The organism is Sorangiineae bacterium MSr11367 (assembly GCA_037157805.1).
In the GTDB taxonomy this organism is placed as follows: Bacteria; Myxococcota_A; Polyangia; order Polyangiales; family Polyangiaceae; genus Pendulispora; species Pendulispora rubella.
In genome coordinates this window covers 13,520,852-13,605,706 of record CP089983.1, presented here as the reverse complement: position 1 = coordinate 13,605,706, position 84,855 = coordinate 13,520,852, and the positions used below count along the sequence as shown (strand labels likewise).

Annotated in this window: 63 protein-coding genes and 2 tRNA genes (1 of these 65 running past the window's edge); 30 read left to right on the top strand and 35 right to left on the bottom strand. The window is 65.1% G+C overall.

Annotated features, from left to right (window positions below):
* Window positions 1-1,533: 1,533 nt before the first annotated feature.
* Entirely contained in the window at window positions 1,534-2,490 is a 957-nt protein-coding gene (locus LVJ94_53220; protein ID WXB05645.1) for a hypothetical protein, read from the top strand.
* 99 nt (window positions 2,491-2,589) lie between these two features.
* On the opposite strand, the gene LVJ94_53215 is transcribed toward LVJ94_53220, so the two are convergent.
* The 5 genes from LVJ94_53215 to LVJ94_53195 form a co-directional block, all read right to left on the bottom strand.
* A complete protein-coding gene (locus LVJ94_53215; protein ID WXB05644.1) occupies window positions 2,590-2,880 on the bottom strand; it encodes a four helix bundle protein in 291 nt (96 codons plus the stop codon).
* A gap of 124 nt (window positions 2,881-3,004) precedes the next feature.
* Window positions 3,005-3,844, bottom strand: coding sequence for a hypothetical protein (locus tag LVJ94_53210; GenBank protein ID WXB05643.1), 840 nt, complete (start codon window positions 3,842-3,844; stop codon window positions 3,005-3,007).
* Window positions 3,841-5,232 (bottom strand): hypothetical protein, encoded by a 1,392-nt coding sequence (locus LVJ94_53205; GenBank protein WXB05642.1) that lies wholly within the window; start codon window positions 5,230-5,232, stop codon window positions 3,841-3,843. The genes LVJ94_53210 and LVJ94_53205 overlap by 4 nt, the downstream gene beginning before the upstream one ends.
* The gene (locus LVJ94_53200) at window positions 5,232-5,837 is read right to left on the bottom strand and encodes a tRNA-(ms[2]io[6]A)-hydroxylase (protein ID WXB05641.1); all 606 of its coding nucleotides are present in this window, start codon (window positions 5,835-5,837) and stop codon (window positions 5,232-5,234) included. The genes LVJ94_53205 and LVJ94_53200 overlap by 1 nt, the downstream gene beginning before the upstream one ends.
* Before the next feature lie 48 nt (window positions 5,838-5,885).
* On the bottom strand, window positions 5,886-6,383 hold the full coding sequence (locus tag LVJ94_53195; GenBank protein ID WXB05640.1) for a hypothetical protein: 498 nt from the start codon (window positions 6,381-6,383) through the stop codon (window positions 5,886-5,888).
* A 38-nt stretch (window positions 6,384-6,421) separates the two neighbouring features.
* Here LVJ94_53195 and LVJ94_53190 point away from each other — a divergent pair, with 38 nt between their 5' ends.
* Window positions 6,422-6,787 (top strand): hypothetical protein, encoded by a 366-nt coding sequence (locus LVJ94_53190; GenBank protein ID WXB05639.1) that lies wholly within the window; start codon window positions 6,422-6,424, stop codon window positions 6,785-6,787.
* 16 nt (window positions 6,788-6,803) lie between these two features.
* Here the strand turns inward: LVJ94_53190 and LVJ94_53185 are convergent, their stop codons facing one another.
* Both LVJ94_53185 and LVJ94_53180 read right to left on the bottom strand, forming a co-directional pair.
* On the bottom strand, window positions 6,804-9,812 hold the full coding sequence (locus LVJ94_53185) for a carboxypeptidase regulatory-like domain-containing protein (protein ID WXB05638.1): 3,009 nt from the start codon (window positions 9,810-9,812) through the stop codon (window positions 6,804-6,806).
* Between the two features lie 10 nt (window positions 9,813-9,822).
* On the bottom strand, window positions 9,823-11,334 hold the full coding sequence (locus LVJ94_53180) for an ATP-binding protein (protein WXB05637.1): 1,512 nt from the start codon (window positions 11,332-11,334) through the stop codon (window positions 9,823-9,825).
* Between the two features lie 142 nt (window positions 11,335-11,476).
* Between LVJ94_53180 and LVJ94_53175 the strand changes: the two genes are divergently transcribed.
* Window positions 11,477-12,829 (top strand): sigma-54 dependent transcriptional regulator, encoded by a 1,353-nt coding sequence (locus tag LVJ94_53175; protein ID WXB05636.1) that lies wholly within the window; start codon window positions 11,477-11,479, stop codon window positions 12,827-12,829.
* A gap of 7 nt (window positions 12,830-12,836) precedes the next feature.
* Here LVJ94_53175 and LVJ94_53170 read toward each other — a convergent pair whose 3' ends face one another.
* Entirely contained in the window at window positions 12,837-13,484 is a 648-nt protein-coding gene (locus LVJ94_53170; protein WXB05635.1) for an extensin family protein, read from the bottom strand.
* 114 nt (window positions 13,485-13,598) lie between these two features.
* On the opposite strand from LVJ94_53170, the gene LVJ94_53165 reads away from it, so the two are divergent.
* Window positions 13,599-14,348, top strand: coding sequence for a 1-acyl-sn-glycerol-3-phosphate acyltransferase (locus LVJ94_53165; GenBank protein ID WXB05634.1), 750 nt, complete (start codon window positions 13,599-13,601; stop codon window positions 14,346-14,348).
* Window positions 14,349-14,363: 15 nt separating this feature from the next.
* On the opposite strand, the gene LVJ94_53160 is transcribed toward LVJ94_53165, so the two are convergent.
* The gene (locus tag LVJ94_53160) at window positions 14,364-15,731 is read right to left on the bottom strand and encodes an OprO/OprP family phosphate-selective porin (protein ID WXB05633.1); all 1,368 of its coding nucleotides are present in this window, start codon (window positions 15,729-15,731) and stop codon (window positions 14,364-14,366) included.
* Window positions 15,732-16,315: 584 nt separating this feature from the next.
* On the opposite strand from LVJ94_53160, the gene LVJ94_53155 reads away from it, so the two are divergent.
* The gene (locus LVJ94_53155) at window positions 16,316-20,389 is read left to right on the top strand and encodes an Ig-like domain-containing protein (GenBank protein ID WXB05632.1); all 4,074 of its coding nucleotides are present in this window, start codon (window positions 16,316-16,318) and stop codon (window positions 20,387-20,389) included.
* Here the strand turns inward: LVJ94_53155 and LVJ94_53150 are convergent.
* From LVJ94_53150 to LVJ94_53130, 5 genes are read right to left on the bottom strand one after another with little or no spacing between them, the layout of a single operon-like run.
* Window positions 20,386-21,543 (bottom strand): hypothetical protein, encoded by a 1,158-nt coding sequence (locus tag LVJ94_53150; protein WXB05631.1) that lies wholly within the window; start codon window positions 21,541-21,543, stop codon window positions 20,386-20,388. The genes LVJ94_53155 and LVJ94_53150 overlap by 4 nt on opposite strands.
* The gene (locus LVJ94_53145) at window positions 21,540-22,385 is read right to left on the bottom strand and encodes a hypothetical protein (GenBank protein ID WXB05630.1); all 846 of its coding nucleotides are present in this window, start codon (window positions 22,383-22,385) and stop codon (window positions 21,540-21,542) included. Before LVJ94_53145 ends, LVJ94_53150 begins: the two co-directional genes overlap by 4 nt.
* 27 nt (window positions 22,386-22,412) lie before the next feature.
* Window positions 22,413-23,162 (bottom strand): Bax inhibitor-1/YccA family protein, encoded by a 750-nt coding sequence (locus LVJ94_53140; GenBank protein WXB05629.1) that lies wholly within the window; start codon window positions 23,160-23,162, stop codon window positions 22,413-22,415.
* Between the two features lie 42 nt (window positions 23,163-23,204).
* The gene (locus LVJ94_53135; GenBank protein ID WXB05628.1) at window positions 23,205-24,101 is read right to left on the bottom strand and encodes a hypothetical protein; all 897 of its coding nucleotides are present in this window, start codon (window positions 24,099-24,101) and stop codon (window positions 23,205-23,207) included.
* 11 nt (window positions 24,102-24,112) lie between these two features.
* Window positions 24,113-25,324: a GNAT family N-acetyltransferase gene (locus tag LVJ94_53130; GenBank protein ID WXB05627.1), complete on the bottom strand. Its 1,212-nt coding sequence runs from the start codon at window positions 25,322-25,324 to the stop codon at window positions 24,113-24,115.
* Window positions 25,325-25,396: 72 nt separating this feature from the next.
* Here LVJ94_53130 and LVJ94_53125 point away from each other — a divergent pair, with 72 nt between their 5' ends.
* The 3 genes from LVJ94_53125 (at window position 25,397) to LVJ94_53115 (ending at window position 30,362) form a co-directional block, all read left to right on the top strand.
* Entirely contained in the window at window positions 25,397-27,883 is a 2,487-nt protein-coding gene (locus LVJ94_53125; GenBank protein WXB05626.1) for a response regulator, read from the top strand.
* 6 nt (window positions 27,884-27,889) lie between these two features.
* Window positions 27,890-30,208: a sulfatase-like hydrolase/transferase gene (locus tag LVJ94_53120; protein WXB05625.1), complete on the top strand. Its 2,319-nt coding sequence runs from the start codon at window positions 27,890-27,892 to the stop codon at window positions 30,206-30,208.
* A 67-nt stretch (window positions 30,209-30,275) separates the two neighbouring features.
* A tRNA-Ser gene (locus tag LVJ94_53115) sits at window positions 30,276-30,362 on the top strand.
* Window positions 30,363-30,382: 20 nt separating this feature from the next.
* On the opposite strand, the gene LVJ94_53110 is transcribed toward LVJ94_53115, so the two are convergent.
* The 3 genes from LVJ94_53110 to LVJ94_53100 are packed head-to-tail and all read right to left on the bottom strand — an operon-like array spanning window position 30,383 to window position 41,705.
* The gene (locus LVJ94_53110) at window positions 30,383-31,270 is read right to left on the bottom strand and encodes a hypothetical protein (protein ID WXB05624.1); all 888 of its coding nucleotides are present in this window, start codon (window positions 31,268-31,270) and stop codon (window positions 30,383-30,385) included.
* Window positions 31,267-38,730 carry an amino acid adenylation domain-containing protein gene (locus tag LVJ94_53105; protein ID WXB05623.1) on the bottom strand — a complete coding sequence of 2,488 codons (7,464 nt, stop codon included), beginning with the start codon at window positions 38,728-38,730 and terminating at the stop codon, window positions 31,267-31,269. Before LVJ94_53105 ends, LVJ94_53110 begins: the two co-directional genes overlap by 4 nt.
* Before the next feature lie 2 nt (window positions 38,731-38,732).
* Complete coding sequence (locus LVJ94_53100; protein ID WXB05622.1) at window positions 38,733-41,705, bottom strand: amino acid adenylation domain-containing protein; 2,973 nt, start codon at window positions 41,703-41,705, stop codon at window positions 38,733-38,735.
* Window positions 41,706-42,075: 370 nt separating this feature from the next.
* On the opposite strand from LVJ94_53100, the gene LVJ94_53095 reads away from it, so the two are divergent.
* The gene (locus tag LVJ94_53095) at window positions 42,076-42,960 is read left to right on the top strand and encodes a bestrophin family protein (GenBank protein ID WXB05621.1); all 885 of its coding nucleotides are present in this window, start codon (window positions 42,076-42,078) and stop codon (window positions 42,958-42,960) included.
* Window positions 42,961-43,001: 41 nt separating this feature from the next.
* A tRNA-Ser gene (locus LVJ94_53090) sits at window positions 43,002-43,091 on the top strand.
* A gap of 8 nt (window positions 43,092-43,099) precedes the next feature.
* Here LVJ94_53090 and LVJ94_53085 read toward each other — a convergent pair.
* Entirely contained in the window at window positions 43,100-43,588 is a 489-nt protein-coding gene (locus tag LVJ94_53085; protein WXB05620.1) for a DoxX family protein, read from the bottom strand.
* A gap of 111 nt (window positions 43,589-43,699) precedes the next feature.
* Here LVJ94_53085 and LVJ94_53080 point away from each other — a divergent pair, with 111 nt between their 5' ends.
* Together LVJ94_53080 and LVJ94_53075 are read left to right on the top strand one after the other, a co-directional pair.
* Complete coding sequence (locus LVJ94_53080) at window positions 43,700-44,650, top strand: LysR family transcriptional regulator (GenBank protein ID WXB05619.1); 951 nt, start codon at window positions 43,700-43,702, stop codon at window positions 44,648-44,650.
* Window positions 44,651-44,704: 54 nt separating this feature from the next.
* A complete protein-coding gene (locus LVJ94_53075; protein ID WXB05618.1) occupies window positions 44,705-46,009 on the top strand; it encodes an amidohydrolase family protein in 1,305 nt (434 codons plus the stop codon).
* A gap of 4 nt (window positions 46,010-46,013) precedes the next feature.
* Here LVJ94_53075 and LVJ94_53070 read toward each other — a convergent pair whose 3' ends face one another.
* Entirely contained in the window at window positions 46,014-46,952 is a 939-nt protein-coding gene (locus tag LVJ94_53070) for a PKD domain-containing protein (protein WXB05617.1), read from the bottom strand.
* A gap of 85 nt (window positions 46,953-47,037) precedes the next feature.
* A complete protein-coding gene (locus LVJ94_53065; protein ID WXB05616.1) occupies window positions 47,038-47,403 on the bottom strand; it encodes a PKD domain-containing protein in 366 nt (121 codons plus the stop codon).
* 86 nt (window positions 47,404-47,489) lie between these two features.
* On the opposite strand from LVJ94_53065, the gene LVJ94_53060 reads away from it, so the two are divergent.
* Window positions 47,490-48,410, top strand: a complete 921-nt coding sequence (locus LVJ94_53060; protein WXB05615.1) for a Gfo/Idh/MocA family oxidoreductase — start codon at window positions 47,490-47,492, stop codon at window positions 48,408-48,410.
* 114 nt (window positions 48,411-48,524) lie between these two features.
* Here the strand turns inward: LVJ94_53060 and LVJ94_53055 are convergent, their stop codons facing one another.
* Window positions 48,525-49,967, bottom strand: a complete 1,443-nt coding sequence (locus LVJ94_53055; protein WXB05614.1) for a hypothetical protein — start codon at window positions 49,965-49,967, stop codon at window positions 48,525-48,527.
* 33 nt (window positions 49,968-50,000) lie between these two features.
* On the opposite strand from LVJ94_53055, the gene LVJ94_53050 reads away from it, so the two are divergent.
* Window positions 50,001-52,712 (top strand): protein kinase, encoded by a 2,712-nt coding sequence (locus LVJ94_53050; protein WXB05613.1) that lies wholly within the window; start codon window positions 50,001-50,003, stop codon window positions 52,710-52,712.
* Here LVJ94_53050 and LVJ94_53045 read toward each other — a convergent pair.
* Window positions 52,685-53,605, bottom strand: a complete 921-nt coding sequence (locus LVJ94_53045; GenBank protein WXB05612.1) for a LysR substrate-binding domain-containing protein — start codon at window positions 53,603-53,605, stop codon at window positions 52,685-52,687. The two genes, LVJ94_53050 and LVJ94_53045, sit on opposite strands and share 28 nt — an antisense overlap.
* A 75-nt stretch (window positions 53,606-53,680) precedes the next feature.
* On the opposite strand from LVJ94_53045, the gene LVJ94_53040 reads away from it, so the two are divergent.
* Entirely contained in the window at window positions 53,681-54,259 is a 579-nt protein-coding gene (locus tag LVJ94_53040; GenBank protein WXB05611.1) for an NAD(P)H-dependent oxidoreductase, read from the top strand.
* Here the strand turns inward: LVJ94_53040 and LVJ94_53035 are convergent, their stop codons facing one another.
* Window positions 54,260-55,972, bottom strand: a complete 1,713-nt coding sequence (locus tag LVJ94_53035; GenBank protein WXB05610.1) for a proline--tRNA ligase — start codon at window positions 55,970-55,972, stop codon at window positions 54,260-54,262.
* On the opposite strand from LVJ94_53035, the gene LVJ94_53030 reads away from it, so the two are divergent.
* From LVJ94_53030 to LVJ94_53015, 4 genes are all read left to right on the top strand, one after another.
* Window positions 55,971-57,029 carry a hypothetical protein gene (locus tag LVJ94_53030; protein WXB05609.1) on the top strand — a complete coding sequence of 353 codons (1,059 nt, stop codon included), beginning with the start codon at window positions 55,971-55,973 and terminating at the stop codon, window positions 57,027-57,029. The genes LVJ94_53035 and LVJ94_53030 overlap by 2 nt on opposite strands.
* Window positions 57,026-57,604, top strand: a complete 579-nt coding sequence (locus tag LVJ94_53025) for a sigma-70 family RNA polymerase sigma factor (GenBank protein ID WXB05608.1) — start codon at window positions 57,026-57,028, stop codon at window positions 57,602-57,604. Before LVJ94_53030 ends, LVJ94_53025 begins: the two co-directional genes overlap by 4 nt.
* Entirely contained in the window at window positions 57,601-58,323 is a 723-nt protein-coding gene (locus LVJ94_53020) for a hypothetical protein (protein WXB05607.1), read from the top strand. The genes LVJ94_53025 and LVJ94_53020 overlap by 4 nt, the downstream gene beginning before the upstream one ends.
* A 207-nt stretch (window positions 58,324-58,530) precedes the next feature.
* Window positions 58,531-59,400, top strand: a complete 870-nt coding sequence (locus tag LVJ94_53015; GenBank protein ID WXB05606.1) for a M12 family metallopeptidase — start codon at window positions 58,531-58,533, stop codon at window positions 59,398-59,400.
* A 6-nt stretch (window positions 59,401-59,406) separates the two neighbouring features.
* Here the strand turns inward: LVJ94_53015 and LVJ94_53010 are convergent, their stop codons facing one another.
* Window positions 59,407-60,384, bottom strand: coding sequence for a hypothetical protein (locus LVJ94_53010; protein WXB05605.1), 978 nt, complete (start codon window positions 60,382-60,384; stop codon window positions 59,407-59,409).
* Between the two features lie 91 nt (window positions 60,385-60,475).
* Here LVJ94_53010 and LVJ94_53005 point away from each other — a divergent pair, with 91 nt between their 5' ends.
* On the top strand, window positions 60,476-60,784 hold the full coding sequence (locus LVJ94_53005) for a hypothetical protein (GenBank protein WXB05604.1): 309 nt from the start codon (window positions 60,476-60,478) through the stop codon (window positions 60,782-60,784).
* Between the two features lie 172 nt (window positions 60,785-60,956).
* Here LVJ94_53005 and LVJ94_53000 read toward each other — a convergent pair whose 3' ends face one another.
* The 4 genes from LVJ94_53000 to LVJ94_52985 are packed head-to-tail and all read right to left on the bottom strand — an operon-like array spanning window position 60,957 to window position 66,096.
* Entirely contained in the window at window positions 60,957-61,247 is a 291-nt protein-coding gene (locus LVJ94_53000; GenBank protein WXB05603.1) for a hypothetical protein, read from the bottom strand.
* Window positions 61,248-63,878 carry a hypothetical protein gene (locus tag LVJ94_52995; protein WXB05602.1) on the bottom strand — a complete coding sequence of 877 codons (2,631 nt, stop codon included), beginning with the start codon at window positions 63,876-63,878 and terminating at the stop codon, window positions 61,248-61,250.
* Window positions 63,879-63,902: 24 nt separating this feature from the next.
* Complete coding sequence (locus LVJ94_52990; GenBank protein ID WXB05601.1) at window positions 63,903-65,135, bottom strand: hypothetical protein; 1,233 nt, start codon at window positions 65,133-65,135, stop codon at window positions 63,903-63,905.
* A 10-nt stretch (window positions 65,136-65,145) separates the two neighbouring features.
* Window positions 65,146-66,096 carry a class A beta-lactamase-related serine hydrolase gene (locus LVJ94_52985; protein ID WXB05600.1) on the bottom strand — a complete coding sequence of 317 codons (951 nt, stop codon included), beginning with the start codon at window positions 66,094-66,096 and terminating at the stop codon, window positions 65,146-65,148.
* Window positions 66,097-66,373: 277 nt separating this feature from the next.
* On the opposite strand from LVJ94_52985, the gene LVJ94_52980 reads away from it, so the two are divergent.
* Entirely contained in the window at window positions 66,374-66,799 is a 426-nt protein-coding gene (locus tag LVJ94_52980; protein ID WXB05599.1) for a hypothetical protein, read from the top strand.
* A 168-nt stretch (window positions 66,800-66,967) separates the two neighbouring features.
* Window positions 66,968-68,950: a thioredoxin domain-containing protein gene (locus tag LVJ94_52975; protein WXB05598.1), complete on the top strand. Its 1,983-nt coding sequence runs from the start codon at window positions 66,968-66,970 to the stop codon at window positions 68,948-68,950.
* Window positions 68,951-68,973: 23 nt separating this feature from the next.
* Here LVJ94_52975 and LVJ94_52970 read toward each other — a convergent pair whose 3' ends face one another.
* On the bottom strand, window positions 68,974-69,375 hold the full coding sequence (locus LVJ94_52970) for a hypothetical protein (protein ID WXB05597.1): 402 nt from the start codon (window positions 69,373-69,375) through the stop codon (window positions 68,974-68,976).
* Window positions 69,376-69,636: 261 nt separating this feature from the next.
* Window positions 69,637-71,190, bottom strand: coding sequence for a M4 family metallopeptidase (locus tag LVJ94_52965; GenBank protein WXB05596.1), 1,554 nt, complete (start codon window positions 71,188-71,190; stop codon window positions 69,637-69,639).
* A 753-nt stretch (window positions 71,191-71,943) separates the two neighbouring features.
* Here LVJ94_52965 and LVJ94_52960 point away from each other — a divergent pair.
* Window positions 71,944-74,466: a GH92 family glycosyl hydrolase gene (locus LVJ94_52960; protein ID WXB05595.1), complete on the top strand. Its 2,523-nt coding sequence runs from the start codon at window positions 71,944-71,946 to the stop codon at window positions 74,464-74,466.
* 183 nt (window positions 74,467-74,649) lie between these two features.
* On the opposite strand, the gene LVJ94_52955 is transcribed toward LVJ94_52960, so the two are convergent.
* Entirely contained in the window at window positions 74,650-75,264 is a 615-nt protein-coding gene (locus LVJ94_52955; protein ID WXB05594.1) for a hypothetical protein, read from the bottom strand.
* Window positions 75,265-75,454: 190 nt separating this feature from the next.
* Between LVJ94_52955 and LVJ94_52950 the strand changes: the two genes are divergently transcribed.
* Window positions 75,455-77,014: a CehA/McbA family metallohydrolase gene (locus LVJ94_52950; GenBank protein ID WXB05593.1), complete on the top strand. Its 1,560-nt coding sequence runs from the start codon at window positions 75,455-75,457 to the stop codon at window positions 77,012-77,014.
* Window positions 77,015-77,095: 81 nt separating this feature from the next.
* Entirely contained in the window at window positions 77,096-78,493 is a 1,398-nt protein-coding gene (locus LVJ94_52945) for an alkaline phosphatase family protein (GenBank protein ID WXB05592.1), read from the top strand.
* Window positions 78,494-78,502: 9 nt separating this feature from the next.
* On the opposite strand, the gene LVJ94_52940 is transcribed toward LVJ94_52945, so the two are convergent.
* A complete protein-coding gene (locus LVJ94_52940; GenBank protein ID WXB05591.1) occupies window positions 78,503-79,051 on the bottom strand; it encodes a DUF420 domain-containing protein in 549 nt (182 codons plus the stop codon).
* Window positions 79,052-79,148: 97 nt separating this feature from the next.
* On the opposite strand from LVJ94_52940, the gene LVJ94_52935 reads away from it, so the two are divergent.
* Genes LVJ94_52935 through LVJ94_52925 form a run of 3 tightly spaced genes read left to right on the top strand, consistent with a single transcriptional unit; the run spans window position 79,149 to window position 80,346 of the window.
* Window positions 79,149-79,469 (top strand): hypothetical protein, encoded by a 321-nt coding sequence (locus tag LVJ94_52935; GenBank protein WXB05590.1) that lies wholly within the window; start codon window positions 79,149-79,151, stop codon window positions 79,467-79,469.
* A 53-nt stretch (window positions 79,470-79,522) separates the two neighbouring features.
* Window positions 79,523-79,846, top strand: a complete 324-nt coding sequence (locus LVJ94_52930) for a metalloregulator ArsR/SmtB family transcription factor (GenBank protein ID WXB05589.1) — start codon at window positions 79,523-79,525, stop codon at window positions 79,844-79,846.
* Window positions 79,843-80,346: an SRPBCC family protein gene (locus LVJ94_52925; protein WXB05588.1), complete on the top strand. Its 504-nt coding sequence runs from the start codon at window positions 79,843-79,845 to the stop codon at window positions 80,344-80,346. The genes LVJ94_52930 and LVJ94_52925 overlap by 4 nt, the downstream gene beginning before the upstream one ends.
* Here the strand turns inward: LVJ94_52925 and LVJ94_52920 are convergent.
* Window positions 80,337-80,927: an isochorismatase family protein gene (locus LVJ94_52920; GenBank protein WXB05587.1), complete on the bottom strand. Its 591-nt coding sequence runs from the start codon at window positions 80,925-80,927 to the stop codon at window positions 80,337-80,339. The two genes, LVJ94_52925 and LVJ94_52920, sit on opposite strands and share 10 nt — an antisense overlap.
* Before the next feature lie 71 nt (window positions 80,928-80,998).
* Between LVJ94_52920 and LVJ94_52915 the strand changes: the two genes are divergently transcribed.
* Together LVJ94_52915 and LVJ94_52910 are read left to right on the top strand one after the other, a co-directional pair.
* Window positions 80,999-81,964: a helix-turn-helix domain-containing protein gene (locus LVJ94_52915; protein WXB05586.1), complete on the top strand. Its 966-nt coding sequence runs from the start codon at window positions 80,999-81,001 to the stop codon at window positions 81,962-81,964.
* Window positions 81,965-81,985: 21 nt separating this feature from the next.
* On the top strand, window positions 81,986-82,372 hold the full coding sequence (locus tag LVJ94_52910) for a VOC family protein (GenBank protein ID WXB05585.1): 387 nt from the start codon (window positions 81,986-81,988) through the stop codon (window positions 82,370-82,372).
* 150 nt (window positions 82,373-82,522) lie between these two features.
* On the opposite strand, the gene LVJ94_52905 is transcribed toward LVJ94_52910, so the two are convergent.
* Window positions 82,523-84,406, bottom strand: a complete 1,884-nt coding sequence (locus tag LVJ94_52905; protein ID WXB05584.1) for a CocE/NonD family hydrolase — start codon at window positions 84,404-84,406, stop codon at window positions 82,523-82,525.
* Window positions 84,403-84,855 carry the 3' portion of a PLP-dependent cysteine synthase family protein gene (locus LVJ94_52900; protein ID WXB05583.1) on the bottom strand. 669 nt of this gene lie beyond the right edge of the window, so the window shows 453 of its 1,122 coding nt (coding positions 670-1,122); its start codon lies off the right edge, out of view — the gene reads right to left on this strand; the stop codon is at window positions 84,403-84,405. Before LVJ94_52900 ends, LVJ94_52905 begins: the two co-directional genes overlap by 4 nt.

Sequence of the window (84,855 nt, the reverse complement as noted above, 5' to 3'; positions counted from 1 at the left end):
CGGTTCCCGTCACCCGCTCCTGCGTTGCTTAGGCTCGTCTTCATTTGTCGGCCCCACCCCGCCGGACGTTTCGCTTCGAATCAACCTGGCGGCGAAGAGTGTTTCCTCTTGCATGCACGCGAAGGTTCCCTCCACCGCACGTGACCGTGGGTGACAAGGATCCGGCACGATACGCCTTCAGAGGGGCCAGATACCAAAAACCACGCGAACTCTGCGATCTACGTTCGAGCTCTCGTGGTTTGTCCGCAAAATCGAACGGACCCGGCCATTTTCAGAATCACTCTGTCACTTCCGCTCTCACTTACGCCGCACGAAATCCCTTCACGCGCAGCACGCGCACGTTTCCCAACAAATTATCCACAGGCTGTGGACAATCGCGTTCATCGTTGATTCCCCCGCTGAATTGCCTGAATTGACAGGTGTCGTCCCCGCTGTGCGGGCTTCAGGGAACGACTCCGCCATGTGCAGCCTGGCAGAACGTCCCTCCCTCCCCCTCCGTCCCTCAGGCTTGTCAGGCTCGACTCCCCCACCCTGCCCAACACACAGGCTGCGGGACCGCCGAAGCTGATCACTCCTCGAAGGCGACTGGAGCGTCCGTATCGAAAAAACATTGGCGAGTAAATCGTTCTCCCAAAGTTTCGTTGCTGCGGAACCCCTCCCAGAGTCTGACCTCGCTCTCATGCGAGGTACCGGCACGATCCGCTGACGCGGACACCAATCAGCCCGCGAGAACGCGCGGGGAACTTCCAACGATGCATCACTTTGCTACGCGGGTTTGCTGCGCATCCTTCTTGCACGGCTTTCACTCAACAGCGCACTCACCAACGGAGCCCCCCCCACTACGATTGGGGAGGCATGGACTGGTGATTTTGAAGCCAAGACAAAAGAGTCCCTGCTAACCCCATGGACCTTGATCCATCGGTCGGCGGGAACAAGAACGCTACAGGTCTCGGAACGGGTTCGGAAAGCTGAACAGATTCGAAAGCTCTAGCGATCGCGTCAAAAGGGCAACGGCGTGACAGCACCGCGTCCGAAACGCGAACCATGCTCCTAGCATCGCTTTTTCGAGCTCGTCCACGGCGATGTGCACGAACGACCAAAGTGCGTGAAATGACACGGCTTTATTGGGTGTAGATCACCTGTGAAATGTCGCTCGCACGCTTTCCGGTAGGGGCGGTGGCACGTAAATATAGAAAATGATGGCTGAAACGCTCGTCCCCCCTCCGATGGGACCAGTGAGTCATGCGTTTTTCTCGTGGATCGTCCTGTCAAGAGTGGGCGCTTCCCGCGTATTTTCGCGGGAATTGCTTATGGGAAGGGACCTTGTTAGGGTCGGCGCCAGCTAACACGGACCCCCGCCGATCGCGGTTGACGTCGGAGGTCTACAGCTCGCTTCCGATGCCGTTCACCTCTTCGCTCACGTCAAAAAAGTCCGCCCGCGACCGGTCGCTGCAGAAGCCGCGTGGTCGTACAAGTTGTCACTCGAACGCGGTGCGCGCAGCTTCGTTCGCATCGCTTGCATCGGTGCTGACCATGGCCGCAACAGCCGCCGCCGACCCGTCGTCCACGACGCCGCAACAAGGCTACGACTTGGGCGAGGTCCAGAGCCCTCGCTCGGTGGCCATGGGTGGCGCCCAGAACGCGACGGGTACGTCGACGACGGCGCTGTGGCTGAACCCCGCGAACCTGCCGTACACGCGCGTGTACCACTTCGAAGCGTTGGCCACGTTCTCACCGGACGCGCGGCGCACGAACTTCGGCGGCGCCATCGCCGATTCGTCGACGAGCAAGGTCTCGGGGGCCTTCGGGGGCGTGTGGTCCCAGCTCGATCCCGATGGCGCCCGCCGCCAGTGGACGGATCTGCGGCTCGCCCTTGCGCTACCGCTGGGCGATCAGATTTCCATCGGCGTCACGGGGCGCTACCTGCGGGTGAACCAGAGCGTCGCGAGCGGGCCTTTCCGCGATAGCTACGTCTCGGATGGGACCCGCGGGGATCCGCTTTTCAGCCAGTTCACCTTCGATGCGGGCGTCACCGTCCAGCCGGTGCCCGGTCTCTTTTTCGGGTTGGTCGGGCACAACCTGACCAACCCGGGCACCGCCCTCGCGCCGACGACGTTGGCCGGCGGCGTCGGGTACATGCGACCGCAACTCTTCACCCTGGAGGCCAACGCCCTGGCCGACTTCACGACGTGGAAGGGCACGCGGGGCCGCTTGATGTTCGGCGGCGAGTTCGTGGTGATGGAGCACGTCCCGCTGCGCGCAGGCTACCGCTACGACGCCGGCCAGCGCGCCCACTCGGTGTCCGCCGGCATCGGCTACCTCGACAAGAAATGGAGCGTCGAGATCAGCGGTCGCCGCGACGTCGCGACCGATCAGCCAATGACGCTGTTCTCGATCGGGCTGAAGTACTTCGTCGATCCCAAGGGCAACAACTCCGACTCCCGCGACGATACCGGGATGACCAACTCGGACCCGTACCCGCCGCCCTGAGAGCGTTGACGTCTTACGTTGACGTTGACGTCTTACGTTGACGTGGTCGTTGACGGCGACGGCGACGTTGACGACAAAGCGTAGTCGTCGTCGTTGACGTCACTGGCAAAGCTTGGTCAGCATCGCGACACACCGCTCAAGCAGCCCCACGGCGCGAGCATGCTCTTCCGCTTCCACGGCTCCGAGAACGTGCAGTGCATCGATGACCGCAGCACATTCCATCGCGGAACCCCGTGCGATCGCGTAGTGCCTCGCACCGTCCCGTTCCGAGCTTCGCCCCGCGGCTTCGGCGATGTTGAGAGGTACGGACAGCGCCGCACGACGCAGTTGATCGAGCAGCGCCGAGTGCCCTTTGGGCACACCGGCCTCCCGGGCGACGCCGTTGCGCACGGCTTCGTCAAGGACGACGACTACGTCATGTCGTCTACGTCGCCGTCGCCGTCAACGTCAACGTCAGACGTCAACGTCAAACGTCTGACGTTGACGTAGAGGAGGTTGGCGGGCGCTTAGCGCGTTAGTCCTTCGTCCAGAAGCGGATGCACACGTCGTCGGTCGAATGGCGGACGGCGAGGACGGGGGCGGTGGGGGCGTCGGTGCCCTTGGAGGGGGCTTTGGGGTCGGGGGTGGCGCGCTGGAAGGAGCCCGTGGGGCTCGGGCGCATGGCGATGGCCAGCGGATACGGGTCAGCGTCTTTGCCGCAAAGGTGGGCCTCCGCGTGCTCGAGGGTGACGTCCTTCTCGATGGAGGCGACTTGCAGGCGGCCCAAGGTGAGCGGGTTGCCGGCCTCGGTGCCGAGGCGCACGAGGACTTCGCGCCCGGTGAGGGCGTCGAGCTCGGGGAGCGGAAGGACCGTGCGCAGGCGAAGAGCGGCCATGCTGCGGGTGCCCAGGGCGCGGCGGAAATCGGCCTCCTTGATGTGCACGATGGCGCCGGACATCTGCGGGCGACCGAGGAGCAGGTAGACGTTGGCGTTCGGCGGGCGGCGGATCGCACGTTCGACGGCGACGGGGGTGCCGCGTTCCTCGGTCTCCGGCTCGAGGGCGCCGTCGGGAACGGCCATCAAGTGCGCGTCGAACGCGAACGGGGCGCCCGGGGCGCCGTAGGCGACGAAAAACTCGAGATCGCCCCCGCGCCAATTGCCGCGGGGCAGGTTCACGTCTTGGACGACGAGAATGTGGGCCTTCGCCACCTCCACGCGGACGCGCGGGATGCTCGGCAAGAGCGGAAGCTGCGGCCCCGCAGCACGGGAAGGAGAGGGTTTCTCGGGGGGTGGTGCGGCGAAAACCCGATCCGAGGCCGCCAGCGCGGAGAGGGTGAGGACAGCGGCAGACAGGAGGAAAGCGGTGCGTCTCACCCGAATAGCTCCTCGAAATGGCGACCGATGTCGCGTGCGGTTTGCGATGGATCCACTGCTTCCCCCTCCGTCCATGCACGTGCAGGGTACAACGTTCTCGCGCGCAAAGCTTCGAACGCGCGCGGATTGAAGAACCAATCTTCGTCGAATTCGTCGACCAAGGTACGCAACCAGGGCAGCACAGTGGCCGACCCCACGAGGCGGGCCCCTTCGTCGTCGCGGCATTCGGGCCAGGCGCCGGCGAGGGAACGGGCGGCAGGGGCCCCAAAAAGGCGGGCGGTCACGTCGTCCCAGGTTGCACCGTCCGCGGTGGGTGCCCCGAGAAGAACGCGCGCCGCGTTCAGCCGAAGGGTGAAAAGCAGCGTCTTGCCGAGGGTGCGCGCTTGGAGAAGCGCGCCGTCCTTGCCCAGTCCGAGCGCGCGGCGTTGGAAGGGCGGCGATGCAGCCAGCGAGGCCGTGAGGGCCCCCGTGCGGTGCACGTCGACGAAGTGCGGATCGCTGCGCAGGGCAAAGGGGAGCGTGGGGCGGGTTTCGAACGAGGTGCGGCGAAAGCTCTGACCGAAGATCTCGAGTGCGCGCACGAAGCTGGCGCCGGAGATGGCCGCCGGCAGGGGGCCGAGCTCGAAGCGTGCGGCGCCCGTGAGCCATCCGCCGAACAGCTCGTGCAGCCACCGCGGGGAGAGGCGCGCCGGCCATCCCTCGCGCGCGCCGCGGGCGAGGGCGATGCGGATGGCGTCGACCGGATGGGGAGCGTCCGCGCCCTCTTGCTTTCGCTCGTCGCGAAGGAAGGCGTCGGCCAGATCGTGCGTGGCCGCGAGGATCGCTTCGGCGAGGGCGCCTTGCACGGAGAGCTCCTTGGGCACCAGCGCGGACTCGCCCTCGAGGCCGAGGCGGCGGAGCACCTCCTCGCGGCGCGCGCGCCGTTCACGGCGGGGGGCCGCCATGGCCGGGCCGCGGGCAGCTGCCGCATCGAACCACGCGATGGCCTTCCCCCGCGCCGTCTCACCCACCACGCCGCGCCAAGCTTCGCGGTAGCTGACGCGGCGTCCCTCGTCCAAGTTTTGCACCGGCGTCTCGCGCGAGGCGGCCTCGCGGGCGAGGGAAACGTCCGCGTCGTGCGTGTTGCGCGCTTGAAGGAGAAAGGCGATCCAGCGCCGCAGGCCCTCGTGCGCGCCGGCGGGATCCGCCTGGGCGGCGAGACCGTCGAAGAGCGACTTGGTCGCGACGCGACGATGGGACGAGAGCAAAAAGACGTCCTCGTCCGCGTGGGCCTCCGGATCGGCGCGCAGGGTGAGGCGCCACGTCTGCCAGGCGCGGTAGGCGCGCTCGACGTCGCGGTCGAGGCCAAAAATGTCGCCGAGGTCCGGCCCTCCCGAGAACGAGCTCATTATCCGTGAATGAAGCCGCGAAACTCGTTTTTTGCCAATCGAGAAACGATCCGCCCCTCGAGGACGCTCAGGTGCTCCAGCCGCGCCTCCACCGCCTCCTGGGCGACGCCGCCGGCGGCAATGGCCAGATCGCAGAAGGTGCGATAATGACGCGCCTCGGCGGCAAAGAGCTCGCTGTAGAATGCATGCATCTCGGGTTCGCGCTCGGGGTCGAGCTCGCCCAGGAGAAGCTTGAACCGCTCGCACGAACGCGCCTCGATGAGGGCACCGACGAGGAGGCGATCGACCAGGACGGGCCAGCCCGGGGGGCGCTCCTTGGAGGCCTTTCGCAGCTCGGCCGCGTAGGTGTCGACCTCGGGCGTGCCCAGCGCGATGCCGCGCTCCTCGAGGATGGCGAGCACGCGCTGGAAGTGGTCGAGCTCCTCCTTCGCGAGGTCGGTGAGCGCGCGCACCAGGGCCAGATCGTCCGGATGGCGCGCGGCGAGGGACAGCGCATTCGACGCCGCCTTCATCTCGCAGTGGGCGTGGTCGACGAGGACCTTGTCGAAATGGGCGACGGCCTCTTTGGCCCAGGCCGCGTCGCTCCGCACCTTCAAGCAAAACATGGGTTCGGGCGAATTAGCACGTCGGGCGCCGCCCGTCTTCGCGTCAGGTCAGGCCGTTTTGCGGCGGGCGCCCCAGGAGCCGCCGAGGCCGGCCATGGCCATCGTGAGAAGTGCCGGCAAAAAGGCCGTGGGCGAGCCGCCCGATGCGAGCGCCAGCATGCCGGTGAGCGCTCCAACGGCGGCGCCTGCGGCGGACGATTCGCGCCATCCGGCCTTGTCGCTCCAGCGCCCGACGACGTAGCCGCCGGCGAGCGATCCCGCGGCGAGGGCCGTCGCGGAGAGGCCAACGAGGACGGCGGTGAGGCGCGCGCGGTCGCCCGAAGAGAGCGCGGCGATGGCGAGGGTCGCTTGGTCCTCGCTCTCGACGGGGCCCAGAAAGACGCGGATGGCGCGACCTTTGAGGAACTCGGCGACGTACGCCAGCGGTAGCCAGGCGGCGAGGATGATGACCACGCCGAAGCCCGCCCAATGCCACGCGGGGCGTTCATCCGGGGGCGGCTCCTGCGGAGCGCTGTTCAAGACAGGGAGACGACGCTTCTCGGCCACGCTTTTAGACATAGCGCAATCGAAGTAGACTTCGCCGTGTGCGTCGCGCGACCGTTCTCATTCTTCTCCTCGCCATAGGCTGTCATAAATCAGGCGAGCAGAAGCTCGAAGGGCACTGGCGCGGCACCAAAGTGCAGGGGGTGGCCCCCGAGCAGGAAGCGGCGGCGACGGCGTTTGCCACGGCCACCGAGATGGAATTTCGCGACGGCAAAGTCTCCGTGAAGACGCCCGGCGACCAATCGAGCAGCGCCTTCAAGGTGGTGCGCCAAGAGAAGAACACCGTGGTGGTGATCACGGAGTACGACGGGGCCAAGGAGCCGCAGACCTTCGTGTTCGTGGACGACGACACGATGCAGTGGACGGTGCTCGAGGGAAAGCGGATGACGCTGCGGCGGGAGCACTGAACACGGGCGACTCGAGCTAGCGCCGTACCGGTTCGCGGGCGACGCGGACGGTGAGCGGCGTGTCGCCGCGGCGCAACTTGATGATGACGTCGAGGTTGGCCGGGCCCTGCAGCTTGGCGCGCGCCTCGGGCATCGTGTGCACCGCGGCGCCATCGACCTCGACGACCACGTCGCCCGGGGCAAGGCCGGCGCGCTCGGCGGCGCTGCCCTCGGCCACGGCGGCGAGCACGATGGCGCCGTTGTCGTCGTCGGTGCCCAAGGTGACCGCGACGCCGGCCGCGTCGGGGCTGGAGACGGCGTCGCGCTTTTCGCCGTCGCGCGGGAACGCGAGGACGACGCCCGAGGTGGTGCGCCCGGCCACGATGCGAACGCCGTCCAGGCGCACACGGCCCACGTCGGGCGCAAAGGCCTCCAAGGTCACCGCCCCCTCCTCCAATTCGCCGAGGCGGAAGCGTCCCTGCGCATCGGAGACGGCCATGCCGCGTGGCGTGGCCCCCATGGCAAGGTACGTGGGGACCTGGTCGCGGGCGATGCGTGCACCTTGCACGGGTCGATTTTGCGCGTCGACCACGGTACCACTGACCGAGCCCTCCGCCTTGAGCTCGACGCGGGCGAGCGCGGTGGGTCGATTGCCGCCGGATTTCGCGATGGAGACGGCTCGCTCCGCGGGTGCATAGCCGGCGGCGCGCACCACCAAGCGCGCCGGGCCGGGCGACAATTCGCCCAAGGTGAAGAGGCCCTCGGCATCGCTGCGCGTGCGGCGGGCGCCGATCTCCGTGTAGAGCACGATCTCGGCGTCTTGCAGGCGATCGCCGCGGCTGCTGCGCACTTCGCCGGTCGCGCTTTCGGCGCGGCCAAGGGACACGATCACGGGTTCGACGGCGTCGGCGTCGACGGTGACGATGGTGGGCGCGCGCTCGGGCGCGCGGGCCTCGAGGCGGATGGCCACACCGCGCGCACCGGGGATGCTCGCGTCGCCGCGCGCGTCGGTGTAGGCCGTGCTTCGCAGCGGGGCATCGGGATCGAGCGAGCTCGCGGAGAGCTGCACGGCGTCGAGCGCGTAGCCGCGATCGTCGTTCACGCGGACGCGAAGAGCCGGGCGTGGATCGGGCATGGTGACCGTGATTTCACGCTTTTGGCCGTCGGGGATGCTCAGCGGCAGGTTGACGCTGGGCGAGCCCGGGTTGTCGTCGCGCGTGACGGTGAGGCCGACGGACTCGGGCAGCGAGGCGAAGGCGAAGCTGCCATCGGCCATGGTGCGCGTTGCGCGTTCGAGCCCGCCGCGAACGGCGCTCACCGTAACGCGAGCACCATCGATGGCGTGGCCGCGGGCATCGACGACGTGGCCTTCGAGCGAGCCGCCGGCGTGCATCACCACGTCGATGCGGACCTCGCCGCCCGAGGCCAGGGTGACGACGTCGCTGGTCACCTCGACGTATTGCGGGTGCCGCACCAGCGCGCGGATGCGCCCCGGCGTCGCCGGCTTGGCGCGGTAGGTTCCATCGGCGCGCGTGACCCAGGGTTCGGGTGGCTTGGCCGAGGGATCGGTCACCGACATGGAGGCCACGCCGGGAGCGGGATCCGTCGCGCGTGGGATGGGCGGCACGGGGCCGGGCATGACCCCGAGCTCGCCGGCGGGAACCAGCGGCCGCGGGCCGGCGAGCGTTGCGCTGAAGTGCGCATCGCGAAAGCTGGTACGGCGCGGGTCGTCGTCGATGGGCGCGCCGTGGAAGTCGGTGCCGAAGAGGACGATGGTGGCGCCGTCCACCGGAAAGCCGCGCGTGTCGACCACGCGGCCGATGACCGTGCCCCCGCGCGGGAGGGCGATCACCACGGGCCCGCTCGGGGCCTCGGGCACGGGGATGCCGCCGCGGGCGACGTAGCCGTCGGCGCGCGCGGAAAGCGCGGCGGATCCGCGGGCGATGGGGCCGAGGCGCGCTTGCCCATCGCGATCGGTCACGCCCTCGATGGGAAAGGGCGAGAGTCCGCCCTCGACCAAGGTGACGCGGGCGCCGGCAATGGGGATGGCATCGCTCGCGCCCTCTTGGTCGCCCTCGATGACCCGGGTGGCGACGTGGAAGCCTGGCTCGAGGTTCAACTCGACCTCGCGCTCGTCGCCGCCGTTCACGGCGACGTCGAACTCGATGGCGCTGACGCGATCGCCCCGGTTGGCGCGCAAGGCATAGGTGCCTGCGGAGAGGGACGCGATGCGAAGCTGCCCGCTGGCATCGGTCTCCGCGGCGCGCGGCGGCCAAAGGGTGGCGCCGCTGATCTGCACGCGCGCCCCGGGCACAGGCTCGCCGCCGTCGCGCACGCGCGCGATGATGACGCCAAGACGGCGGAGTACGAAGTGCGCCGTGGAGCCCTCGAGCAGTCCGCGCTGGGTCACTTCCTCTAGGCCGGGCAAGCGCGCGGTGGCGACGTACGGCCCGCGGGTCAAACGGCCCACGCGCGCGTGGCCGTCCAAGTCGGTGCGGGCGCCGACGGGGAGCGGATCGCGGCCGGTGACTTCGATCTCGACGCCCGCGAGGCCGCCACCGCGCTCGTCTTTGACGTCGAGCTCCAGGAAATGCTCCGGCTCCAAGGTCAGCACGACGCTGCGCGCTCCCTGGGTCAGCACCACGGTGGTTGCCGCCCGCGCACGGCCCGGCGCATCCGCGAGCACCCAATGCTCGGCGCGCGGTAGACGCTCGATGTGCACGAAGCCGTCGGCGTTGGTGACCCCCTCCCCTGCCGCATGGACGCGCCCGTCGATGACGGCCAGCGCCCGCACGCGCGCGTACGGCAGGCGTTCGCCTTCGCTGGTGCGCACGTCCACGTCGAGGGCGGCGTCGCGATCGCGGATGGTCTCCGGCACCGGCGGCGCCACGCGCTCGTAGACGATGGGGCGAACGGCGCTTCCGGGGATGCCCGCCATGAAGAGCAGGCAGACCGCGATGTACACCCCGTCGCGCAGCGCATCCGCGCGCGTGCGGAGCACGGCGATCAGCGCGAGGATGCGGTCGAGCGGTCCGGAAAGCGGCACCTCTCTGGAATTAGCACGCCAGCGGCAGACGAATCTCGACGGTCGTGCCTGCTCCGCGTCGGCTCGTGAGCGAAGCGTCCCCGCCGTGCGCGAGCGCCACGCGCCGAACGAAGGGGAGCCCCAGCCCGCTTCCGGTGGCCTTCGTCGTGTAAAAGTCGTCGAAGGCGCGCTCGACCTGCCGCGCGTCCATCCCCGCGCCCGTGTCGGCGACGGCCAGGATCAGCGAGGCCTCGGCGCCTTCATGCCCATCGACCCGCGTCCGAACGACGACGGAGCCGCCGCCGTCCATCGCCTCGACGGCGTTGCGCACCAGGTTCTCGAGCGCGCCGGCGAGCAGATCCGGGTCGAGCTCGCAGTCGGGCAGCGCCGGATCGAGGTCCAGCTCCAGCTCGAGCTTCAGCTCGCGGGCGCTCGCGGCATGCGGCTGCAGGGCAGTCACGCGCTTCACGAGATCGTTCAGCTGCACGCGCGAGCGAACGGGCTCGACCCGGCCGAGCCGCTCGTACTTGTCGACGATGCCGCGGATGCGTTCCGCCTGCTCGAGGATCAGGGCGTGAAAGTCGCGCCCCGAAGCGCGGGAGCCCGCATCGAGCTCGAGCAACTGCACGGCCCCCACCAGCGCCGCCAGCGGGTTTTTCAGGTCATGCGCCATCTGCGCGGAGAAACGCCCCATCACGGCGAGCCGCTCGACCCGCTCGCGGTAGCTCGAGAACGAGCTGCTCGCCTCGCGCACGAAGGCGGTGAGAAGGAGGGTCACGACGGTGACGCCGAAGGTCATCGCGGGCAGGTTCCCGCGCAGGCCCTGGAAGAGCGTGAGGTACAGGAGCACCGCGCACACGGATACGGACACGGCGTAGAGCGAGGTGATCGCACCGAGGTTGCGCTCGAAGAGGCGGAACCGGAGCGCCACCACGGCCACCAGCGCGGTCGCGAGCAAGGTGCCGATGGGCGCGAGCGGTGGCAGCGGCACACCGGCGTCGTGCCACAGATCCGTGGAGGCAAACGCCCCACCCACGAGCAGCGCGCCGAGCATCAAGCGGGTGCGCGCCTTCTCGTCGGCATCGCCGCTGGACCGAAGGTGCCGGACGAGAAGCCACACTTCATACCCGAACGTGGGCAGCCAGCCCGCGAGAAAGATGGCGGCCCACGCCCACGACTCGACCCACGCCGTCGCGATGCTCGAAAGCGCAAAGAGCGCATAGGCCGCGTAGAGCCCGCGCACGAGAAGGCGGCGCACCCGCAGCTGGCCCACGAAGGCGAGCACCACGTGCAGGACCACCGGCGGTGCGAGCGCCGACAACACGGCGTCCATGGCGCGCCATGCGGCGCTGGGCATGAAATGGTTGCAAAATACAGCAAACGACCAACCAAAGAGGTCGAACGCGAGGAGCGCCAGGGGAAAGGCGAGCGGTCCTCGGCGGCCGCGGATGCCGCCACGCGAGACGCAGAGGATGGCCAACGCGAGGTGGCCGACCGAGGCGGCGATGAAGGTGACGTCGCGAAAATCGATCGAGGGCGGCATAGGGGTTCGGGCACGAACTGCAATGGCTAGGCCATTGCAGGATGTTCGGGCACAGGCATGGGCACGGGCACGTGGATGGGCAATGGGGTTCCGACGCGTGCAGAGGATTGCACACTCGCGCTCTTCGGCCGATGCTCGTGGCATGAGGGACCAGTCCGTGCTCGTCGTGGAGGACGACATCGCCGTGGGGAAGGTGCTCACCGCGCTCTTGGAGCACGACGGCTTTCAAGTGCACCACGCCACCTCCGGAGAGGAGGCCCTCGGGCTGCTCGAGGCGCGCGCGTTCGACGTGGTGATCTCCGACGTTCGCATGCCCGGCATGAGCGGGATGGACCTGCTGGGGAGGCTCCAGGTCGCCTTCCCCGAGCTGCCGGTCATCCTGCTCACGGCGCACGGTTCGGTGCCGCTGGCCGTGGAGGCCATGAAAGCGGGCGCGCGCGATTTCTTGCTCAAGCCGTTTCAGCGCGAGGAGATCCTCTTCGTCGTCGAGAAGGCGCTCGCGCATGCGAAGCCGGACGCAGGGCGTGCACCACCGCTGACCGCCGAGACAGGCGCGATGGTGGGCAGCTCGCCGGCGATGCACCAGGTGCTGAGCACCATCCGCAAGGTGGCGTCGGGCACGGCCACGGTTCTCATTCGAGGCGAGACGGGAACCGGCAAGGAGCTGGTCGCACGCGCCCTTCACGAGCAGGGCGCACGCAAGGAGCAGCCCTTCGTGCGGGTGCACTGCGCGGCGCTGCCCGACGCGCTGCTCGAGAGCGAGCTTTTCGGCTACGAGAAAGGCGCCTTCACCGGCGCACAGGCGCGCAAGCCGGGACGCGTGGAGCTAGCCCACCGCGGCACGCTTTTCCTGGATGAAATTGGCGACATCACGCCGCAGGTGCAGGTGAAGCTTCTGCGCGTGCTGCAGGAGCGCGAATTCGAGCGGGTGGGCGGCACGCAGACCATCAAGGTCGACGTGCGCTTCGTCGCCGCCACCCACCGCGATCTCGAGGCGATGATCGCCAAGGGCGACTTCCGCGAGGACTTGTTCTACCGGCTCAACGTCGTCCCCGTTCACGTGCCGCCCTTGCGCGCACGCCCCGAGGACATCGAAGCGCTGGCCCGGCACTTCGTGAAAACATTAGGCCAGGCCAATGGCAAGGCGGGCATGAATCTCGACGGCGCGGCGATCGATGCCCTGCGCGCGTACGCGTGGCCGGGCAATGTGCGGCAGCTGCAAAACTTGATGGAGCGCCTCGTGGTGTTGACCGAGGGCACGACCATCGGCAACGCGGACGTGGAGCGCGAACTCCCGACGGCCGGTGCATCGCTCTTGGCGCCAAGGCGCGAGGCCGAGGGGCCGTCTTTGGACGCGCACCGCGTGGCCGCCGAGAAAGAGGCGCTGATCCGGGCGCTCGCGCAGGCGAAGAACAACCGCACCTTGGCAGCACGCCTGCTCAACGTGAGCCGACGCACGCTGTACAACAAGCTGAACGAGCACGGACTCGGCTAGATTTGCGCTAGTGGCAACCCGGGAAGGGGCCGCGGTCCAAGTGGAAGTGGTCGCGGTGCGCGGCGTTGTAGTCGGGGCCCAAGACGACGCGGAAGTAGCGGCAAGCGCCATCGTGGACGGCGTGGAGGAAACGCGACTCGGGGCCGTCGCCACCCCAATGCTTGGCCACGCTGACGGTGCGTCCGTCGGCCAAGGTGAACGAGCCGATGTCGATCGCGTTGGCCGAGGCGTGCTCGCTGCGCAGAAAGCCCCCGAAGCGCGTGCCCACGACGTTGCGGCACGCGTACGTCCCCATGTGGCCGATGCTGCGAACGCGGCGGCCGAGAAAAGACTCGGCCAGCGGCTGCACGTCGCGGGCGATCCACAAGGCGAAGGCGCCGGCCTCCTCGCACGAGAGGCGGTCGACGGAGATGCTCACGTCGCCCATCTTGGAGAAGCGAACGGCGTTTTCCCAGCCGCAGCCACCCTCCAGCGGACGATCGGCGACCGGTGTGGCGTCCACCCACGGTTGGCGCAGGATGCGTTCGCACGCCATGCGATCCCGCTTCAACGCGGCGAGTTGCCAGTCGACGAACCAGTCCGAGGGTGCCTCCAGGTCGAGGGAAGGAACGGGGCTCACGGCGGCGGGCACCCAACCCTGTCGAAAGAGGGCCACGATCGCGCATACAACGCACGTCGTCACGAACAGACGCGAAGCGGCCCGGCGCAAAGACATGGCAAGATCGTGACACGAACGTCGCCGGCGGCGCGCTAATTCCCCGGGCCTCGCATGAAGATCCGCGATGCGGCCCTGGGGATTTACACACACCTGGAGTTCGTGACGTGCGTCACGGCATTTCTGCCCATCATGGCGGCCTCGCATTTGCGGCACCGCGGCGATGTGACGCAGCGCGAACCGGGGCGGTGGATGCGCCGTCTGGGGCGCACGGCCGGCTCGCTCACGCCGCTCTGGAAGTTCACCATCGAGGGGGAGCCGCCGCCGGACATCCAACGCAAGGCGCACGTGGTCGTCGCGAACCATCCCTCGGAGGCGGATCCTTTTCTCCTGGCTTGGCTTCCGTGGGACATGCGGTGGGTCGCCAAAGAGGAATTGTTCAAGACGCCGCTCATTGGCTGGGCGCTGACCTTCGGCGGGGACATTGCGCTTCGTCGCGGCGACGGTTCGAGCGTGCGCACGATGATGACCGAATGCGAGAGCGCCATCGCGGCGGGTATCTCCATCATGATTTTCCCCGAGGGTACGCGCACCCGAAACGACGACGCGATGCGCTTCCGCGACGGGGCCTTCGATCTGGCTATCCGCACCAAGGCGCCGCTCCTGCCCATTGCGGTCGCCGGCACGAAAGACCTGCGGCCGAAAACCGCGCCCTGGATCGCGCGCGGGCATGCCTGCGCCAAGATCCTGGAGCCCATTCCGACGGAGAACCTGACGGCCGAGGACCTCGGCGCGTTGCGCGATCGATCGCGCGACGCCATCACCGCCGTTCTCCCGGATCTACGCGCGCGCCACGGCTACTGAACTGTCGGCACGACCTTAGATCCGAACCTGGAGTACGCTCGAGAACGACTCGATGTGCCTCGACGGGGCGCTGGCGCCCGGGCGATGGACGTTGTCGATGGCGTGATCGTATTCGAGCATCAGCTGAAGGCCTTTGGTGAAGTGCACCACGAAGACCGTGCTGTACGTATCGCGCGCGTTGTTCTTTTGGGCCGAGTCGGGCGTGTACATGTCGTAGCGCAGACCGAGCGTGAACCACTTCGAAAAGTCCTGCTCGAGCCGCACGAAGAGGGCGCGCTCGTCGTGGCTGCCCACATTTCCACCGTCGTTCGTAGTGATTGTCGGCAGCGCAAACGCGTAGCGGACGCCACGATCGAGATTGTGCGCGAGGACCAACTCCGAAGAAAGCTTCGTTGTGCCAAGGCTCTTCACGAATGGATGGTGTACCGCGGCTTCGAAGTTCACGCCCCAGCGGCGGTACTGTTGGAACCGGAGCGCCGCACTATCCACGACCGCGCCCTCCCCCACGACGCCGCTCACGCCGGCGTCCGCGGGTCCGATATTGAGGTTGACGCGCCCCACCACGTCTTTTCCCCGATTCAAGTCGGGAACGATGGTGAAGTTTCGCTCACCTTCCGTCACGCCATTGACCACGGCGGCTTGCACGGTGAGTTTCTTCTCCAGCGCGGTGGTGTAGGCGCGGACACCGGTATCAAATTCACCGGGCGTAAAATTTTGCTCCGCCCAGCCTCGCTCGATGAAAGGACGGTCGGCATCGCTCTGAAGCAGCTCGTTGCCAAACGGTATCTTGAAAATGCCCATTCCAATTTCCGTCCGCACGTCCTTCGACCAGGGGATGATCGCCACCGCTTCGGTGTTCTTCGCGATCGTGCCGGTTCCCACCGCCGTACCGCCAGCAAGGTTAGGGTCGATTTCAAAGACGAATTTCGCGTACTCGCTCGGCATCACCTCGGTCTTCAAGCGCGCGCGGCGAAGTCGGAAGAAGTCCGGGTTCGTCGTCGTCCCATCCGGTCTTGCAATGGTGGAGTTGGGACCGATACCCCCAGGTAGCCCCGGCGAATTACCTGCACCGACGTTTGGCGACGCCGCATCGTTGAATGACTGCCAAATGAGCTGCGGTTGAAGGTAGCCGCTGATCCTCAGGTGCTCGAGCCACTCGAGGAGCTTGCTGCGTTTTTCGTCCTTCTCTTGGATCGCCGCGAGCTTCGTTTCGAGCGCACGCATGCGCTCTTCGACCTCGGACGGCGGCAGCAACGGAGAAGGAGACGGCGGCACTGGCTCCTGCGCCGCGGCATTGCGAATTGCGGCAAACAACACCGCGAGAAACAGGAGCGAACGCGCGCTCCTCTGCGCAGTCGATCGAAATGAAGATTTGAACTTCATGGTGGATTTCGATGCCCATATCTCCCCACCTCTGAATGTTGGCTCGAGGAGGCACAGCGAGTGACCTCCCACTATCGAAATGACAGACGCAAACCTACGCTCGCGCGAGGGCGTATTCTTCCAGCGAAGTCCCGAACGGTGCGCTCGACGAAGCGATGTGCACCAACTCCGTATCGCGATCGGCATCTTGCGATCCACGTTCCGAAATTTCAAGCAAGCGATCGATTGAATCGCCGGCCCGATTGTACGGGCGGCCGATCGGCAAAATCGATTTAGAGCCAGAAGATGTTCAATCCGACAATCGCCATTGGATCATTGCCAGGCACGACCAATACAAACCCGAAATGCACGGTGTTAGGTTCGCTTCGAAATTAACATGGATGAAAGGTTCGTCGCGAACATCCCAGTATGTGCTTACGGACATTCGGAAGCGGTGGCGGGATCACCAGCGTGTTGCATTCGCAACGTTGTACCCGCAACGTGCAACACGGCGCACACGGCTCTACGACGGAATACCGCACTCCTCAGAGCGGAACATTCGTTGCTTGACGAATGGATCACGCATTCATGACGGAGGGAAAGTCATGCATCTTTCTGCGGAGCGTTCCATTTGGACGTTGAGCGCGGCCATGCTCGTGGCAGGCGCATGGGCGGCTTATGCGGGCGCGTGTGCCAGCTACGAGGACGGAGGTGACGAGGTCCCTCCGCGCGCGCGGGCATCGGCGATTGACGGGGGAGCGTTTTTGGACCCCGGCGAGCAAGTGGGGGAAAACTACACGACATTCACGTTCGGCAATCCCGGCAGCACGAGCGACGGCTTGCAGGGAACCGGGATGCTCGTCGTCGGGTCGCTGGGAGATCCGCCCGGGAGCAGTCTTCGCTTCTTCGACGGGGCCGAACGACAGCACGCAGGCGTGTACGAGATTGCCTACAAGAACGACGGCGCGCATCACGAGCAGGTCAGCGCCGTATTGCCGACCAGCGTGCCTGCATCCGGCGTTGCGCTTGCCGATGGCACCCCGTTCGATGGCACGGCGCTATGGCTTGGACATAGCCGATTCCAGCCCAACAAGGCGCCGCGGGTCGGTCAAGATAGCCCTCCAATAGAAGGCGCCCATTGGGACGGCAGCATCGGGCCGGCCGATCCCGGGTCGGCCGTTCGCTCCGAGGATGCGTATCAAGCCACCGTTCCCATCGTTCAAAATCGGGACACGAGGCGGAGCTTCGTCATTTCGGCCCAGGTCTACGCGCCTACGCACGAAGGCGCGAACTACGGCATTCGCCCGCAGGCCTCCTTGCAGCGTATCGCTGGCCCGGCAACTCACTATGGGTTGACCACGCCCGGGGGTCTCGGCATGCGTCAGGTCGATTTGTCCTCGGTCGTCGATCGATGGGCGCTGCTGCAGGTTCGCGTCGATGTAACCACCAATGGGGGCTCCCTCGCCGATTCGTCGGACGATACGGGACACGCTACGTTTCGCTATTTTCTGAACGGAAACGCCGTGGGCAATCCAGACACCCTTTCATTCGATCAACCCAGCATGCAAGCACCGGGATTGACCGGACCGGTCTCCGTGTCCCCGGGCTTCGGATTGACCCGGGGATGGCAGGGCGATGCACCGGAAGTCTTCCTCGACAACATCTCGCTCGATGCGATCGTGCCGAAAAGCACGAACTTCGTATTGCTCTCACCGGCTTCGTCCGATGCGGGCATCCGAGACCTCACCAAGTTTCGAGTGTCCACCGGAAATCTGCAAGGGGTGGCGAGCGTCGAATACCTGCTCAATGGGAAGCCGATTTTTGCCAATCAGGCGCCGGTTCTCCCGTTGACCAATGGGCCCCAGTACGAATTCGATTGGCACACGGCCAATTGGTTCGACGGGTTCGCGAATCTGCAAGCGGTGGCGCGGGACGGGGCAGGCAACGAGTTGGGGCGAACGGCCGTGGTGCCATTCAAAATTGCCAATGGACCCGACACGGTGAGGCTCATTTCACCCGATCCGACGCAAACGTTGCATGGCCAGGTGGATTGGACCGTAGGCGTGGACGATCTGCCCGCTCTTCCCCCTGGCCGCGCCTATATGTGGCTCTTCTACGTCGACGGAAAGGACTGGGGGACCGATTGTTACGCCGATGGTCTACCCACGCCATGCCAGGTCGATTCGGGCATCGAGTACCCAACTTACTCGAGCACATCACCGGTAAGCATTCCGCTGGACACGACACGGCTCTCGGATGGCGTGCACGAACTTTACGCGACGGTTCGTGCATACGGCGGCGGGGAGGAGCGTGTCCTCGGCGCCACGCAGGTGACGATTCACACGTTCAATTCGACTCCTCTGCCGGACGGTGGACGGCGAGCGATGGATCTGCGTGCGAAATTCAAGCATGCCTTCGTGACCCCCGGCGAAACGGCCGAGCTCTCTCCTCGGCTCGTGTATCCGGATGGCACGAATGCCGCGCCTTCGCCGCCGGCCACGCTCACCAGCTCGGACGCGTCGGTGGCGTCGGTGGCGGCTGGGGGAACCGTCCAGGGCGTTAGCCCGGGCTTTGCGACCATCACGGCGAAATTAGGAGATTTCACCGCGACGACCCTTGTCGAAGTTCGCGCGTCCCATGACGCTCCGCAGTTCACCCGCGGGGCGGGGATCGTGACGCACTACACCCCCGGTCCGTCACTCTTCCCGCGCATCTTGATGCACACCGCGCCGGGGGCGTTCGAACACGATCGCGGTTTGGGCCCCGCGATGCAACAAGCCAGCCTCAATAGCCTGGAGACGGAATTCTATTTCAATGCGTGCGACTACCCTGACGCAGGCCCCACGGGACTGACAGTCCCCCTCGCCGGCGCCGGAGCACCGTTTTCCTGCACGGACAGCCCGTACCTCGACGCAACCACGTGGCGGACCAAAAATGACGATTTGACCACCAAGACCGCCCAAGCGGCGATGGACAACCATCTCAACATCTACCTGACCGCCGATTCCATCACGCGCCAGCCGTCGGAAGCTTACAACAGTATCTACGCATCCGACTCGAAGCAGAGAATTCCCTATGTGCTCGAATGGGCCAAGAGACACAACGTGATCGGCATCGACATGTCCGACGAGATCACCATGACCTGGTACGGAACAGGGACCCCCACGGACGACCGATGGCTCACGCGACCATCGCATACGACGGACAGGAGGGGGATTCAGCTGAACGGGGTGAGCTTGAGACAGGACGGCGAGATCCTCCACGACAGCGATCCAAGGTCCATGTGGCTGGCAGGGACCACCGGGGTGATGGGCGCAGCGCGAAACGCTCAGCTGATCATCGTCCTGCCCGATCAGGCTTACGATGTCGATGGCATCCGTATTTGGAACTATTACGAGGCCGGGATGATCGATTCGGGGGTCAAGGATTTCACCATCGAGACATCGGCGGACAATGCCCTCGCGCCGCCGGCCGGCGGCATCACCTGGCGCGGTGCAAATGCCGGTGCCGGCTTCTCCGCGGTGCTGGCCAAGGCGCCGGAACCCGGTGACCCGGTGATACCGGCGAACGTCGGGGAATTCTTTCCCAGGGCCGACGCGGGGACAGGACCGACGTTCTCCAACGTCCGCTCCTTGCGATTCACCATCAACAGCACCTATCGCACGAACGACGATCGCGGCGGCATCGCCGAAATCATGTTCTCGGGCAAGGCCAGCGGGTCCTCGGCGGCGAGCGGCCTGATTGGTAGTTACGAGCTCCCCCCAAACTACCACCCCGTCGTAGCCAGCTCCCCGAGCCCCATGGTCGACCAAGGCGTTCGAAACGATGGGTTCCTACAATTGATGAATACCATGAATTCGACGCCGGGCGGCCGTCCCCCCGTCACTTGGACGGCCCTTGGACGCTCCTCCCCCGGCGAGGTAAAAGGCTGGACGGGCGATCCGCGGCTCTCCGACTACAATGGCACCTACTGGACGTTTTGGGCCAAGCGTCGCGCCTATCCATACGGTGGATCCATGTTCGAGGTGGCCGATGGGATGGACGTCGCCACATTGGGCCGTCGCGGCGCCTATCTCCCAGGGGGCGCAAACATGATGATCATTTCGGGAACCGGCCCCGATTACCGGCAGAACGGCCCCGGAGATCGATTCGTTGCAGGCCGAGACACGCTCTTGGTTGGAAGGAACCCCCGCAGCGCAGACGACCGCGCAAATCGTCTATGCCGTCCTACGCGGCGCGGCGGGAACGCGGGTGTATCACTACGATCCCCCGTCCGCACGCAAACCGGGGGAGAAGGTGTCCACCGGTATTTCCGCGGTAGGACCCCAGGCGGAGGCATGGAAATCGATGTCCAATGCCTACAGCCTAATCGCCAAATTGGAGCCCTACATCCTACAGCCGCAAAAGAACGCCATCGATCTGGGGGCATCCGTTCCCACGGGCGCGCGGAGCGGCAACAATGGGGACTTGCTCATCGCACTGAACGTGTCGGAGGTGCCGCAGACCATCCACGCCGATCTCACGCCGTACAAGCGAGCCACCGGCATCACACGCACACGCTTGCTGGGTTCCACCGAGCAACTTACCCAAAACATGCCCAACGCCACCACCGTCGACGATCTCACGCTGGCTCCGATGGAAGCGGTATTTTGGCTGTTCCAATGAATTCGCGCGGCTAGTGAAGCGTGTGCCAGCGGCCTTCGTACTCGATGCGCGGAAGGCCGGGCGGGTGCGGGGCGATCTGCTTTTCCGAGGCGGGTGCTTCGGCGGCGACGGCAGCTGCCGCGGCGGCGGCTTTGGCCGCGTCGAGCGCGGCTTCTTCGAGTTCCCACCGTTCGAGAATGGCCTTGTTGCGCTTGCGTTTGCGCATGTAGCCGACGACCAGCGCCGCGAAGACGAGCACCCATAGGAGCGAGCCGCTCGTGAGCACGGGCAGGAAGGTGTAGCGCTTGGCGATCTCCTCGCGCCACTGGTACTCGAGCTTGCGCAGGTCGGTGCCGTAGGCATCGGCGAGCGCGCGATCGAACGCGGTGCCGTTGCGCACGCGCTCGATGAGCGACGCGAAGCGCACGCGATCCGCGTCGCGAAGAAGGAAGCGCACGAAGTCCGCGGACTCGGCGTAGGCGATGCTCACCTCGTAGCGATCCTGCGGAAACGCCGCATCGAGGTCGGCCAGCGGGATGGTCTGGCGCGAGAGCGTCGCCTCCCAGAGCGTGCGCAGGCGAACGAACCGGCTCTCGCCCGAGACGTGGATCGCCAGGCCTTCGTTGAACCAACGCGGCACGTGCCGACCCGCCACGGCGTCGTACAGCGCGACGTGCACCAGCTCGTGGAAAAAGACCTCGCGGAGATCGGGCGCCTCCACACTGGCCTCCGGCGCGGAGAGCGAGAGCAGGACCAGGTGCAGCGGCGCATAGGCGACGCCGGTGGCATAAGCCGGCGGCGGGAGACCGTCGGGCGCGAGCGCGGCCATCTCGTCGGGCGTGCGGGCGATGCGCACCTCGACCTGATCGAGAACCGGGGTGCCGAACCAGTCGCGCAGTTGCGCCTTCATCTCCTCGGCTTCACGCAAGATAGGCTCGAGCCGCTCGTGCGCGTTGGGCACGTAACGGAGGTGGAGCCAGCCGAGATCCTTGTCCGAATAGGAGACAGGGACGGGAGGAATCTTGACGACGTTGGGTTGGAGAACGAGGGGCGCGTCCCGAGGGGCGCTGACCACGGGCTCCCCCGCGATCGCAGGCCGCGCGATGGCGAGGGAAAGAAGAACGGCGAGGGTCAACGCAAAGAACCGCACGTGGAAAAATACACGCGCAAGGAACGGCAGACGTCTCATCGAGGTACCTGCATCTGAAGATGGATCGTGTCGTTGCTCCCGTCTCGTGTCGCGAAAAAGATTCCGACTCCACCTAAGGCGGCAACCCCAATCGCACCCCAGAACCAGGGCGAGGCATAAAACGGACGACTCGTTCCACGTCCGCCGTCGCGGTTCGCCGGCTCACCCGCAGGGCTCGCGGCCACAGCGGCGCGCGGTGCGGGGGCCGGTGATGCCGCCGGCGCGGAAAGCACACCGTAGGCGCGGTCGAGCGACCCCACCGTGCCGGACCAGTTCCACTTTTCTCCCTTGCCGGCACCGTTGGCGGGTGGCGCATCCGGCGCGTAACTCGCCGCGTCGAACGTCCCGGCATCGGCCAGAAAGACGCGCGCGGTCGGGTTGGGCCTCACCGCCTCGACCGGGAGCCGTACGACCAAGATGCCGCGCACGTGAAGCTGACGCGCGATGGATGCGAGAAGCTGACGCGAAGGCGCATCTTCCCCGCGGATGGCATCGCGCGTTTCGGCAAGCTCGCGAACATCGGTGGGGGCGTCGGCGGCGGGGTCTTCCCCCGCGAGAACGCGGGCGCGTGCCTCGTCGAGCCCCAGGGGACGAAGCGAAGGACGCGCGTAAAGTTGCTGGGCCAGCGGCCACGCGGCATCGGCCGCGTCGCGACCCGCAAGAACAGCGAGCCCCGTGCCCTGCTGCTGCCGCGACGAAGACGCGGACGGCACTGCGGGGGACGGGGCTCGAGATCCCGCTTGGGGGACCGAACTTGCTTGCGGCGTTTCTGCGAGGGCGTCGCCCGCAGTGACGGTCGCGAGAAGAATACCCGCGGCCCAAACCTGGCGGCGAACGCCCATGATGATGTCTCGGCTTTCGGAAAGGCCTCAGCGCTCGCGCGACGAGGACAGAATGCGCAACAGGAAGAGGAACAGGTTCACGACGTTGAGGAACAGACGGAGCGCGGCACCGACCGCGTCGTTCTCGGAGCGGTCGTGCAGCATGCGCGACGTGTCGTAGAGGATGTAGCCCGAGAACAGGAGGACACCGACGCTAGCAATCGCCAGTTGGAACACGGCAGAGTGCAAGAAGATGCCCAGAATCATCGCGCCGAGGATGACCCAGAAGCCCATGTTGAGGGCGGCCCCCAGGAACGAGAAATCTTTGCGCGAGACCAGCACGTAGCCGGAGAGGCCGGTGAAGGCGAGGCCGGTGAGCAGGAACGCGTCACGCACGGGCGACGCATCCAACGTGGCGCCTTGCGAGGCCATGAGCTGCGCGTAGAAGAGCGTCGGCGCGAGGAAGATGCCCGTGATCGTCGTGTAGCCGAAGAGCGCGACCACGTTGATGCCGGGGCGCATACGCAGCGCGGAGGCTGCGAAAAACGCACCGATGTACATGATCAGCATCATGATCCAATGCTGCATCCCAAAGGCTACGAGGGGAGGCAGCTCCAGGGCGACCCCGCCGCGTCCGTGAAGAACGGTCGGCTCACCGAGGTAGAGCGCGCCCAGCGCGCCGGCGATGGCGAAGAAAACGCCACCGGTGAAAAGCAGGTACACGCGCCGCAGGTAACTCGCCACCGATTCCGGGGAGCGAACCTGCGCTGCGCCATACGACCTGGAATACTGGTTCATTTCATACATCGCGCCACCAAGGTAACAATGCGTGGCACGGCGTCAACGTTGCTGGGCGCGACCTGTGCTTCCTGATTCTTGGCCGCGGTCGGGCGCAGCCAAAATGGAGACCGCAGGACCGAACGCCGGGGCACGTTGTTCGACGGTGGTGCCAATGGTGGGCGACGCCGCGAGGTAGCGCACCCCGAAGATGAAGAGGGCCGCCGCCACAGGCGGGCCGAAGAGCGCCAGGGTTCGGCGCGCTTCGAATTCCGGCCTGGAAGCGAGCAGGGCGGCCATGGCGAACGCCAGCACGTCGACCAAGTTGGCGGACACGGCGGGGGTTGCGCCTGACGCACCGCCCGGAAGGATGCGCGCAAGCACGAGCATGATCCCCAGAGCACCCGCGAGAAGCGCCACGACGAAGGCCGCGAGGAGCACGCGCCGATTCTCGGTCTGCCAACGCGCGGCGATGGATCCGAGGCGAAGGGAGATGGGCACGAGGACGATGGCGGCCACGCCGGTGAGGATGGCGAAGGTGGCGCCGGCCAAGGCATGGTGGTGCGTGGTCGCCCGCAAAAGCGCGCCGAACGCGAGCAGGGTGAAGAAGACGAAGCCCACCCAGAGGAAGAGCGACCACGTGCGTTTGCGCCCGTCGCCCAGGGAAAATGCCCGCAGCCCCACACGTGCCTGGCGAAGGGTGAGCACCGACACGATCATCGGCACCAAGGTGGCCGCCGCGAGGCCGGGCCAGATGCCGCGCGCTTCGAGGGAGCTGGTCACGCGCATCGCCGCAGGCCCCGACGCGAGCACCGACGCCACCAACGCGACGCCCACGGCGCTTCCAAACCGGGTGAGGCGTGAAGCCTGCGGCAACTCGGGCTCGTGCGGCGGAGGCGGTTGCGACGGAGGGCGGGAGGGCTGCGAGGAACGCGGCGGAATCGACGGCATCGACGGCATGGGAGGGATTCTCAGAACGGATCGAGCGCGTGGAACGCGGGGAGGGCCAGAAGGAGGTCGGCCTGTGCGAGGCTTCCGCCGTCGCGGGCGGTCACGAGCCCGGTGCGCGTCAGCTGCGAAGGACGGACGGCGCCGTAAAGGACGCTACTGAGGATCGCGGCGTCCGAGAAGAGGAGATCGCACGGTGCATCTGTGACGGTCGCGCGCGGGGTGCCGCCGCGCACCTCGAGTGCGTACGACTCGTGTCCGGCGACCCCAACGACGAGCTCACCGTCTGCAGCGTACCCACGCGCTTCGAGCGCGGTGGCCACTCCGTGCACGCGCACCATGGGGCCGGCGTACACGGTGCCGAGCGGATGCTCGACGCGCTCGGTGCCGAAGCGGTTCGCGTCGACGTCGACGAGGGCATGCACCGCGGGATCGTCGTGGGTCACGGAGACGTCGATGGCGTGGATCTGGTCCTTTTGCGCACCGAGAAGGCCCCAAATGAGCCGCCAGGTGGCATCGTCTTCGGCCACCACGTCGCGCACGACCAGGTGCGTGGCGGCGTGGTCTTCGCTCTGCTCGAGGGACCACGAGACGTAACCGCGTCGGTCGTTGGTGATGAACCACGCACGGCGATCGTCGAGCAGCCACCGCTCCCAGGCGAGCGGACGCCGTTGAAGCCAGCCGGTCGCGCGAAGGGCTGCGCGCTCGTACATCTGCACGAGGGCCTCGCGATCGTCACGGTCGAGGATGCGGAAGGCACCGCGTGCCGCGGTCACCCACGCCTCGGGGATGGCCGACGGCGCCACCTCCAGCCGGACCATCGGTGTGACGGCGGCGTACCCGAGGCGGCGGTAAAAGCCGTGGCGGAAGGCGTACAGGAGGGTCAGCGCATCGCCGCGGGCGCGCGAGACTTCATGCACGTGCTCGAGCAGTGCGCGGGCCACGCCCCGACCGCGGGCCTCGGCCGCGACGGCCACGCTGGCGATGCCGCCGAGTGGAACGCGGCGGCCACCGAACCAACCTTGGATCGGGTAGACGAAGGCCTGCGCCAGGAGCTGGCTGCCGTGGGCGGCGACGTACAGATCGCCGAAGTCACCGAAGATGCGCTGCTGCAGGTGGCGCTTGCGCGCCTCGAAACTGCGCGAGTCGGGAAACGCGCCCAGTTGGATGTCGAGCAGGCGTCCGATGTCGTCTTCATGGGCTTGGCGGAACCGAAGCGGGGGCGGGCTGGCCATGTCACCCGAAGCATATGTCAAGATCGCCGATCATTTGGCCCACTCTCGGCAGCTCTGATAACGGCCAAAAGCATGATGGGTGCAGCGAAGCCAAACCTGACGGGCGCGGCGAGCGGAAGGCTCGGCGGTATGGAGGCCGACTTCGTCGGTACCCTCGGACGAAAAGCCGGCGACGTGCGCACGGCGCTCGGGACGTTGGAGGCGGATCCGAAGGCGCGCGGGCCGCGCGATGACGTGCGGCGCAGGCTGCACGCCATCGGTACGGCGGCGCGGCTGCTTCACTTCGACTCCACGCGCGTGGCGATTGCACGGGCGGAGTCGATTCTGGACCGGATGGGGCCGAATGGCGCGCTGTCGCAAGGCGACCTCGACGAGATCGGGCGCCTGCTGGATGATCTGCCGGTTTTGGCCTGGGAAGACGTCTCCTCCCGGCGCGCGGCCGACGAAAGCGGTGCGCCGAGCGTGCAGGCCGAGGCCCCCCACACGGCGCTGGTCGTGGGCGAAGACGCCATTGCGATGGCCATTTCCGAGGCCACCGGCTCCAAGGCGTCGTTCGAGTGCGAACGCACCACGGATGCGACGTACGCCGCCGTCCTCGCGCAAGAGATGAACCCCGATGTGGTCGTGGTCGACGGCGACATCGAAGGCGCCGACGAGCTGGTGGAAACGCTGCTCGAGCGGGCCGAGCTCCTGCCGCTCGTGGTGCTCGGGCGCTTCGAGCAGGCCTCGGAAGAAGCGCGATTCATCGCGCTGGGCGTGGCGAAGACGCTGAAGAAACCGGCCGGCGAAGAAGCGCTGTTCCAAGCGTGCCTGGAGGCGGCCGATCAGCACCGCGGGCGGACCGTGAAGATCACGTTGCCCGAGGCCGTGGCCAAGGTGGAAAAGCCGGCCGACAAGGCCGACGAGGAAACGACGGGCGGCGAGGTAGCCGGCGCGGATCGCGCATTTTCACGCGGGCGCGGGGCAGCGGCGGACGTGCGGCTCGATGGACGTCGCGTGCTGGTGGCCGACGACGATCCGGGGGTCACCTGGTTCATCGCGGACCTGCTGCGCACGACGGGCTGCGTGGTCTCCGAGGCGCGCGACGGCGCGGAGGCCCTGGAGCTCGCGTACAAGACGGCGCCGCATCTGATCTTGAGCGACGTGCTCATGCCCAAGCTGGATGGCTTTCAACTGACGCGCCTTCTGGCGCGGGATGTGGCGCTGCGCGATACGCCGGTCATCCTGCTCTCGTGGAAAGAGGACATGCTCCAGCGCGTGCGCGAGCTCGGCGCCGGGGCGGCGGGCTACCTGCGCAAAGAGAGCGACGCGCGGGCGATTCTCGCGCGGGTGCGCGAGGCACTGTGGCCGCGGGCGCGCATCGAGGCGCGGCTTCGCGGGCGGCAGGAGGTGCGCGGGCGGCTCGATGGGCTGACCGTGCGTTCGCTGCTCGAATTGGTATGCAGCACGCGGCCGAAGTCGCACGTATGCCTGCGCGATGCCTCCTTCGTGTACGAGCTGGAGATCCGCGACGGCGTGCCATGCCGTGCGTGGCGCACCGCCCCCGATGGCAGCGTCCTTCGAGGAAGCCGCGCCATGGCGGCCATGCTCGGCGTGTGGGCCGGGCGCTTTCACGTGTCGCCGAGCGAGGAGCCGCTGGAGCCGGAGCTCTTGGGCACCTTGCGGGCGCAGATCGCCGAGCCGATCGCGAACGCGCGCGGGGCCGCGCATCTCTTGTCGGGGGCGCGTGTTCTGTCGGTGACGAAGGTCACGGTGGACTCGGAGATCATCTCCGGGTACCTCGGCGCGACGCCCGAGCCGGTGCGGCGCCTCGTGGAGCGGGTGGCCGCCGGCGAGTCGCCTCGGCAGGTGCTGCTGCGCGGGAATGTGGATCCCGTGATGCTCGAGTCGGCGCTGCTCGATCTGGCCTCACGCGGTGCCGTGCGTGAGGTGCGGGGCGTGCAAGGGGAAGATCTGCTCCGGCCCTCCGTGGACCGCGCACTGCGCATGGAATCCAGCGAGAAGCTCGCCGCGCCGCTTGCGGAAGCGGCGGACGCCGAGGACGCGGCCGAAGCGAGCCCCGAGCCGGTTCCGGCGGCCGAGCCCGAGCCTTCGTCGTCCAACGTGGCGCTGATCGAATCGATGGGCGCTTCGTCGGTCACGCCGATGACGTCGGTCGTGAAGCCCGTGCCCGCGCGAACCGCGCCACCAAAAAAGCGCGAGCGGCGCTGGTTCAGCATGGGGCTCTTCGGCGTCGTGGCGATCGCGGCCCTCGGGGCACGCTTGGCCACGGGTGCGCCGGCGCAGGCCTCGGCGCCCGTTGCGGCCGCCGGCGGCGGTGCCGTGCCCGCGCCGATGTTCGAGTCGCGCGACGACGGCCCGGCCCGGACGGAGACGACGCCCACGGCCGTCGTGTCCGCACCGACCCTACCGATCGCGGCGCGAAGCAAGGCCAAGGAAGCGAGCACGAAAGATGCGGGCGTCAAAGCCGTTGCCGCGACCCATGCTCCGATGACGGACATGGACCTCGCAGCCACGGAGCTGCTACACGCGCCGAATGCATCGACCATCGAACCGTAGGTCCCCGTGATCCACGCGAAGCGAGTCGCGCACGGCGCCACGTTGATGGTCGCGCTCTCTACGTGCGCGGCCTGCGATCGCTGCGGGCGCGCGGAGCCATCGACGGAGGTGGCCACGGTGCCGACCGCTTCGAATGCCCCCGCGTCCACCCCCGCGGGGCCGCCGCGATCCCTCGATGCCGTGGAGCTCGACGGCTGCACCCTGGGGCATCGCGGAATCTTGCTCGACCTGGGCGACGCGAGCACGCGTGGGCGCTACGGCGCGCATGCGATGAGCCGCCCCACGCCCGAAACGCTCGAACGCGAGGGCGCGACCTGGACGCGCTTTCGCGAGAAGGCCGCCACCCTGCAGTTCGTCGCGCTCGATCGCGACTTCGGCGACAAGCCGGAGAATCCCGAGGCCGCCGACTCCTTCGTCGCCGCGCGCGTGCGTGGCGGCGCCGCCAAATCGATCAGCGTCTACCTGAATGGCAAGCCGGTCGGAAACTGGCGCCTCACCAAAGGGGAAACGAAGATCCTCACGGCGCGCGGCTCGAGCGAGCTGACCACCACGGGCGGCAACGAGCTGCTCCTGCGCTTCAACGGGGTGCCCAAAGCCGCGGCGGGCGAGGCCTACGCGGAGATCGATTGGATCCATATCGGTCGGGGCGAACCGGACGCCAACTACGCCGCCCCGACCCGCAACGACGTGACCGCCAATCCGACCCTCGATGGAGTGGCGCGGCGGGCGCTTTCGCTGCGGGCCCCTGGCTTCGTGCGCTGCACGGGATGGATCCCGCAGGGTGGCACGGCGCAGGCGTTTGCCGGCATCGCGGGCAAGGGCGACGCCGAGCTTCGCATGAGCGTGATCGGCGATCGCACCGGGAAAATCGCCGAGACGACGTTCTCCGCGCACGGGGGTTCGTGGACGAAGGCGGAGGCGTTGCTGGGCGATCTGGGTCGGCCGGTCACCGGCACGGTGGGCGCGTTCCAAGTCGAGGTGATCCGCGCGACGCCGGGAGCGCGTGTGCTGCTGGGCGATCCCGGCATCGTGGCCCCGAAAGCCCCGGACGCACCGCCGGCTCCGCACGGGCGCGGCGTGGTGCTCGTCGTCTTCGGCGAGCTGCAGCCGAAGACGCTGTCGCTCTACGGCGGCGTACTTCCCACGCCGGAGCTCGCGGGGCTGGCCGCGCGCGGCCTGGTCTTCGACGCGCACCGCGCGACGAGTACCCTGTCGCATGCCGCGCTGGCCGCGATGCTCAGCGGACGCACGGGACGCGCGAACGGGGTGAACGACTTCGACGCGCGGCTGCCCCAGGGCGTGACGACCATTGCGGACGTGGCGCGGCAGGCCGGGGTCGTCAGTGCGATGTTCACGGCGAATCCCCTGACGTCGGCCCTGTTCGGGTTCGACCGGGGTTGGGGCACCTTCGTGGCGCACGGACCGGACGAAGACGTGCTCGCCACCCGGGTGTTCGACGACGCCGCCGAGTGGATCGAGGCGCACAAGGGCGATCGCTTCCTCGTGGTGATCCATGCGCGCGGAGGGCACCCGCCGTGGGACATCACCGGCGAGGAGCTCAAAGGGCTCGAACCGTCGGGCTACACGGGAAGCATCGACCCGAAGCACGCCGCGGAGCTGCTTTCGAAGGCGCGCCACGTGCCGCCGGCGATTCATTTCGGCGACACCGACCGGGCCCGAACGTGGGCCCTGTACTCGCACGCGGTGGCGGCGCACGATGCTGCCCTCGGGCGCCTTTTGACGACGTTGCGCCGGACCGGACGGGACGCGGACACGACGTTGTTCGTCACGGGCGATCTTTCGGTCGATGAAATCGGCCATAGCCCGAGCCATGTTCCCTTCGGCGAAGGCGAGCCGCCCGAAGAGCCTCTCCTCTGGGTTCCCCTGGTGGTCGTTCCCCCGGCGGGATTTTCGGGCGGGCGGCGGGTCAAGGCGCCGACGGCCGATGTCGATTTGGCGCCTTCGATGGCCAACGCGTTGGCGCTTTCGCCGTCGAGCTATTTCCGCGGGGTCGATCTGTACCGCACCCTCGCCGGCTCGGTTCCCGAGTCGGGGCGGCCGCTGCTGGCCACGTCGGGCAACCGCTACGCGCTTCGCCTGGGAAATTTCGTGCTGCGCGGGTCGGATCGGCGCGAGGATCTGTGCGACGTGCTGATCGAGCCGGCGTGCATCGCGGACGTGAGCTCCACGCACCCCCTGGCCACGGAGGCCCTGGAGCGAATGCTTTTCGCGATCCTGCACGAGCCCGGCGAGACCCCGGTCCCGCGGGAACCGGTCACCCTGGATACGAAGGCGGGGGGCGCCCTAAAAGCGTGGGGGCGATGATCCCTCTGCCCTAGCCGCAAACGGTGTGCTAGACGTCGTGCCGCTGAGCGGTCCGCCGCAAGGCAACGGAGAGATGACCGAGTGGCCGAAGGTGCATGATTGGAAATCATGTGTGGGTGCAAGCTCACCAAGGGTTCGAATCCCTTTCTCTCCGCTAAGTTTGGTTGGACCTGCCTAAGGCGCCTCGCCGTACCAGAGGCCCTGGGTGTCCGACTCCCGGACGGAACGTAAGAACGGCTTGTCGTTGGCGACGTACAGGTTGGCGTCGATATAGGGCAGCCGCATGTCGCGGATGCATCGTTCGGCGAAGTCGCTTCGGATGAGGTTTTTGTCGGCGACGTTGGCCTCGAAGGCCTTCAGTTTGTCGAAGGCATTGCTTGCATGCTGCAACCATGAGTGGTGGAAGCCCATGAAGCCCTCGGGGCAGTGCACGGTTTGCAAGAGCCCCTCGGAGATCCCCTTCTTGCGCAGGTAGTCGGCGGTGAAGGGCATCTTTCGGAAATAGCGGCCGGTCATCACGTAGGTGCGGTAGCTGAAATCGTTCGCGCCGTGGCTCTTGTCGCAAAAGAGATTCAGGTAGAACACCGAAAAGTGGAGGCGCACGGAGATGACCTGATGGCGCTTCACGGTGTCGACGATGCGATCGGCCAAGCGACTGTCCAGGAATTCGTCGACGTCCGAAAGAATGACGATGTCGTCGTCCCCCACGATGTCCTTCAGAAGGCTGCAACGATTGCGCTGCACGGCCTCGTTGCAATACCCAACATTGTGCGCCAGCAGGTGCCAGTACCATTCATCGAAGAGCTCGGCCTTGCACGTATCCGGGTGGTAATACGATGCCTCCGGGCGCAGAGGCTCGAAGTGCTCTTCGGCCTGCAGGCGATGGTATTTGACCTTGCTGCCGACGAGCGCCCTATCGAAGTTGAACGGTTTGTCCTCGTAACTGAACGTCTTGTTGGCCTCGCAAAAATGGACCTCGTCGATCCAGTAGCCGGCCTCCTTGACCTTCAGCTCTGCGATTTTACGTTCGTTGAAAAATGGGCAAAATTCGAATATTTTCATTGAGCCGCGCTCTGATGATCGTCCGTCTGGAGGTGCTGGACGGGGTGCTGGACGAGGTGCTGGACGAGCCGTTGGAGGTGTCGTTCGAAGGCCATGGAGAGCGCCTCGATGGTGCCGGCACGAAAGTGGGCCTGGCTATAGTAAATGGTCAATTGCAGGCCGCCGGGATCCAGGGCCGCGGTCACGTTCACCAGGTATGCGGAGGGATTGTCCGGCGAGTGGGTCAACCCCACGGGCAATGGCAGCGGCGTGCAAAAGTCGCTCGAGGCGCGCTCCTGGTTCACGTAATGAAACAGCATGGGGTACGCGTGCTCCAAGCCATCGTACCGTCCGACCAAGGACGGCATGAACCTCGAAACGAAATAGTCGAGTCCTCCTTTGGGCACACCCAGGAGCGCATTCTTGACGTCTTGCGCGACAACGGGAACCTCCCCATCGGGCAACATATCGATGCACAAAGGATAGGCCCCCGCGAAGAATCCCACCGATTGCGAAAGATCGACGTCGTCGAAAAAAGACTCGCGCTGGGCGCTCATCACGTAGAGCGGCAACGACGTGCGCGGCTGGAGATCGCGGCAGGCGCAGCAAAACGCGGCGAGCACGAGATGAAAGGCGTTCGCTTGGTAAAACTGGACCGCACGATGCAACGTGGACACGTCGGCCGCACTGCGAAGGGGTCGCGTGACGTGATGGACCATTTCCTTTTGCAGCGCATACGGGCGGGGCATTTCATCCGGCAGAAAGGGCTGCCCGCGCGACACCACTCCCTGCCAATGGGCGGCGGCTTCGGCAAAGCTACGTTCCTGGGCGTAGCGCTCCAAGCGCTGAGACCATTCGGCATACGAGGTGCTGCGCCGGCCCGGAATCGGCTCGTTTCGGCAATGCCGCTGAAGCTCGTCGGTGAAAACCTCCCAAGAGATGCCGTCGAACACCAAATGGTGGAACAAGAAGAGAATCACTTGCCCGCGCCGATGCTGGTAATTCTCGAAGAGCAGCACCCTGCACAAATGCCCTTCGGCGATCGAGAATCGACGCTGCAGCGCGGCGCTGTGCGCGGAAATGGTGGCGTCGTGCTCCGGCACGGGAATGCTCGATAGATCGACCCGAAGGAAGTACTGCCCTGGGTCGGGCTCCCGATAATGCTGCCGCCATCGGCCAGGGGCGTGCTCCTGGAAGCGAACCGTGAGGATGGGATGCCTTTCAAGGATTCCGTGCACGGCCTGCTGGAGGAGCGCCGGCGCAACGGGTTCGTTCAACGCCACGAGAAAGGGGCTATTGAAAATATCGCGATCGACCAAGTCACGCTGGAAGAAGCGATGTTGGACGGCCGACAAGGAAATGCCGTCCCCCGGGCCCACACTCGCCGGTTCATCCGCGTTCGGCTTGGCTTCCAGCGTCCGCACGGCGCCCGCCGCGAGCTCGCGGATGGTCGGATGGCGAAAGAGATCGCTCACCGAGAGGGCATGCCCGCGCTTCTGCAACAGGCTTACGATCTGCAGCGCCTTCAGCGAGTGTCCGCCCAGTGCATAGAAGTTGTCGTGCACGCTCACCGTATCCAGGCCGAACGCCTCGCACCACACGGCCGCCAGCGACGCCTCGACGGGGGTTCGCGGTTCGGCGACCGTGACGGCATGTGCCGGCGGTTCCGACAAGGTCGAGAGCTTTCGACGATCGATTTTTCCGCTGCCGGTGAGGGGCAGCTTCGGCAGCTGCACGAACCGATTCGGAATCATGTAATGGGGCAGCGTTTTCTCGAGGTGCGCCCGCAGCGCCGCGCCGTCGAGCGGCACCAACGAGGTGCAATACGCGACGAACCGATCGCCCTTCACCACCACGGCACACTGCTGCACCCGAGGATCCTCCAGCAACCGTGCCTCGATCTCGCCGGGCTCGATGCGAAATCCTCTGAGCTTCACTTGCTGGTCCGCTCGCCCGATGAAGAGCAGCTCTCCGTCTTCCTGCCATTTCACCAGGTCCCCGGTTTTGTACACCATCGCACCGGGCACGAACGGATCGGGCACGAAGCGCGCGGGCGTCGATTCCGAATCGTTCCAATAGCCTTGGCTCACCCCCTCCCCCGCGATGTACAGCTCTCCGGGTACGCCGATGGGATTCAGCTCCAGGTTTGCATTGAGAACGTAGGCGCGCGTGTTGGCCAGTGGACGTCCAATGGGGACCATTTCGCCAACGCGGTCAATCCGATGGGCGCTGCTGAACACGGTCGTTTCCGTCGGGCCGTACACGTGAACCAGCCTGTCGGGCCCCAGATGGGCGAATGCCTTTTTCACGTGGGGGACGGAAACCTGCTCGCCGCCGAACAACACTTTTCGCACCGGCGCGAAAATCGACGGATCGTGGTCGATGCATGCGTTGAACAACGCCGTGGTGAGGAACAACACGCTGATGCCGGACTCGCGGATCAATGCGGCCAATCGCTCGGGATCGGTGACGTCTTCCGCTCGGGGCAGTACCAAGGTAGCGCCGTTGAGCAATGCTCCAAAAATGTCGAACACCGACCCATCGAAGGCGTAATTCGACAGCTGCAGAATCCTATCCTCGGGTTCGATGACGAGGTAATTCGTTTGCATCACCGTTCGCGTCACATTGTGGTGCGAAACCGCAATCCCCTTGGGGGTACCCGTCGAACCGGAGGTGTACATGATGTACGCGGGTCCGCTGGGCGGCCCCACCGGTGGAACGTGGGACCTGCCCGGGCGCGCATCCGCCTCGCGGATCATGGCCGCCGTGAGGCATACGCGCGCTCCGCTATCGCGCAGGATCGATTGAACCCTTTCTTGCGGGTAGCCGGGGTCGATGGGAACGTAGGTGCCCCCTATCCTCAAAATGCTCCAAATGCCGACAATCATCTCCAGCGAGCGCTCCGTCATCATCGCGACGGGCCTGCCCGGGGTCACATCGAGCTCCACGAGCCGCTCGGCGAGGGACTCGGCACGCGCGTGCAATTCTTCATAGGTCAGGGCGGCGTCGCCAAAGCGGACGGCAATGTGCCGTGGATGCCGCTGCAGGCAGGATTCGAAGAGTTGATACAGCGAATTCTCTCGGGGATACGCCGTGGCGGGAGGATTGAATGCATGAATCAACCGGGCGGCGTCGGCCTCGGTGAGCCAGGCGAGCGCGCGAAGCGGCTTTTCTGGGTGGGCCACGATGTCCGACAGCAAGCAAAGGAAGGACTCCGCCACGCGCCGGATGGTGTCCTCCTCGAAGAGAGCCGTGGCGTAGGTGAACGACAGATGCATTTCGTTGGCGTATTCGAACGCCTCGACGGTCAAATCCACCTTTGCCGACGCGTCGGGCACTGGATAGGGCGCAATGTGCAAACCTTCGATGTCCAGGACGGCGGGGCCGGTGGTTTGAAATACGAAAATGGTATCGAAAATCGGGTTTCTGGAGGGGTCCCGTTCCACTTGCAAGGCGTGCACGAGGCGCTCGAACGGGTAATCCTGGCATTCGAACGCGGAGATCGCGGCCGTTTTGATGCCCGCGAGGTACTCCGCGAAGGGCACGTTCGCCGTGGGGCGACTCCTCCAGGGCATCATGTTGACGAACATTCCCGCGATGGCCTGCAGATCCGGGTGCAGGCGGTTGGCGACGGGTACGCCTACGATCACGTCTTCTTGCCCGGAGTACTTGTGCAACAACACGGTGTACGCGGCAAAGAGGACCGCGAACGACGTCGTCTGGTGCGCCGCCGCGAGCTCGCGGAGTTGGCGCGTCCGTTCCGCGTCCAATCGAACGGCCACGGTATGGCCCTCGAAGCTCGCCTCGGAAGGTCGCGGACGATCGAGCGGCAGCTCCAGCAGCGGCAATGGCCCTTTCAGGTGCTCGAGCCAGTGGTGCTCGTGCGCCCGATACCGCCCCTCCTCCCATTGGCGTTGCTGCCATACGGTGTAATCCCTGTACTGCAAGGGGCGCGGGTCGAGCGGCTCGCCCCGATAGAGCTGGCCAATCTCGCGCATGAGCAAAGCTTCGGTGACGCCGTCCGAGACGATATGATGATTGGCCAGTACGAGCACGTGCCGCTCAGGTCCCAAGGTCAGCAGACACGCCCGGAAGAGCGGCGGCGTGGCAAGGTCGTACGCTTCCCGGAGCCTCGAGGCGATCGCCGGGACATCGGCCTCCGTCCCCTCTTCGCGTGCGAGATGAAGGTCGACCTTGTCCAACACTTTTTTGACCGGCACGCCGTCCTGGAGCACGTACGCACTCCGAAACGCCTCGTGCCGCTGCACCACCGCGCGAAGTGCGCGCTCCAGTTGCTCGGCGTCCAGGGCGCCCTCGACGAGCATGGGAAAGATGGAGTGGTACCCATGATTCCCATTGGTCGCGTGTTGGTGCGCGTACACCATGCGCTCGGAAAAGCTCAGTGGGTAGTGCGTCCGCATCTCGCTGCGCGGCACCCGAGTCTGGGAGTGCCCCCTCGACTTGCTCGATACGCGCGCCGCGAGCCCCGCAATCGTGGGATGCTCGAAGACCTCGCGCAGCGAAAGGGGCACGTGCAAAGCTTGCTCGATCCGACTGGACAGAATCGCCGCGCTCAACGAGTGCCCACCGCTTTCGAAGAAGCTCGAGTGGATATCCACGTGCGACGGATTCAAAAGCTCGCTCCAAATGGCGGCTATCGCCTTCTCCACCTCCGTGACGGGTGGTTGCACGACCTCACCCATCGCCGGCGCCAAGGCGGGTACCGGCAAACGTCGGCGGTCGATCTTGCCATTGGCATCGAGGGAAAAAGACTCCACCATGGCAACGGAGGCCGGGACCATGTAGGCCGGCAAGCGGCGACCCGCGTACGCGGTCAGCTCGTCGGGTGTGGGGGCGCCGCCGGCCATGACGGCATAAAGAGCCTGCAAATATTTGTCGCCCCGCGCATCCTCGCGAACGAGCACGACGGCCGCCTTCACCCCGGGATGGCTCTGGAGCGCGGCCTCGATCTCCTCGGGCTCGATGCGCATGCCGCGGATCTTCGTTTGCCGATCCTTTCGGCCGATGAACTCGAGGGCACCGTCGTCTCGCCACTTCGCGATATCCCCCGTGCGGTACACCCGTTCGCCCAAGATGGAGACGAATTTCTGCTCCGTGAGGGCTTGATCCAAATACCCCGCGGCGAGGCCGTCCCCCGCAATGCACAGCTCCCCCGCCATGCCCACGGGCACGGGGGAGCGGCCGTTCAAAACGGAAACCCTGGTATTCGACAATGGGTATCCAATGGGGATGCCCGTGGCATCCTCGGACACATGGTCGACGGGGTAATACGTCGCAAAGACGGTACTCTCCGTGGGTCCATACATGTGCAGCAACTTGCCCGGGCCGAGGCGCGCCAAGGCTTTGCGCATGTGATGGACGGAGGCGCGCTCCCCGCCGGTGAGGATCTTGCGCAGGCCGGTCATCGCGTCCAGCTTCTCGTCCACCATGGCGTTGAACAACGCCGACGTCATGAAGGCGACGGATACGCGTTCCTCGCAAAGCAGCCCTGCGATGCCCCCCAGATCGCGCCGCGAGTCCTCGTCCGCCACGACGAGGGTCGCGCCATGAAGCAGCGCCCCGAAGACTTCGAACAGCGAGGCGTCGAATGCGTAACTTGCCAGTTGGAGCAGCCGGTCCGACGGGCGCACCGTCAGGTAATTGGCATTTTCGAGGGTCCTTACGACATTGAAGTGCCGCACCAGGGTACCCTTTGGGTGGCCCGTCGAGCCGGAGGTGTAGAGCACACAGGCCAGGGCCGTCGGCTCGCGTTCCCCCGGTGCTCGCCACGGGTCCGCGCTGTAGCGCGCCGCAAGGTCATGTTGCGCCAGCAACAATTTCGCCCCGCCTGACTGCAGCATGTGTGCGACGCGCTCGGCTGGGAGGCTCGGCTCGATGGGCAGGTAGGCGCACCCGGCCTTGAGAATGCCCAACAGACCCGCGATCATGTCGACCGAGGGGTGCGCGAACACTGCCACCACGTCGCCCGGAGCGGCGCCGCGGGCTCGCAGCATGTTGGCCACGCGGTTGGCTCTCGTGTCGAGTTCCCGATAGCAGAGCGTCTCGTTTCGATATCGGATGGCAGGATGATCCGGAGTCCGCGCGACCTGCTCTTCGAAGAGCCGATCGATCGTTCTCCAAGGGTAGGCGCGTGCCGTCTCGTTGAACGACGCCAATTGCTGCCGCTCCTCGGTCGAGAGAAAATCCAGATCGCCGAGCCGTGCATCGGGCGAGCCGACGAGCCGATCGAGCACGCGCCGGTAGTGCGCGGCCATCCGCTCGATGGTCGCGGCATCGAAGGAGGACGTGGCGTATTCGATGGTAAAACTCAGTTGGTCATCGGTTTCGAGCAGACCGAAGGTCAGGTCCACCTCCGCCTTGTCGTGAACGAAATCGCGGGGCGCCACCTCGAGCTCCCCGTAGGTCGCCGTGTGCAGGCGATGATGGAAGAACAAGACGTCGTACAAAGGATTCCGGCTCGGATCCCGCGGTGGCTGCAGCTTTTCCACGAGGTAGCGCACGTCGTAGAGAAAGTGCCGCCGCGCTTCGCATGCATCGTCGCGAACCTCCGCCAGCAGCGTTCGCGCGACCTTGTCCGGATGAACGTGCGCGCGAATCGGCAACGTGTTGATGAACAAGCCCACGAGCTCCGCCATGTCCTCCGCACGCCGGACCTCGTGGGGCACACCGACGATGATGTCTTCTTGAAAGCTGTATTTGGCCAGCAGCACGAACAAAGCCGTGAGCGCCATGTCGCGCAGCGACATCGCGTGCGCGCCCGAAAACGCACGCAAAGCGTCGGACCGTTCTTGCCCCACGGGAAAGTGGCGAATCGTTCCGCGAAAATCGAATACGGGAGGCCTTGGACGATCGACCGGGAGTTGCAACACGGGAAGTTCCCCCGCGAACTTCGAGAGCCAAAAGGCCTCCTCGAGCCGCAACTCGGCCGCCGTCGCGTGCGCCGCCAGCCACTCCGCGTACGCTTTGTAGGGAGCGCCCAGTTCCGGAAGCCACATGTCGTGGTAAAGCCGAAACAGATCGCGAACGAGAATGTCCTCCGACCGAAGATCGGAAACGATGTGGTGCAGGTCCAGGACGAGGACGTGCGAGGAGCCGGCCTCCAGGCGAAAGAGCGCGGCCCTCAACAGGGGCGCCCGGTCCAGCGAGAAAGGCCTTATGAAGTCCGAAATCTTCTTCGGGACGTCCGTGGCGGCCACGCCCTCGACGTAGGTCAATTCGAACGACGAAACGTCGTGAATCTCTTGTACCGGCTCGCCCTCCCACAGGAAAAAGGCCGCGCGGAGCTGCTCGTGCCGCTGCACCAGCTGCAGAAAAGCCCGCTCCAGCCGTCGGGGATCCACGTTGCCGCGAATGGTCCGAACGACGGGGGAATTGTAAGCCGTGCTGTCCGGATTCAATCGATGAATGATCCACATCCGCTGCTGCGAAGGGGTAAGCGGGTATTTTCCATTCGATGCCATGGTCAGGGCAACTCCGACGCGGCCTGTTCGAAGCAAGCTCGAATTCGAGCAACGTCCACCGCGCAGCTCGTGCGAAACGCGCAAACCATCGTATCGGAAGATACGCTGGTGATGCCGTTGAGCAGGGTTTGAATGGGCAATGGATGCGGCTCCACCCGAAAAGTCTCCTCGACGGGGACATCGTCCACGTTGCCCAGGAAATTGAACATGAGAATGTCGAAGTGCTCGAAACCATCTCCCGCGTCCATGAGCCGGCCTACGTCGGGCCATGAGGCCCGCGCGGTGGGATCCAACAGCAGATGCAAGAAGTTCACATTGTGTCGTTTCAGCACATCGAACCGGCCCGCGACGGACTGAAGGATCTCCGTCGAGGGTGGGCGCGCATCCACCAAGAGGGGAACGATATCCGTGAATTCTCCCACCGTATCGTAATATCGCTGGCCTTCGTACTGACGCCCCTCCGTCACGAACAGCAAGGGTAGTTCGTCCATATGCAGATAGCGCTGGAGGCCTTTGGCATGAACGGCGAGTGCAACCTCGAAGGCATTCTCCACGTGCCAGCCGCTCCGCAGCGGCAGCACGATGGTAAAATTGGTCGCCGACTCCGTTCCCGTCGCCGACACCAGGCGTTTCGTCTCTTGTTTGGCCTCGTAGAAATCGTCGAGCCGGAACGATCGTACGATGTCGGACGCGCCGATCCCCTGCGGGCCACGGGCCAATTGACGCGTATAATCTTCGAACGATGGGGAGGACCTGGTGCGCGAGGGCGGCCGCCCGAGAAGCACGTCCTCGTAATGGCGAATCAGGTGACTCGTGAGGATCTCTTGGGTGACCTTGTCGAAGATCACGTGGCTCACCACCCACACCAGGAAATGCTCGTTCCTATTTCGTCGCACCAAAACGAGCTGGTGGAGTATTTGCGAAGCTTCGTACACGCGGGTCGCGACCTGCTCGACCAACGCCCTCACGGCGGATGGCGTGCCGGAGTGCTCGGCGAGGTCGATCACCGGGATCGACGGCGCTTCGTCTGCACGGTGGTCGTATTCGCGCCAGACGTGCCGTTCGCCCGATTCGACGGCCACGCTTCGAAGCAACCCGTGCTGCGCGGTCAAAGCGCCATAGGCCGCCTGCAGGGTGGGAAGATCCACCGCCCGCTCGAGCGGCCACATGGCAAAGCAAGCCGGCGTCCGGAAGCGAATCTGCAGCTGTTGCATGGCACAAAGCGGATACTCGTTGGACACGGACGCGCCGGTGATGACGCGCCCATTGTGCGCCAACGACTCGTCCAAGAGGCGCCGCACGGCACCGATGTCGAGCTGCTCCAAGGGTCGCAGACCCGAGCCTGTATCGTTCAGGGCAGCGGGCGCCGGGGACGGCGTGGGCCATACCTCCTTCAACAGGCGCTCGATGGTCTGGCAGTGCAGAATGTCTCGCGTGGTCACGGGAAATCCCGCGTGCTTCAACCGCGATACCAGGGTGATCGCGTTGACAGAATTGCCGCCAATGTCCGAAAAGCCTTCCTCCGCCCCCACCTCGGGCACGCCGAGCACGTCGGCGAAAATCCGATGCAGCGCCTCCTCGCGCGCGGTGCGCGCGCCCCCGCGCGTCGAGCGAGGCCGTTCGTCCGCGTCCGCGGCGAGCTTCTTCCGATCGACCTTTCCGTTCGCGGTAAGGGGCAAAGCTGGCAGTTGCACCCACCGATCCGGAATCATGTAATGGGGCAGCGATGTACGAAGATGCGCTTTCAACGCGTCACCGTCCAAAACCTCGGCAGACGTCCCATATGCAACGAGACGTTGCGCCTTCACCACCACCGCGCATTGCTGCACCTGCGGGTGCTCCAGCAGGCGCGCCTCGATCTCGCCAAGCTCGATGCGAAATCCTCTCAGCTTTACCTGCTGGTCGGCCCGCCCGAGGAAGACGAGCTCCCCGTCCTCTTGCTGTTTCACCCGATCCCCGGTCTTGTACATCACGCCTTGGGCCACGAACGGATCCGGCACGAACCGATCCCGCGTCAGTTCTGCGTCGTTCCAATAGCCCCGGCTCACGCCCTCCCCTGCGATGTACAGCTCACCGGGCACGCCGATTGGACTCGGCTCTTGGTTCGCATCGAGAACGTAGAGGCGCGTATTGGCCAGCGGCTTCCCAATGGGAACCGTCTCCCCAACGCGCTCGACCGCGTGCGCGCTGCTGAACACCGTGGTTTCCGTGGGGCCGTACACGTGAATCAGTCGTCCGGGCCCCAGGTGCGCAAATGCTTTTTTCACGTGTTGGACGGAAACCTGCTCGCCGCCGAACAACACCTTTCGCACGGGACCGAAGATCGACGGATCGTAGTCGATGCATGCGTTGAACAGCGCCGTCGTGACGAACAGCACGCTGATGCCCGCCCCGCGGATGAGGGCCGCGAGCCGCTCGGGATCACCGACGTCGTCCCGTTGGGGCAATACCAACGTGGCTCCGTTGAGCAATGCGCCGAAAATGTCGAACACCGAACCGTCGAAGGCGTAATTCGACAATTGCAAAATACAGTCCCGCGTATGGATATCGATGTAATTCGTTCGAACCACCGTTCGGATCACGTTGTGATGCGCCACCGCGACCCCTTTGGGTGCCCCCGTCGAGCCGGACGTGTACATGATGTACGCAGGCCCGACGGCCGGCCCGGTCGGAGGAAGGGCCGCTCGCCCTGGACTCGCGTCGCGCGCAAAAAACGACACCGTGGCGTGGATGCGCGCCCCGCTATCCCGCAGGATCGATTGAATCCGCTCCCGTGGATACTCGGGATCGATGGGCACGTAGGCGGCGCCCGCCCGCAAAATGGCCCAGATGCCCACCACCATTTCCAGCGAACGTTCGGTGATCATCGCCACCGGCATGCCCGGCGTCACACCGAGATCCAGCAGCCGCGCCGCATGGCACTCGGCGCGCTCGTGCAATTCAGAATAGGTCAGGGCCTCATTCCCGAAACGCACGGCGACATGCTGCGGATGCTGCCGCACATGCTCCTCGAAAAGCTGATAGAGCGATTTTTCTTTTGGATATGTAGTTTCCGGTGGATTGAATTCGTGCACCGCGCGATGCCGAGCCATTCGACCCGAGGTAGGGCGAAACGAGATGTCCTTCAAGCTGTGTATTCGGAGTGCACAGCGTGGGGCTGTCACAATGACCACATTTCCAAATCGGATATGTGACAATCGCGAACGATGAATGGCGTTTACGAGAAGGCGAACATGATCGCGTCCAGTGATCGCGCAATGGCAACGCCACCTTTCACCACCACGTGAAGATGAGCTCGCTTACACTCTCTTGACAGAGGCGCGCCGTTCAACGCAACGCTCGAGCGTGATCGACTACGAGGCGAAAAACTGGCTCGCGGTTGCTTTCCGCTTTCGCGGGACCATCGGCCCACGGCTTCTCGGTCGTGTGCTCATCGTGGGCGTCGTCGGCTTCTTGGCCGCGGGGCTCAACGCCAGCGTCGGGTTCAAGATCCCGGCGATTGCCCACACCCTGATCGGCGTCGCGCTCGGGTTGCTCTTGGTCTTTCGGACCAATGCTTCCTACGACCGCTACTGGGAAGGGCGAAAGCTGCTCGGCATCATGGTCAATCGATCGCGGGATCTGGCACGCCAGATGGCGGCTTTCGCGGGCAGCCGTCAGGAGCCAGAGGTGCAGCGCGTGGTCGACGACGTCCAACGCTACCTGAGCGCGTTCTTCGCGCTTGCGGTGCAAAGCCTGCGCTCCCAGCGCGACCTGGCTGCCCTGGGCGACCGGCTCACCCCCGAAGAGCGGGCCATCCTGGAGCCGAAAAAGGCGCGCGCGCCCGTGGTGGCCACATTCCTTTCGCAGCGCATCGAGGACCTCGGCCGCCGCGGCGTGCTCGCACCGCATCACGTCCTGCTGCTGGATCCGAACATCACCGCGCTCCTCGATGCCCTCGGCGGGTGCGAACGCATCGTCCGCACCCCCATTCCATTCGCGTACGCCCAGCACATTAAACTGGCGGTGTTGCTCTTCACCGTCACGGTTCCTTTTGCCATGGCGGACGCGACGAGGTGGTACACGCCGGCGGCCAGCGCCATCCTGGCCTTCGCCCTCATCGGCATCGACGAGATCGGCGTGGAAATCGAGGATCCCTTCGGGGACGACCCCAACGACCTGCCCATCGACCGCCTCGCCGAGACCATCGCCAGCAGCGCCGAAGACATCTTGCACACACGAGCGCTGTAGAGCCTTGACAATGCCTTGGTGAATCGACGAATGTGGCCGGCGGAGAGATGACCGAGAGGCCGAAGGTGCCTGATTCGAAATCAGGTGTGCCCGCAAGGGTACCAGGGGTTCGAATCCCCTTCTCTCCGCCAGACAGTATTCAATAGGTTGTGGGGGGCTCCGCCGCCCCACTCCTCCGAGAGAGCGTCGTGGCGTTTGCAGCCAACCCCTCGGTTGCGCCGGCGCGACGGCGCAGCATCGCATCGACGCTGTACGGGCCGGCGCCCGCGAGGGCGATGGTCAGCGCACCGCAGACGTAGAGGGCGCAGAGCTCTCCGTGCTCGGCCTGGGGCCCGAAGAACTCCAGGTGGTGCACGAAGAGCCACGCCACCGCGACGTTGCCTGCCACGTAGGCTGCGGCGAACCGCGTTCCCGCCCCGGAAACGATGAGCAACGAAGCCACGGCATCCGACAAGAGTGCGATGACCAGGCTTGGCACGCGCCCCATGTGAAAAGGGTCGGGAAAGCGAGTGGCCATCTCGGAGAAGCCGGTGAGCTTCTCCACGCCATGTCGAAGGAAAAGACTCAGGCCCAGCCCCACGCGAAGAACGAGAAGGGCAACGGCCGGGTTTGCACGCAATGCGTTCATGGCTCCAGTAGCTCCTGTTCAAGGTCGGTTTTCCGTGCCCGACACGAAGGAAGCTAGGTACGGCCCGATCATCTTCCCAATCGATAATTGATATGCTCGCACATCCACGACATGGATATGCATGGCATCGATTTGAACCTGCTCGTTGCGTTCGACGCGCTCATGGCCGAACGAAATGTCACGCGGGCGGGGGCGCGGATCGGTCGAACCCAGCCCGCCATGAGCGCCGCGCTCGCCCGACTGCGCGCGCTCTTTCACGACGAGCTCTTCGTCCGCAGTCCAACGGGGCTGCAGCCCACGCCGCGGGCGCTCGATCTGAGCGTGCCGCTGTCCGACGCCCTCGCGCAGATCCAGCGCACACTCGACTTCACGCAGACCTTCGAGCCCGCAGCTTCGACGGCGACGTTTACCCTCGCGTTGTCCGACCATCCGGCGTTCGTGCTCTTGCCGCGTCTCATGCGACGCATCGAGGCGGAGGCTCCGGGGGTGGTGCTGCACGTCCGAGGCTTCACCGATCGGCAGCAGGCCGAAGAGCTCCTCGAAAGCGGGGCGGCGCACGCGGCGGTAGGCGTTCCGGCGCGTTGGGGGGCCAGCATTCTCAGCCAGCCGCTTTATCCGGAGCGTTTCGTGAGCGTCGTGCGGGAGGGTCACCCCCTGCTGGCCAAGAAGGTGACGTTGAAACGCTTCCTCACGTTTCCGCATTTGTTGGTCTCCCCCGAGGGAGACCGGCGCGGCCACGTCGATGAAAAGCTCGCCGAACTCGGGCTATCGCGGCGATTGGGCATTTCCCTGCCGCACATGTTCGCGGCGCCGAGCATCGTGGCCTCCTCCAACCTGATCGCCACGCTCATGAAAGGCGTGGTGGAGCACTCCTTCCACGGCTTTCCGCTCCGCGTCTTCGAACCACCGCTCGCCCTGCCGATCACGACCTTCGTCCTCGCATGGCACCGACGCAACGATGCACACCCCGCCCAGAGCTGGCTCCGCGGCATCATTGCCGAGATCGCTCGGGCTAACCACGCCGGGCACGGCTTGACGAGGGCGCGGGCCGGATCTATTTGATAAAAAGCTTTTCAGAAAGCTTTCATTCATCCTTTACACTGCGGGGTTTCTATCATGACGCAACGAACCCTCATCCGCGGCGGCTGGATCGTCCGCCCCGACGAACGTGCGGCCGACCTTCCGCGCGGCGATCTTCTCATTGAAAACGGAGCGATCGCCGCCATCGCGCCCGTGCTCGAGGCCGACGGTGCGGAGGTGCTCGACGCAGCCGGCATGCTGGTGCTCCCGGGCTTCGTCGACACCCATCGGCATACGTGGCAGACGACCCTCCGGCACCGTGGCGGAGACTGGTCGCTTCAGGACTACGTCACGCAGGCACTGTTCGCGACCGGACGGCGCACGCGTCCGGAGGATGTGTACGCCGGCACGCTGTTGGGTGCACTCTCGGCCATCGACAGCGGGATCACCACGCTGCTCGACTGGTCGCACATCCAGAATACGCCCGCCCACGCCGACGCGGCCATCGCCGCGCTCACCGAGTCGGGGCTTCGCGCCATCTTTGGCCACGGTCCCGCGTTCACCGAGCTGCCGCCCGGGGTCGATCCCGCGGGGCGACGGCACCCGGCGGACATTCGGAGGCTGCGCCGCGAGAGGTTCACCAGCGACGATGGCTTGGTCACCTTGGCCATGGCCGCGAGCGGCCCAGACTTCAGCAGCGACGCCGCCACGGTCGATGACTTCGGGCTCGCGCGCGAGCTTGGGTTGCGCATCACCGTGCACGTGGGAGGTGGGGAACCGGGTCCGGAAAATCGCGGCATCGAGCGGATGCACGCGGCACGCTTGCTCGGTCCCGACATCACCGCGGTCCATGCGGCGGGGGCCACGGACGAGGGGTTGCGGCTCCTGGCCGATCACGGCGTCACCGTCTCGGTTTCCCCGCAAATCGAGCTCGGAATGAGCGGGCTCGCCGCGCCGACCCTCGGGCGCATGCTGGCGGCTGGCCTTACCGCGAGCTTGAGCGTCGACAGCGAAACCGCCGCGGCCAGCGACATGTTCACGCCGATGCGCACCGCCTTCGCCATGCATCGCCGCGATGCGCGCCTTCCGGCGGTGTCGGCGCGCGACGTTCTACGATGGGCCACGCTCGAGGGTGCGCGCGCCACCGGGTTGGATCGCCGCACAGGCTCGCTGACGCCGGGCAAAGCCGCGGACATCGTCTTGCTCCGCGCGACCGACGTCAACCTCGCCCCGGTGAGCTCTCCGGCCGACGCCATCGTGCTCGCCGCGCATCCCGGCAACGTCGACACGGTGTTCGTGGCCGGGCGCGTCCTCAAGCGGGGCGGGCGTCTCGTCGCCGACGTCGAGCGCGCCCGCCTTCTCGTTCGAGCCTCGCACGAGCACGTGCTCGGCGGCGGATAGACGACTACTGCGCGGTGACCTTCACCGTGACGGGCGCGCTATTTTCGAGTTCGTCGTTCACCACGAGCTCGAACTCGTATTCGCCCGCCTTGTCGGCCGTGAAGGTCGGCTTCTTCGCGGTGGCGTCGTTCAAGGCCGCGGCGCTGCTGGCCGGCTTGGACTTGACGGTCCACTTGTAGGTCAGCACATCGCCCGCGTCGGAATCGGTGCTCGCGCTGCCGTCGAGCGTGACCGTCGCGGCCACGGCCACGTTTTGCGCGGTGCCCGCATTGGCCACCGGCTTCGCGTTGGTGGCCACCGCCTTGACCTTGACCTCGACCCCAGTGCTGTCCGCTTTGCTGTCGTTCACGATGAGCGAAGCGATGTATTCACCGGCCAGATCGGCCTTGAACGTCGGCTTGGCCACGTTCGCCGCAGAGAGCGCCGCGGTGCTGCTCGGGGGCTTCCCCAGGTTCCATTTGTAGGTCAGCGTGTCGCCCTGATCCGGATCGGAGCTCTGCGAGCCATCGAGCGCCACGTTGGCGCCCACGAGCACCTTGGAGGGGCCGGTGGCCCTGGACGTCGGCTTCCCATTCTGGCTTTCGGCCGACGCGGTGACCTTCACCGACGCCTTCGCCGAAGCCTGGCCATCGTTCACGGTCAGCTCGATCTCGTATTCGCCGGGAACGGCCGGCATGAGACTCGGCTTGTCCGTCGTCTCCTCGATCTTGAGCGTGCTCCCCTGCGGCTGCTTGGTGACTGCCCACTTGAACGTGAGTTTGTCGCCGTCCGGATCTTTGCTCTTCGAGCCGTCGAGCGTGACCTTCTGATTCACTTTGACCGATTGCGCCGTCCCGGCGTTGGCGACGGGCGCCTTATTGTCGTCGTCGTCGTTGCTGCATCCGGCCAAAACCAAGGTTCCAAGCAATGCACAAGCAGCAACCTTACCAAAATAAGTCGTCATTTTTTTGATGCCTCCAAAGAAGAGCAAGTGTCCCCCGGTACATGTCGCGATATCCGATTTGCGATCGGATAAAATGAAGCCAAGCTTAGGTAACCGTAATTTTCACTTCTGAAATACCGACGGCGGAATTGCGATAATCGGTCACGACGAGCTGAATCTCGTATTCGCCCGCCACCGCGGGATGGATCTTCACCGTCGGGGTCGTCTCTCGAATTTCGCCAAGCGAGCTGCCTGCGGGCTCCTTGGCCACGCTCCAGAAGAAGAAGATGTCGTCGCCGTCCGGATCCCAACTGCGGGAACCATCGAGCGTGACGGTCGAACCAAGCGGCACGGTCTGAGGTGCCCCGGCATTCGCCAGCGGAGAACCGTTCAGCCCGTACCCTCTGGAGCACCCGACCAGGCACGCGGTGCCAATCGAAGCGATCCCTACCAATCGCGCCAGCGACATCATGAATTCACCCACGAAAAAGCTAAGGAAGCCTCATGCCCTACTGATTCCTTGGAATGTCCGGATGGTGTAGTCCCGGATCACACGAAATGAACACGACCGAACGCGACACCTTGGCGGTTGGCATCATTGGGCTGGGCGACATCGCCCAGAAGGCGTATCTGCCGGTTCTCACGGCGCTGCCGGGGCTCGACGTACGGCTGATGACCCGCGACGCGTCCAAATTGGACCGCATTGGCGCGGCTTACCGAATCGCACACCGCTACACGGATTTGGAGGCCCTCGTTAATAGCGGTCTGCAGGCCGCGTTCGTGCACGCATCCACCGATCAGCACGTGCCAATCGTGGCGCGATTGCTCCAGGCGGGCGTGCACGTCTACGTCGACAAGCCGCTCGACTACACGCTGGAGGGTTCACGCCATTTGGTCGAATTGGCCGAGAAGAGCGGCTTATCGCTCTTCGTAGGATTCAATCGCCGCTACGCCCCGGCCTACGTGGAAGCGCGACAGCGGCCGCGGGATCTCGTGGTGTTTCAGAAACACCGGCGCGGCTGCGCGGAGAACGTGCGCACGGCCATCTTCGACGACTTCGTTCACGTGGTCGATACGCTGCGCTTTTTCGCGCCGGGCGAAGTGGAACACGTCGACGTGCGTGCGCGCGTTCACGAAGGACGGCTCGAGCACGTCGTCCTCACCCTCTCCGGCGCAGGCTTCACCGCGCTGGGTGTACAGAATCGGGTCAGCGGCTCCACCGAGGAAGTCCTCGAAGTCTCCGGCGCAGATGCGAAGCGTCAGGTGCTTCAAATCGCCGACGTCGTCGACCACGACCGCCACCCCACGATGCACCGGCGCGGCGAGTGGGTCCCGGTATCCAGGCAGCGCGGCCTCGAACAAGCCTGCCAAATCTTCCTCGATGCCGTGCGCTCGGGCACCATCCTCTCGGCCCGCGATGCCTTACGCACGCACGAACTCTGCGAACACATCGTGGAGGCCATCGCACGATCGAGATGAGAGAGAGAGTTCACAGGAAGACGGGAAGACGGGAAGTTTTTTTTGATTGTCGGAAACCGTGACGAACGGAAAACCCTCTCAACCTTCCCGTCTTCCCGTCTTCCTGTGAACTCTCTAATGGTATTTCCCAAACGCGAATGCCCAGTTGAAATAGCGGGGGGCGAGGTCGGCGGCGAGGCGGAGGCGCCAGGGGTCGTCGCCGAAGATGCCCAAGGGGTTGAAGCGGAAGAGGCGGATGTCCGTGCCCAAGGTGAAATGGGCGCGTGGTGAGCTGTCCACGAAGCGCGTTGGCTCGAGGTAGGTGCCACCGCGGACGGTGAGCCAGTTGCGAATGACCTCCGTCTCGTAGCCAAGGCGCACGGAGAGCACGGTGTTCTCTCCGGACGAGGCATGTCGCTGGGCCACGAAGTCCGCGATACCCACCGAGTTGGGTGCCGGGCCCGTCACGAGCACGCTCGCCAAAAGCAGCATCTGATGGCGATCCCAGAGTGCCGCTTGCGCCTTTTCCGCGCGGAGAAAGCCCTCGATCTCGCGCCCGATGGCCGCCTCCTCCTCGTTCTGCAGATGAAGCTCGCGCAACTCCAGACCGCGGCGCACACGCTCGCGCATCGCTTCCGGGGCCTGGGCGATTTCCGCCGCGTAGGCAGTGGCCCGCGCGAGCCGGCGCTCGTCGTAACGGGCGCGCACCTGCTCCTCGAGCACGGCGTCGCCCACCCGCGGAGGATTGAGCGGCCGCCGCCCGAGCTCGAGCGCGGTGCCGATTTCGATCTCCCAAGGCACGGTCAGATGGCTCGGCAGGATGCGCCCGCCCGCCACTTGGGAACCGTCGGGGAGCTGGGTGATGCCCTGGATTTCGCGCACCACGAGCTCCGAGCGCCAGGTCGCACCGAAACGGAAGGGCAAGGTCCGCGGCTTCCAGATCATGCCGAACTGGGTGCCCGCCCCCGTGCGCGAGACCAGGGTCGTTTCGTTGCCGCCGACCACGTTCCCATCGCCGGTGGCCTGGTTCAAGTTGAAGGCCACCGTGCGGAATCCCACACCGAACAAGAGCTGATCGTTCGAGAAGGAACTCGCGAGCGAGCCGGTCACACGCTCGATGACGGCAGAGATGTCGCTTTTACCCCCCGATTGTTCGAGCCCGACGTGCAATTGGTCGTAAACGACGGTCCCCCCGAATGGGCCATATTGAAGTTGAAGGCCCAAATTGAACGTCGTGGCATTGGTGAAACGGGTTGGCAACGAGGAGAACTGCGCGCCTCGATTTTCGAAGTCGTTTCCCGAGAAGGCGCCGGGGTTGGTGAAGCCGAAGCATATGTCGAGTTCTCGTTTTCCTACGCTGTAGGGGGCGCGAACGGCGGGGGATGCGGCGTTGGAGTATTCGCCCTCGCACCACTCCGCGAGCGCAGTATATGCGCCGCCCATTCCGATGACCCGACTGGCCGTGGTTACGGGCCCTTGAAAGAGGTCAAGCCCGTAATCGCTGCTGGTGATGGCCGGCACCGTGTCTGCGTGCGCCGAGCTCGCATGGAGGACCACGCTCGCCGCAACGACGTACACGAACCGAAGGTGTTGTATGATCGAAAATCGAGGATGCACAGCGACGCCCCTAGCGAGACGGATATCACGGCGGCCGCTGGAGATCGCCCGGAGATCGCCTTGCAGCCGGGCATCGTGTTCGGTGCGCGCTATGCGCTGGAGGAGCGCATCGCCTCGGGGGGCATGGGGGAGCTGTTTCGCGCCTTCGATCTGCGCCTGCAGCGACGCGTAGCCCTCAAGGTGCTCCGCAAGGACGAACAGGAATCCGCAGACGCCCCCTCCGCCCGCATCCTGCACGAGGCCCGGGCGGCGGCGGCGTTGAACCATCCCCACGTGGTGGCCATTCACGACGTGGGGGTGCGCGAAGGCATCCCGTTCATCGCGATGGAGTACGTCGAGGGGCGGCCTTTGCGCGAGTTCATCGGCGCCGCGCTCCCCTTCCCCACCAAGCTGCGGTGGATGACCGAGGTGGCGGAGGCGCTGGCCGCGGCGCATGCCAAGGGCCTTGTCCACCGGGACGTGAAGCCCGACAACGTGATGATCCGCGACGACACCGGCAGTGCGAAGGTGCTCGATTTCGGCATCGCGCGCTCGACGCACGCGTCCTGGTCGGAGGGTGGCGGGGTCGGCACCTCGGGCTCCACCGTCGTGGGGACACCGGGCTACATGGCCCCCGAGCAGATCCGCGGCGAGTCGTTCGACGGGCGCGCCGATCAATTCGCGTGGGGCGTGGTGGCCTACGAGCTGTTCAGCGGCCAGATGCCATGGCCCGAGTCGCGGGGAACCACGGCCCTGGCCACGGCCGTGCTCCGGGTGGTGGCGAAGCCTCTGTCGAACGTCCCCTTCGAGCTGGCGCAGGTCATCGACCGCGCCCTGGCCAAGCGCGCCGAGGATCGCTACCCCTCGATGGGCGACATCGCCGCGGCGTTGAATCAGGCGGCAGGGGCCGCGGAGCCCCTGCAAACGGCGACGGCCGATGCCCAGCTGGTCGATCCGCGGCTGCTCGGAGTCCGGCCGCCCGAGACCACGGCCAAGCCAAAATGGCGGCGCCCGAGGCTGCGTTCACCCCGCACGTGGGTCGTCGCACTCGCGGTCGTCGGGGCGGCGGGCGGCGCGCTCTCACTTCGGTCGCCCCACGAGGCTCCTCCGCCACCGGTGCTCGGGCCGCCGCCGAAAACGCCGGCCTCGGACATGCCGGTGACCGCGCTGCCGCTTTCGCCTTCGTGCAACAAGACGGCGGAGATCCGCTACCGCGAAGGCTTGGCCGCCCAGCGCGAGGCCACCTGGGAGCTCGCGCGCCCGGCCTTCGAGCAAGCCGCGGCGGCCGATCCCATGTGCCCCGAGGTGCAGCTGCAGCTGCTCGTCACCGCGTATTTCCGCTACACCGTGACGAAAGAACGCGAGCAGTTCCGTCGCGTCATGTCCATGCGCGATTCATTGAGCGAGCGCGATCGCGTGCTGCTCGATGCCTGGGCTCCGCTCGTGGGGCAGGAGCCGGCGAACCGCGAGGAGGCGGCGCGCCGCTTCGATGCGGCCGTAGATCGCTACCCGCGCGATGCGCAGATGCTCACCCTCGCGGCCATGGCGCATACCTTTCTTGCGCTGGACGCGTTGGCGCTGGAGCGCACCATCGATTTCGCGCGAAGGGCCATCGCCGTCGATCCGAAGTACGGCGAGGCGTGGCAGCAGGAAGCGGGCGCGCTTCTGCGCCTCGGGCGTGCGGACGAGGCGATGAACGCGCTCGATCAGTGCATGCGCGTGGCGCCGGGCTCGGGCGAGTGCCTGCTCGATCGCATCCGCATCTTGAGCGCGCGCGGGCAATGCGGCGAGGCCGTCACCTCGGCGCGGCAATGGATCACCAATGTGCCGCGCAGTTCGGGCGCGTACCGCCACCTCGCGAACGCGCTCGCCTCGGAGGGTGCGCCGGCGGAGACGGTGGAGACCGCGCTCCAGCATTGGCGCAACAACACGCACGAAGAGAGCCGCGATGCGCTCTACGTCTTCCACCGAGCGTCGCTCGCCGCGTTGCGGGGCGATTTTCTCAACCTGGAAAAGCTCGTCGCCGAGTTTGTCGCCCGCATCGAGGACTCGGCGACCTTGTTCGACCACGCGCGCGCCGCCGCGATGCAGGTGGAGCTCTACACCGAGACGGGGCGCCCCGCGCAGGCGGCGGAGGCGGCCGAGCAATTCTTGCGGCGCAAGGACGCCTGGACGGAGGGCTTCTGGAGCGCCATGCCCTACGATCCGATGATGTACGGCACCTTGCTGCGGCAAGGCCGAATGCCGCGCGAGCGCTGGCGAACCTTGACCGACGCCTGGGAAAAGGGCGCGCTTTCCACCTTGGACAAGCGCCAGGCGTGGGCGCTTCGATGGGGCGAGGCAACCGAGACGCGCGAGATGGCGGCGGAGGCCTGGAGCTTGCGCCCGCCGCCCGTTCCCCTCGCGGGCTCGCTCGAGCAGCCGGCCACGTTGACCCTTCTCACGGACACGCTGCAAGGGCACGTGGGGCAGTTGGTCGGCGAACACGCCGAGGCCGTGCCCCTCTTCGAGCCGATGACCCGAAGCTGCCACGTCCTGGAGCAACCCTTCATGAACACGCGCGCCCATCTGTGGCTCGGCGACGCGAAGGAACACACCGGCGACAAGGACGGCGCATGCAAAGCCTACGGCGTGGTCGTTCAACGCTGGGGCGAGGCGAAGCCGCGTTCGAGCTCGGCCCACACGGCCAAGGAGCGGCGTCAGGCCTTGGGCTGCAAAGGCTTGTGAGTCTCTCCGAGGGTCTTCACCAGAAAGTCGATGAACGCGCGCACGGTGGGGGAGAGGCCGCGGGTCGTGGGGTAGACCACGTGCAGGATGCCCGTGTCGGACTGCCACTCCGGCAGGACCTGCACGAGCTGCCCCCGCGCGAGTTCTTGCCTGCAGTTCACCTCGGGCAGCAAGGTCACGCCGAGGCCATCGAGGGCCAAGTACTTCAACACGATGAAGTCGTCGGAAAAGAAGTACGGCGCGATCTCCACCGTGGACTGCGCGCCGCCCGGGCCGGTCTGCACCCAGTGCAGGGTGGTCATGCGCGTGCCGAAGCCGAGGGCCGGCACCTCGCGTAGGTCTTCTGGCTCTTCGATACCCGGGTATCGTTTCAGGAACGCGGGTGAGGCCACGACCAACGCGCGGGAGATGCGCAGGTGGCGCGTGACCAAGTGCGGATCTTCCTCGGCGCGCGGGCGGACACGCAGCGCGACGTCGACGCCTTCCTCGACGAGATCGATGCGACGGTTGGTGGTGACGAGCTCCATGCGGATGCGTGGGTACGCGCGCAGGAACTTGCTCAGATGCACGCCAACGTCGTCCTGCGCGATGCCGAGCGGCGCGGTGACGCGAAGGTGGCCACGCGGCTCCGCGGTGAGGTTCTCCACCGTTTGCTCGGCGGCTTGGGCAGCGGCGAGCATGGACTGGCACTGCTCGTAGTACTTGCTCCCCACGTCGGTGAGCGACAGACGGCGCGTGGTGCGTTGAAGCAGCCGCACACCGAGGCGGGTCTCGAGCTCCGCCACCCGCCGCGAGAGGCGCGACTTGGGAACACCGATGGCGCGCGCCGCCTTGGTGAAGCTCCCGCGCTGCACCACCTGCGCGAAAAAGTAGAGATCGTTGAGGTCGTACATTGTCCTATTGATAGAACAATCTATCCCAAATCGGGTATCTAACGAAGCTTTGGTGCCCGGTGCAGGATGATGGACATGAATCTTCTTCACCTCGATTCCAGCATCCTCGGTTCCTCCTCCGTCTCCCGCGAGCTCTCCCGCTCCATCGTGGAGGGCTACCGCGCGGGTCATCCCGACCTTCAGGTGACCTACCGGGACCTGGCCCGCGATCCTCTGCCGCACATCGATGGCGAATCGCAGAAGCGCGAAGAGTCGCTCATCGACGCGCTGATCGACGAGCTCAAAGCGGCCGACGTCGTGGTCATCGGTGCGCCGCTCTACAACTTCGCCATTCCGAGCGGGCTCAAAGCGTGGATCGACCACGTTCTCATCGCCGGAAAGACGTTCAAGTACGGCCCCGCCGGCGTCGAAGGGCTCGTGCCCGACAAGAAGACCTACGTGGTCGCCACGCGCGGTGGCGTCTACGAAGGCTCGCCCGTGGTGCAGATGCACGAGGGGCATCTGGACACGGTGCTTCGCTTCGTGGGCATCCGCGACATCGAATTCGTCCGTGCCGAAGGGCTCGCGATGCGCGAGGTGCGCGAGACGTCGTTGGCCGCGGCCCGCGCCCACGTCGCCGCGCTCGTCCCGGCGGCAGCGCAGGTGGCCGCATGATCAGGCGCCGCGAACGCGTGCGCGGATCGTCTCGACGGCGGAAGCCACGGGGATGAGCTCGACCTTTTTCGGATCGGGCTCGCTCCGCGGCTTCAATTCGACATGGCCCGCCGCGAGCGCCTTGGCACCGAGGGTGACGCGCAGCGGAATGCCCAGCAGGTCGGCATCTTTGAACTTCACACCGGGGCGCTCGTCGCGGTCGTCCCAAAGCACGGAGGCGCCGCTTTCTTCGAGCGCATCGTGCAGTTTGCGCGCCGCCTCGAGCACCGGCGCATCCTTGCCCACCGTGACGATGTACACGTCGTAGGGCGCGATGGCCTTGGGCCACCGCATGCCGTTGTCGTCGTGGTGCTGTTCGAGGATCGTCGCCACCAGGCGCGAGACACCGATGCCGTAACAGCCCATCCAAATGGGATGGTTCTCCTGGCGCTCGTCGCTAAACATGGCCCCCATTTTCGTGGCGTAGTGCGTGCCCAAAACGAAGATGTGCCCGGCCTCGATGCCCCGGTACGAGCCAAGCTTTCCACCGCTGCAGCGCGGACAGGGATCGCCCGTGGCCGCGAGGCGCACGTCGACGACGTCCCCGGTGAAGTCGCGCCCGAAGTTGACCCCCATGATGTGGTAGTCGGTCTCGTTGCCGCCGGCGACGCCGTTGCGCACGTGCGAGGCCGCGCGATCGACCAAAATGCGCCCCTGGAAGGTGGTGGGCCCGGCGAAGCCGACGGCCGCCCCCGTCGCATTTTTGACGTCGGCCTCGGCGGCGAGGGACACCTCCGCCACGCCGAGGGCACGCGCCAAGCGCACTTCGTTCACCGCGTGATCCCCGCGCACGACCACCATGACGATCTCGCCGTGCTGGCCGACGTAGAGGAGCGACTTGAGCATCTGGCCCGGGCCGATGCCGAGGAACGCCGTCACATCGTCAATGGAGCCTTTGCCGGGAGTGTGGACCTGTTGCAGCGCCTCCAGCGGAATGCCGTCGGGCGAGGGCAATGATTGCGCGGTCGCGATTTCGACATTGGCGGCGTAATCGCATGTGCCGCAGGCGACGATGGCATCCTCCCCCGATTCCACGAGGGCCTGGAATTCGGCGCTCAACGAGCCGCCCATGGCCCCCGAATCGGCGGCGACCATGCGGTACTGCAGGCCCATGCGATCGAAAATACGGCAGTACGCGACACGCATGCGCTCGAAGCTCGAGAGCGCCGCCTCCTCCGAAATGTCGAAGGAGTAGGCATCCTTCATGAGAAACTCGCGTGTGCGCAAAAGACCACCGCGCGGACGCGGCTCGTCACGGAATTTGGTTTGAATCTGGTAAAGATTCTTGGGCATATCGCGGTAGCTGCGGATTTCGCGGCGCGCAATGTCGGTCACGATTTCTTCGTGCGTGGGGCCGAGGTGAAGATCGCTGCCCTTGCGATCTTTCAGGCGAAAGAGGGTATCGCCAAAGCCGTCCCAGCGACCGCTTTCTTTGTAATACTCCGCCGGAAGGAGCGCAGGCATGAGGACCTCCAGCGCACCGGCGCGATCCATCTCTTCGCGCACGATGCGTGTGATCTTGTGAAGCACACGAAGGCCGAGCGGCAAAAAGTCGTACATGCCGGCGCCCACGCGCCGGATGAAGCCCGCGCGGGTGAGCAGCAGGTGACTCACATTGGCCGCATCGGCGGGCGCCTCTTTGACCGTCGTGAGGAGAGCTCGCGAAAAGAGCATGATTGGTGCTCCTTACCACAGTGCTTGTCGCGATATACTCGTGGGCGGCTTGGGCAACACGCGGCTTTTTTCCTTGTGGTTGGGCGTCGGGGTCTTCCTGTTCGGTGCGTCCGCGCATGCGAATCCGACGGCGCGCCTCGTCTATGTGCGCAGTGCGGGGGCGACGGCATGCCCCGACGAGGAGGCGCTGCGAACCGCCGTGGCCGCGCGCCTGGGCTACGAGCCCTTTCGGCACACGGCGCCGGTCACCATCGTGGCCCGGGTCACGCGTGTCGCGGGGCTCTACCGCGGCGAGGTCGAGCTGCTCGATGAAAACGGCATCGAGCGCGGCACCCGCGCCCTCGCCGAGCGCACGGATCGCTGCGAGGACGTGGTGGCGGCAATGGCGCTCACGGTGAGCATCGCCATCGATCCTTTGAGCCTGACCCGATCGGCACCGCCCCCCGACGCAGATGCCAACGTGGTCAACCTGGCCAGCACGCCTCCGCCGGCTCCCACACCGGCTCCAGCCCCGCCACCGCCGCCTGTGGCCGAGGAGCCGCGCGAGCCGGTGACCCCGCCGACACCGCGCACACGGCCCTTCGTGGGAACGACCTTCATTGGCGCATTTGGTGTCGAACCGGCCGCGTCGTTCGGCTTGTCTGCGTTCGTCGGTCTGCGCGCGAAGACCTTTTCCGTCGCCGTCGAGGGGCGCGCCGATCTTGCGACCTCCACCGATGTTGCGCCGGCAGGGCAAGTCTCGTCGAATGTCGTGCTCGGCTCGTTCGTGCCGTGCTTCCACGCAGGGCCCGCGTTCCTGTGCCCCGTGGTCTCGTTGGGGATGCTCAGCGGATCCTCCAGCAGCATCGTGGGGCCGCGATCCACCTCGACGTTCTTCGCCAGCGGCGGCGCGCGACTCGGGGTGCAGCTGGACCTCTCGGGGCCCCTCGCGCTGTTCAGCGCCACCGAGGTGGGCATGCCCATGACCCGCCCCGAATTTCGCATCGACGGGCGCACGGTTTACACGCAGCCGGCCATCACAGGCAGCGTCCTCCTCGGGCTGCTCGTGAATCTATGACAAAAGCCGTATGCATCCTCCAAGACCAAGGGATGGAGGTCGCACACGCGCGGGACGATGCTTTCCGGCGCCTTTTTGCGGCTGAATTTCGCTACGTTTGGACATCGCTGCGACGCCTCGGCGTAGACAGTGCCGATTTGGACGATGTGGTGCACGAGGTCTTCCTCGCCGTACATCGTCGCTTCGACACCTACGATCCGGCGCGCCCGATCCGTCCGTGGCTCTTCGCCTTCGCGTTTCGCTTTGCGTCGGACTACCGCAAGCAGGCGCGCATCCGCTTTCGTTCGTCGTTCGACGGTGACGAATCCGCCGATCCTCGACCGGCCGCGGACGAGCTTCTCGAGCGCGCGGAAGATCAAAGGCTCGCAGCGATCGGGCTCGAAGGCATCGCGCTCGATCGCCGCGCGGTGTTCATCCTTTACGAGATCGACGAGGTGCCGATGAACGAGATCGCCGCCTCCCTCGGGGTCCCGCTGCATACGGCGTATTCGCGACTTCGTGTCGCGCGTGAGGAGTTTGCGGCCGCCGTGCAATCGGCAGAACGTTCGCGTGGCGCACGGCGAGGTGGACGATGAAAGAGCCGAAGCCTTTGACGCCGTCGCTGGCACGTCTGGTCCGCTCGGAACGCCATGCCGAGGGTCCGCCGCGGGGCGCCGAGGAGCGCGCGTGGGAGCGGCTCGAGCGGTCCATCGGTGGCGGCGGATTCGACGATGGGGAGCGCGGCGGCGGAGAAGACCGCTTGTCCGGTGCCATGCTGCGCCCGCGCAGGCGCACGCGCGTCGGGCGCATCGCCGCGGTGCTGGGGATCTTCGCGCTCGGCTTGGTGGCGGGCGCTCTGGGCATGCGCCTTTTCTTCGGCGCAAAGAATGATGCGCCACCCGCGACGCAAATCGTCTATGTCGATCGCGCCGCACCACCGGCGCCGACGTCTTCTCCATCGGCGAGCGTGGCGTTGGAGATCCCCGACGAGCGCGCACCGCAGACGCCGAGCGCGTCCTCCACCGCGACCTTGCCTTCGAGCCGTCAATTGGCGGGAGAGCGGCCGCTGCTCGATGTCGCACGTGCGGCATTGAATCGCGGAGAGGGCGAAGAAGCTTTGCGCGCGACCGATCGCCACAAGTCGCGATTTCCCGCGGGCTTGCTCGCGGAAGAGCGCGAGGCGTTGTCCGTTCAAGCATTACTCATGCTCCAGCGCACCGATGACGCAAAACGACGCGCGACGCGATTCGAACAGCGATATCCGCGGAGTGTTCTGCTACCAGCGATTCGAGCCGCGGTAGCCTCGGCGCCGTAAGCACATCAATTTCATAATCGGTATCATTTTCGAATATCGATCCGAAATATCGAATCACGAATCATGAATATGGCGTCCCGAGCGATGACATCGGAGACGCTTGGCCATATCCTCGTATACGCCTCCCGAATGACGGGAAGGAAACGACAACGCTTCGACCAAATAAAACGAGGGCGATTCGATATGCATAAAATTCTATCTGCATCCATGGTCGCAATTCTGGCCATGGCCGCCACCGCGTGCTCCAGCGCAGGTTCTGCATCCGAGAATACCGCGCAAACATCGGCCGAACATACGCAATCCGCGGCCGAAATGGCGGTGCCCGCGGACGCTCCGGTGAAGACTGGATATTTCCCGCTCGGGCCCAACGGGGAGCTGCAGAAGATTCAATATTCCGAAGTGAACGGCGAGGCGGTTTTCGAAGGCGACATTCTGCTCGACCGCACCGGGGAGCAATTGCTGCCGACGGGCATTCTTCGCGGACAGAGCGTAACGCCGCAGGGGGTCGCCATCCCGGGCAAGAACCGCCGATGGAAGAACAAGGTGGTCGCCTACACCATCGACGGAAGTCTGCCCAACGTGCAGCGCGTGCACGATGCCATTGCCCATTGGCGGGAGAACACGTCGCTCACCTTCGTGGAGCGCACGCCGGAAAACCAGCGCCAATACCGTGACTACATTCAATTCCGTGCAGGCGACGGGTGCAACTCCACGGTCGGACGCAAAGGCGGCGTGCAGTACATCAACTTGGCAGAAGGTTGCGGCACCGGCGCGACCATTCACGAAATTGGCCACGCCGTGGGCCTATGGCACGAGCAGTCGCGCGAAGATCGCAACGAGCACGTGAGCATCAACATGGAAAATGTCACCTCCGGCATGGAGCACAATTTCGAGCAGCACGTCTCCGACGGCGACGACATCGGTTCGTACGACTACCGTTCCATCATGCACTACGGCCCGTATGCCTTCTCGAAGAACGGCCAGCCGACCATCGTGGCACAGAATGGTCAGCCCATCGGCCAGCGCGATGGGCTCAGCCCGGGCGACCTCGAGGCCGTGGCCAGGCTGTATCCGTAGTTCCGTTCAGAAAGGCGAGCGAACGAGGGCCGGTTTCGGGTTCGTGCCGGCGTTGGCGTTCGCGAGGGCGAAGCTCGTGATCCACAAGGTGTTGTCCGTGGAGATGGCGAGGCTCGCCGGAAAATCCAGCGGTGCCCCGCGCCAGCGCAGGCCGACGTTGCCGTTGGTTTCGACGGCTGCGACTTGATTCAATCGATTGGCCGCCACGAAGAGCGATCCGCTCGGCGCGCGCACGAGTCCATCGGCGCCGCCGAGCCGCTCGCAGTCGGGGCCGGCGACGGTGCGCGTGGGGCCGGGAGAACCGTCCGCGTTGATGGCGATTTCGACGACGCTCGCCTTGTCGCTGTTGGCGACGTACACGACGTTCGAGCCGAGGGCGATGCCGTTGGCTCCGATCTCGAACCCTGCGCTCGTGCCGGGGCCACAGAAGCCGGCCTGGCCTTTGAGGATCGGATCATCCGAGAACAAGGAGACTGTGCCGTCGCTCGCGATTCGAAATATGGCGCCCTTGGCCGAGTCGGTGACCCAGAGGCCGCCGCCCGCGTCGAATTCGAGGCCATTGGGGAATTTCATGTCCGCATGCTCGGCGAAGAGCGTGGCGTCGCCGCCGTCCTTGCCAACGCGGTAGATACCCGACTTGACGTCGGCGGTCAGGGAGACCAACGCCGCATAGAGCGAGCCTTGCGCGTCGAACGCAAGGCCGGTCATGAAACCGGAGGTGGGCGACGAGGGGCCAGGCAATTGGCCAAACCGCTGAAACGCGCCCGTCGCGGGGTCGACGCGCGCGATGGTGCCCACCGGGGCAAAGCCTACGTATACGGTGCCCTGGCGAATGGCGATGCCTTCGGGAAGCTGACCTTGGGCCGCATCGAAGGAAGCCACCGTGAGGGGGAGTAGCTGCGGGGTTGCCGTATCGTCGTCCGACGAACAGGCGACCAGAGCAAGGAGCGAGGCGAGGAAAAGAGATTTACCAAGAGAACTCATGCTCGCCAACGTAGCGCCGTCCACAGGTGATACCAGTGAAACAGATTTCACGATGGGATGAGCCCACGTCAACAATGCTAGACTGCGCAGGGTGACGAAGCGATCGAGAACCGAACGACGCGCCCGCGAACGCACCACCGCCAAGTTGGTGCGCGACAAATGGAAAATCGCCACGTTCGAACCGGGCGGCGCCCCCGAGCGCCCAGTCGTCGTCGTTTCCGCCTCCGTGGTCGAAGCCCACGCCCGCGCCCTGCCCTGCGCCCTCTGCGGCGCCAGCGTGCGCGTCGACGAGCACACCGCCGAAGAGCACGACGGCCACCGTCTCCGCGTGGCGCGCGTCACGTGCATGCAATGCGGCGCCTCGCGACCGCTGTACTACCAGATTGCGCAGCCAAATTAAGCGCCGCTCCCCCTCAAACCAAATTCCAAATTCCAGACCCCTCAAACCAAATTCCAAACCCCAAATTCCAAGACCCGCCCTCGAAATTCCCGCTCCTGCTCCTGCTCCACGCCCGATGGCCTCGCTCACGGCGATGGATCGCTCACCGGCCAAAGCCACGCGAGCAGCGCACCTAACCGTTCCGCGATCGCCGATCGTCGGCGACGACGACGATGGCCAGCTCGATGGCAGCGGCCGCTGCCGCCGTTTCACCCCGCCCGATAGCAAAGACGGGTGCGGTCGCCCGCGAGACGCCTCCCCATCCGGCCGCGTTCTGCGCAATAGTCTTTGCCACCCGCATCGCCTGATCGCGAAACTTCGGGTCAAGGATCCACGCAGCCTTCACGACCGCAATGAGCTGCGCGCTCCTGGCGTGGAGCAGGAGCGGGAATTTCGAGGGCGGGATTTGGGATTTGGCTGCCAACTAATTCGCCTTGGTCACGTTCCAGCCATCGAGTGCGATGCGCGGGGCGTCGCCGCCGAGGTCGTTCGCGGAAGCCTCGACGGTGAGGGTGCGCGTCTCGCCCGGCAACAAGGAGATGTAGTTGTCGCTGTAGAAGACCGGCAGAATGCGCTGATTCGTGCGCCCGTTGCGCAGTTGGACGTGGGCCATGAGGGCAACGGTGTTGGTGGGATTGGACAGGGTCACGTCGAGCAGCAGCTTACCTTGCGCATCGTGACGCGCGATGTTCATGGTCAGCGCGGCAACCGGGAGCGTGTCCAGCGCGGTAAAGTCGTCGGGGTGCTCGGGGAGGGCTCGCCAGTAGAAGTTGTCCGACAGGACCCGGCCCTGCGCATCGCGAAGCTCGACCTTTACGAAGTGCACGGGGGATAGGCCCGCGGGCCAGGTGATGGCACCCGCGTCGGTCGCCGACGAGGGGCGCGCGACCACCGGGGTTTGGCTCTCCGACTTCAAGGTTCCATCCAAGTTGAAGACGCGAACGTGTGCCGTCAGATGGGGCACCGCCCGAGTGCCATCGTTGATGACCATCACGTGGAAGTCGTTTTGGTTCATTTGAATATGAACCGACTCGCACGCCTTGCGGACGGCAAAGAGCGAGGCATTCGGCTCCAGGTCATGGCTGTACAGCTGCCACACGAAGCTCGGTTGTGCGGGATTGCTCATCCAGGTGATGACGCCCGTCGTCGGCGCGAAAAGCTTGGCGAAGCGCCCCTCGTACATCGCGCGGTACGCTTCGTAGTTCATCAACTGGGCGCGCCGCACGAAGCCCCCGAGATCGGACCAAGCCCCGTAGCGCTTCGTCAGAACGTCCGCGTACATTCGAGGATCGTCGCGCCCCTGTTGCGCGCCCCGCGCGAGATCGTGCTCGGCCCAATCGTCATTGATCGTATGCCAGTCTTTCTCCGGCATCATCGCCTGCACGGCCTCCAACGTCGGTATCGAGACACTGCCGATTTCCGTCTTGAAGGCCTCCTCCGGCGGAAACTCGTAGAACTTGCGCGGCTCGCGCCACGAATACGGCCCACCCGAGCGAACGCCGCGCCCGTCGGACGAATTGGGCTGGTAGAGGCGCTGCGGGTCGAGCTCGGACATGATGCGCTGGATGCCTTCGTCGATCGCCGCCGGCTCGGGATCGCCCTCGTTGCGCCCGCACCAAAGCGCCACGGACGCATGATGCCGAAAGCGAAGCACCTTCTCGCGCACGTTGGCCAAATACAGGGGGACGTTGTCCGGGTTCGGGCCATCGAACGGGTTCGGCTGGAAGAACTCGTCCCAGAGCAAAAGGCCATATTGGTCGCAAAGGTCGTAAAGGTCTTCGCCCGTGCTCTGGCCGACCCAATTGCGAATCATCGTATAATTGGCCAACTTGTGCATGCGAACCTGGGCCTCGAGGCGTTCGCGCGGAATGCGCTTCATGCCCTCGTCCAAGCCCCAATCGCCACCTTTGGCGATGACCGGCACGCCGTTGACCGACAGGGTGAGGTTCTCGGTCCCTGGCACGTGGTAACTGATTTCGCGAATGCCAAAGGTGACGTCACGCCGGTCCGACGTCTTGCCATCGCCGCCGCCCGCCACGACGTCGAAGCGGAGGTTCATCGTATTCAGGTTTTGTGGCCCATAGCCATTGGGCCACCATAGTCGCGGATTCAGCACGTGGAGCTCGGGCACCGTGTCGGCGCCTAGCTTGATGGTGCGCGACTCGTTCGGCTCGAGGGTGACGTTGCGCTGGAAGTGCACGCCGTCGAACGTCCCGTGAAGCACGCCGGTTTGCGGCGTATTGGTGACGTTGTGCAGCGTCGTCTCCAGCGCGAGATCCGCCGAGTCGGTGCGCGGAAGCGGGAGGTCCGAGGTGACGAAGGGATCCTCGATTTTCACGGGCCCGGTGGTGGAAAGCGTCACCTTTTGCCAGATGCCCATGTTGCGATCGCGGATGCCGGGCAGCCAGTCCCATCCGATGGTGCAAAGGAACGTGGGGCCGTCCTGCACGAGGACGCCGCCGTTCACCCCGGCGCCGGTGGCGATGGTTTTCTCTTCCGGATCGCCGGGATGCGGCGGCGGATGAATGAGAACGGCGACGGCGGCGTCCTCCCCCGGCTCCACGAAACCGCTCACGTCGAAGATGCCGCGCGCGAAGGCGCCCTCGATGGTGCCGACCTGCTGCCCGTTCACCCAAACGTCGCCCGTGTAGTTGATGCCTTCGAAGTTCAGCCAAACGTGTTTTCCGGCGCGCACGCGTGGAACGTGGAACTCGGTGCGGTACCAATACGAAGTACGGCACAGGCTTTCGGGAATCTTGTCGGGCCGGTTGTTCTCTCCGTAGAGCGGCTCGGGGTAGACACCGTCGTTCACCAGACTCGTCAATACCGTGCCGGGGACCGTCGCCGCATACCAACCCAAGGGCGCGTAACCCACCTGCGAAATCGTCGCGCCGGACTCGGGCACCTTCGCCACGTCCTGCAAAAACCAGCCGGACGAAAGGGTCAGCGCGCTTCCGCGCGCGACCAGACCATCGTCGCGACCGGTAGCGCACGTGCAGGCCGCCACGAGAACCGTCACACCTGCAAGCACACTGCGAAGGAATCTCGAGCTCACGCCCGCACGTTAGCCCTCAACGAATCAACCCGGCCACGGAATGTGCACGGTCACGCGCTCACGAAGCTGCTCGTTGATGAGCCAGAGTTCACCGGTCGCGGGCCAATACGAGAGATTCTCGCTGTTCACCGGGGCTTGCCCGAGGCGCGATGTCGACACGCCACCCACTCCACCGTGAAGGCACGAAGGTCGATCGGCCGGTGGGTCGTCCGCATACTCCGGGCACAAGCCGGTGAGGACGAAGTAGCCATCCCGGGCGACGGCGCCCTGCATGGCCCACACCGGCGACAGAAAGCCCTCCGACGCGTGCACCCGCTGATCGGATTGCGTCGCGAGCAATCCGCTCGTCCGGTCCATCGGCCAACGAACGACCCGCCCCTTCTCCCGCGGCACGTGCTCGGCGGCGACGAGCGAGCCCCCACCGGTGTGGTCGAACCCGAGCGACGCGAAGCAGGGACGTGCCCCGGTGGTGTTCGCGCACGCCCCGCCGCCCGGGTACCAATAGGCCCCCACCTGGGGCAGGGCAAAGGCATGGTAGCGCGCGTGGTATTTCCCATCGCTGCCGCGCCCGACCTCGGAGGTGCCCGTATCCATCGACCAGAGATGGCGCAGGTCGAACACGCGAATCACGCTTCCGGCGGTGGCGACGAAAAGGCGATTTCCAAACCAGGTGAGCCCGTGGCCGTGGCCGGCAATGGCAGCAAAGTTGGTATTCGATGTCGGCTCCACGAGCAGAACGTGGCGGTAGGTCACGTGCGCGAGATCGGTGACGTCGGCGAAGGAGACGCGAAGGAAGGTGTCGCCACTGCTATGCCATGTGGCCAGAACGATGCGGCGACCGTTCACCGTACCCGTGCCCGGGTTGGCGTCGCCCGAGCCGGTCACCCCCTGCGGGACCCACACGTTTTCGTCGTCGTCCTCGCCGTCTTGCCAGCAGAATCCCTTTGGATTCAAGTTGGCATTCAGGTGCGTCGGATGGCAGAGATTGCGCCCATTGCGGTTCGCCGACGCGAGGACGTCGGACACGCCTTTGGCGCGAAGCTGCGGAATCTTTTCCAGCTCGGTGATTCGGTTCCCATATTCCGTGAACGTGCTGCCCGCGGTGAGCTGGTAGCCATCCACGGTGGCCGCGTCGAGGCGGGGGAAATTCGCCGCCGTGACCGCGGGCTGCGACACCTGCCCCGTGTCGCCGTCGTCACCCTCGTCCGAGCCACATCCCAGCGCCATCGCCACGCAGCCCAAAGCCATCCATTTCATGGTGGCGCGCTCAAAGCAAAGATTGCGCCCCGATGCGTTCGTAGACCCTGGGGATGACGTCGAGCTCCGACTTCACCCCCTGCGTGAACACGGCGACGACGAGATCGCGCCCATCGGGAAGGAGCACGCGCCCGACGAGGTGGCGCACGTCGTAGGCGTCGCCGGACTTCGCCCAAATGCGGGAGCCTTTCGGAAGCGCGCGCCCTGCGAGGCGAGCATTCTCGAGTTCCCCGTCCTCGGATTTGGCCTCGGCGCTTTCGCGTGCAAGGAGCGCCATCATCTCGTTCGTTCCGGCGGGGCCAGCCACCTCGCCGCGCACGATCTCGGCGAAGATGCGCGCCGCCTCCAGGGCGCTCATCCGATTGCGATTCTTTCCACCATCGCGGTAGGCCTGCTCCCGGCCGTAGCTGTCCTCGCAGAACGTCTTTTGCTTGGCATTGAGATTGGGAAATCCGCGGCGGTGGTACCACGCGGTGACGGCGTCGCGCTTCGTCTTCCACGCTTCCCACGCCTCGCCGGTGAGCTCCGGCCCCGAGGTGGTGCCCGTGATCGAGTCCACGACGAAGCCCGTCGCGTCGTTCGAGGAGACGGTCACCATGTCCTTGACCGCACGCACGAGCTCCGGTGTATCGGCAAGCCGTTGCGCGTCTTTCGACGCTTCGTAATAGGCGAGGTAGCAAAGCTTCACCACCGAGGCGGGGTAATACGAAACATCGCCCCGGTACGCCCCCGAGCGGCCGCTTCGAAGATCGATCACCGCGATGGCGAGTCCCTCGGGGGTGAGCCCCTTCTTCGCGAACTCCCCCGCCGTCTCCACGGCCATCGTGGCGAGCGCCCGATCGAGCTCGGGCGCACGCACCACCGCCGTCGCGACGCGAATCGGAAGCGGTGCAGGCGTCGACGAGGAAGAACAGGCGCCCATTGCCAGAAGGAGAAGCGCCATTGCGAGGGTCCGATGCATGAGGCGCAGTCTAAACGGTGCCCCCCTCGATCCACCCACCCGGATCGTCGCTCCCTCGGCGCTTAAGAAGAGAGAGAATTTTCACAGGAAGACGGGAAGACGGGAAGTTTTTTGGTTTCAACGGAGCTCAATGGGCCAATTGGAAACAAAAAAAACCAGCGTTCCGCGCTGCAGCACGCCGAAACCCCTTCCCGTCTTCCCGTCTTCCTGTGAATTCTCTCTCTTTTTGCCAACGTCTTGCGTCGGGTGCCGCGCCCGTGCAGAGTAGGAAACGCGGATGCATCCGAAGCTGAAGTACCTCCTGGCCTTCCTGGTGACCATGGCGGCATGGTTCACGGCGGCGCCTGCGTGGGCTTCGGACATGGTCTCGCGAACGGCCCCCGCGGTGCCTTCCCGAGCTGCCCCGCTTTGCGACATGCGCGGCGCCACGATGTTTGCCCCGACGCCGACGTTGGATGGCCCCAGCGCCTCCATCGACGTGGGGCAGGACGACGCGAGCTGCCTGCCCTCGTTCGAAGGCCATAGCTATGAAGAGGGGCACCACCCCTCGCCTTCTTCCTCGGGCGAAGCCGCGCCCGAAGGCGTGATTCCCGGGACCGCCCACACCGCCCGCATGCTTCTCGCAGGCTTCGTCGCGTGGCCCGTCCTCGAGGAAACCGCGCCCGCCGGCGTGCGCGACTCGATCGAGCGGCCGCCGCGCTGAGCACACGCCCGTAGATCGCGAGCTCGCGTTCTTTCGGTTCTTTCGCATTCTCGCCATCCATCGAGAACAGGGCACGTTTGCGCGCGCGTCGCCGCAGCGCCGTGCCGATCGCCATCATTGTATTTCGAGTTTCGCGCGGGCCCATGGCCCGGACGCAAAGGATTCGTCATGTCCAAAAATAGCCACGAAGTACGCGACATCCCGGGCGGAGTCGCGGTCATCGGTTTTTTCCTGAGCTTTCTCTCCGGCGGCGCCCTCATGTGGGGTTACGACACGCACCGTCTGCAGAGCCTTCGCGGAGGGGAATCCGCGGCCGGATCGGATACCGCACCGTGGAGCGACTCGGATTCACCCATTCCGGTCGACAGCAAAGACCCCATGTGGGGCAATCGCCTTGCGCCGGTCACCATCGTGGAGTTCTCCGATTTCGAATGCCCGTTCTGCGCGCGCGTGGAGCCCACGCTCGAGCAGATCAAGCAGAACTACGGCCCCGACAAAGTGCGCATTCTCTGGAAGCACATGCCCATTCCCAATCATCCCAACGCGCGCCCCGCGTCCGAAGCCGCGGCGGGCGTCTTCGCCCTCAAAGGGAACGAGGCATTCTGGAAGTTCCACGACTTGGCCTACCGCAATCAAAACACGCTTGCCCCCGCGAACTACGAGCGCTGGGCGCAACAATCGGGGGTGACCGATCTCGCGAAGTTCAAAGCGGGTCTCGCCTCGCACAAATGGGCGAGCAAAGTCGAACAGGACGAAGCGCTCTCGCGGCAGCTCAACGTCAACGCCACGCCCGCTTTCTACATCAACGGCGTCGCCTTCTCCGGGGCGCAACCTTACGAGAAGTTCAAGGCCGTCATCGATCAGGAGCTCGGTAAGGCCCAAGCAAAGATTGCAGCGGGCACCCCGAAGAGCGAGATTTATACGCGAAGCTCGAAGGAGGCCAAAAATGCCACACCGCCGCCGCCGCCATCACCAGCCGAGGCGAAAGACGACGGCCTATGGAAAGTGCCCATCGGAAAGAGCCCCGTGCTCGGTACCGACAAAGCGCTGGTGACCATCGTCACGTTCTCCGACTTCGAATGCGTCTTCTGCAAACGCAGCGAGGCGACGATGAAACAAATCCGTGACACCTACGGCGACAAAGTGCGCATCGTTTGGAAGAACGAGCCCATTGTATCGATTCACAAGCACGCCGAAGCCGCTGCGCAATTCGCACTCGCCGCACGCGCCGAAAAGGGAGACAAAGGCTTCTGGGACGCGCACGACAAACTGTTCGAATCGGCGCCGAAACTCGAAGACGAGGATTTTGCGCGCATCGCCAAAGAGTTGGCGCTCTCGGTGGACAAAGTTCAGAGCGCCATCAAGGAGCACAAGTACAAGAAAGAGATCGACGCCGACCAGGAAGCGGCCGAAGACGTCGCCGCGACGAACACACCTCATTACTTCATCAATGGGCGGCGCATCGTCGGCGCGGAGTCGCTCGATCGGTTCAAGAAGATCATCGACGAGGAGATCACCAAGTCCAGCGCGCTCCTCGCCAAAGGGACGAAACCGGCGGACCTCTACGACACGCTCGTCAAAGACGGCAAGGGCGCGCCCGAGCTGGAGAAGAAAACCCTACCAGCCCGGCTCAACGCGCCCACGAAGGGCAATGCGAACGCCAAGGTCACCATCGTCGAGGTCAGCGACTTCCAATGCCCGTACTGCCGGCGCGCGGAAGATACGATGAAGGAAGTGATGAAAAACTATGGCGACCGCGTGAAGCTATCGTGGCGCAATTTCCCGCTCACCATGCACGAGGACGCCGGGCTTGCAGCCCAGGCGAGCCTCGAAGCATTCAAGCAGAAGGGCTCGGACGGATTTTGGAATATGCATGATTTGCTCTTCGCCGCCCAGCCGACCGAAAACGGCCTCAAACGGGAAGCGGTGGAGAAGTATGCCGAACAAGCGGGGCTCGACCTTGCCAAGTTCAAGGCAGCCCTCGACCATCAAACCCACCGGGCCGTCGTCGACGAGGACGTCAAAGCCGTGAGCGATGCCGGGATCAACTCCACACCGGGCTTCATCATCAACGGGTACTACATCAGCGGCGCCGAGACGTATTCGAAGTTCCGCAAGGTCATCGATCGCGCGCTCGCCGAAAGCAAGTAAGGTATTTCTGCGACCGTCGACGTTCAGCTCGCGCGCTTGTTGAAGTCGACGGAGTACGTCTCGGTTTTGCCGGGCGAGATGAAGCGGCGAAACACTCCGTGCGAGCCGTCGGCGCTGACGTCGACGAGCTCGCCGGGCTGTTGATCGACGTAGACGAGCTCTTTCGTTCCATTCCTGTGCTCCACGAAGACCTTGGTTTCGGCCAAGCCCTGCGTGCGCGCGGAATAGACGAAGATATCCGAGCGGTTGCGCGGCATCAGCGGCGCATCACGATCGGTCACCTCGTCCGACGCGAGCACGATGCGCGAGGCATTGGCCGCCGACGCAGCCTTTGCGTGATCGTCGCGATGGGTCACCGCACTCAGCCCCGCGAGGGCAACGGGGAGGACGATGAGCGGAAGCAGACGCTTGATGGTGAGGTTCATGATGGTGTCCTTTCGCGGGGGCAGTCCGATTAATTTCGTCCGCCGTATCTCCCGTCGTGGCCCACCACTCAGCAACCCACGTGCCGGCGATGTCGCACGCACATTCCCGCAGTTTTCACCGAGGAAAGGTTCGCGCGCGGACATTCGTCCGGACACGTGTCCACTTGCCGCGACCGCTTTTCTGGGATGAGTAATCCCAGATGCGGGACGCCTCGACGAGGCCCACACTCGCCGAGGCGTCACGCATATGAGTCTTTTGATTTACGGAACGCCGACCGCGGTCCAGGCAGCGCGTACCGAGTTCACCTCGGCCGTGCTGTAACCGAGTTGTTGCGCCGCTTGCGCCGTCCACGTCTTCGCCTGCGAGAAGGTCGTGCTCGCGGTAAAGAGCGAGGTGTTCGCGCGGTAGAAGATCTGCGCGGCCTTCTCGATGCCGATGCCGGTCACCTGCGTCGTGGTCTTTCCGCGCGGGTGCGTGCCGCCTTGCGAGAGAAGGTAGAACGCGAGATTGGAAATACCCGAGCTGTAGTGCACGTCCACGCCCGAGGTGAAATCCGGATAGTAATCGAGTGAGCGACCGTCCTTCTTCGGGTCGTTCAGGTAGCGAAGCGCATCGCCCGCCTTGTTGGGCGTGTACACGTCCTCACCGACCTGCCACGTACCGGCGCTCACGACCTTGCCCGCCGCGTACCATTCGACGACCTGGCCGAAAATGTCCGAGAGCGACTCGTTCAATCCGCCCGATTGCCCGGAGTAGGTGAGGTTCGAGGTGTTCGACGTCACGCCGTGGGTCAACTCGTGCGCGGTGACGTCGAGCGAGTTGGCCAGGTTGGAGAAGGTGTTGCCGTCCCCATCGCCGTACACCATCTGCGTGCCGTTCCAGAACGCATTATTGTAGCGGCTGCTGTAGTGCACGGAGCTAATCAGCTTCGAGCCGCTGCCATTGATGGAGTCGCGGTTGAAGAGGGCCTTGTACGTATCGTACGTGGAGCCGAGACGCGCGAAGTTGTTGTTCACCACCGCGTCGGAACTGGCGGCGCCGGTCTCCGTGCGGGCGACGGGGCCGGGGAGGCTCGTGCCGCCATTGAGGTTGTGCACCTCGCGGTTGCGCGCCGTGTGAATGGAGGGAACCACGTCGACAATGGAGCCGTCGGCCGCGTTGACCAACACCAGGTCGGCAATGGGGGTGCCGTCGTCCTGCGTGCCGGTCACCGTCACCTTGTGGACGAGGAGGAGCGAATCGCCCGCGTCGCTGCGCTTGTACGCGAGCTCCGTGCGGGGCTCCGCGGCGAGGCCTTCGCGTCCGGCGTACGTGCGCAGCGCCGCGGCGACGGCGGATGCGGACGAAATGGTCGATTTCGCCGGGCCCGCGATGTCCGCGCGCGCGCTGCCATTGGCGGCGTACACCACGCGGCCGCGGCTATGCACCACGAGCTCGCCGTCGAGGACCTCGAGGCCATTCTTGAATTGGGTGTAGCGCGAGTGCACCTCGCCCTGCGGATCGGTGAACTCGCTCTTCAGCGAGAGCTCCGAAGCATCGGCGCGGAAGACCGCCGCAATGGCGGCGAGCGCATGGCCTTTTGCCGCCGCACCGAGATCGCCGGTCACGAGGGTGGGAATCCCGGTGGCCGCTTCCACATCGACGACCTGCGCGTTGGGAAGGGTATCGACGGAAACGCCGGGGGCCGGTGCGGAGGAATCATCGCCCTGGGAATTTCCAGTGCAAGCCGCGGGAGCGCACGCCAATAGTGTCAAACCAACGAGAGACAACCAATTGCCACGAACGCCACGGTTGAACGGTGTCTTGATCGTCATGAGAAACCTCCAAAAGAGACAACACGACTCCCAATCCGGATTTCGCCCCTCATGGCAAAACCGGTACGGCACCACCTGCAGCCTTTCTCGCGAAAGAAAGGGGCCTTGCTCGACCGCCACGGCACGCGCGGCGGGTGCAACGATGCTAAGTCGCCACCGGATGATTCCAGTGTCTCAAGATTCCCTTATCGAATTACACGAACGGCGCTATCGGCCAGCCAGCACGAACGGCGGGGCCAAGGGGGCGAGCCCGAAGCTACAAAACGTGGCCTTACAAGGGCGGATTTGCGGACCTCCACGACTTTCGGTCGGGTGTGCCCGAAGGCTCACCCGACAAAGGAACAGTGGATCGCGTCTCGAGCCCTCTTACCGAGGCTCCGACCCGACCGCGTGCCGTTCTGGCGCGTCGCATGCCCCGCTTTCGGGACTGCACATCCTCTGGCCGCACCCATGGTGATACGCACGGACGATTGGATATCACGACGATTGGAGGTGATCATCAACAAATCGTTGCTTGACGAATATTAAAACCAATGAAGTTCGACGTCGACGATTCGACATCGATATTTGCAAATACAAGGAACGTCCAATGCGGTCCTCGGGGGGACAGTCCCCGACAACGCGGCCCATTGCGCAACGGCAAGGCTGAACGGTCGGTTCCACTGTCCTGTTCATGTCCCGTTCGCAATGGGGACAGGAAGAGTTCACTTGCTGTCTTTAATTGGTACAGTCCGTCGTATGAAGCGCTCTCTAATGTTGGTACTTACACTGACCCCCCTCGGCATCGCGGGGGCGTGTTCCGAACCATCGCTTTCTCCTAGAGGAGGAGAGAACGACGGCGGCTCGGATTCCACCGTTCGCGGAACGGACGCAGCCATCGACGATGCGTCGGTGGCGGATTCGGCCAATCCAGCCGACTCGTCCGAGCCGCTCCCCAGTGGCTTGGCTCGCTTCGTCAATCCCATCATTGGCACCAAGGGCGGGGAAACCTGGCCGGGCGCCGACTTGCCTTTCGGCATGCTTCAATTCAGCCCGGAAACGACCAGGGGCAATCAAACGCGCACACCCGCACCGGGCGGATATGCGCATAGTGCGATGAAGATCCGCGGTTTCAGCCTGACGCACTTGTCGGGCACCGGCTGCGCGGGCGCATTTGGTGATATTCCCTTTTTCCCGTATGCCGGTACGGTCAGCACCTCGCCGACGGCCGATACGACGGACAAGATTTACGCGAGCACGTTCCTGCGCCCGAACGAGCAGGCCATCGCCGGATATTACGGCGTGACGCTCGACTCCAAGGTTCGCGCGGAGCTCACGGCCACGATGCGCACGGGGTCGGCGCGATTCACCTACCCGGCCGACAAGCCGGCCACCCTTTTGATCCGAGCCTCCAATTCCGAGCTTGGCAGCACCGAGGCGCACGTCTCGATCGATGCCGCCTCGCGCACCATCACGGGCTCGGTCACCAGCGGGAACTTCTGCGGCTACATCTATGGGGAGGCGGGCAACGTCGATCGCCGCAGCTACTACACCGTCTACTTCCATGCGGAGTTCGATCGCCCCATCACTGCGACAGGGTCTTGGGCTGACAACGTTGTCAAGCCGGGAAGCACCGAGTCCAATGGCGGCACCACCTACGGCAAGGATGGCTTCCCGCCCGCGGGCAAAGGCTCCGGCGCCTACGCCGTGTTCGACACCGGCGGGCAGCCGGTCAACATGCGCGTGGGCATCTCGTTCGTGAGCGCGGCCAACGCGAAGGCGAACCTCGAGGCGGAGAATCCTCAGGGAACGACGTTCGAGACCGTCAAGCAAAAGGCCTGGGAGGCGTGGAACGAAAAGCTGGACCGCGTCCAGGTCACCGGCGGCACCGACGACCAGCGCACCACCTTCTATACGTCGGTGTATCACTCGCTCCTGCACCCCAACGTCTTCAACGACGTGAACGGGGAGTACGTCGGCATGGACCAGAAGGTCCACAAGCTCAGCCCCGGCCAAAATGCCCAATACGCGAACTTCTCGGGCTGGGACGTCTACCGCGGGCAATTGCAATTGGTCACCCTTTTGGAGCCGACCATCGGCGGCGACATCGCCCAATCGCTGCTCAACCAGGCCGATCAGAACAAGGGCGTCTGGGATCGATGGACGCACGCGCAAGGCGGGACGCACGTGATGACGGGCGATCCCGGGCATGCGGCGGTGCCGGCCATTTACGCATTCGGCGGGACGAACTTCGACGCCAAGGGCGCGCTCGCATCGATGGTGCACGCCGCCACCACGGTGACCGAAGAGGACAAGAGCAAGGACGGCTGGAACGTCATGGTCGTCGGCGAGCGCCCCTCGCTGGACAAGTACCTCACGATCCATTACGTGCCCGCCTTCGGGAGCGACCCGAAAGAGGGCAATGCCTGGGGCGGTGCCAGCGAGACGCTGGAGGACGTGGTGGCCGACTTCGGCGTCGCGCAGCTGGCTGCGCGCCTCGGGGAGAATGCCACGCACGATGAGTTCCTGCGGCGGTCCGGTTACTGGCGCAACGTCTTCAACCCGGCGGCGCATTCCTCGGGCGGATACATCCAGGACCGCAGGTACGATGGCACCTGGGTGACGCCGTTCACTCCGAACACCGAGGACGGTTTTGCCGAAGGGAGCAGTGCGCAATACACCTTGATGGTGCAGCACGACGTGCACGGACTTTTCGAGGCGATGGGCGGCAACGAGAAGGCCACGGCGCGGCTCGATCGGTTCTTCCACTTCGACAACGGGCTCTGGGCCCTCACCGGGGCGGGCGGCGAGCACGCGGAGATCAACAACGAGCCCTCAGTGGCCGCGGCGTGGATGTACAACTTCCTCGGCGCTCCGTACAAGACGCAGGACACGGTCCGCGAGATCATCAACGAGCACTGGAAGAACAGCGAAATCGGTATTCCGGGGCAAGACGACCTGGGCGCAATGTCCGCCTGGTACGCCTGGTCGGCATTGGGCGTGTACCCCCAGTACATCGGTCGCTCCGAGCTGCTCCTGGGGACGCCACTGTTCACCAAGGCGGTGATTCGCACGAGCAAGGGGCGAACGTTGACGATCAACGCACCAGGTGCCACCGCAAACACGCGCTACGTGCAAAGCGTAAGTGTCAACGGGCAACCGTCGACGCGCGCATGGGTTCCGGAGTCATTCCTCGCCGGCGACGGAACACTCGACTTCACGGTGTCGACGCAACCGAACAAAGAGTGGGGCGCCGCTCCAGGCGATACGCCCCCGTCGTTCCCGCCGGCACCATGACGGCATGACGGAGCAATAGGCTCCTCGAACCGAAGAGGGAAACCGCCAAGACACCAAGGTCGCCAAGGTTGATTGAGGTACTGCAGGGCCGAGAAATGCCCCTCTCACGAACCTCTATCCCTTGGCGCTCTTGGCGTCTTGGCGGTTTTTCTTTCGCGGCAGAATGAAGGTGGTTCGAGATGTCTATGCCCACGAGGCGCGGTACACGATGGTCGTCGGTTCTTTCGCGGTGGGCAGCAGCTTGACGTACATCGCTTCGCAGAACAAAGCGCCCAACCCTGATCCCAAGTCGCGGAGGCCTTCGCGGAAATAGGGAATATGGCCCAAGGTGCAGCCGAGGACTTCGACGCGCGCTTCCTTGGGGCCCTCTTTGTACACGGCGATGGCGCCGCCGGTGCACATGCGATCCCAGACGCGGCGTGCGTACGAGAGAGGGAGCCAGGGCGTGGCTCCGACTTGGCGCGCGAAACGGCCCGCGACGCTGACGAAGGCGTTGTTCAAGTGGCGCGTTAGAATCGTCCCGATGGTCTTGATGTCGCCCTCGGAGAGACCCAATTCGTCGCAGGCGGAGTAGTGGGCGACGGCCACACTGACGGGAAGCCACGTGCCCACCACCGCCGTGAGCAAAATATCGCGGTGCACTTGGGAGAGCAGTTTCGTGTAGCGGTCGAAAAAACCGCAATCGCGCAACGCGTTCTGCGATGCGACAATCCATGTACTTCGAAATTTCGTGGTGAGCGGTACGCGATTTCGAGGCACGTCGAGCGCCACGACGATTTCCTCCGCGATTCCCCGCATGACACGAGCATAATCCGCGTCGCGTCATCCCGCACGCACGAGCGACCCAATCGACCGCCCGTTTCGCACCTGATCGCATGTCGAGGATACTTACCCTTGGCCACCACCGCGCTACGAAATATGCGATTGTGAGTTCGTGCAGTCTTCGAAGCAATCTTGGGCGAGGAGCTCCGCGCTCGCCCTCGGCCTAATGGCCATTCCCCGCATCGCCGCCGCCGCCGACCCGGCCCCCATCGTGTTCGACGGGGATGTGCCCCTGGACGGACCGGAGCACTTCTTCGCGCCATTCGAGGTGCCGGAAGGCATCGAGGAAATCGAGGTGCGCCACGATGACCAATCCGAGACCAACATTCTCGATTTCGGATTGAACGATCCCGATGGATACCGCGGTTGGGGAGGCGGCACGGACGAACCGGCCATCGTGGGCCGCCTGGCGGCGTCACGCGCGTACGTGCGCGGGGCCATTCGCGCGGGTACGTGGAAGGTCGTCGTGGGCAAAGCCAAGGTCGTGGCCTCGCCGGCGCGTTACCATCTCGAGATCGTTCTTCGCACCACGGCCACGCTGCCCGAGCAAAAGCAGCGCACCCCGTATGCGCCGCCCCCGCCGCGCCCGGGCCGCCGCTACTACGCGGGCGATTTTCACGTGCACTCCTTGGAGAGTACGGACGCCATTCCGTCGCTGGACGAGATTGCCACCTACGCAGAATCACGAAAGCTCGATTTCGTCGAGATATCCGATCACAATACGGTGACGCAATTCGAATTCTTCGCCGATGCCCAGGCGCGCCACCCGAATCTGCTCTTCGTTCCCGGCATCGAGTACACCACGTACCACGGACATGCGAACGCCATTGGTGCCACGCGGTGGGTCGACCACAAGTTGGGGCAGCCGGGGGTGACCATCGACGGCGCGGCGGAAGCCATCCGCGCGCAGGGCGCCCTCTTCTCCATCAATCACCCCGTGCTGGACTTGGGCGACGCGTGCATCGGGTGTGCATGGAAGCTCGACGTCGATCCGCGCCATGTCTCGGCCATCGAAATCGAGACCGGTGGCTTGAAGCAAAGTGGCTTCATCTTCATCGAAAAAGCCCTCGCCTTTTGGGACGAGCGTTGCGCCAAAGGGCAGCACATCGCCGCCATCGGCGGGAGCGATTCGCACCGCGCCGGAGAGACCAACGGCCCCACGTCGAGCCCCATCGCGGAACCGACCACCATGGTGCTCGCCGAGGCACTGAGCACCGAGGCCATCCTCGAAGGTATCCGCAACGGCCGCACGGTGGTGAAGCTGCAGAGCCCCGCCGACCCGATGATCGAGCTCACGTCGAGTGTCGCCCCCTCGGGCGACACCGTGCGGGCACGCAGCACGATCCTGTCGGCCAAGATCACCGGCACCGCCGGCAAAAATGCCACCGTGTACTTCGTCAAGAATGGCGAGGCCGAAGCCGAGGTGCCGGTGACGAGCGATCCCTTCGTGCACGAAGCGCGCGTAGCCGTACCCGATGCGGGCGAGTCGCGCTGGCGTGTCGAGGTGCGCGTCGATGGTCAGAGGAGCACCATCACGAGCCACCTGTTCATGCAACGCGATCCAAATGGGCCGGATCCACTGGCACCACCGCCTTCCAGCTCGAGCGGGGATGGCCATGGGGACGGCGGCTGTCATGCCGGTAAGGTGGCGTCATCCGCAGCATGGGCGTGGACCCTGGCAGCGGGAGCGATTGTCTTCTTTACGAGACGACGACGGATACGTTAACTGACATAAACCTTTACACACACGTCACGTTGCATGGGTGAAGACGGCGTACTGTCCTGCGCGTTCTTCCGGAGGTGGGTCATGCAAGGATTCTCTCGTCGTCAGGTACTTCAGATTCTCGGCGCGGGCGCCGTGGGCGTTGGCTGCGGCTCGGAGAACGGTCTGGAGAATGGGGCGGAGCATGGCTCGTCGAGCCATCGTGCAACCAGCCAGCCCACCGGGCTGCAGATGCTCGCGCAGATTGACAACATCGTCGTCGTGATGATGGAAAATCGCTCGTTCGACCACTATTTCGGCGCGTTGAAGCGCGATGCCGCGTACCCCAATTCGGGCGCAGTCACCGGGACGAGTGGAACGGAGTCCAACCCTGCCCCGGACGGGCAGAACGTGGTCATCCGCGCCGCCGACACGTTCACCCTAGCCGATCCGCCGCATAGCTTCGACGCGAGCCACAAGCAATTCAACGGTGGCAAGAACGACCAATTCGTCATCGCGCACGCGGGGCCGAATCAGAACCAGGTGATGGCCTATTACGATCGCACGCAAATTCCCTTTTATTATTGGCTCGCGGACAACTTCACCGTGTGCGACCACTGGCATGCCTCGGTCATGGGCCCCACGTGGCCCAATCGCCTTTACCTCCACGCGGGCACCTCGGCCGGGAAGAAAGACAATACGCCGAACCTCTTCAACGCGCCCAAGACGATTTGGGAACAAATGCGCGCGGCAGGCAAATCGACGAAGAATTATTACGCGGGTTCCGTTCCATTCTTGCCCGGTGCCCTGCCGACGAAGCTCGGCGTGACCAGCTTTGCGAAGCTGGATAAATTCTTCGCGGATGCCAAGGCAGGCACGTTGCCCGCGCTCTCGTACATCGATCCCGATTGGTCCGTGTCCGACGACCACCCGGCGCACGACATTCGCCTCGGGCAGTCCTTCGTCTCGAGCATCTACAAGGCGCTGTCCGAGAGCCCGCAGTGGGCACGCTCGCTGATGATCCTCATCTACGACGAACACGGCGGCTTCTGGGACCACGTGCCACCGCCCGCGGCGCCGGACGATCGCGCGGATTTTCGACGGTTTGGATTCCGCATTCCGGCCATCCTCATCGGCCCCACCGTCAAGAAAGGCCATTTGAGCACCACGGCGTACGATCACACCTCCGTGCTCGCCACCGTGGCCGCACGCTTCGGGCTGCCCGCGCTCACCACGCGCTCCGCCGCAGCCAACGCCCTCACGGACATCTTCGATCCGGCGCGCTTCGACAACCCCGCCGCTCCGCCGCCCAATCCACCGGTGATCGAGCTCGATGCGGACGCCTTGACCACCGCGGGGACGAGCAGCCAAGAGGAACTCGACGACGCCATCCAAAACGGCACCATCCCGAGCCACATCGTCGACGGACGCCCCCACGACGCGCGCATCCAAAGCTGGCTCCGCGAGGCCGAATCCCTCGGCGCCGTGCGCTTCGTCCGTTGAATCGAGCGATCAGCCGTAGGCGCTGCGGAGCATCGCGAAGACGACGACGCCCGTCACGGAAACGTAAAGCCAAATCGGAAAGAGCACCTTCGTGATCTTCTTGTGGGTCACGAAGTTGCGCTGGAAGGCGTAGTAGAACGCGGCCAGGCACATGGGCACCACGGGGATCGACAAGATCACGTGGGAGGCCAGAATGGCGAGGTACACCCCGCGCATGGCGCCCGAGCCCGGATACTTCGTGTCGCCGTGCACGTAGTGGTAGGCCAGGTAGCCCACGAGGAACAAAGCGCTCGATGCGAAGGCGGAGAGCATCAGCGCCTGGTGCCGCGCCACCTTCTTCTTTTTGATGGCCACGACCGCCAGCACCAGGAGCACCGCCGAGGTCGCGTTGAAGCATGCGTTCACCGCGGGCATGAAGGCGAGCGCGGCGGAGTCGCCCGGCGACGTCTGCCGAATGAGGAGCAAATACGTCAGCAGGGAGAGCGCCAAGATCGAAACGACCGCGTTGAGGATCCAAAACGGGCGATCGGTGCGTTTCGACAAGGTGGACTCGACCATGGGTGCGCTCTACAGCAATCGTCGCTTCGTGGGAACCCAGGAGTCCCTACACGCCCTATGTTAGGGGCGCAACCCGAGACGAAGGAGACGGAATTCGATGAAATGGTGCTTGTTTTTGGCTGCTGCGGTTTCGCTGATCACGTCGGCCGCGTTCGGCTGTCACTCGAAAACGTCCACAGCCATCAAGGAAGACGCCCACACGGCCGGTGAAGCCGTCGAGACCGGTGCACGCAAAGCAGGCGATGGCGTGGAGACCGGCGTCAAGAAGACGGGTGAGGCCTTTGGCAAGGTTGGCGAGGGCATCGGCAATGGGTTCGAAGCCGCCGGAAAAGGCCTGCAGCGTGCCGGTAACAAGATAACCAGCCGCGATCACGACGGAGGAGTCCAGGCCGACGCCGGCGCCGACGCTTCCCGGTAGCGTCCTCGCAACATTTCCTTGACGGTTATATTACCCGATGGCAATGCATCGGTATGGACGTCTTCGCCGCCATTGCCGAGCCAAGCCGGCGTCTGCTGCTCGAACAACTCGTCGCTGGAGGTCGCACCGCGGGCGAGTTGGTGGAGGCATTGCCGGCGCTGAGCCAACCGGGCGTGTCCAAGCACCTGCGCGTTCTTCGCGAGGTCGGCTTGGTCGATGTGCGGGTCGATGCCCAACGCCGCGTGTACACCTTGCGCGCGGAACGGCTCGCCGAAGTCGACACATGGCTCGAGCCCTATCGAAAGCTATGGACCTGGCACCTCGATGCCTTGGAAGCCCATCTCGATAGCAAGACCAAAGGAAGTAAGAAGAAATGACGACGGACGCAAAACGCAACGGACGCGTGATTGTCGACGACGGATTCGCGACGCTCTCGTTCGAGCGCCGCCTTCTGCACCCCATCGAAGACGTATGGACCGCCATCACGGATCCCGACGAGCGTAGGGCCTGGCTTGGAGAAACGCACATCGAGCCGCGCGTCGGCGGCGCGGTCAAAATCGTCGCGCACGGCCCGCCCGTGCCGCCCGAAGTGCGGACCCTGACCGGGCGCGTGCTCGTGTGGGATCCGCCTCACGTGCTCGAGCACACGTGGGATCAGAAGATCATCGGTGAGACGATTGCCCGCTACGAACTTTCGCGCGATGGCGACGCAACCCTCCTTCGCTTCACGCACCGCGGGTTTCGTGTCCGCGCCCATGCGGGTGGGTACGGTGCGGGCATGCATGCCTACTTCGAGCGGCTCGATGCGTATTTGGCGAACGAGCCGCTCCCCGACTGGGCCTCGCGTTCGCAGGAGCTCGCACCGATTTACGCGTGAGCGAGTGCACGCTCGCGCACGCCCGCGACGACGTCGGCGGTGCGCACCACGCGTGCAAATTCACCGTCGAGCGTGGCCACGGTGGAGCGGGTGAATTCGTCGGCGGTGACCACGTGCCCGTCCGGCCCTTTGCGGTCGAAGGCGTGCGTAGCATCCACCGTGAAGAGCACGTCGTAGCCGAGATCGCCCGCAACGCGGGTGGTCGTCTCGCAGCAAATGTTGGTCGCAATGCCCGTGATGACCAACTGGGAAATACCGCGCGCTTTCAGCCATCCGTGCAAATCCGGTTTTCCGTGAAATGACGAGTGCACGGACTTCGTCACGAATACATCGTGGTTGCGCCCTTCGATGCCGACTTTGAGGGCGTTGCCGGACTTTTCCGGCCGAAGCGGCGACCCTTCGGACGTCGAGTCGTGCCGCACGAGCACGATGGGGCGCCCGGTGCTTTCCCACGCATCCAACAGAAGGCCGATGTTGGCCTCGCACGAAGGATTGTTCCGCTTGCCCCACCAGGCTTCGTCGTCGAAACCCTTTTGTACGTCGATGACCACCAGCGCTGCCTTTTCGTCGATCTTGAGCATGCCGAGATGATGCGCTTTCGGCGGCTCTCGAGAAAGTGGCAGAAATGACAATCTAGGTTAAGATCCTGCCAATGGACCGCATCGGCCTCGTTCTCTACCCGGGGGTGGGCACCTTCGACTTCGCCGTCGCCAACGAGATCTGGGGCGACGACCGCACGGATCGCGGGGTGCCCAAGTTCGAGCTGCGCCGCTGCGCGGTGGACCTCGAGCCCGTGCATCTCGACAGCGGCCTCGCGTGCACGCCGACGCACCGCCTCACCGGGCTCGCGCTGTGCGATCTCATCGTGGTCCCCGGCTCCGGCAGTGGCGATCGCGTGCCCGATCCGCGCTTGCTCGCCGCCCTGCGCAAGGCGCACGCGCGCAGCATCACCATCGCTTCGCTCTGTTCGGGCGCGTTCGTGCTCGCGGCAGCCGGATTGCTCGACGGGCGAAGCGCCACGACGCATTGGCGACTCGCCCCGCAGCTCGCCGGGCGCTATCCGAAGGTCCGCGTCGATCCGGAGGCGCTCTACGTCGAGGATGGGGTGTTCACCTCCGCGGGCACCGCGGCGGGGATCGATCTCTGCCTGCACCTGGTGCGGCTCGCGCACGGTGCCGATGTGGCCAACACGATTGCGCGCTCGCTGGTCACCGCGCCGTTTCGCGCCGGCGGGCAGGCGCAGTTCATCGACCGGCGCATCGAGGAAGACGACAACTCCGTCGACCGCCTTTCGCGCTTGCGCGAGTACGCACTTCAGCACCTGGGCGAGCGGCTCAACGTGGCCGATCTCGCGCGCCGTGCGGCCATGTCCGAGCGCACCTTCGCACGCCGCTTCCTCGCGACCACGGGCGAGACCCCACTGCAGTGGCTCCTTCACCAGCGCGTGCTTCTGGCGCAGCGCCTGCTGGAATCGACCGAGCTCCCCATCACCCGCGTGGCCGACGAGTGCGGCTTCGGCTCGGCGCTTTCGCTGCGCCAGCATTTCTCCAAGGTGGTGGGTGTCTCGCCGGCCGATTACCGCCAGAGTTTCCGCGGCAAGGCTTCTCCCCTACCCTGAGTAGTACGAAGGAGTTTGCCCATGATCGATCATGTCGGCCTGAAGGTGACGGATTTCGCGAAGGCCAAGGCATTTTACACGAAGATCCTCGCCCCCCTCGGTTACGTGCCCGTCAAGGAGGTCACCGCCGAGATGACCGGCGGCACGTACGCCGGCGTAGGATTCGGCCCGGCCGGCAAACCGGAATTCTGGATCGGTACCGGCGGAGCATCCGGCCCCATCCACGTCGCCTTCCTGGCCCCCAACCGCGCCGCCGTCGAAGCCTTCTACGCGGCCGGGATCGCCGCCGGCGGCAAGGACCACGGCCCACCCGGCGTGCGCGCGCACTACCACCCGAACTACTTCGGCGCCTTCGTCCTCGACGCCGACGGCAACAACATCGAAGCCGTCTGCCACACCACCGCCTAAGAGAAATTCACAGGAAGACGGGAAGACGGGAAGGACTGACGGCGCGGAAGCCGCGGAACGCTGTTTTGTTGTTTTTCAATCAGCCCACCGAGCCGATTTGAATCCAAAAAAACTTCCCGTCTTCCCGTCTTCCTGTGAATTCTCTCTTCTCTATTCGAGCACGGGCAGCACGATGGACGAGGAGGCGGTGCGGGTGCGGTAGATGCGTTGGGTGGCTTTGGTGAAGTCGGGGTCTTGGGCTTTGTAGATGTTGTCGACGTATTTTTGGGGGTTGCGGTCGATGAGGGGGAACCAGGTGCTCTGGACTTGCACCATGATGCGGTGGCCGCGCTGGAAGGCGTGGGCGTTGGGGTGGAGGTCAATCGTGTATTTGACGACTTCGTTGGCCGGCACCGGCTCGGGGTGCTCGAAGCTATTGCGGTAACGCGCACGGAAAACGTCGTTTGCGATCATGAGCTGGTAGCCGCGCATTTCGGGCGCACCGGCATCGTCGTTTTTCGCCCACGACTTGTCTTCGGGGTAGACGTCGATGAGCTTGACCACCCAATCGCTGTCCGTGCCGGACGTCGACGCGAACAACTCCGCCACGATGTCGCCCTCCACCGTGATATCCCGATCGAGCACCTCCGTCTGCCAGGTGAGCACATCGGGCCGGCCTTCGACGAAGCGTTGATCTTCCACGAGCCACGTACGCCATGGATGCTCGGGGTCGAAAAAGGTCGGCCCGATGGGCCTGCGTCGGTATGGAACCGGGTTCGCCGGATCGGAGACGTAGGCGTCGAATCCCTGCGCGGCATCTTCCGCGGGCGGGTCGAACGAGGCTTTCCCGCCGGCGTGAAGGTAAAGCGGCCGCTTCGCGATGCCCGCCTCCCGCGGGAAGGCCTCGAGCTTTTTCCACCTGTTCGAGCCCGTCTCGAACACGGTGGCCTCGGGGAGATCCAGCGGGCGGTCGTGCAGCCAGTGGGCGAACCATCGGCGCTGGATGTCGCGGTACTCCTTGGCGGTGTCGCTCCCGAAATCGATGGCGCCCAGCTTGCGCCCGGTCTTGTCGCCCCAGCCGCCGTGGTTCCACGGCCCCACGATCACGTAATTGATGTGCGAAGCGTCGTTTTTCTCGAGCCTTGAATAGATCTCCAGGGGACCGACGAGGTCCTCCTGATCCCACAAGCCGGCCACGTTGAGATTCGGCACCGTCGTTCGTTCAAGGTACGTCCCCACGGCGGAACGCTTCCAGAACTCGTCCCGATTGGGGTGCTCCACGTAGTCGTTCCACGAAGGCTTCTGGCCATGAAAATAGCGCTCGTTCACGTGCGAGAGCGCGCCCAGGTCGAGGAACCAAGCGTACGTATCGTATTGGTCGTATTGGAATTCGACCTTTTTGTCCTTGTCCCCCTCCATCATGGCCACGTATTCGAAGGAATACGCGAAGCGAAATGCACCATTGTGATGGTCGTCGTCGTTCAGGAACATATCCGACGGCGAGGCGGCCTCGTTCACCGCTTTCAGCGCCGGGTGCGGTTCGAGGAGTGCCATCACCTGGGTCCACGCATCGTACGAGCCGCCATGCATTCCCACGCGGCCGTTGTTGTTTGGCACGTTGTGCAGGAGCCATTCGATCGTATCGTAGGCGTCCGTGGCTTCGTCGATCGACTTGGGATCGCCCTTGTCGCGGGGCGGGCGGAGCATCACGAAGGTTCCCTCGGACTTGAAGCGCCCTCGGATGTTCTGCTCGACGAAAATGTAACCGTCGGCGATGAGCCCGTCCCAAATGCTGCTTTTCGCCCCCGGCTCGGCGTCGCGAACGCCGTACGGGGTGCGCACGAAGAGCATGGGCAGCGGTGCATGGTTGCTCTTGGGAACGTAGATGTCCGTCTCCAACTTGACCCCATCGCGCATGGGCACCATGGCGTGGATCATTTCGAAACGATTTTCCCGGCCCGGGGCACTGCCCTGGCCTGTTTGGCGCGCCGCGTATCCCAGAGCACCGGCGGCCACGGCCACACAAGCGATGCTGACGATGGTTCGCGAATTCAAAGCGGATATCTCATCGTCTGCTCGGCCAGCGGTTGCCACTCTCCGGCTTCGTAAAAGCGCTGCAGCCTGCGCCGGTACGGCTCCAGATCGATCGCGTTGCGTTCGAGCCATGCGGGGTCGAAATACGTCTGCAGGTAACGCTCGCCACCATCGCAAATGAGCGTCACGATCGAGCCGGTTTCACCCGCGGCGTGCATCTCGGCCATCAATTCGAGCGCGCCCCACACGTTCGTCCCGGTGGAAGCGCCGAGGTAACGGTGCAGAATGCCACGCAGAAAATGCACCGTCGCGTAGGAGGCCGCGTCGGGAATCTTCATCATGCGATCGATGATCTGCGGCAGGAACGACGCCTCGACGCGCGGGCGACCGATGCCCTCCACCCCCGAGCCCTGCACGACGGTCACGTTGGGATCGCCCGATTTGTAGTGCTCGAAATACGCGGAGTGCTC

Bases quoted from the DNA above. Each gene is read 5' to 3' on its own strand.
- LVJ94_53220 (WXB05645.1), top strand. From the start codon at position 1,534: ATGGCCGCAACAGCCGCCGCCGACCCGTCGTCCACGACGCCGCAACAA.
- LVJ94_53205 (WXB05642.1), bottom strand. From the start codon at position 5,232: ATGAGCTCGTTCTCGGGAGGGCCGGACCTCGGCGACATTTTTGGCCTC.
- LVJ94_53200 (WXB05641.1), bottom strand. From the start codon at position 5,837: ATGTTTTGCTTGAAGGTGCGGAGCGACGCGGCCTGGGCCAAAGAGGCC.
- LVJ94_53180 (WXB05637.1), bottom strand. From the start codon at position 11,334: ATGCCGCCCTCGATCGATTTTCGCGACGTCACCTTCATCGCCGCCTCG.
- LVJ94_53175 (WXB05636.1), top strand. From the start codon at position 11,477: ATGAGGGACCAGTCCGTGCTCGTCGTGGAGGACGACATCGCCGTGGGG.
- LVJ94_53165 (WXB05634.1), top strand. From the start codon at position 13,599: ATGAAGATCCGCGATGCGGCCCTGGGGATTTACACACACCTGGAGTTC.
- LVJ94_53160 (WXB05633.1), bottom strand. From the start codon at position 15,731: ATGAAGTTCAAATCTTCATTTCGATCGACTGCGCAGAGGAGCGCGCGT.
- LVJ94_53155 (WXB05632.1), top strand. From the start codon at position 16,316: ATGCATCTTTCTGCGGAGCGTTCCATTTGGACGTTGAGCGCGGCCATG.
- LVJ94_53150 (WXB05631.1), bottom strand. From the start codon at position 21,543: ATGAGACGTCTGCCGTTCCTTGCGCGTGTATTTTTCCACGTGCGGTTC.
- LVJ94_53145 (WXB05630.1), bottom strand. From the start codon at position 22,385: ATGGGCGTTCGCCGCCAGGTTTGGGCCGCGGGTATTCTTCTCGCGACC.
- LVJ94_53140 (WXB05629.1), bottom strand. From the start codon at position 23,162: ATGAACCAGTATTCCAGGTCGTATGGCGCAGCGCAGGTTCGCTCCCCG.
- LVJ94_53135 (WXB05628.1), bottom strand. From the start codon at position 24,101: ATGCCGTCGATGCCGTCGATTCCGCCGCGTTCCTCGCAGCCCTCCCGC.
- LVJ94_53130 (WXB05627.1), bottom strand. From the start codon at position 25,324: ATGGCCAGCCCGCCCCCGCTTCGGTTCCGCCAAGCCCATGAAGACGAC.
- LVJ94_53125 (WXB05626.1), top strand. From the start codon at position 25,397: ATGATGGGTGCAGCGAAGCCAAACCTGACGGGCGCGGCGAGCGGAAGG.
- LVJ94_53110 (WXB05624.1), bottom strand. From the start codon at position 31,270: ATGAAAATATTCGAATTTTGCCCATTTTTCAACGAACGTAAAATCGCA.
- LVJ94_53105 (WXB05623.1), bottom strand. From the start codon at position 38,730: ATGGCATCGAATGGAAAATACCCGCTTACCCCTTCGCAGCAGCGGATG.
- LVJ94_53085 (WXB05620.1), bottom strand. From the start codon at position 43,588: ATGAACGCATTGCGTGCAAACCCGGCCGTTGCCCTTCTCGTTCTTCGC.
- LVJ94_53080 (WXB05619.1), top strand. From the start codon at position 43,700: ATGGATATGCATGGCATCGATTTGAACCTGCTCGTTGCGTTCGACGCG.
- LVJ94_53075 (WXB05618.1), top strand. From the start codon at position 44,705: ATGACGCAACGAACCCTCATCCGCGGCGGCTGGATCGTCCGCCCCGAC.
- LVJ94_53070 (WXB05617.1), bottom strand. From the start codon at position 46,952: ATGACGACTTATTTTGGTAAGGTTGCTGCTTGTGCATTGCTTGGAACC.
- LVJ94_53065 (WXB05616.1), bottom strand. From the start codon at position 47,403: ATGATGTCGCTGGCGCGATTGGTAGGGATCGCTTCGATTGGCACCGCG.
- LVJ94_53060 (WXB05615.1), top strand. From the start codon at position 47,490: ATGAACACGACCGAACGCGACACCTTGGCGGTTGGCATCATTGGGCTG.
- LVJ94_53050 (WXB05613.1), top strand. From the start codon at position 50,001: ATGCACAGCGACGCCCCTAGCGAGACGGATATCACGGCGGCCGCTGGA.
- LVJ94_53045 (WXB05612.1), bottom strand. From the start codon at position 53,605: ATGTACGACCTCAACGATCTCTACTTTTTCGCGCAGGTGGTGCAGCGC.
- LVJ94_53040 (WXB05611.1), top strand. From the start codon at position 53,681: ATGAATCTTCTTCACCTCGATTCCAGCATCCTCGGTTCCTCCTCCGTC.
- LVJ94_53030 (WXB05609.1), top strand. From the start codon at position 55,971: ATGATTGGTGCTCCTTACCACAGTGCTTGTCGCGATATACTCGTGGGC.
- LVJ94_53035 (WXB05610.1), bottom strand. From the start codon at position 55,972: ATGCTCTTTTCGCGAGCTCTCCTCACGACGGTCAAAGAGGCGCCCGCC.
- LVJ94_53025 (WXB05608.1), top strand. From the start codon at position 57,026: ATGACAAAAGCCGTATGCATCCTCCAAGACCAAGGGATGGAGGTCGCA.
- LVJ94_53020 (WXB05607.1), top strand. From the start codon at position 57,601: ATGAAAGAGCCGAAGCCTTTGACGCCGTCGCTGGCACGTCTGGTCCGC.
- LVJ94_53015 (WXB05606.1), top strand. From the start codon at position 58,531: ATGGTCGCAATTCTGGCCATGGCCGCCACCGCGTGCTCCAGCGCAGGT.
- LVJ94_53010 (WXB05605.1), bottom strand. From the start codon at position 60,384: ATGAGTTCTCTTGGTAAATCTCTTTTCCTCGCCTCGCTCCTTGCTCTG.
- LVJ94_52990 (WXB05601.1), bottom strand. From the start codon at position 65,135: ATGAAATGGATGGCTTTGGGCTGCGTGGCGATGGCGCTGGGATGTGGC.
- LVJ94_52985 (WXB05600.1), bottom strand. From the start codon at position 66,096: ATGCATCGGACCCTCGCAATGGCGCTTCTCCTTCTGGCAATGGGCGCC.
- LVJ94_52980 (WXB05599.1), top strand. From the start codon at position 66,374: ATGCATCCGAAGCTGAAGTACCTCCTGGCCTTCCTGGTGACCATGGCG.
- LVJ94_52975 (WXB05598.1), top strand. From the start codon at position 66,968: ATGTCCAAAAATAGCCACGAAGTACGCGACATCCCGGGCGGAGTCGCG.
- LVJ94_52970 (WXB05597.1), bottom strand. From the start codon at position 69,375: ATGAACCTCACCATCAAGCGTCTGCTTCCGCTCATCGTCCTCCCCGTT.
- LVJ94_52965 (WXB05596.1), bottom strand. From the start codon at position 71,190: ATGACGATCAAGACACCGTTCAACCGTGGCGTTCGTGGCAATTGGTTG.
- LVJ94_52960 (WXB05595.1), top strand. From the start codon at position 71,944: ATGTTGGTACTTACACTGACCCCCCTCGGCATCGCGGGGGCGTGTTCC.
- LVJ94_52955 (WXB05594.1), bottom strand. From the start codon at position 75,264: ATGCGGGGAATCGCGGAGGAAATCGTCGTGGCGCTCGACGTGCCTCGA.
- LVJ94_52950 (WXB05593.1), top strand. From the start codon at position 75,455: ATGGCCATTCCCCGCATCGCCGCCGCCGCCGACCCGGCCCCCATCGTG.
- LVJ94_52945 (WXB05592.1), top strand. From the start codon at position 77,096: ATGCAAGGATTCTCTCGTCGTCAGGTACTTCAGATTCTCGGCGCGGGC.
- LVJ94_52940 (WXB05591.1), bottom strand. From the start codon at position 79,051: ATGGTCGAGTCCACCTTGTCGAAACGCACCGATCGCCCGTTTTGGATC.
- LVJ94_52935 (WXB05590.1), top strand. From the start codon at position 79,149: ATGAAATGGTGCTTGTTTTTGGCTGCTGCGGTTTCGCTGATCACGTCG.
- LVJ94_52930 (WXB05589.1), top strand. From the start codon at position 79,523: ATGGACGTCTTCGCCGCCATTGCCGAGCCAAGCCGGCGTCTGCTGCTC.
- LVJ94_52925 (WXB05588.1), top strand. From the start codon at position 79,843: ATGACGACGGACGCAAAACGCAACGGACGCGTGATTGTCGACGACGGA.
- LVJ94_52920 (WXB05587.1), bottom strand. From the start codon at position 80,927: ATGCTCAAGATCGACGAAAAGGCAGCGCTGGTGGTCATCGACGTACAA.
- LVJ94_52915 (WXB05586.1), top strand. From the start codon at position 80,999: ATGGACCGCATCGGCCTCGTTCTCTACCCGGGGGTGGGCACCTTCGAC.
- LVJ94_52910 (WXB05585.1), top strand. From the start codon at position 81,986: ATGATCGATCATGTCGGCCTGAAGGTGACGGATTTCGCGAAGGCCAAG.